Origin of the sequence: Pseudomonas viridiflava, from assembly GCF_001642795.1 — a bacterium.
Classification (GTDB): domain Bacteria; phylum Pseudomonadota; class Gammaproteobacteria; order Pseudomonadales; family Pseudomonadaceae; genus Aquipseudomonas; species Aquipseudomonas viridiflava.
In genome coordinates this window covers 57075-172417 of sequence record NZ_LKEH01000023.1, presented here as the reverse complement: position 1 = coordinate 172417, position 115343 = coordinate 57075, and the positions used below count along the sequence as shown (strand labels likewise).

General features: G+C 57.5%; 98 protein-coding genes, 5 pseudogenes and 1 riboswitch (2 of these 104 cut by a window edge). Of the genes and pseudogenes, 62 read left to right on the top strand and 41 right to left on the bottom strand.

What is annotated here, in order from left to right:
• From AO065_RS09675 to AO065_RS27785, 22 genes and pseudogenes are all read left to right on the top strand, one after another.
• A protein-coding gene (locus tag AO065_RS09675) for a ParB/RepB/Spo0J family partition protein (protein ID WP_004882443.1) crosses the window boundary here: on the top strand, positions 1-620 show its 3' portion. It extends 253 nt beyond the left edge of the window; 620 of the gene's 873 nt are visible here — the last part of the coding sequence; its start codon lies beyond the left edge, outside the window; it ends in the stop codon at positions 618-620.
• A 146-nt stretch (positions 621-766) separates the two neighbouring features.
• Positions 767-1174 (top strand): F0F1 ATP synthase subunit I, encoded by a 408-nt coding sequence (locus AO065_RS09670; protein ID WP_004882442.1) that lies wholly within the window; start codon positions 767-769, stop codon positions 1172-1174.
• 16 nt (positions 1175-1190) lie between these two features.
• Positions 1191-2060: a F0F1 ATP synthase subunit A gene (gene atpB / locus AO065_RS09665; protein ID WP_004882441.1), complete on the top strand. Its 870-nt coding sequence runs from the start codon at positions 1191-1193 to the stop codon at positions 2058-2060.
• A 139-nt stretch (positions 2061-2199) separates the two neighbouring features.
• Positions 2200-2457, top strand: a complete 258-nt coding sequence (atpE, locus tag AO065_RS09660; protein ID WP_002555987.1) for a F0F1 ATP synthase subunit C — start codon at positions 2200-2202, stop codon at positions 2455-2457.
• A gap of 57 nt (positions 2458-2514) precedes the next feature.
• Positions 2515-2985 (top strand): F0F1 ATP synthase subunit B, encoded by a 471-nt coding sequence (locus tag AO065_RS09655; RefSeq protein ID WP_004882440.1) that lies wholly within the window; start codon positions 2515-2517, stop codon positions 2983-2985.
• A 12-nt stretch (positions 2986-2997) separates the two neighbouring features.
• Complete coding sequence (locus tag AO065_RS09650; protein WP_004882439.1) at positions 2998-3534, top strand: F0F1 ATP synthase subunit delta; 537 nt, start codon at positions 2998-3000, stop codon at positions 3532-3534.
• Positions 3535-3555: 21 nt separating this feature from the next.
• Positions 3556-5100: a F0F1 ATP synthase subunit alpha gene (gene atpA, locus AO065_RS09645; RefSeq protein WP_004882438.1), complete on the top strand. Its 1545-nt coding sequence runs from the start codon at positions 3556-3558 to the stop codon at positions 5098-5100.
• 50 nt (positions 5101-5150) lie between these two features.
• Positions 5151-6011, top strand: a complete 861-nt coding sequence (gene atpG, locus AO065_RS09640) for a F0F1 ATP synthase subunit gamma (RefSeq protein ID WP_004882437.1) — start codon at positions 5151-5153, stop codon at positions 6009-6011.
• Between the two features lie 27 nt (positions 6012-6038).
• Positions 6039-7418 carry a F0F1 ATP synthase subunit beta gene (gene atpD, locus AO065_RS09635; RefSeq protein WP_004882436.1) on the top strand — a complete coding sequence of 460 codons (1380 nt, stop codon included), beginning with the start codon at positions 6039-6041 and terminating at the stop codon, positions 7416-7418.
• Between the two features lie 44 nt (positions 7419-7462).
• Complete coding sequence (locus AO065_RS09630) at positions 7463-7888, top strand: F0F1 ATP synthase subunit epsilon (protein WP_004882435.1); 426 nt, start codon at positions 7463-7465, stop codon at positions 7886-7888.
• 119 nt (positions 7889-8007) lie between these two features.
• Positions 8008-9375, top strand: a complete 1368-nt coding sequence (gene glmU, locus AO065_RS09625) for a bifunctional UDP-N-acetylglucosamine diphosphorylase/glucosamine-1-phosphate N-acetyltransferase GlmU (protein ID WP_004882434.1) — start codon at positions 8008-8010, stop codon at positions 9373-9375.
• 228 nt (positions 9376-9603) lie between these two features.
• Positions 9604-10371 carry a DeoR/GlpR family DNA-binding transcription regulator gene (locus tag AO065_RS09620; protein ID WP_004882433.1) on the top strand — a complete coding sequence of 256 codons (768 nt, stop codon included), beginning with the start codon at positions 9604-9606 and terminating at the stop codon, positions 10369-10371.
• Positions 10372-10380: 9 nt separating this feature from the next.
• Positions 10381-12216: a glutamine--fructose-6-phosphate transaminase (isomerizing) gene (gene glmS, locus AO065_RS09615; RefSeq protein ID WP_004882432.1), complete on the top strand. Its 1836-nt coding sequence runs from the start codon at positions 10381-10383 to the stop codon at positions 12214-12216.
• Positions 12217-12496: 280 nt separating this feature from the next.
• Complete coding sequence (locus AO065_RS09610) at positions 12497-13351, top strand: TnsA endonuclease N-terminal domain-containing protein (protein WP_032651055.1); 855 nt, start codon at positions 12497-12499, stop codon at positions 13349-13351.
• Positions 13348-15516 (top strand): Mu transposase C-terminal domain-containing protein, encoded by a 2169-nt coding sequence (locus AO065_RS09605; RefSeq protein ID WP_004882430.1) that lies wholly within the window; start codon positions 13348-13350, stop codon positions 15514-15516. The genes AO065_RS09610 and AO065_RS09605 overlap by 4 nt, the downstream gene beginning before the upstream one ends.
• Positions 15513-16973: an ATP-binding protein gene (locus AO065_RS09600; RefSeq protein WP_004882429.1), complete on the top strand. Its 1461-nt coding sequence runs from the start codon at positions 15513-15515 to the stop codon at positions 16971-16973. The genes AO065_RS09605 and AO065_RS09600 overlap by 4 nt, the downstream gene beginning before the upstream one ends.
• 15 nt (positions 16974-16988) lie before the next feature.
• Positions 16989-18683 (top strand): TnsD family Tn7-like transposition protein, encoded by a 1695-nt coding sequence (locus AO065_RS26570; RefSeq protein ID WP_004882428.1) that lies wholly within the window; start codon positions 16989-16991, stop codon positions 18681-18683.
• 660 nt (positions 18684-19343) lie between these two features.
• Entirely contained in the window at positions 19344-20327 is a 984-nt protein-coding gene (locus AO065_RS09590; protein WP_003315970.1) for an AAA family ATPase, read from the top strand.
• A 23-nt stretch (positions 20328-20350) separates the two neighbouring features.
• Positions 20351-22765, top strand: a complete 2415-nt coding sequence (locus AO065_RS09585; protein WP_004882427.1) for a S8 family peptidase — start codon at positions 20351-20353, stop codon at positions 22763-22765.
• A gap of 334 nt (positions 22766-23099) precedes the next feature.
• Complete coding sequence (locus AO065_RS26565) at positions 23100-23291, top strand: DNA-binding protein (RefSeq protein WP_004882426.1); 192 nt, start codon at positions 23100-23102, stop codon at positions 23289-23291.
• Positions 23292-23378: 87 nt separating this feature from the next.
• Positions 23379-23439: riboswitch (Fluoride riboswitch) on the top strand.
• 141 nt (positions 23440-23580) lie between these two features.
• Entirely contained in the window at positions 23581-23964 is a 384-nt protein-coding gene (gene crcB / locus AO065_RS09575) for a fluoride efflux transporter CrcB (RefSeq protein WP_004882424.1), read from the top strand.
• 10 nt (positions 23965-23974) lie between these two features.
• Positions 23975-24178, top strand: a pseudogene (locus AO065_RS27785) (DUF190 domain-containing protein); the annotation flags it as partial.
• Between the two features lie 332 nt (positions 24179-24510).
• On the opposite strand, the gene AO065_RS09565 reads toward AO065_RS27785, so the two are convergent.
• Positions 24511-26139, bottom strand: a complete 1629-nt coding sequence (locus AO065_RS09565; protein WP_004882422.1) for a HAMP domain-containing methyl-accepting chemotaxis protein — start codon at positions 26137-26139, stop codon at positions 24511-24513.
• Positions 26140-26775: 636 nt separating this feature from the next.
• On the opposite strand from AO065_RS09565, the gene AO065_RS09560 reads away from it, so the two are divergent.
• From AO065_RS09560 to arsH, 7 genes and pseudogenes are all read left to right on the top strand, one after another.
• On the top strand, positions 26776-27126 hold the full coding sequence (locus tag AO065_RS09560) for a metalloregulator ArsR/SmtB family transcription factor (protein ID WP_004882421.1): 351 nt from the start codon (positions 26776-26778) through the stop codon (positions 27124-27126).
• A gap of 22 nt (positions 27127-27148) precedes the next feature.
• Positions 27149-27614: pseudogene (locus tag AO065_RS09555) on the top strand (ArsB/NhaD family transporter); the annotation flags it as partial.
• 638 nt (positions 27615-28252) lie between these two features.
• Entirely contained in the window at positions 28253-29095 is an 843-nt protein-coding gene (locus AO065_RS09550) for a hypothetical protein (protein ID WP_004882419.1), read from the top strand.
• A complete protein-coding gene (locus AO065_RS09545; RefSeq protein ID WP_004882418.1) occupies positions 29085-29879 on the top strand; it encodes a hypothetical protein in 795 nt (264 codons plus the stop codon). Before AO065_RS09550 ends, AO065_RS09545 begins: the two co-directional genes overlap by 11 nt.
• On the top strand, positions 29836-30432 hold the full coding sequence (locus AO065_RS09540; protein ID WP_032651035.1) for a hypothetical protein: 597 nt from the start codon (positions 29836-29838) through the stop codon (positions 30430-30432). The genes AO065_RS09545 and AO065_RS09540 overlap by 44 nt, the downstream gene beginning before the upstream one ends.
• A 198-nt stretch (positions 30433-30630) precedes the next feature.
• Complete coding sequence (locus tag AO065_RS09535) at positions 30631-31101, top strand: arsenate reductase ArsC (protein ID WP_004882416.1); 471 nt, start codon at positions 30631-30633, stop codon at positions 31099-31101.
• Entirely contained in the window at positions 31101-31835 is a 735-nt protein-coding gene (gene arsH / locus AO065_RS09530) for an arsenical resistance protein ArsH (protein WP_004882415.1), read from the top strand. The genes AO065_RS09535 and arsH overlap by 1 nt, the downstream gene beginning before the upstream one ends.
• 209 nt (positions 31836-32044) lie before the next feature.
• Here arsH and AO065_RS09525 read toward each other — a convergent pair whose 3' ends face one another.
• Positions 32045-32614 (bottom strand): HAD domain-containing protein, encoded by a 570-nt coding sequence (locus AO065_RS09525; protein WP_004882414.1) that lies wholly within the window; start codon positions 32612-32614, stop codon positions 32045-32047.
• Between the two features lie 357 nt (positions 32615-32971).
• Here AO065_RS09525 and AO065_RS26555 point away from each other — a divergent pair, with 357 nt between their 5' ends.
• A complete protein-coding gene (locus tag AO065_RS26555) occupies positions 32972-34663 on the top strand; it encodes a TniQ family protein (protein WP_080597929.1) in 1692 nt (563 codons plus the stop codon).
• A gap of 1006 nt (positions 34664-35669) precedes the next feature.
• Here AO065_RS26555 and AO065_RS09510 read toward each other — a convergent pair.
• Together AO065_RS09510 and AO065_RS09505 are read right to left on the bottom strand one after the other, a co-directional pair.
• A complete protein-coding gene (locus tag AO065_RS09510; protein WP_004882411.1) occupies positions 35670-35942 on the bottom strand; it encodes a hypothetical protein in 273 nt (90 codons plus the stop codon).
• Positions 35943-36014: 72 nt separating this feature from the next.
• Complete coding sequence (locus AO065_RS09505) at positions 36015-36350, bottom strand: YegP family protein (RefSeq protein ID WP_004882410.1); 336 nt, start codon at positions 36348-36350, stop codon at positions 36015-36017.
• Between the two features lie 282 nt (positions 36351-36632).
• Here AO065_RS09505 and AO065_RS09500 point away from each other — a divergent pair, with 282 nt between their 5' ends.
• From AO065_RS09500 to AO065_RS09495, 3 genes are read left to right on the top strand one after another with little or no spacing between them, the layout of a single operon-like run.
• Complete coding sequence (locus AO065_RS09500; protein ID WP_032651033.1) at positions 36633-37091, top strand: response regulator; 459 nt, start codon at positions 36633-36635, stop codon at positions 37089-37091.
• A complete protein-coding gene (locus AO065_RS27780; RefSeq protein WP_157788262.1) occupies positions 37088-37321 on the top strand; it encodes a winged helix-turn-helix domain-containing protein in 234 nt (77 codons plus the stop codon). Before AO065_RS09500 ends, AO065_RS27780 begins: the two co-directional genes overlap by 4 nt.
• Entirely contained in the window at positions 37297-39372 is a 2076-nt protein-coding gene (locus AO065_RS09495) for a sensor histidine kinase (protein WP_004882409.1), read from the top strand. The genes AO065_RS27780 and AO065_RS09495 overlap by 25 nt, the downstream gene beginning before the upstream one ends.
• A gap of 301 nt (positions 39373-39673) precedes the next feature.
• Here AO065_RS09495 and AO065_RS09490 read toward each other — a convergent pair whose 3' ends face one another.
• Genes AO065_RS09490 through AO065_RS09480 form a run of 3 tightly spaced genes read right to left on the bottom strand, consistent with a single transcriptional unit; the run spans position 39674 to position 44302 of the window.
• On the bottom strand, positions 39674-42739 hold the full coding sequence (locus tag AO065_RS09490) for a MexW/MexI family multidrug efflux RND transporter permease subunit (protein ID WP_004882408.1): 3066 nt from the start codon (positions 42737-42739) through the stop codon (positions 39674-39676).
• Positions 42736-43863: an efflux RND transporter periplasmic adaptor subunit gene (locus tag AO065_RS09485; RefSeq protein ID WP_004882407.1), complete on the bottom strand. Its 1128-nt coding sequence runs from the start codon at positions 43861-43863 to the stop codon at positions 42736-42738. The genes AO065_RS09490 and AO065_RS09485 overlap by 4 nt, the downstream gene beginning before the upstream one ends.
• A 25-nt stretch (positions 43864-43888) precedes the next feature.
• Positions 43889-44302, bottom strand: coding sequence for a VOC family protein (locus tag AO065_RS09480; RefSeq protein WP_004882406.1), 414 nt, complete (start codon positions 44300-44302; stop codon positions 43889-43891).
• Between the two features lie 54 nt (positions 44303-44356).
• Between AO065_RS09480 and AO065_RS09475 the strand changes: the two genes are divergently transcribed.
• Positions 44357-45280, top strand: coding sequence for a LysR substrate-binding domain-containing protein (locus AO065_RS09475; protein ID WP_004882405.1), 924 nt, complete (start codon positions 44357-44359; stop codon positions 45278-45280).
• On the opposite strand, the gene ribD is transcribed toward AO065_RS09475, so the two are convergent.
• From ribD to AO065_RS09415, 12 genes are all read right to left on the bottom strand, one after another.
• The gene (ribD, locus tag AO065_RS09470; RefSeq protein ID WP_004882404.1) at positions 45259-46365 is read right to left on the bottom strand and encodes a bifunctional diaminohydroxyphosphoribosylaminopyrimidine deaminase/5-amino-6-(5-phosphoribosylamino)uracil reductase RibD; all 1107 of its coding nucleotides are present in this window, start codon (positions 46363-46365) and stop codon (positions 45259-45261) included. The two genes, AO065_RS09475 and ribD, sit on opposite strands and share 22 nt — an antisense overlap.
• Complete coding sequence (locus AO065_RS09465) at positions 46362-48062, bottom strand: WD40 repeat domain-containing protein (RefSeq protein ID WP_004882403.1); 1701 nt, start codon at positions 48060-48062, stop codon at positions 46362-46364. Before AO065_RS09465 ends, ribD begins: the two co-directional genes overlap by 4 nt.
• Before the next feature lie 89 nt (positions 48063-48151).
• A complete protein-coding gene (locus tag AO065_RS09460; RefSeq protein ID WP_004882402.1) occupies positions 48152-48751 on the bottom strand; it encodes a GTP cyclohydrolase II in 600 nt (199 codons plus the stop codon).
• 63 nt (positions 48752-48814) lie between these two features.
• Positions 48815-49831 carry a formylglycine-generating enzyme family protein gene (locus tag AO065_RS09455; RefSeq protein WP_004882401.1) on the bottom strand — a complete coding sequence of 339 codons (1017 nt, stop codon included), beginning with the start codon at positions 49829-49831 and terminating at the stop codon, positions 48815-48817.
• Positions 49832-49902: 71 nt separating this feature from the next.
• Positions 49903-50649, bottom strand: a complete 747-nt coding sequence (locus tag AO065_RS09450; RefSeq protein WP_004882400.1) for a class I SAM-dependent methyltransferase — start codon at positions 50647-50649, stop codon at positions 49903-49905.
• A 39-nt stretch (positions 50650-50688) separates the two neighbouring features.
• Positions 50689-51135, bottom strand: coding sequence for a DMT family transporter (locus tag AO065_RS09445; RefSeq protein WP_004882399.1), 447 nt, complete (start codon positions 51133-51135; stop codon positions 50689-50691).
• A gap of 288 nt (positions 51136-51423) precedes the next feature.
• A complete protein-coding gene (locus tag AO065_RS09440) occupies positions 51424-52464 on the bottom strand; it encodes a FecCD family ABC transporter permease (RefSeq protein ID WP_004882398.1) in 1041 nt (346 codons plus the stop codon).
• Positions 52461-53420, bottom strand: coding sequence for an ABC transporter substrate-binding protein (locus tag AO065_RS09435; RefSeq protein WP_004882397.1), 960 nt, complete (start codon positions 53418-53420; stop codon positions 52461-52463). Before AO065_RS09435 ends, AO065_RS09440 begins: the two co-directional genes overlap by 4 nt.
• Position 53421: 1 nt before the next feature.
• Positions 53422-54201 (bottom strand): ABC transporter ATP-binding protein, encoded by a 780-nt coding sequence (locus AO065_RS09430; protein WP_004882396.1) that lies wholly within the window; start codon positions 54199-54201, stop codon positions 53422-53424.
• Between the two features lie 277 nt (positions 54202-54478).
• On the bottom strand, positions 54479-55423 hold the full coding sequence (locus AO065_RS09425; protein WP_004882395.1) for a methyltransferase: 945 nt from the start codon (positions 55421-55423) through the stop codon (positions 54479-54481).
• On the bottom strand, positions 55420-56871 hold the full coding sequence (locus AO065_RS09420; protein WP_004882394.1) for an iron-containing redox enzyme family protein: 1452 nt from the start codon (positions 56869-56871) through the stop codon (positions 55420-55422). Before AO065_RS09420 ends, AO065_RS09425 begins: the two co-directional genes overlap by 4 nt.
• 145 nt (positions 56872-57016) lie before the next feature.
• A complete protein-coding gene (locus AO065_RS09415) occupies positions 57017-57502 on the bottom strand; it encodes a CinA family protein (protein ID WP_004882393.1) in 486 nt (161 codons plus the stop codon).
• Positions 57503-57744: 242 nt separating this feature from the next.
• Here AO065_RS09415 and AO065_RS09410 point away from each other — a divergent pair, with 242 nt between their 5' ends.
• Complete coding sequence (locus tag AO065_RS09410) at positions 57745-58260, top strand: DUF4142 domain-containing protein (protein ID WP_004882392.1); 516 nt, start codon at positions 57745-57747, stop codon at positions 58258-58260.
• Positions 58261-58448: 188 nt separating this feature from the next.
• Here the strand turns inward: AO065_RS09410 and AO065_RS09405 are convergent, their stop codons facing one another.
• Together AO065_RS09405 and AO065_RS09400 are read right to left on the bottom strand one after the other, a co-directional pair.
• Positions 58449-58628 carry a hypothetical protein gene (locus AO065_RS09405; protein WP_004882391.1) on the bottom strand — a complete coding sequence of 60 codons (180 nt, stop codon included), beginning with the start codon at positions 58626-58628 and terminating at the stop codon, positions 58449-58451.
• Between the two features lie 36 nt (positions 58629-58664).
• The gene (locus AO065_RS09400; RefSeq protein ID WP_004882390.1) at positions 58665-59546 is read right to left on the bottom strand and encodes a manganese catalase family protein; all 882 of its coding nucleotides are present in this window, start codon (positions 59544-59546) and stop codon (positions 58665-58667) included.
• A 429-nt stretch (positions 59547-59975) separates the two neighbouring features.
• On the opposite strand from AO065_RS09400, the gene AO065_RS09395 reads away from it, so the two are divergent.
• The 6 genes and pseudogenes from AO065_RS09395 to AO065_RS27760 all read left to right on the top strand — a co-directional run bounded on the left by AO065_RS09395 (position 59976) and on the right by AO065_RS27760 (position 65045).
• Positions 59976-60200: a DUF6555 family protein gene (locus AO065_RS09395; protein ID WP_004882389.1), complete on the top strand. Its 225-nt coding sequence runs from the start codon at positions 59976-59978 to the stop codon at positions 60198-60200.
• Between the two features lie 58 nt (positions 60201-60258).
• Positions 60259-60522, top strand: coding sequence for a hypothetical protein (locus AO065_RS09390; RefSeq protein WP_004882388.1), 264 nt, complete (start codon positions 60259-60261; stop codon positions 60520-60522).
• A 199-nt stretch (positions 60523-60721) separates the two neighbouring features.
• Positions 60722-62002: pseudogene (locus AO065_RS27775) on the top strand (HAMP domain-containing protein); the annotation flags it as partial.
• A complete protein-coding gene (locus tag AO065_RS27770) occupies positions 62003-62872 on the top strand; it encodes a methyl-accepting chemotaxis protein (RefSeq protein WP_412778741.1) in 870 nt (289 codons plus the stop codon).
• A 259-nt stretch (positions 62873-63131) separates the two neighbouring features.
• Positions 63132-64142, top strand: a pseudogene (locus AO065_RS27765) (methyl-accepting chemotaxis protein); the annotation flags it as partial.
• 39 nt (positions 64143-64181) lie between these two features.
• Entirely contained in the window at positions 64182-65045 is an 864-nt protein-coding gene (locus AO065_RS27760) for a methyl-accepting chemotaxis protein (protein ID WP_406656106.1), read from the top strand.
• Between the two features lie 262 nt (positions 65046-65307).
• On the opposite strand, the gene AO065_RS09375 is transcribed toward AO065_RS27760, so the two are convergent.
• The gene (locus tag AO065_RS09375; RefSeq protein ID WP_004882385.1) at positions 65308-66093 is read right to left on the bottom strand and encodes a substrate-binding periplasmic protein; all 786 of its coding nucleotides are present in this window, start codon (positions 66091-66093) and stop codon (positions 65308-65310) included.
• 247 nt (positions 66094-66340) lie between these two features.
• Between AO065_RS09375 and AO065_RS09370 the strand changes: the two genes are divergently transcribed.
• Genes AO065_RS09370 through AO065_RS09355 form a run of 4 tightly spaced genes read left to right on the top strand, consistent with a single transcriptional unit; the run spans position 66341 to position 71172 of the window.
• Positions 66341-68095, top strand: coding sequence for an ABC transporter permease (locus tag AO065_RS09370; protein WP_004882384.1), 1755 nt, complete (start codon positions 66341-66343; stop codon positions 68093-68095).
• A 21-nt stretch (positions 68096-68116) separates the two neighbouring features.
• A complete protein-coding gene (locus AO065_RS09365) occupies positions 68117-69418 on the top strand; it encodes an ABC transporter ATP-binding protein (protein WP_004882383.1) in 1302 nt (433 codons plus the stop codon).
• Positions 69419-69469: 51 nt separating this feature from the next.
• A complete protein-coding gene (locus AO065_RS09360; protein ID WP_032651045.1) occupies positions 69470-70534 on the top strand; it encodes a sensor histidine kinase in 1065 nt (354 codons plus the stop codon).
• Positions 70534-71172, top strand: a complete 639-nt coding sequence (locus tag AO065_RS09355; protein ID WP_004882381.1) for a response regulator transcription factor — start codon at positions 70534-70536, stop codon at positions 71170-71172. The genes AO065_RS09360 and AO065_RS09355 overlap by 1 nt, the downstream gene beginning before the upstream one ends.
• 101 nt (positions 71173-71273) lie before the next feature.
• Here the strand turns inward: AO065_RS09355 and AO065_RS09350 are convergent, their stop codons facing one another.
• The 10 genes from AO065_RS09350 to AO065_RS09305 form a co-directional block, all read right to left on the bottom strand.
• Positions 71274-73157 carry an acyltransferase family protein gene (locus AO065_RS09350; protein ID WP_004882380.1) on the bottom strand — a complete coding sequence of 628 codons (1884 nt, stop codon included), beginning with the start codon at positions 73155-73157 and terminating at the stop codon, positions 71274-71276.
• 271 nt (positions 73158-73428) lie between these two features.
• A complete protein-coding gene (locus tag AO065_RS09345; protein WP_004882379.1) occupies positions 73429-74757 on the bottom strand; it encodes a glycoside hydrolase family protein in 1329 nt (442 codons plus the stop codon).
• A gap of 10 nt (positions 74758-74767) precedes the next feature.
• Positions 74768-76069 carry a hypothetical protein gene (locus AO065_RS09340; RefSeq protein ID WP_004882378.1) on the bottom strand — a complete coding sequence of 434 codons (1302 nt, stop codon included), beginning with the start codon at positions 76067-76069 and terminating at the stop codon, positions 74768-74770.
• 614 nt (positions 76070-76683) lie between these two features.
• On the bottom strand, positions 76684-78303 hold the full coding sequence (locus tag AO065_RS09335; protein ID WP_004881720.1) for a glucan biosynthesis protein D: 1620 nt from the start codon (positions 78301-78303) through the stop codon (positions 76684-76686).
• A 410-nt stretch (positions 78304-78713) separates the two neighbouring features.
• A complete protein-coding gene (locus AO065_RS09330; protein WP_004881719.1) occupies positions 78714-79643 on the bottom strand; it encodes a phosphatidate cytidylyltransferase in 930 nt (309 codons plus the stop codon).
• A complete protein-coding gene (locus AO065_RS09325; RefSeq protein ID WP_004881718.1) occupies positions 79643-80263 on the bottom strand; it encodes a lysophospholipid acyltransferase family protein in 621 nt (206 codons plus the stop codon). The genes AO065_RS09330 and AO065_RS09325 overlap by 1 nt, the downstream gene beginning before the upstream one ends.
• Positions 80264-80271: 8 nt before the next feature.
• The gene (locus tag AO065_RS09320; protein WP_004881715.1) at positions 80272-80727 is read right to left on the bottom strand and encodes a hypothetical protein; all 456 of its coding nucleotides are present in this window, start codon (positions 80725-80727) and stop codon (positions 80272-80274) included.
• Positions 80728-81001: 274 nt separating this feature from the next.
• Positions 81002-82357, bottom strand: a complete 1356-nt coding sequence (locus tag AO065_RS09315) for a phosphatase PAP2/dual specificity phosphatase family protein (protein ID WP_080597912.1) — start codon at positions 82355-82357, stop codon at positions 81002-81004.
• Positions 82354-84111 carry a bifunctional alpha/beta hydrolase/class I SAM-dependent methyltransferase gene (locus AO065_RS09310; protein WP_004881712.1) on the bottom strand — a complete coding sequence of 586 codons (1758 nt, stop codon included), beginning with the start codon at positions 84109-84111 and terminating at the stop codon, positions 82354-82356. The genes AO065_RS09315 and AO065_RS09310 overlap by 4 nt, the downstream gene beginning before the upstream one ends.
• A 33-nt stretch (positions 84112-84144) precedes the next feature.
• Positions 84145-84762: a CDP-alcohol phosphatidyltransferase family protein gene (locus AO065_RS09305; protein ID WP_004881711.1), complete on the bottom strand. Its 618-nt coding sequence runs from the start codon at positions 84760-84762 to the stop codon at positions 84145-84147.
• 292 nt (positions 84763-85054) lie between these two features.
• On the opposite strand from AO065_RS09305, the gene hflK (AO065_RS09300) reads away from it, so the two are divergent.
• From hflK (AO065_RS09300) to AO065_RS09275, 6 genes are all read left to right on the top strand, one after another.
• Complete coding sequence (gene hflK, locus AO065_RS09300; protein WP_004881708.1) at positions 85055-87010, top strand: protease modulator HflK; 1956 nt, start codon at positions 85055-85057, stop codon at positions 87008-87010.
• Positions 87011-87021: 11 nt separating this feature from the next.
• On the top strand, positions 87022-88050 hold the full coding sequence (gene hflC, locus AO065_RS09295; protein ID WP_004881706.1) for a protease modulator HflC: 1029 nt from the start codon (positions 87022-87024) through the stop codon (positions 88048-88050).
• Positions 88047-89117 carry a protease modulator HflK gene (hflK, locus tag AO065_RS09290; protein ID WP_004881704.1) on the top strand — a complete coding sequence of 357 codons (1071 nt, stop codon included), beginning with the start codon at positions 88047-88049 and terminating at the stop codon, positions 89115-89117. The genes hflC and hflK (AO065_RS09290) overlap by 4 nt, the downstream gene beginning before the upstream one ends.
• Positions 89114-91039, top strand: coding sequence for a cation-translocating P-type ATPase (locus tag AO065_RS09285; protein ID WP_004881703.1), 1926 nt, complete (start codon positions 89114-89116; stop codon positions 91037-91039). Before hflK (AO065_RS09290) ends, AO065_RS09285 begins: the two co-directional genes overlap by 4 nt.
• Before the next feature lie 292 nt (positions 91040-91331).
• Positions 91332-92519, top strand: coding sequence for a C17 cyclopropane fatty acid synthase CfaB (cfaB, locus tag AO065_RS09280; protein WP_004881701.1), 1188 nt, complete (start codon positions 91332-91334; stop codon positions 92517-92519).
• A gap of 125 nt (positions 92520-92644) precedes the next feature.
• Positions 92645-93211 (top strand): hypothetical protein, encoded by a 567-nt coding sequence (locus tag AO065_RS09275; protein WP_004881699.1) that lies wholly within the window; start codon positions 92645-92647, stop codon positions 93209-93211.
• Positions 93212-93497: 286 nt separating this feature from the next.
• Here the strand turns inward: AO065_RS09275 and cls are convergent, their stop codons facing one another.
• Positions 93498-94937, bottom strand: a complete 1440-nt coding sequence (gene cls / locus AO065_RS09270) for a cardiolipin synthase (protein ID WP_004881697.1) — start codon at positions 94935-94937, stop codon at positions 93498-93500.
• Positions 94938-95103: 166 nt separating this feature from the next.
• Here cls and AO065_RS09265 point away from each other — a divergent pair, with 166 nt between their 5' ends.
• Together AO065_RS09265 and AO065_RS09260 are read left to right on the top strand one after the other, a co-directional pair.
• On the top strand, positions 95104-95625 hold the full coding sequence (locus AO065_RS09265) for a DUF3617 domain-containing protein (protein ID WP_004881696.1): 522 nt from the start codon (positions 95104-95106) through the stop codon (positions 95623-95625).
• 198 nt (positions 95626-95823) lie between these two features.
• Complete coding sequence (locus AO065_RS09260) at positions 95824-97050, top strand: N-acetylmuramoyl-L-alanine amidase (protein ID WP_004881694.1); 1227 nt, start codon at positions 95824-95826, stop codon at positions 97048-97050.
• A gap of 6 nt (positions 97051-97056) precedes the next feature.
• Here the strand turns inward: AO065_RS09260 and AO065_RS09255 are convergent, their stop codons facing one another.
• The gene (locus AO065_RS09255; RefSeq protein WP_004881693.1) at positions 97057-97446 is read right to left on the bottom strand and encodes a hypothetical protein; all 390 of its coding nucleotides are present in this window, start codon (positions 97444-97446) and stop codon (positions 97057-97059) included.
• A 142-nt stretch (positions 97447-97588) separates the two neighbouring features.
• On the opposite strand from AO065_RS09255, the gene zigA reads away from it, so the two are divergent.
• Entirely contained in the window at positions 97589-98797 is a 1209-nt protein-coding gene (gene zigA, locus AO065_RS09250; protein WP_004881691.1) for a zinc metallochaperone GTPase ZigA, read from the top strand.
• A complete protein-coding gene (locus tag AO065_RS09245) occupies positions 98797-99447 on the top strand; it encodes a DUF1826 domain-containing protein (protein WP_004881689.1) in 651 nt (216 codons plus the stop codon). Before zigA ends, AO065_RS09245 begins: the two co-directional genes overlap by 1 nt.
• A gap of 6 nt (positions 99448-99453) precedes the next feature.
• On the opposite strand, the gene AO065_RS09240 is transcribed toward AO065_RS09245, so the two are convergent.
• Positions 99454-99816 carry a hypothetical protein gene (locus AO065_RS09240; RefSeq protein ID WP_004881688.1) on the bottom strand — a complete coding sequence of 121 codons (363 nt, stop codon included), beginning with the start codon at positions 99814-99816 and terminating at the stop codon, positions 99454-99456.
• 61 nt (positions 99817-99877) lie between these two features.
• On the opposite strand from AO065_RS09240, the gene AO065_RS09235 reads away from it, so the two are divergent.
• Positions 99878-100858 (top strand): CobW family GTP-binding protein, encoded by a 981-nt coding sequence (locus AO065_RS09235; RefSeq protein WP_004881686.1) that lies wholly within the window; start codon positions 99878-99880, stop codon positions 100856-100858.
• Between the two features lie 204 nt (positions 100859-101062).
• On the opposite strand, the gene AO065_RS09230 is transcribed toward AO065_RS09235, so the two are convergent.
• Positions 101063-101455: a DUF3301 domain-containing protein gene (locus tag AO065_RS09230; protein WP_004881684.1), complete on the bottom strand. Its 393-nt coding sequence runs from the start codon at positions 101453-101455 to the stop codon at positions 101063-101065.
• Positions 101456-101569: 114 nt separating this feature from the next.
• Here AO065_RS09230 and pdxY point away from each other — a divergent pair, with 114 nt between their 5' ends.
• Positions 101570-102436 carry a pyridoxal kinase PdxY gene (pdxY, locus tag AO065_RS09225; RefSeq protein ID WP_004881682.1) on the top strand — a complete coding sequence of 289 codons (867 nt, stop codon included), beginning with the start codon at positions 101570-101572 and terminating at the stop codon, positions 102434-102436.
• 47 nt (positions 102437-102483) lie between these two features.
• On the opposite strand, the gene AO065_RS09220 is transcribed toward pdxY, so the two are convergent.
• Positions 102484-102969: an acyl-CoA thioesterase gene (locus AO065_RS09220; protein WP_004881681.1), complete on the bottom strand. Its 486-nt coding sequence runs from the start codon at positions 102967-102969 to the stop codon at positions 102484-102486.
• 282 nt (positions 102970-103251) lie between these two features.
• Here AO065_RS09220 and AO065_RS09215 point away from each other — a divergent pair.
• A pseudogene (locus AO065_RS09215) lies at positions 103252-105017 on the top strand (cation:proton antiporter).
• Positions 105018-105057: 40 nt separating this feature from the next.
• Here the strand turns inward: AO065_RS09215 and AO065_RS09210 are convergent.
• The 3 genes from AO065_RS09210 to uvrD form a co-directional block, all read right to left on the bottom strand.
• Positions 105058-105465, bottom strand: coding sequence for an SMI1/KNR4 family protein (locus AO065_RS09210; RefSeq protein WP_004881680.1), 408 nt, complete (start codon positions 105463-105465; stop codon positions 105058-105060).
• Between the two features lie 130 nt (positions 105466-105595).
• Positions 105596-106438 (bottom strand): Tim44 domain-containing protein, encoded by an 843-nt coding sequence (locus tag AO065_RS09205; protein ID WP_004881678.1) that lies wholly within the window; start codon positions 106436-106438, stop codon positions 105596-105598.
• 373 nt (positions 106439-106811) lie between these two features.
• Complete coding sequence (uvrD, locus tag AO065_RS09200) at positions 106812-108995, bottom strand: DNA helicase II (RefSeq protein WP_004881677.1); 2184 nt, start codon at positions 108993-108995, stop codon at positions 106812-106814.
• Positions 108996-109283: 288 nt separating this feature from the next.
• On the opposite strand from uvrD, the gene AO065_RS09195 reads away from it, so the two are divergent.
• The 3 genes from AO065_RS09195 (at position 109284) to AO065_RS09185 (ending at position 113155) form a co-directional block, all read left to right on the top strand.
• Positions 109284-111776 carry a putative bifunctional diguanylate cyclase/phosphodiesterase gene (locus AO065_RS09195; RefSeq protein ID WP_032650817.1) on the top strand — a complete coding sequence of 831 codons (2493 nt, stop codon included), beginning with the start codon at positions 109284-109286 and terminating at the stop codon, positions 111774-111776.
• A 183-nt stretch (positions 111777-111959) separates the two neighbouring features.
• A complete protein-coding gene (gene hexR, locus AO065_RS09190; protein ID WP_004881672.1) occupies positions 111960-112826 on the top strand; it encodes a transcriptional regulator HexR in 867 nt (288 codons plus the stop codon).
• 107 nt (positions 112827-112933) lie between these two features.
• Entirely contained in the window at positions 112934-113155 is a 222-nt protein-coding gene (locus tag AO065_RS09185; RefSeq protein WP_043305374.1) for a PA3496 family putative envelope integrity protein, read from the top strand.
• Here the strand turns inward: AO065_RS09185 and AO065_RS09180 are convergent.
• Positions 113109-114059 (bottom strand): LysR family transcriptional regulator, encoded by a 951-nt coding sequence (locus AO065_RS09180; protein WP_004881669.1) that lies wholly within the window; start codon positions 114057-114059, stop codon positions 113109-113111. The genes AO065_RS09185 and AO065_RS09180 overlap by 47 nt on opposite strands.
• Positions 114060-114239: 180 nt before the next feature.
• Here AO065_RS09180 and AO065_RS09175 point away from each other — a divergent pair, with 180 nt between their 5' ends.
• On the top strand, positions 114240-115343 hold the 5' portion of the coding sequence (locus tag AO065_RS09175; protein ID WP_004881667.1) for an acetyl-CoA carboxylase biotin carboxylase subunit. The gene runs 312 nt beyond the window's last position; the window shows 1104 of its 1416 coding nt (coding positions 1-1104); its start codon is at positions 114240-114242; the stop codon falls past the right edge of the window.

Genomic DNA, 115343 nt, shown 5'->3' with positions numbered 1-115343 from the left:
GTTTTGAAATCATTGCCGGTGAACGTCGCTGGCGTGCCAGTCAGCAGGCAGGTGTCGAGACGATCCCGGCCATGGTTCGCGATGTGCCGGATGAAACCGCCATCGCCATGGCGCTGATCGAAAACATCCAGCGTGAAGATCTCAACCCCATCGAAGAAGCAATGGCGTTGCAGCGTCTGCAGCAGGAATTCCAGCTGACCCAGCAGCAGGTGGCCGATGCCGTCGGCAAGTCCCGTGTCAGCGTGGCCAACCTGCTGCGACTGATTGCGCTGCCGGAAGTGATCAAGACCATGCTGTCCCACGGCGACCTGGAGATGGGCCATGCACGTGCCCTGCTCGGTCTTCCGGAGGAAAGGCAGGTCGAAGGAGCGCGACACGTTGTCGCACGCGGGCTGACCGTACGCCAGACGGAAGCACTGGTCAGGCAGTGGCTCAGCGGCAAGGAAACCCCTGCGGAACCTGCCAAGGCCGACCCCGACATCAGCCGCCTCGAGCAGCGTCTGGCCGAGCGTTTGGGGTCTGCGGTCCAGATACGCCACGGACAGAAGGGAAAAGGGCAATTGGTGATCCGCTACAACTCGCTGGATGAGTTGCAAGGTGTGCTTGCTCACATCCGCTGAAACAATTGCTCTGTAGCGTATAGTCGGAAATCACTACCTGACTGTTGAATAGGGACTTAACCGCCCCTATACTCTGCGCGCATTTTGTCGGCACAAATTATGCCAAGTTACAGATGATGGCGACCGACAGCGAAGGAGCAAATGCGATGGAATCACGCATGCCAGACCGCTTGCCGTTTCATCGCCTGGCGGTTTTTCCGGTTTTGCTGGCTCAATTGATCGTCCTGCTGATAGCCGCGTTGGCGCTGTGGCAGTGGCGTGGAGTCGTAGCGGGATATTCGGGGCTCTGCGGAGGCCTGATAGCCTGGCTGCCCAATTTATACTTCGCTCACAAGGCTTTCCGGTTTTCCGGAGCCCGAGCCGCTCAAGCCATCGTCCGGTCGTTCTACGCCGGCGAGGCGGGCAAACTTATTTTGACGGCAGTGCTTTTTGCACTGACGTTTGCAGGCGTGAAACCGCTGGCACCGCTGGCGGTTTTCGGAGTGTTCATGTTGATCCAGGTGGTCAACTGGTTCGCTCCACTGCTTACGAGAACAAGACTTTCGAGACCTTAGGGCGTTTGAGGCAACCATGGCAGAGCAAACAGCTTCGGGCTATATCCAGCACCACTTGCAGAACCTGACATTCGGGCACCTGCCCAATGGCGAATGGGGCTTTGCCCACACCGCAGCAGAAGCCAAGGAAATGGGTTTCTGGGCTTTCCACGTCGATACCCTCGGCTGGTCGGTTGCGCTGGGTCTGATTTTCGTTCTGATTTTCCGCATGGCGGCCAAGAAGGCGACTTCCGGCCAGCCGGGCGCCCTGCAGAACTTCGTTGAAGTACTGGTCGAGTTCGTCGATGGCAGCGTGAAAGACAGCTTCCACGGCCGCAGCGCGGTCATCGCGCCACTGGCCCTGACCATTTTCGTCTGGGTATTCCTGATGAACGCCGTCGACCTGGTACCGGTCGACTGGATTCCTCAGCTGGCGATGCTGATCTCCGGTGACGAGCACATTCCATTCCGTGCCGTTCCGACGACTGACCCTAACGCGACACTGGGCATGGCCCTGTCGGTTTTCGCGCTGATCATTTTCTACAGCATCAAGGTCAAGGGCATCGGCGGCTTCATCGGCGAACTGACCCTGCACCCGTTCGGCAGCAAGAACATTTTCGTTCAGGCACTGTTGATCCCGGTCAACTTCCTGCTGGAATTCGTGACGCTGGTAGCCAAACCGATTTCTCTGGCACTGCGTCTGTTCGGCAACATGTATGCTGGTGAGCTGGTATTCATCCTGATCGCCGTCATGTTCGGCAGCGGTCTGCTCTGGTTGAGCGGGCTGGGTATCGTTCTGCAATGGGCATGGGCTGTGTTCCACATCCTGATCATCACCCTGCAAGCGTTCATCTTCATGATGCTGACCATCGTCTACCTGTCGATGGCTCACGAAGATAACCATTGAGATTCGCCTCCGGGCGTATCTGATGACCGTCCCGCAAACTGCGGGACGGTGCCCGCAAGGGCTGATGTAACAAACGATTTTGCTTTACCGCTTTAATTAAAAAAACCTAACCAATACGACGTAAAAGTCGGGAGGAAAGATGGAAACTGTAGTTGGTCTAACCGCTATCGCTGTTGCACTGTTGATCGGCCTGGGCGCACTGGGTACTGCAATCGGTTTCGGCCTGTTGGGCGGCAAGTTCCTGGAAGGCGCAGCGCGTCAGCCGGAAATGGTTCCAATGCTGCAAGTTAAAATGTTCATCGTAGCGGGCCTGCTCGACGCCGTGACCATGATCGGTGTTGGTATCGCTCTGTTCTTCACCTTTGCGAACCCCTTCGTTGGTCAACTCGCTGGCTGATCACTCGAATTTTCGAGTTGATTGGTGTGATGGACAACGAACGAGCGAGGTGTTGGCGTGAACATTAATGCAACCCTGATTGGCCAGTCCGTTGCGTTCTTCATTTTTGTGCTGTTCTGCATGAAGTTCGTGTGGCCTCCGGTCATCGCGGCTTTGCACGAACGTCAGAAGAAGATCGCGGATGGACTGGACGCTGCTTCCCGAGCAGCTCGCGACCTGGAGCTGGCCCAAGACAAAGTGGGTCAACAACTGCGCGAAGCTAAGGCTCAAGCAGCTGAAATCATTGAGCAAGCCAAGAAACGCGGTACTCAGATTGTCGACGAAGCCCGTGAACAGGCTCGCGTTGAAGCTGACCGTGTGAAGGCTCAGGCTCAGGCCGAGATCGAGCAGGAACTGAACGGTGTCAAAGACGCCTTGCGCGCCCAGTTGGGTAGCCTGGCAGTCAATGGCGCAGAGAAGATCCTGGGTGCCACAATCGATCAAAACGCGCACGCGGAGCTGGTTAACAAACTGGCTGCTGAAATTTAAGCGAGGGCGATCATGGCAGAACTGACCACGTTGGCCCGACCTTACGCTAAGGCGGCCTTCGAGCACGCGCAGGCCCACCAGCAACTGGCCAATTGGTCAGCCATGCTCGGCCTGGCTGCTGCGGTGTCGCAAGACGACACCATGCAGCGCATGCTCAAGGCCCCGCGACTGACGAGCGCACAAAAGGCCACCACTTTTATTGAAGTGTGTGGCGACAAGTTCGATGCCAAGGCACAGAATTTCATCCACGTCGTTGCTGAAAACGACCGTCTCCCGCTTCTGCCGGAGATCGCCGAACTGTTCGACCTGTACAAGGCAGAGCAGGAAAAATCGGTCGATGTGGATGTCACCAGTGCTTTTGCATTGAACCAAGAACAGCAAGACAAACTCGCCAAGGTTCTCAGTGCACGGCTCGGCCGGGAAGTGCGCCTGCATGCTGCGGAGGATGCCACCCTTATCGGTGGTGTCGTAATCCGCGCCGGCGACCTGGTTATCGATGGCTCAGTTCGCGGCAAAATCGCGCAACTAGCCGAAGCATTGAAATCTTGAGTTTGAAGGGGCAGCAGAGCAATGCAGCAACTCAATCCTTCCGAAATAAGTGAAATCATCAAGGGTCGCATCGAGAAGCTCGATGTAACCTCCCAAGCCCGTAACGAAGGCACAGTCGTCAGCGTGTCTGACGGTATCGTGCGGATTCACGGTCTGGCCGACGTAATGTACGGCGAGATGATCGAGTTTCCGGGCGGCGTCTACGGTATGGCGCTGAACCTTGAGCAAGACTCCGTGGGTGCCGTTGTACTGGGCGCTTACACGACTCTGGCTGAAGGCATGAGCGCCAAGTGCACTGGCCGCATCCTGGAGGTTCCGGTTGGTAAGGAACTGCTGGGTCGCGTAGTCGATGCACTGGGTAACCCAGTCGACGGCAAAGGTCCGCTGAACAACACCGAGACCGATGCGGTCGAGAAAGTTGCTCCAGGCGTGATCTGGCGTAAGTCGGTAGACCAGCCTGTACAGACTGGCTACAAGGCTGTCGATGCCATGATTCCAGTCGGCCGTGGCCAGCGTGAGCTGATCATCGGTGACCGTCAGATCGGTAAGACCGCTCTGGCCATCGACGCAATCATCAACCAGAAAGACAGCGGCATCTTCTGCGTCTACGTGGCAATCGGTCAGAAACAATCGACCATCGCCAACGTTGTTCGCAAGCTCGAAGAAAACGGCGCACTGGCTAACACCATCGTCGTGGCTGCAAGTGCTTCCGAATCCGCTGCGCTGCAATTCCTTGCACCGTACTCGGGTTGCACCATGGGTGAGTTCTTCCGCGACCGCGGTGAAGACGCGCTGATCGTTTATGACGATCTGTCCAAGCAAGCAGTGGCCTACCGCCAGATTTCCCTGCTGCTGCGCCGTCCACCAGGCCGTGAAGCCTACCCGGGTGACGTGTTCTATCTCCACTCCCGTCTGCTGGAGCGCGCATCGCGTGTTTCCGAAGAGTACGTAGAGAAGTTCACCAACGGCGCAGTGACCGGCAAAACCGGTTCCCTGACTGCACTGCCGATCATCGAAACCCAGGCTGGCGACGTTTCCGCGTTCGTTCCGACCAACGTGATTTCCATCACCGACGGTCAGATCTTCCTGGAATCGGCCATGTTCAACTCTGGCATCCGTCCAGCTGTGAACGCCGGTGTTTCGGTATCGCGTGTAGGTGGTGCCGCTCAGACCAAGATCATCAAGAAGCTCTCCGGTGGTATCCGTACCGCTCTGGCTCAGTACCGTGAACTGGCGGCATTCGCCCAGTTCGCTTCTGACCTGGACGAAGCGACCCGTAAGCAACTTGAGCATGGTCAGCGCGTTACCGAGCTGATGAAGCAGAAGCAATACGCACCAATGTCGATCGCTGACATGGCGCTGTCGCTGTATGCCGCTGAGCGTGGGTTCCTGACCGACATCGAAATCGCCAAGATTGGCAGCTTTGAACAAGCGCTGATTGCTTACTTCAACCGCGATCACGCCGATTTGATGGCGAAGATCAACGTGAAGGGTGACTTCAATGACGAAATCGATTCTGGCATGAAAGCCGGCATCGAGAAGTTCAAGGCCACCCAAACCTGGTAAGCCGCAGCGGGGGCCGGAAGGCTCCCGCTTGCTAACCTGATAGGTGTTACATGGCAGGCGCAAAAGAGATTCGCAGCAAGATTGCGAGCATCAAAAGCACGCAAAAGATCACCAGCGCCATGGAAAAAGTGGCGGTCAGCAAAATGCGCAAGGCTCAAATGCGCATGGCTGCTAGCCGTCCTTACGCGGATCGTATCCGCCAGGTGATTGGTCATCTTGCCAACGCTAACCCGGAATATCGCCACCCTTTCATGATCGAGCGCGAAGTAAAGCGTGTCGGTTATGTCGTGGTGAGCAGTGACCGTGGTCTGTGCGGCGGCTTGAATACCAACCTGTTCAAGGCTTTGGTCAAGGACATGGCCGTAAACCGTGAAAACGGCGTAGAGATCGATCTGTGCGTGGTTGGCAGCAAAGGTGCGGCATTCTTCCGCAACTTCGGCGGTAACGTCGTCGCTGCAATCAGCCACCTGGGCGAAGAGCCGTCGATCAATGACTTGATCGGCAGCGTCAAGGTGATGCTGGATGCCTACCTGGATGGCCGTATTGATCGCCTGTCCGTGGTATCCAACAAGTTCATCAACACCATGACGCAACAGCCAACGGTGGAGCAGTTGATTCCGCTGGTGGCAACCCCGGATCAGGAACTCAAGCACCACTGGGACTATCTCTACGAACCCGATGCCAAAGAGCTGCTCGATGGCTTGATGGTTCGCTACGTTGAGTCGCAGGTGTACCAGGCGGTGGTCGAGAACAACGCAGCTGAACAAGCGGCGCGGATGATTGCAATGAAGAACGCCACCGACAACGCCGGTGATCTGATCAGCGATTTGCAGCTGATCTACAACAAGGCGCGTCAGGCAGCGATCACCCAAGAGATCTCGGAAATCGTCGGCGGCGCTGCCGCGGTTTAACGGTTCAAATATTAGAGGAACCAGCTAATGAGTAGCGGACGTATCGTTCAAATCATCGGCGCCGTGATCGACGTGGAATTTCCACGCGATAGCGTACCGAGTATCTACAACGCGCTGAAAGTACAGAGCGCGGCAGAAACCACCCTGGAAGTTCAGCAGCAGCTGGGCGACGGCGTGGTTCGTACCATTGCGATGGGCTCCACCGAGGGCTTGAAGCGTGGTCTGGAAGTAACAGACTCTGGCACAGCCATCTCCGTACCGGTCGGTAAAGCGACGCTGGGCCGGATCATGGACGTACTGGGCAACCCGATTGACGAAGCCGGTCCGATCGACACCGAAGAGCGCTGGGGCATTCACCGTCCTGCGCCAACCTTCGCTGAGCAAGCGGGCGGCAACGATCTGCTGGAAACAGGCATCAAGGTTATCGACCTGGTCTGCCCGTTCGCCAAAGGCGGTAAAGTCGGTCTGTTCGGTGGTGCCGGTGTTGGCAAGACCGTAAACATGATGGAACTGATCCGTAACATCGCCATCGAGCACAGCGGTTATTCCGTGTTCGCCGGTGTGGGTGAGCGTACTCGTGAGGGTAACGACTTCTACCACGAGATGAAGGATTCCAACGTTCTGGACAAGGTTGCTCTGGTCTACGGCCAGATGAACGAGCCGCCGGGTAACCGTCTGCGCGTAGCCCTGACCGGCCTGACCATGGCCGAGAAGTTCCGTGACGAAGGTAACGACGTTCTGCTGTTCGTCGACAACATCTACCGTTACACACTGGCCGGTACTGAAGTATCCGCACTGCTGGGCCGTATGCCTTCCGCAGTAGGTTACCAGCCGACCCTGGCCGAAGAGATGGGTACTCTGCAAGAGCGCATCACTTCGACCAAGAACGGTTCGATCACCTCGATCCAGGCGGTATACGTACCAGCGGACGACTTGACCGACCCGTCGCCAGCGACCACGTTTGCCCACTTGGACGCAACCGTCGTACTGTCCCGTGACATCGCCTCCCTGGGTATCTACCCGGCGGTCGATCCACTCGACTCGACTTCGCGCCAGCTGGACCCGAACGTTATCGGCCAGGAACACTACGACACCGCTCGCGGCGTTCAGTACGTGTTGCAGCGTTACAAAGAGCTGAAAGACATCATCGCGATCCTGGGTATGGACGAGCTGTCGGAGACCGACAAGCAGTTGGTTAACCGTGCTCGTAAGATCCAGCGCTTCCTGTCCCAGCCTTTCTTCGTGGCAGAAGTCTTCACCGGTGCTTCGGGTAAATACGTTTCCCTGAAAGACACCATTGCTGGCTTCAAAGGCATCCTCAACGGTGACTACGACCACCTGCCAGAACAAGCGTTCTACATGGTCGGCGGCATCGAAGAAGCGATCGAGAAAGCCAAGAAACTGTAATCCCGGCGCCCGGAAACGGGCGCTAATCAGGTTGAGGCAAGCAAATGGCTATGACAGTCCATTGCGACATCGTCAGCGCGGAAGGGGAAATCTTCTCCGGTCTGGTCGAGATGGTGATTGCGCACGGTAACCTGGGTGATATCGGTATCGCTCCAGGCCACGCGCCGCTGATCACTGATCTGAAGCCGGGCCCGATCCGCTTGATCAAGCAGGGTGGGGAAGCCGAGGTGTTCTACATCTCCGGTGGTTTCCTTGAGGTTCAGCCGAACATGGTCAAGGTGCTTGCCGATACTGTGCAACGTGCTGCCGACCTGGACGAAGCCTCCGCTCAAGCAGCTGTAAAGGCTGCAGAGAAGGCCTTGAACGAGAAAGGCGCAGACTTCGACTACGGATCTGCAACTGCTCGTCTGGCCGAGGCCGCAGCTCAGCTGCGTACCGTTCAGCAAATTCGCAAGAAGTTCGGCGGCTAACCCCGCTGCTTCATGCGCGATTGAGAAAAAGGGTAGCCTCGGCTACCCTTTTTCTTTTTCCGAATAAGCCCGTCCCCGGCCGCTGCTATGATTGCCGCGCCGCTCAGTTGGTAGTCCTCATGTCTCTCGATATCGTCATTCTTGCTGCTGGCCAAGGTACCCGGATGCGTTCGGCCTTGCCGAAGGTGCTTCACCCCGTTGCGGGCAATTCCATGCTGGGTCATGTTATCCACAGTGCCCGCCAGTTATCCCCAAGCGGCATCCATGTGGTGATCGGCCACGGCGCGGATGTGGTGCGCGAGCGTCTGGCGGCTGACAATCTGAATTTCGTGATGCAGGACAACCAACTCGGTACAGGCCATGCGGTAGCTCAGGCCGTGCCTGCACTGACGGCGGAAACGGTCCTGATCCTGTACGGCGACGTGCCCCTGATTGAAGTCGACACGCTGCAGCGTCTGCTCAAACTCGTTACCCCCGAGCAGTTGGGTCTGTTGACCGTCACCCTGAAGGATCCGACCGGCTATGGCCGTATTGTGCGCGACGAGCAAGGCCGGGTGGCTGCTATCGTCGAGCATAAGGATGCAACCGACGCCCAAAAGGCGATTACCGAAGGCAACACGGGCATTCTGGCGGTACCCGGCAAGCGTCTGGCCGAGTGGCTGGGGCGTCTCTCCAACAACAATGCGCAGGGCGAGTACTACCTGACCGATGTGATCGCCATGGCCGTGAACGATGGCCTGGTGGTTGCGACCGAACAGCCGTACGACGCCATGGAAGTGCAGGGCGCCAACGACCGCAAGCAGCTGTCCGAGCTTGAGCGTCATTACCAGTTGCGCGAAGCCCGCCGTCTGATGGCCGCTGGCGTCACCCTGCGCGACCCTGCACGCTTTGACGTGCGCGGTGAAGTCAGCGTCGGCCGTGATGTGCTGATCGACATCAACGTGGTACTGGAAGGCAAGGTCGTGATCGAGGATGACGTGATCATCGGTCCGAACTGCGTCATCAAGGACAGCACGTTGCGTAAAGGTGTTGTCGTTAAAGCCAACAGCCACATCGAAGGCGCGATTCTGGGAGAGGGCAGCGATGCCGGACCTTTCGCGCGTCTGCGTCCGGGTAGCGTGCTGGGCGCCAAGGCGCATGTGGGTAACTTTGTTGAGCTGAAGAATGCGGTGCTGGGTGAAGGCGTGAAAGCCGGGCACCTGACCTATCTGGGTGACACGGTCATCGGAGCTCGCACAAACATCGGCGCGGGCACCATCACCGTCAATTACGACGGTGCGAACAAACACCAGACCACTATTGGCGAGGACGTCTTTATTGGCTCAAACAACTCTCTGATTGCGCCTGTGGATATCGGAAGCGGCTCAAATACGGCGGCTGGATCAACAATCACTCAAAATGTGGATAAGTCTCAGTTGGCCGTTGGCCGAGCCCGCCAGCGCAACATTGACGGCTGGAAGCGGCCGGTCAAGATCAGGAAAGACTAGTTATCCACAGGCCGTGGGAGGCGGCTTGCCGGCGATATCATCAGTTCAGTCACTGACAAGGTCGCCTGAAAGAATGCATCGCCGGCAAGCCGCCTCCCACGATCCTCTGTTTATCGGTAATTGCTCCACATGCCGAATGCCACAGTAAACCACTACGACCCTTGACCAATCCCTTCAAATAGGTTTTGATTGCCTTCGTTATCTTTCGAATCGAAACTTAAGGTTCTCATGTCGAAGCGCAATACTCCTCAACGTCGCCATAACATTCTTGCCCTGCTGAGCCAGCAGGGTGAGGTCAGTGTGGACGATCTGGCCAAGCGTTTTGAAACCTCAGAAGTTACGATCCGAAAGGATCTGGCCGCGCTCGAAACCAACGGTCTGCTGTTGCGTCGCTACGGTGGTGCAGTCACCTTGCCGCACGAACTGATCAGCGAAGGCGCTCAACCTGTCTCCAAATACAAACAGGCCATTGCTCGCGCTGCCGTTACCCGCATCCGCGAGCACGCGCGCATCATTGTCGACAGCGGCAGCACCACCGCAGCGATGATCCCTGAACTGGGCGCGCAGCCTGGCCTTGTGGTCATGACCAACTCGCTGCACGTCGCACGCGCACTGACCGAACTGGAACAGGAACCCGTCCTGCTGATGACTGGCGGGACGTGGGATCCGCATTCCGAATCCTTTCAAGGGCAGGTCGCCGAACAGGTGCTGCGCTCCTACGATTTTGATCAATTGTTCATCGGTGCCGACGGTATCGATCTGATCCGTGGCACCACGACCTTCAACGAATTGCTGGGCCTGAGCCGCGTCATGGCTGAAGTTGCCCGGGAAGTTGTCGTGATGGTCGAAGCCGACAAAGTTGGCCGCAAGATCCCCAACCTGGAGCTGCCCTGGAGCAGTATCCACACCCTTATTACCGATGATCGTCTGCCCACCGAGGCGCGCGACCAGATACAGGCCCGCGGCATCAATCTGATTTGTGCCGCTGTCAGCTAGGAGAGAACCATGTGTGGAATCGTTGGCGCAGTCGCCGAACGTAATATCACGGCCATTTTGCTCGAAGGCCTGAAGCGTCTTGAATACCGCGGCTATGACAGCGCAGGCGTGGCCGTTTTCACTAACGAAGGCACGCTCGAGCGTCGCCGCCGTTCCGGCAAGGTCAGCGAACTCGAGCAGGCACTGGCCGGCGAACCTCTGGTCGGCCGTCTGGGCATCGCCCACACCCGCTGGGCCACCCACGGCGCGCCCTGCGAGCGTAACGCTCATCCACATTTTTCGGCCAACGAGCTGGCAGTTGTCCACAACGGCATCATCGAAAACCATGAAGCCCTGCGTGAACAGCTCAAGGCTCTGGGCTACGTGTTCTCGTCCGATACCGACACCGAAGTCATCGTTCACCTGCTGCACCACAAGCTCAAGGACACGCCCGATCTGGCGGCGGCCCTGAAAGCTGCGGTCAAGGAACTGCACGGTGCCTACGGTCTGGCAGTGATCAGCGCTGCACAACCGGACCGGCTGTTGGCGGCACGTAGCGGCAGTCCGCTGGTGATCGGCATGGGCCTGGGCGAGAACTTCCTCGCGTCCGACCAGCTCGCATTGCGTCAGGTCACTGACCGTTTCATGTACCTGGAAGAGGGCGATATCGCCGAGATCCGTCGCGACAGCGTGCAGATCTGGAGCGTCGACGGTCTGCCGGTCGAGCGTGAAATCGTGCAATACCACGAAGGCGCAGAAGCGGCTGACAAGGGCGAGTATCGCCACTTCATGCTCAAGGAAATTCACGAGCAGCCCAAGGTCGTGCAGCGCACTCTTGAGGGTCGCCTCGGCCAGCAGCAGGTGCTGGTCCATGCCTTTGGTCCACAGGCTGCCGAGCTGTTCGCCAAGGTGCGCAACGTGCAGATCGTGGCGTGCGGCACCAGCTACCACGCCGGTATGGTTGCGCGTTACTGGCTGGAAGGTCTGGCCGGGATTCCGTGTCAGGTCGAAGTCGCCAGCGAATTCCGCTACCGCAAGGTCGTGGTCCAGCCGGACACCCTGTTCGTCTCGATCTCCCAGTCCGGCGAAACCGCCGACACCCTGGCTGCCCTGCGTAACGCCAAGGAGCTGGGCTTTCTGGCCAGCCTCGCGATCTGCAACGTGGGCATCAGCTCGCTAGTGCGCGAATCCGACCTGACCCTGCTCACCCAGGCCGGACCGGAAATCGGCGTTGCCTCCACCAAGGCATTCACCACCCAACTGGTCGCCTTGCTGCTGCTGACGCTGTCGCTGGGCCAGGTCAAAGGCTCGCTGGAAGAGGGCGTCGAAGCGCAACTGGTCGATGAACTGCGCCGCCTGCCAACTCGCCTGGGCGAAGCACTGGCGATGGACACCACCGTCGAGAAAGTCGCCGAGCTGTTCGCCGAGAAGCACCACACCCTGTTCCTCGGTCGCGGCGCGCAATTTCCGGTCGCCATGGAAGGTGCGCTCAAACTCAAGGAGATCTCCTACATTCACGCCGAAGCCTACCCGGCCGGCGAACTCAAACACGGCCCGCTGGCGCTGGTCGACGCCGACATGCCCGTGGTCACCGTCGCGCCGAACAACGAACTGCTGGAAAAACTCAAATCCAACCTGCAGGAAGTCCGTGCACGCGGTGGAGAGCTGGTGGTATTCGCTGACGAACAGGCCGGCATGAAAAACGGCGAAGGCACCCACGTTGTCGCCATGCCACATATCATCGACGCCCTGGCACCGATTCTGTACACCATTCCGCTGCAACTGCTTTCGTACTACGTGGCAGTGTTGAAGGGGACGGATGTGGATCAGCCGAGGAATCTGGCGAAGTCGGTGACGGTGGAGTAGTTATCCACAGGTAAGGGCAGTCTTGGCTGTTCAGAATAAAGATTGACACAAAATAATAAAGTTTGACACAACCTATTAAAGTTTGACAAAGCGCGAAAACCCCCGAAAATACGGGGGTTTTCTGTTTCTGGACCAAGCCGTTGGTCCGGATTAGCGGCTTCGCTTTTCAGTAAGGGTAGGCTAGGGAGTACTTCCAAGAGGTCGTTTCGCGAACCGTTTTTTCCTAGACATGTTTATTGACTATGAGTCGAAGCGACTAGGTTGGGCTGAGGAGGTGGTTTTGCGCGGCCGTAGGTTTTCTTCGAAGCAGGATATTGAACGGCACATCGCCAATGGATTTGGTGCCGGTGCCGGAGCCAGCTATGTGCCTTGGTTGCGTGTGCAGGATGTCCCCTCAATGGGCCGCTCCCACAAAATCCAAGGCGTTAAAGTCGAGCGCATACATCACCTTTTGTCCGATCTTGAACGTGCCTATCTTCTGGTATGCGAGTTTTCTGAAGAAGTGGTGGACATCCGTGAGCAGTATCCGCTGCTGCCTGTGGAAGGCACCCAAGCAATCGCACGGGCGATAGGTGTGCGTTACCCTAGGTACAAATCCACTACCATTCCGCTGGTCATGACGACAGACTTCCTTCTGACCGTTAGGCAGCCAAACGGAGACTTCAAGTCCGTAGCTAGGACCATCAAGTATCAGCAGGATCTCGAAGGGAAAGGCTCTGTTCGGACATTGGAAAAATTGGAAGTCGAAAGACTATTTTGGATGAGCCAAGGGGTGGATTGGAGCATCGTTACGGAGGAGCTGTTTACACCCGACCTGATAAAAAATCTGGGGCTGCTTAGACGGTTTGCTCAATTACCTCGCGCTTTAATGGGTTTGTCGCTGCACTCTGAATTTCTCGAAATCCTCGAATCAAGCAGGGCTTACCCTTGGTCAACGTCTGAATGCCTCCGCAAAATAGCCACGCGCTTGTCGATACCGTATGTCGAGGCGCGAGATATTTTCTTTAATTTGATCTGGCGAAAGCTGATACAGATTGATTTGAGTAGTGCTCCACTTCACCTCAAATCGCCGCTACCTGATCTCAAGGTGGATTACTCCATCGAGGTGAGCGCGCTTAGCGAGAAAACGTCGTGAATATCTCAGTGAATGACGTGTTCGAACCCGTGACAGAATTTTCCGTGCTTTCGACCATGGCGAGAGTCCTTCACCTTGATGAAGCGCACGACGCCGTGATTGTGATGGACCTGATCGAGCCGCCACGAAAGCCCTATGCTGTGGGACTTGAGGAACTCAGTCTTTCGTTGGAGTCAGGTGATACCAAGTCCGTGGTAACGGCCGTTCCTGAATTTCTGTTGGTTTTGGAAGATGACCTCAATGAGATCATCAAGCGAGATAGGGATGAAAAATGGGCGGTTATCGAGCCACTCCTAGATCCAGCTTACCCAGGACAGATATTTGTTAGGGGTGAAATGGGGCGGCTGGTTGGAAATCGGGCCGCTGAGCTAGGCATACAGAAAAAGACTATTTATAGGTTTCTTTACAGATATTGGTTTTATGGACAGGTAAGAAATGCGCTCCTGAAGAACTATTCGGCAGTAGGCGTTGCTAATCGCAACTACACCCCCGATATAAGACCAGGCCGAAAACCTAGGTATCAAGGGGTACTTGTTTCACCCTCAAAGTTGCTCAGTGTTGTCGATAAAAGATGCATCCGGGTGAGCTATGCGCTTTACGCAAAAAATAAGACATCCACGATCCGCAGTGCTTACGACAAAATGCTAAGGAGGTTCTACTCGGTAAAAGAACTCTCCAAAAATGCTGAGAACCGCGTCCGCTTGCTACCTGAGTCGGAAATACCGACATTCAATCAGTTCGATTATTGGGGCAAGCTCTTTTTCGATGAAATCGAAACCGATCGTGGGCGTAAGGGCAAGACGAGGTGGCTCAAGGATTGTCGTCCGCTAAACGGCACTGTTCGCGATTGGCTTCGAGGTCCATGCCATCAATTCGAGATTGACGCGACGATTGCCGACATCTATCTGGTCAACAGTTACTCCCGGCGTATGCTGATTGGCAGGCCCGTGGTGTATATCGTGGTGGATAGCTACTCGGGGATGATTGTGGGTCTATATGTCGGCTTGGAGGGCCCGAGCTGGAACGGTGCTCGGCAGGCTCTTTTCAACGCGTTCACTTCCAAAGTAGGCTTCTGCGCGCAGAACGGCGTTGAAATCAACTCTGAAGATTGGGCCTGCAGTCATCTGCCACATCACATTTATGCCGACAGAGGCGAGATGCTGTCTTTGGCAGCAGAAGGACTGGCGAGTGGCTTGGGTATCGAGATGGGTACGGCTCCTCCGTACCGACCAGATTGGAAACCCATGGTCGAGAGTCGGTTCGGTATCCTCAATGATCTAACTGGTATCAGGTGGCTTCCAGGCGGTGTGGCTGCGCGCGAGAAGGAAAGGGGTGAGCGTGATTATCGACTTGACGCCACGCTGAACCTGAAGGAATTCACCCAGATCGTCATTGAGTGTGTCCTTCACTACAACCGCTATCACCGGCAGCCGGACCGCCTCACTCAAGTCATGATGAACGACGATGTCGAACCTACTCCTATTGGCATTTGGACTTGGGCTTCGGAGAATGACCTGATTCAGGCCAACAACCGACCGGATGACCTGATCTATCTCCACCTGCTGCCCCGTGAACGAGCCACCGTGCAAAAGGGGGGCGTGATATTCCGTGGGATGCACTACGTCTGCGAGCTGGCGATCCAAGAAAACTGGTTCGCCAAAGCGCGGCGCAATGGTGTTTGGTCGATCGACTGCCGGTTCGACCCGAACTCTGCAGCCCATATCTGGATCCAGGGTGAGAACAAGCAGTTCCTACGCTGCGACCTTCGTCGCTCGGATGCCAAATACGCAGGTTATCGCTCCGACGAGATCTACGATGTGCTGGAAGCGCACCGGCAGTCGCCCCCAGCCCATAAGCGCGCGGAGTTGGAGAGCCGCGTAGGCTTGGTCGACACAGTGGAGCAGATCATCAATACGGCACTGGCCGAGCGGCAGCTTGAACCTCCTGCCCCTACTAAGGCAGAGGCGGTGGCCAATATCCGTGACAATCGTGCAGAGGAGCGGCGGCTAGAGCGAGAAAACGCCACGGTCCCTGATGGTGTTCGTGCGGAACCTGTCCTACCTGACGTTGAAGTCACATCCATTGCGCATGACTCGTATGCGGGGCCCCGCAGCGCGCAGGTTATCGACTTGCTAAAAAGGCTTCGGCCGGGGCATTCCAAATGAAAGGAGCGCAAATTTTTGCGAGCTATACCAAGCAGGCCATCACTGAGTATGCGGGAAATCCGTTGATTGAAGCCTTGCCGCCAATTCTTCCGGAAACGGTAGCCATCGAGTTGATATCGAATTTCCCCCAGCCAGTAACACCTGAAGAGCTTGATCTTGAAGGAACAACGCGGATTCACTGCATTGATCGTCTGAGGACAGTCGTACAGCCGTTCCTGCTGCATTTGGAGCTTGAGTCCATGTTCTCTCTGCTGATCCGCCGCGGATACGTTGGACGCAATCCAACCTCACCCGACACGGTCAGGCATCTGCACTCCTTATCGGGTGCTCAGCGCTATCATGACTCCTTCAAGTCGACTGCTGATTCTTTCAGCGTCGTAGGGCTGAGTGGTATTGGGAAGTCCACTGCTCTCCATGCCATTTTAAGCCTTTACCCGCAGACGATTAGGCATGAGCGTTATGAGAGCACCCAGTTTGTTCAAACCCAGATCACCTGGCTCAAACTTGATTGTCCCCGAGATGGTTCGCTGGCTGGATTTTGTCAGCAGTTTTTTCACGCCGTCGGCCATGCACTGGGCGACAGGGATTATCACAAGCGGCACCGGCCCCGGAATATTAACGATGCGCTTCAGCAGATGGAGCAAGTAGCCAGTACATTTTTCATCGGTGCCTTGCTCATCGATGAGCTGCAAAATCTTCACTTAGCGAAAACTGGGGGCAAGGAGAGCATGCTGAACTTCTTCCTCCATCTGGTGAACAACATCGGTATTCCGGTTGTATTCATAGGCACCAATTCGATGATCAGTCTGTTTTCGGATGTCATGCGTGTCGCCCGGCGCAGTTGCGGTGGCGGAATGGTCGAGTTTAAACGGTTTGAGAAAAATGATGACGAGTGGCAGCTTCTAGTTGAAAACCTCTGGAGTTATCAATGGTGCAAGCAGACGGCTGAACTGACTCCCGAAATTTTCGACGTGCTCTACGAGTGCACTCAGGGTGTAACAGACTTTCTGGTCAAGCTTTTAGTACTGAGTCAGCGCTATGCAATTCAAAGTGGCTCCGAATGTCTGACTGCCGAGACGATCATCAAGGTGAGCAATGCCAAGATGCAGATCCTCAAGCCAGCACTTTCGGCTCTGCGCAGCCGAGATCCTGCCCGCATGCGGCAGTTCGACGACCTGCTTCCCATCGAGGAGCAGTTGATAGCCATGATGTCGTTTGATGGACTTCCTCGATCAGAGCGTCTTGCCCTGCTTCGTGGTGTAACGCCGCAGGGGTTGCCAAAGGCTCCAACCCCAACAGTCGTTGTAACTAAACCTATAGCGCCTGTAGCTGTTGCGGTTGAGACATCGCAAGCAAAGGCACTGAGCGAACAGCCTGACACTCGAGCAGCGCTGAAGTCAGCTGGTTGGATAGCCACGGATCTATTTGAATTTTCACCGACCTACCGCAAATCATGATGTGATGGTGGTGTAATGGAGCTAAAATTCCATTTCTTCCCGGCGGCTTTCCCTGATGAGACACTACATAGTGTCCTCTCACGCTATGCCCGGCTTTGTGGCGGGAGTAGCCTTAAAGCAGCTTTCGCCCATCTACATGCCCCCTCGTTCACCCAGAACGTCGCGTTTCCAAGCCGGTTGAGTTATCTGGTCGAGTCTCTTCCCCACGGCACAGACCTATCGGTTGCTCAAATTATCCAGTGTCATACCGTATTGCCCTATTTCGCTCCTTTCCTCACCACTGACCAGCTCCAACATGCGCATGCTTCTATGGCAGGCGACGGCAAAGGGTTGATGCTGAAGCTAGGAATCAATGCCAGTCGGATCGAGAGTGCTTCGAGAGTGCGGTTCTGTTCCGTGTGTCTCAATGAGGACGTCGCTCAGGTCGGAGCAGCTTACTGGCACCGGGTTCACCAGCTTTCCGGGGTATTGGTATGCCCCCACCACGGGCAATTGCTAAAGGTGGTAGATCCCGGCTGGCACAGCCGCAATTCCCGAGAGCTTAATTTGCCAGACGATGATGGCGTGCAGGCCCATTCTGTTCAGCTGAATGCTTCTATAGATGCCCTTCCAGGGTTGCATAAGATTGCATTGAGTTCACAGCAGCTTCTTGGCTCGGGACTCGGTCCTCTCCCAGCCAGCGCAGTGCGTTCTTGCCTTCTGCAAAATGCTGCAGCCCTAGGTTTGACCCATGATGCAACATACCGGTTGGATTTGCGGCGTTTGGCTGCGTATATGGCCAGCTTCTTCAAAGTGCTCCCAGCCGCCTGGGAGTACTCGGTTCTTGGTGAATCTCCCGCAGGATTACCTGCGACCTGGGTCACCAAGCTGCTTCGAAGGCCCAGAGGTACTCACCATCCACTCAAATACATCGTGCTAGCAAGCGCTTTGGACGTGGACCTGGCTCACATAATGCGCAACGACAAGCCATCGGTGTCAGAGTATGAGCGATCATCGCCAATTGCTGTCCGTTCATCAAAAGCGGATCTGACTGAGACCGTGCCAGAGGGGTTGGGAGGTCTGCCAGCTGAAGTTTGGAAGCTGGCACTTGCCGGGCACGACGCACGGCAGATTGCCGACAAACTGGGTGTATCTCAGGTTTATGTATATCGGACAATCCGCGCTGTCAAAGTTGGCCCGAACGTATGGCGAGAAGCGAGATTTCAAAGCGAGCGCCTGCTGCGTCGAGCAAATTTTGAGATGGATTATCACTCTCTGCAAGCTCACCAATGTAGGGGTTACGCGTGGCTATATCGATCTGACCGTGTCTGGCTTCGTGACCATATCGATAAGTATGGCGATGTCCACGCAAGTCGGGCAGATACCGCCGGCGCGTTCGCTATCCTCGATGCGGAACTTGCCGAGCAGATTAGTGAATGTGCACAGCGTCTTCGTTCTGGGTCGGGAAAACCTGTAAGGATATCGCGGACAAGAATTGGCCGTGAGCTCCACGTTTTGCCTCGATTCGAGAAACAGCTCGATAGACTTCCCATCTGTGCGAGCGCACTGGAACAGGCTTGCGAGTCTGTCGAGCAGTTTCGCCTCCGGCGTCTGCATTGGGCCGAGGCGAAGCTGCTGGACGGGCACAAAAGCGTCACTCATTCAGCGTTGTATCGTACCGCCTGCATCAGACCGGAATGTGATTTGAGAGGGACTACCAAAAAGCGGTGAGCCAATTAATTCTCGTCGCATTTTTATGCACGGCGAAAAATCTTAGTAACCAATCCCGTTCGCCTTGATGAAAATCATATTCGATGGAGCGCTCGAGCCTAATTAACTTCCTATTATCGCTTGAGCGGGGCAGACGGCGGAGCCTGGGCCTCAAAAAGTTTCAGACCTTCATGGTTAATGTGTTGTCCGCGTCGTTTTATGAGTGTAAGAGTTTATTTTTGTGTTCAGCTCGTAAAGTGTAGTTGCTGATGCGATATGTGGATGCCGTGAATCAATTAATTTCTTTGGACGAAGAGCGGAGGTATTGCAGCCTGAGTTATCGTATCGCAGAACACATAGACCGCGGAGAAGAGAGCAATCGACCATGTCGGCAAATAAAAAGTTTGAATAGGGGTGATAGCTTTAACTTTACTTCCACTCGTCGGTGACTATCCGACTGAGATGAATTTTCCTTAAGAATACTGGACAAAAGGACCTTCTCCGCATACTCTTGCAATACAGGCTTGTGTGGGAGACTTAATCCCTACGCAAATTAAAAAGCGGAAAGGAGTCCTATCATGTTGGCTTGTACTAATTCGATCTGTTAGTTGCGCTTTTTAAGTTGAAAATTAGTTTCACGAATTGGCAGCTCCGGATAGCGCACTATGGCAGGACATATACATGGCTAATGGGAAAATACTTAGGCAACTTTTGAAAGCTGGCACTCTGGGTGACCACGATGCATTTCGTCGAGCGTCCGAGGCCATCATTGAAGAAGAGCGTCAAAAGCAGCATCACTTGCTGGCTAATGACTTGGAACAGATCCTCTACGGCGGGGATATGCACGTTCAGTCTGCGCGAAAGCCAACGTTCGTCGCTGACATTCCTGTCGACAAAGAGCGAGGACTGCCTCTGCTCGACATCAGGCCGCCTAAACGATCACTGGAAGAGATCATCCTTCCAGAGAGCAGTGCAGCGATGATAGATGAAATGCTTGAAGAGCATCGTCGGTCGGAAGTGCTGCGAAGCTATGGTATGAAGCCTTCCGGCAAGGTCATCTTCTTCGGCCCACCTGGCTGTGGAAAAACACTTGCGGCAGAGGTCATCGCCTTCGAACTGGATCGCCCGCTGGCAATCGTGCGGCTCGACGCGCTGGTGTCTTCATTTTTGGGTGAGACCGCCGCCAACCTGCGTAAGGTTTTTGAGTTTATCGCCAAGCATCAATTGGTTGCACTCTTCGATGAGTTCGATGCCATTGGTAAAGAGCGCTCTGATAGTGGAGAGCATGGTGAACTTCGAAGGGTGGTCAACGCAGTGTTGCAGATGATGGATGCGTACGATGGTCAAAGTTTGATTTTGGCAGCCACCAACCATGAGAACATCCTTGACACGGCAATTTGGCGCCGTTTTGATGACGCTATAGAGTTTCCTTTACCTGATCAAAAACAACTGACCTCCCTGCTGCAGCTTAAATTGCGCGGTATTCGCCGGCAGTTCGAGTTGGACGACAAGGAGCTATTGGCTGAATTTGAGGGTAAAAGCGGTGCTGACGTTGAACGTGTTGTACGCCGGGCTGTAAAGCGTATGATACTGCGGAACCAGGAGTTTCTAACGGTTAAGGAGTTGCGGAGCGCTCTTGTGAGAGAGGGGCTGCGCAAACACTAATTTATAGCAATCAAGGATGATACGTGCCTACTTATAAGCACCTGAGTTTCGAGCGCGAAAATCTCGACAATCGCCGACGCGCTAAAAATCCGCCCCCGTTTACAAAACGAGGTGATCTGCAGGGGCATGGGCAAAAGTTAAACGGCTTTTTTGCAACTGCTGCAGGTGCAGCGCGCAAACAGCTCAAATCTGCTGAAAACTCTCCCTTCGTACTGAAGATCAGGTACGAAGGTGCGATGACTTTCGAGAACCTGCAAAAGCATGGGCTAGAATTCATTAGCCAAGAGGGAAAACAGGTCTGCGTGGTTTTCGCGACCGAGGCGGGGCTGGCGATGTTTCAGGATCACCTGAACAAGCTGGGTGTGCTTGGCCAGAATGTCACTTACAAGCAGATCCTTGAAGCCATTGAAGGTATAGATAGCTGGTCAGCCGATGATCGCATGAGTTGGGCATTACGGCATATTGGATTGCCTGGTGCCGAAACGTTCAAGCTGGATGTTGAGCTTTGGCCCCACCATGTGGCCAATCACCCTACTCGGATTCGTCTTTGCGCAGCGTTCGAAAAATGGCTGCGTGAGGCTGGAATCACGATGGTCCATAAGCTCAACTTCGACAGCTTGGTCATGTACCGCGTCGAAGTCAGTCAGAAGCATGCCGAGCAATTGCTGAACCACGCCGATGTGCGTTTGGTGGACCTGATTCCTCAGACAGGTATTTCTTATCCTCAGTTGAACCGCGACATAGCTCAATTGCCTTTGGAAATTCCAAGTCCTGCGCAGGATGCTGCCCGTGTTTGCATCCTTGACAGCGGCGTCAACACAAACCATCCGTTGCTTAGATCGGCCATTGCCGAAAGCGCGTCATTCGTAGAAGGCCAGGATGCTTTCGATGAAGCTGGGCATGGTACGGCTGTGGCTGGGATTGCGCTTTACGGAGATGTTGAAGCCTGTGATCGAGGTAATTTTTGGCGGCCGGAGTTCTGGTTGTACAACGGTAAGGTAATGCGCAAGTGTCCCGTCACCAGCAATGCCATCTACGACGAGGATTCGGTCGAGGCGACGCTGACGGAGGCTGTCGAACACTTCGTTGAACTGGGCTGTAGGATCTTCAACCTTTCTTTGGGAAACGCTAACGCGCCATACGATGGTATGCATGTGCGCGGTTTGGCTTACATCCTTGATGTGTTGGCCCGTAAACATAACCTGCTGTTCATCGTATCGACAGGTAATTTCGTTGGTTCTAATGATCCGGCTGTGCCGGTGAACAGCTGGCGGGAGGAATATCCAGAGTATCTACTGGATGAGCGCAGCGTGATTATCGATCCAGCCCCCGCGCTGAACGTGCTCACTGTTGGAAGCGTTGCGCGGCATGACGCGACTTACGACAGCCAGCGCTACCCTGAGATCCATCAGCTTGCGCCTGCGTTTGAAAACCAGCCATCGCCTTTCACACGACATGGTCCTTCAGTTAAAGGTGCACTGAAGCCAGAGCTTGTGGCCGCCGGAGGTAATCTTGCCTGCCCCATGCATCAAGCGAATGCTCAGTGGCGTGCCGAAATGAGAGGGCTTGGGGTTCTGAGCATGAACCACCAGTTTCAGGGCAATACCCTGTTCAAAGAAATAAGCGGTACCAGCTTTTCCGCGCCCTACATCACCCATCTTGCGGGCCGTCTCCTTAACGAGCACCCAGAGGCATCGGCGAACCTCTTGCGCGCTATGCTGGTGAATCATGCGTCATTGTCTAGCGAGGTCGAGACGACTTTCTCCGACGACATGAGGAAGGGCTACAAAGCTAATAAGGCGACCCACAACCGTGAAATATCGCGCGATGTGAGTGGTTACGGCCAAGTGAATGAGGCAGACCTGTTTCGGTCTTCCGACCATTGCGTTGTGCTGATGTGTGAAGAGTCCATTGAGAAGGACTCGTGCCAGTTCTACGAACTGCCTTTGCCCACTTCGTTTCTTCGCAGGGCTAGAGGGGCAAGGCACCTGAGCGTCACGCTGGCTTATTCTCCTGCCGTCAGGACAACTCGGTTGGACTATCTGGCAACTCAGATCAGTTATCGCCTAGTGAAAGGTTCGTCGCTTGAGGAAGTCCAGGCCTCGTTTAACTACGACAAGCAGGACGAAACGAAGACCCGTGGAGATGACGCTGAGCAGAATCGAGACATCACTGCTCAGTTGAGAAGCCGCGGGACCGTCCAGTCCTCGCGGTGGACGTTCAAGAAGCGAAATCCAGAAGAAAAATGGTTTGTAGTCGTGATCCGCCAAGACCGGGAATGGAATCATCCCGACGTACTGGATCGAGAGTCTTATGCCCTAGTGGTAACAGTTGCTGATCGTGACAACGAACACGCGCAGTTGTATGCCGAAATTCAAGCCAAGCTGACGCTTCAAAATCAAGTGCGTGAAGAGGCAAGGCAGCGGGCTGTTCTGTAAAGGCGCAATGCATTGCCAGTGATGATACTGGTTCAACGAGCCTTGTCGCTTACTGGACATCGGATGCTGAGACGATTCAGTAATGAATGATCTTCCGCGAGTGCTATCTACCTACGACCTGGCGATACGATCTCGCATCAAAGTTTGTTGAGGCTGTCCGTTAATAGGGGGCAAACAGTGAGTAGATTCTTTTGGATAGATCTTGACTTAGCTATGCACTCAATACGATAGCGTTTAAACCACTGGTCTTGAAAGTTTAAAACCAGAGGATATTCTTGGGAAAAGGGTCACCTAAATTTCAATCTCAACATCCTATCAACGCGGTCTACTGAATATGCTTAAATCTCCACAAGAAGCGAAGCTCTGGTTACGAGCCCAAGGAATCAGCGTAACTGAATTCGCCCGCGATCATGGCCTCGACTTAGGGACTACTTACCAGGTACTTGCTGGTCGAAAGAAAGGGCTCCGAGGCAAGGCACACAAGGCGGCTATTGCATTGGGTATAAAAGCAGGTGTCGAGCAGTAGTATCGACCATGCTTGGTCTGCTTCGAAAGGTCTGGCTATAGAGTCACGCACCAATAGGCTTGTATCTGTTGCCGAGGGTGTTATAGGATAAAAGTAGGAGATGGCATTCCTCCTTCAACCGCCTCGTGCTGATGATGCCTACGTGAACCCTGGACAGGGTGCGTAGTCGTGTCTCCCTGTCCTCCACTTTAGGACAGGATATGATCACTTTTTCGCAGTCCCCTTTTTCCTTGCTCCTCGCCATCGCTCTGCCTGTCAGTCAAATCAGGTCTGACAGGGAGCGCACACCATGCTGAAGTCTTTGTTCGTCATCGCCATCGGCGCCTCACTTGGCGCCTGGTTACGTTGGCTATTGGGCGTCAAGTTGAATGCTCTGTTTCCGACGATTCCTCCAGGTACCGTGGTAGCGAACATGGTCGGTGGTTACATCATCGGCTTTGCAATCGCTTTCTTGGCCGCATCCCCTAGCCTGAGTCCCGAATGGCGTCTTCTGATTATCACAGGGTTCTGTGGTGGTCTTACCACCTTCTCAACCTTTTCAGCCGAAACAGTTGTTCTGATTCAAGAAGGCAGGCTGCTCTGGGCACTTGGCTCAATTTCGTTGCATGTCCTAGGTTCGTTAGCGATGACCGCTGCCGGACTGCTGTCTTACCAAATGATCGGCGCTCGCTGAGGAGATAGTGATGAAAGGTTTTATGGTCGTTTTCTTCACCCAACAAAATCGCCGTCATCATGGAAAGATGCTGGGCGAATGGATCGTGGACTTAGCCAAAGAAATGGGGTTGCGCGGTGCTACCCTCTGCTCTGGAATAAAAGGGTTCGGACATCCTGGACAGCTACATTCGTCGCACTTTTTCGAGTTGGCGGACCAGCCTACGGAAATCCGTGGTGAACTATAGATTGCTGCGTTGAAATGGTTCAGATTTTTAGCCTGACCGAAGTCGAAGCTTTAGGATTTCGCAATGACTGCGACGTTTGTGAAATTATTACGACGAGGTTACGACGGTATTGGCAGTGTTCGCCCATTTGATCCACAAAAACCGCTATCTGCGGTGGCATACGCTAGCGAGCTTCAATCGCCTTTTTAAGGTCCACGGCCGGATGAAGAGAAAATAGATGTCGACCTATACGCACAGAATGTTCGTTCACAGGCCTCGCGAGACGGGACCGACATCCTGTGCTTTTGGACACCTTCTTCAGGTAGCGAGCACTGTCTTCTCTACATGTGGAACTGTTTCACTAGCCTATTGAGTTCGACTGCAAGCTTGGTGAGTTCCGAAGTGGCAATAGCTGTCTGATTCGATCCTTCGGAGGACTGGTTCGAGAGGTCGCGGATACTCACGAGACTGCGATCCACTTCCCTGGCAACTTGAGCCTGTTCTTCCGACGCCGTCGCGATGAGAACGTTGCGTTCAGTGATATTGTCAATGGACTCCGTAATTTCAACCAACGCAGCGCCTGCACCTTGAGCCGTATCCAGGGTTTTCTGTGCTTGGGTGTTGGTGTGAGTCATTGCAGACACAGCAGCTCCAGTGCCTTTTTGTATCGAGCTGATCATCTGTTCAATTTCGCTGGTTGACTGTTGCGTCCGATGAGCCAGGGCTCTGACTTCATCTGCTACAACTGCGAAGCCGCGACCTGCCTCACCGGCACGAGCAGCCTCGATAGCGGCATTCAGCGCGAGAAGATTGGTTTGCTCAGCAATGGCTCGTATGACATCCAGAACTTTGCTGATGTCGGTGGCCATCACCGCAAGCCCCTGCACTTCTTGGGACGCGTCTTCAACACTTGCTACCATCAAGCTGATGGCTTGAACGGTTTCATCTACGCGTGCACGACCTGCCAATGCCGACGAGTTGGAGCTATTGGCGGCCTCGGAGGCTGCTGACGCATTTCTGGCCACTTCCTCGACTGCTGCACTCATCTCGGTTACTGCTGTCGCGGCCATCTCGACCTCGTGATTTTGACGCAGCATCCCCTTATTCGCGTCTTCTGTGACCGCATGCATTTCCTCGGAAGTCGATGCCAGCTGATTCGACGAGTCGGATATCAAGGAAAGCGTATTTCGAAGACCTTGTTGCATGGCTTGCAAGGCTCGCATCAGTCTTGCCACTTCATCGTTGCCTTGAGCGACAATTACTTCAGTGAGGTCGTTCTTTGCGATGCGCTCCGCAATCGCAAGCGATTGGCTGATCGGTCTGGTTAAGCTAAGGGTGTACATGAATGCCAGTGCGATGGCTGCAAACGTACTGAAGAGTATAAAACCACCGACAATAAGCTTGGACTGCTCATAAATTTTAGTTGCGTCCTCGCCAGCTTTTTTGGCTTTGTTATTGTTAAGCTCAATCATTTCTTTAATGTCGCGCTCAACAGTGTCAGCTGATTGCTTCATCGATTCGCTGGCTAGTTTTACTGCATCGTCCAAATTGCCGGACTTAAGGAGGGCAAGATACTGGTCTTGCACTTGTTGATAACTGGCAAGATTCTGGGCTAGTTCGCCGATTTTCTGCTTGCCCTTCGGTGTTACGATAAGCGGTTGAAGTTTAGAAAAGGCATCTTGAATATTGGCCCTTGCTTTGTTCACTTCTTCAACAGCTTGAGCCTTACGGTTTTCAGGCTCGACAGGGTTGCGCAGGCGCGCATTGCTTCCCCTGATGCTTACGAATTCCCTGTCGATAATGCCGAGTACCGATATGCTAGGCACAACATTGTTCTCTACAAAGCTTTCGGCCTCTTTCAAACTTGACGTCTGTTTGAGGGCGATAACCCCAAGTGCAATGATCATAAGGCAAAAGAAACCGAAGCAAAGAGCTGAGCGCGATGCAAGGTTGAGTTTACGCAATATCATATTTATTTCCTCGTTAGGATTAAAGCTGTGTCGCCATCCACCACCGCGCCTTCTGCATCGCTCGTCGCTTAAAGCCTGTATCCTCTGAAAACGACGTTTGCTTTAACCGTAATGTGTGTCTGAATGTAAGAGCGGTTTCTGTGAATGGCCCAGGCCTAGATAGCTTTGGGAAGATTAGTAGATTCAGGACGGTTTCAGTCTGATACTGCTCGACAGAGGTACGAGGATGATTAAGTAAGACTAATTAAAAAGGTTATGAGGCTTAAGTGTTCCGTTAGCTCACCCGCTGCGCCTGCTTATCCTTATATCGAGTAATTTTGGTTTCGACCAAAGCTAGCGCGACGTTGAGCTGATAGCCATTTACGAGTGGTCCTCTCTGCTTCGAGAGCTTAGCCAGCAACTACGCTTAGCGTGCTGGCTCCTCATCGCGCCTAGCGTCGTTTCAGACATCAAACCTCCTTTCGCATGCTGTCGGCTAATGCCATTTCAGCGGTGTCGCCGTTTGGTTGTCGACGTCCGTCCGCTGGTACCTCGCCCTGTCATCCCCAGCAGAGCCAATCACTAAACGTTTGTGAATGCTCGACAAATATTCTTATATCTGAATATTCGAATTTCCACATATTAAGATGAACGCTAATGAGCCTTGCTCCGCACACATTTTTCAAATGCCTAGGGGACGAAACACGCGCCCGGATCATGCTAATGCTTTCCGCTGTAGGTGAGCTGTGCGTGTGTGAGTTGATCTGGGCACTGGAAGATAACCAGTCGAAGGTTTCGAGGCACCTTGCCCAGTTGCGGGCCTGCGGGTTACTCGCAGATCGAAGGCAGGGTCAGTGGGTTTATTACCGCCTGCATCCCGAGCTTGAACAGTGGGCGCTGGATGTTCTGAAGGTCACTACGCACGCTCATCAGGCCTGGGTTAACGACCATCAAGGACGACTGGCTTCCATGGAAGACAGACCGGTGCGCCAAGCCTCCTGCTGCTGACTTCCTGATTCGGAACATACCGATGCTCATCGCTACCTCTATTTTTGTAGTTACGCTCGTGCTCGTTATCTGGCAATCGAGGGGTTTAGGCGTCGGCTGGAGCGCAGCAGGGGGGGGCACTGCTGACGGGCGTAGTCAGCCCTGGGGATGTGCTGGTTGTATGGCATATAGTCTGGAACGCGACAGCGACCTTCATTGCAGTGATCATCATCAGTTTGCTGCTTGATGAAGCGGGATTCTTCAAATGGGCAGCGCTTCACGTGGCGAGATGGGGTCAGGGCAAAGGCGGACGGCTGTTTGCGCTGATGATCCTGCTCGGTGCAGCCGTCTAGGCACTGTTCGCAAACGATGGTGCAGCACTGATCCTGACTCCAATCGTCATCGCGATGCTTACGGCGCTGCGCTTTAGTCCTGCATCGGCCCTGGCGTTTGTGATGGCCGCAGGCTTCATCGCCGATACCGCCAGCCTGCCCATGGTGGTATCCAATTGTAGGTTTTCGAATTAAATGCGAAATTTTTGAAATTAATGCGACTGAATTGGTCATCTTCGGCTCAAGGAGCGCCTGGCCACAGAGACAGGATTCTGAAGGCTGCTTCCCCTTTTTGGACAAAAGTCAAGATTCCCAGCTTCACTCTGACTGCCAATCTGATCGTTTTGCTCTCCTAAGAATTCCCAAGTGAATACACGCAGCCTATTAGGCTGCTGACCTTATTCTTAACACCGTAAGCACCTGGATCAGCTGGATACGTATATTCCTGCCTCTTCGGGGAGTGACTGCAGATAGCTTCTCGAAATCAAATTTCATCAAAAGTAGCGTTTACACGCTGATAGCAAAACGCTAGCTTACACACGATTGTGATTCCTTCTGCACATCACACGTCTATCGGTGAGCCCAAATAGGCGTTTAGCTAAACTGTTATGATGTTCTCGCCGCTAGGGATTGCATTGCGGCAGATTTGTCCTAACCTGCTCGCTGTGTAGCCTAGATAGACGAACCAACAGGGCAAAGGTAACGTCATACGGGTTGGCGATCATCGCCAGATGGTGAAATGTCACCACCCAAATGGTCCACCGCGACGGTTGCGCGGTTGAACGGAATCAGGACACAAGGTATTTAGAGGCTAAATGTCAAAATCGGAATCAAGGCTTGCCAAGCGGATTCGCCCTTCGGGCGGCCAGAACGCTTTCGATCGCCTGCTCCTAGGATTTGAATGGGATACAGAGCTAGATCAAGGCTTCATGATTACGCTCTCTGAAGCTGTGCGCGACATCGCCGACCTCCCTCGATGCATTGAAATCAGGGCCTCTGAAAAAGAGATCGATGATCCCCAGTCTGCATTTGCCGAGCTCAAGAATACTTCCGATATCGTTCACATCATTGGTGACGATGGCGAAGGGGCAGAAGTTGTTGATTCGCTAAAATCCATTGAATTAAATATTCATAAAAAAGGATTTATGTTTCAACTCAACGATGTAGCTCATTCGGATTGGGTGAAAAGTAAGAGTTTCGCTTTAAAAACCTCGGAAGTGGTCATTGACAAACTTCTGGACTTGGTCACTCCAAGCTCGGTTGGACTTAAGGTCATTACCAGTTTCGAATTCGAGCGCGAGTTAAGCTTTTCCGAAATCCTTAATACAGAAAGCAAGTGGATCCCTCAGTCTGTATTTGAGGGAAACTCATATTGGCGCTTCGAACACTCATTCTATGAGCCGCTGGCGAAAGGAAAGGCTATAAAAACCACTTTCCATTTGATGCATTCACCTGCGGCGCAGAATCAAGACAAGTTAGTCATAAGCTGCTTACACCGTCTCATATACGGCGATCCCGACTCCGTTTCACTTGACACTTTAAGCAGTGAATACGACACGCTGTACAAAAAAAATGAGACATTGATTTCCTCGCTTCTAAGCGAAGGTGTAGTGGAGCTTTTCGGCTTAAGGCCTGAAGGAAACAACTATGCTTCATAATGTTAATATTCAAGAAGTATTGGCGGCGGATGCATTGCTCGCGCGGCTAGCACGCGAAGATAGCTCAGGCAGCGACTGCCTCTATGCCCAGCAGCCAACGCATTTACCTATACTTGAGCAGAATGAATTTCTGGTTTGTCATAGTCCAGCCTCCGAGCCTGATCCCCTCTCATTTATCCATGTTGGCGAGCTGAGTCACAGCATCGTTCAAGACAGGAGAGGATATTTTTACCAACCGTTCATACAACGGGCTCGCGTGAATTTACCTGCCTTGAGGATCTATGATCATCATATCCAGCGTCGATGGATAGAAGGATCTTCCGATCAAACGATCAGGACCTCTGCTGTCATTATTATTGGCGCTCAGATTCATGGCATGAGTAATTTGCCAAATTATGAGATGGCTTATGCGCGACTCCGCGACTTTGAGAACGAAGAGTATGACTGGGACGACCTCGGTGGTTATCCTGCTCATAGCTCCACAGCTACAGCAGTCTCCGAATCGCTGACTTTGGCTCGTGAACTTGGCATCTCAAGGCCGAGCCTGACGCTGAGCAACAGTGGTGCCGTTTCCGTTATTTGGAATAATGATTCAGCCTTCGTTACATTAAAATTCAAAGGTGACAATCAGTACTCCGTCGTCATACTGGTGGAGCGAAAGCCGCAGTTAACCATAAACTGCCCAGTAGGCCAGTTGCCGGAAGAACTAGAACAATTTCTGATCGAGAATTTCAGGGAAGATGTCACAGCTAATTTGCCCGAACTGCAAAAAAATCTTCGATGACAGCCTAGGTAAACCTAATGCAGCCTCCAAGCTATCGCAGGTTTTGGAATGCAAGGTATGTGATGCCGAAACTCATTCGACAACCGAGTACTCGCCGGGCATAGTGAGCAACGACGAGGACGTGGCTTGCTGTGCTTGCCACCCTAATCAGGTACTTGATGACGGTACACTGGCGCCTGACTCCCTTGATCATGCCTATCGAATCGGGCTTTCTGTCACGAGGGTTGGCAAAGTTGAGACTGGGGAAGACCACGTCTTCAATTTCTGCACGTCAGTTTTCACTGGCGAAGGGAAAGGTGCGCGCGGTAAGAAAAAGGCGATGGGGATTGCAGTTGTCCAAGCGAAACACGCGAGGGAAGTGTACTACGCAGATGGAGTGAGAGCTTTCAGGGTCTATGACACTGCCTCGAAGCAAATGGATTTTCACGCTGACATCTTCGCCACAAATTACTTCGGCCCTCTTGAAGACCTAAGCCCTGAAGACCAAGGTGTTCGGCTGTCTGCCGAGCTTGAGCTGATCTCTAAGATGGAATACAAGCCCAATCCTCTCTGACCGAAACAGCCTGCCTCGGTTCTGCGGCCCTGAGCAATCACTCGGCTGCCCAGGTCCACGTAGACCTCTCCTGATACTAGCCTCAACTCTGTAAAGTTGAGGCTAACGGTTGAGACCATCCTAAACAACACTGCAGGTACAGGTCTAACGCTGGTGGCACTGGCGGTGCGGCTGAGCATCCCTGTATAGGAGAAGCTTATGAAAGTACTATTTATGTGTACGGCAAACAGCTGCCGGAGCGTTCTCTCGGAGGGATTGTTCAACTCTCTCGCCCCAAGTGGCTTTACTGCCGTCAGTTCGGGCAGCTTCCCAAGCGGGCAGTTGAACCCACGCGCCGTGAGCACGCTACAAGCGCTGGGCATCGATACTACAGATCTCTACAGCAAGGGCTCGGAGGTCTTTTCCGACTCACCCCCGGATGTGGTAATCACCGTGTGCGACAAGGCCGAAGGTGAAGCGTGCCCGGTCTATTTTGGTCCTGCTGTCAAAAGCCACTGGGGCCTTGCCGACCCTTCCGATGTAGAGGGAACAGACAGCGAAATCCAGTCCACCTTTGACACGACCGTCATCCAGATCAGAAAGCGTTTCGAGGCATTCTTCAGGCTGGATCATTCGGCGCTTACACCGCAGGAACTGAAGCGCGAGCTAGATCGAATAGGTGACCTGTAATGGACGAATTTTCCTCGGAAAGTAGTGTGGACTTACCTAATCTGGATCAGTCGCTAATTGACGTCGCCATACTGGATCGCCTGCAGGGCAACGAGCAACCGACTCACAAGCCGCGTATCTTGTTATTGTATGGCTCTACTCGTGAGCGCTCTTTCAGCAGGCTACTGACCCAGGAGGCCGCGCGCATCCTTATCCTAATGGGGGCCGAGGCCGTCATCTTTGATCCTTCGGGTCTGCCTCTCCCCGATGACGCCCCGGAAGACCATCCAAAGGTCAATGAGCTGCGGGAGTTGGTTCTATGGTCGGAGGGGCAGGTGTGGTGTTCGCCAGAACGTCACGGCGCGGTATCTGCTGTATTCAAAGCCCAAATAGACTGGATTCCTCTGACGATGGGCGCTGTCCGGCCAAGTCAGGGAAAGACGCTGGCCGTCATGCAGGTCTGCGGTGGATCACAGTCGTTCAACACGGTAAACCAGCTGCGGATCCTCGGGCGGTGGATGCGGATGATCACCATCCCAAACCAGTCGTCAGTACCCAAGGCCTTCCTGGAGTTCGACGATGTAGGTCGTATGAAACCATCTGCTTACTACGACCGTGTGGTGGACGTAATGGAGGAACTGATGAAGTTCACGCTAATGGTTCGGGGTCGGGAAGCGTATCTCGTAGATAGGTACTCGGAGCGCAAGGAGAGCGCTGAGGCACTCTCGAAACGAGTCAATCAAAGATCGATTTGAGCCAGTCGAGAGAGAAATATGAGCTTGCTAACGGTGATAACGAGCACTCGCAGCTGTGTGAGACCCAGGCAAAACTTACGCTTCAGAACCAAGTGAGTGCAGAGGGGCGGCAGTGAGCTGCTCTTAGCAGCACGTATAGGCAAGACATCGGAAATAAACGCAATGGACGCGACACAAGGCGTCGGGTTGGTTGCTCGTTAACGCTGACCTCAGCGTGAAGTCATTCGCTGCAATGCTTCAATCAAAATACGCTGTGTTTGTGGATCGCCGAGGCCCAAGGCGGGATTGCAGGCTACCAAGCGGTGTTGCGCGGTAGCTCCCCATCCTTCTGGGTCGTCATCGAGTGACACCCAATTCGCAAGCTGGGCTCTAGCCGCATACCGGCTGATCTGGTCGTAACGCGTCCGTCCGTCCCATTTGTTTTCATCTGCCCAATCCCTCGCCATGGAGCTGTGCCATGTTGCGCCGGTAACCCGATTACCCAAATCGACTGGCAAAAAACCCATTGCTCTTTTGAAGCTCAAATTTCGAACCCAGCTCGTACTGAGGACCAAGGAAACCTCTTGGAAATCTTCCAGGATCTTAACAAGAACGGGGGCCCACATGAAAAGCTCTCCTTCTGCACGCAGGACGGGTCCTTGGCGGGACAAATACACCGCATCTGGGTGCAGTACACCGTCGTAATCTAGGAAAAGGACTTGTTCTCTTCTGGCCGGCATGAAGATTTTCCGTGGTTGGCAGTAGGTAATGGCGATTGATGAGAGATACTTCTGACCCATACTCTGCCTGCTCGTCTTCGTGGTCAATCAAACGCGTCTAGCATTCAGCCGTGGATTCGTTCGACTGACCGTAAAAGCCAATTTATTGCAAATGAGAAACCGAAACCCGCATGTAGGACGAAGTTATTTTTTTAAACCGGAGAGTATGTCTAATTGCCATCATGCAGGAAGCGAAAGAGGGGAATTGAACGTAGTTGCGGGCAGTTCCAACAGCTCACCTAAGGTCCTTCAGTACGCAAATCTACTTCGTGTAAACTCCAAAGAATCCTGGCCTTTGATAACTGCTTGGTTTGATACAAGCATACCGGTCACTGAATGCACGTATTTTCCGAGCCCTACTTCGTAAGTCGGTAACCGATGTCTGACCTTCTATTCTTCCCTATATCTATGCCTGGCGAGACGCTACATTCCCGTATCACTCGCTACCACTTCCTTTCAGGCAATAAAACTGCGGGTGAGACCTTCCGCGACCTGTTCGGCTCGGCCACTTTCTCGGTAGGCATGTTGCCGAAGCAGATTGAGGTGCTTGCAACCAGGCTGCCCGGAGACACTGAGAGCAATCTCGACGAACTGATCTTTACGAACACCACGTTCCCTCTTTACAGACCTTTTCTGGGGATAAATCAAGGAGGAGACTGCGCTGTTGCAGGGCGTGGTCTCCATGGCGTTGCCCGTATTCCCCGCCGAGAGGGAACGGTCCATGGTAAGGCAAAGCTCTGCCGTACCTGCGTTCAGCAAGACCTCCTTGAACTGGGTTATGCATACTGGCATCGATCACACCACTTGCCTGGTGTGTCAGTCTGTTGGCGCCATGGCGACTCACTGATGCATGCGTGTCCCAAATGCTCTCACCCGTTCTTTCGAAAGCTGCGGTTACTTCCTGGCCTATCAGAGCCCTGCGTATGTGGTTGGAGCGCTCTCGCCCCTGCGAAAGCTAACCAAGGCATTCAGCTTGAAAAGAAGTTTGCGGAATTCGCGCATGAGCTTCTACAACGCAATTTACCCCTGATTAGCAGCGATGCGTTATGTTCTAGCTACCTACGGCAATGCAGAAAGAAAGGTTTTGTACACGGAAGGTTAGCTGGCACAGCAAAGTTGTTTAACAGCATTCGGGATAAGTATGGTGATGAAGCTTTGTCACAAATGGATAGCGCATACGCAACGGGCAAACATGAACAATGGATAAGATTTACTTCTTATAAGGGCCAGATGGATATGCCCCTTGCGCGGCATATGATCATTGCGCTGCATTTGTTTGGTTGCGTTGATAATTTTGAGGACGCCTTAAAGAAAGAATCCATTCTTCAGAGCGTTGAAGGTGCCAGGTTAGCATCGCTGCAGGAAAAGCCAAAGGTGGGGAGTAAGGCGCAGTTTCGACAGAAAATCGAAACCGTTCTTGCGGTCCGAGCTGAAGCCAGCCTGGAGTATCTTTGGACGAGCGCGTACAAAGCCACTCGGTGGCTTTATGAGAATGACAAAGCATGGCTGATGGCGAAGATAAACACGCCAAAACGTGAGGATGCTGAGGTCGAAGACGTTAGCGACTCCAGAGATAGCGCGTTTGCCGCGATCCTTCTCGAGGGGGGTAAGGATCTATATAGGATTTCCAGAAGGCAAAAACGGGTTAATTTAAGCAATTTGCAAAAACTACTCCCAGTCCGTTTACCTCCGGACCCGTCGACGCGGAAGAGCAAATTCCCCTTAGCCTCTCAGCAAGTTGAGATACTCTTGGAGTCGGTCTGGCATTTTCGGTTGAGGAGGTTAGTTTGTGCTCTATCCGACATGACACGGCTAAATCTCCCTATAAATATTGGAAGTCTTTACATAGTGTCTAGTGTGCCAGGTCCTGTGTTCCAAGCCATCGTCAGCTTTTTCGAATGGGACTTGGAGAGTTTTGCAAGAAATGGCGTAGACCCAGATGCTTTACTCAAGTCGACCGGCGTATCTCGGGATTGGCAGGGACCTCCAGGTTTCAATGTGGCTCTAGGGGGAAATGCGTACTATCACAATAAAAACGTGGGTGGGTTTGTCGTAAGAGTAGAAGGCTGAGCCCATGAAAATCGGCCGACTTACCCTTCAGCCGATCTTACTAGAAGAACCGGCATAGGCTCGATCAACGCTGATGGGGCTGTGAAGCTCTGGAACGGCAAGGCTATCGTTAAGCAAGCTTACCGGACGCAGTGTCAAACTTTATTCTAGAAGGTAGAGGGTGTTTTTCGTCAGCATATTTGTCTGTGTCAAACTATATTTTGGCTGCCGTGGTCATCAATGATGCTGAATCCCGCGGATCTAGGGGGCCAATGTGTCAAACTATATTACGGGCAGCCAGGTCTCGTGAAGCTAAGAAATAAGTTTTTCGGGAATAAATATGTTTGTCGCTAAAAACTTTTAACCTTCTGAGTGAGTAGCTGGCGACGCTTTTCTCGGGTCTCCGTGCTCGGGACGCACCTAAGGTTTGCTGACTAAAATTATCTTAGCTATTCGGGCTCAAGAGAAGATGAAAAAAATGGATGACCGCGCACCATATGCTTGAGCTGAGACCACTCAAACCGCCCTTACAAGCTGCTGAATTCATGATATGACAATGCTGTAAATACGCCTATGTAGCCACCGTCTGGTGGCTCATTTGAGTAAATGATCGGTCTGCGAAAGCTTGCGGAAGCAGTTTTGGATTTGGGCCTATTATGATTCCGGCACAGTCGAGTTCGCCGGTAAGGGCAGCGATTGAGCGCTGCGGTTAGCTGTATGAATATCTGATACAGATAATTAAAATCGCTATGATTTTAATTATAACTATCTTTTTAAAAACTTCGTGATGAAGCTATCCGTCGCCGCGGATGCTCAGCTAGAGAGCAATCGGAACAGCTTTAATTTCCGTGAAATGCTTGCGTAGAGACGCATTGATTGCTCACATGGCTGTCGTGTGGGTGAGCCAATCATTTGCTCTATACCAGTAGAATATGAACTGTCGCGAAGTCGGCGGGCTTACGCACTAAGAGTCTAAAGCCCCGATCCTTCGAGGCTAATTGCTGCCACAACTACAGTCCGCAAGTAACTAGCGGGCAAGCGGATTCTGCGCGATCCAAGCATTTTTGCCACTGTTAGCTTGGGTGTAATGATGGTTGCGCGTCAGCTCGGATACCCAGAGCTTATCGTCGTCGTCCATGAATTTCCTGAGGTAGTCATGCAGGCCTTTCGCGGTATTGTTGCAGGCTACCAGCCAAAAGGAATCTTGCGAGCGATGCGCTCCGAGACGCTCGAGTTCATCGATCAACAGCTTGTAATTCTTGATACTTATGAAATCGTACGACACGGTAAAGCTAATCATCATTGGTTCCGGGCATACACGTAATTGGTGGAGTTGAAAGGCTGCTCGCAACGCTGCGGCTAGTTCAGAGCATTAGGTAAGGTCAATGGTGGTGGCGGTTGAGCCATATGCTTTTACTGCGACAATACCTTGGTCGCGGGCGTAGGCCGAGCTGTAGGTCTGGCTGGTGCCTATGATTTGATTGTTCGCGGCGCGCAATACGAAATACGGGCGCTGGTTCTGTGCAACGCGCTTGTCGTAGTACTGTTCGTACGGCGAATGCGCTTTGCATGAGGCTATTCCGTTTTCGCAGCCGGGCTTCTGGATATACCCCTCGCTGGCCAGGATGATTTCGCCATTCGGCGCTTTCAGGTGGAAGTAGTACTGGTTGTTCTGGGTGGAGCGAAAAATTTCGTAATGTGCGGCCATGTGAACCTCGAATCAGTTGCGATTTAATTGAACAAGCGCAGCAATGGCGCATGTCATGGGCCGTAATTGGCCTGAACTGAAGGCTACGCAAGGAGTCGTTAGTGAGGTAGGTGTCAATAATTGGATCCATTATCGGGTGCTTGTTTCTCCATTGCATTGAGATGTTTTTGCAATCCAAGGCAAGTTTTTAGCTTCAAACGTGAGTAAACACTCACGTTGATACGGAGATTTTAGGATTGTAGAGCTGGTACCCTAGCCCCATATGCGCGCGAGGTAGAAAATATGAGAAAGATTGCAATAATTGAAGATTCTCGTGACACGAACAATGCCCTTGCTGGGTTCTGCAAGAGTATTGGCAAGGACATTGAGGTTCACCAGTATTTTGATAGAGAAAGCGCCGAAAAGGCCATCGTAGAGATAGTTTTCAGTTTGATAGTCTTGGATGTCGAGTTGCCACCGGAGAAAAATGCGGGCGTTGGAATACTGCGGACCAACATAAGTAACCACAAGTCGCCAGTCGTGGTGGTCTCAGGACTAGATGCCTCGTTTTACCGTGGTGTCATGCGCCAACTTGATGCTTGGGATTATATGGAAAAACCCATTCCCCCGGACGGGCAAGAGTTTGTCGAACTGGTACTTCGGGTGCTTAGGGCTCAGGCTGCACCAAGTGTAGAAGATAAGGAGGCGCAGATTACATACGACCATTCTACGACAAGAAGCGCTTCAAGAATAAAGCTTTGAATATCCCTCAGACGGCCAAGAACATTCTCTGGCGCCTTTACGAGCGCCGAGGCGCTTATGTCCCATATGCCGATTTTTTCGAATTGGTGAAATCAGGCCGTAACTCGGAAGCTATTCGTCAGCACGTCAAGAATATACGTGACGCCTTAGAAGAGGTGGGCGAGTCGCCGGATCATGTTGTTGTAATCAGGATGAAAGGTGTGCAATGGCAAGACTGCGTCAGTCCTTAGGTAAGTTAAAAGGCAATCTTTATCGAGCCAAGGCTCGTGTGCTGATTGTCGGCATTATGACTGGCATGGTTTTGCTAGTGTTCTTTGGTACAATCGGAGTGCTGCGGTTCAGCTATATTTCAGTGGCACAGCAATATCAGGCAGCCATTCAGAGAACGTTACAGCGTGTCACGGCTGAGTTCGAAAGTTTGGAGGGTAAAATTGCCTTTTCTAACTTTGGAGAGCAGTCTTCAGATGGGCGCGGTGTACCCGTAGCTAAACTGCCGTTAGAGTTTATCAATGTTATTCCTAGCCATGTCGAAGACCTCAAACCTCTTTTAGGCTGCAGCTTCAAAAGCTTGCAGGATCCACGCGATCAACTGTGCGCTGGAGTGTTAGAAAATCGCGATTATGGTGCGCTGGTCTATCTTCGCGGGACTTTTCATGTAGACAGTGAGCTCACTTCACCTACCTATGCCAAATCTCCGTTCACTGCCCACCACTTCAGTGTGGAAGTGACCGCGCGAGGGCGCACTAGCAACTTTGTCGCCACCTTCGACCCGGTGCGCCGGACGGATGCTTCGACCGCCAAGCTGTTCTCCCCAGCATGGAGCATTGCTGGTTTCAAAACCACCAAGCAAGGCGCCGATGATTTTACCCGTGAGCGCGATATAAAGGGACGCATTCTGGCTCACTTGGCCCCGTCAGGAGCGGTCAGCAGCTACGAGTTCATTCTTCAACTACCTTTGTATGCCTACATCGAAGCGCCCGGGACGCAGAGCATCTGGCCTCCTGAAGACATTTCGCAGGCAAGAGTCGCGTTGAAATTGCTCGGACCTACCGGTGACGGGCAAAGCCAGATGTATATGAATGGCCTAGAAATCAACGAGCGGCCTATTTTTTCATTTGAATCCATGTCGCAGTACTTGTCACCAGGAGAAAGCCTTCGCTTCATTGCATCTCCCGGAAGTGAACCTATCGAGGTGTTCGCTGGCAATCATGGTGGTCGCAATGAAAGTCGTTCAGCGCTGGCACGTTTGGCCAACGGAGTCGTTGAGCTGGTGACGCCCTCGATTGATAACCAGAGATCCGCAATGCTCTCTAACGGCAGCAGGATCGAGCTGAGCGGAAATCCTGCCTTGGTACTGGGCGGGTGGAGCGCTGCGGCGAAAGCGATTTTGGCGTTCGCAGCGATCCTCGGCACCCTCCTAATGATAAGTGGTTTCGCCATTTACCACTATGTTCTGGCACCTCTGAACAATGTCAGACGTAACACTATTTATATGCGGGGGCGTTACTCGGATGCGGATGATTTTAAGTTGCCGTATGTGATCTCTAACCAGCATGACGAAGTTGGCGTGCTATGGGCCAGTATTGAAGATCTGCACAAATCTATTACCACGTACGGGCGAGAGGCTCTGGAGAACGCTAAAAACGAAAGCGATATCCTTCGCGCCATTGGCCATGAAATCAAGTCACCCTTGCAGGAACTGCTGATACGTCACAACAGGCTTGACGATCCTAGCGCCAAGAGCCTTAAGCGAATTTCTTACGCCTTAAAAATGCTCTCTGGTAACTCTGCGGGGTCGAGTTTGGGAAAGTCGCTTGGCCCCAAGGAAGCGATTAACGCATCTCGTGGTCATCTCACCAAAGAAAACATAGTTGAGTATCTGGAAAACGCCGCCGAATCAAGTGAGGGGGCTATTATCTTTGCTCATTCTCCTGGCTCATTGTATGTCAGTGCCGACGGCGACATGTTAGAAGCGTCACTGACGGCAATCTTGAACAACGCCAAAGAGTTTCGAAATAAGGGTACAGAAATTACCCTCAAAGTGTTCGCCGACGCAAGTTGGGTGCTGATCGAGGTGGGTAATCAGGGGCCACATATCCCGTTTTATCAGATTGATGAGATCTTCGAGTACGGCGTCAGCAGTCGTGACTCTGATAGCGAGCATCAGGGGTTGGGGCTGTTCGTGGCCAAGCAATATGTAAAAAAGATGGGCGGCGACGTTCACGTCAAGAACGTCGAGGGTGGGGTGCGGTTTTCGATTAAGCTCGCTAAGGCACATTGAGGCGCCACAGGTCGTGGGCAGCATCTGTGGTATCCCTATGTCTTTTGAGTACGCCCTGCGAGATAAGCAGAAACTCTGCGTTGAGTGGTTTAGGCCAATCGATGGCGAAGAAGCCAAATCCTCACTTCTGACTGGTTTAAAGTCTAGAAATGAGAAAGCCCGCCATGGGGGCGGATTGTCAAGCGTCTCCGAGGGGAAGTTCGGCCGCCAGCTTGCGTTGCCGGACGATAAATTGCGCGCTTTCCTGGCGTCGCAACAGCAGCAGACAACGGAAGGTGCCAACTTCCCCCCGCTCCAAAAATCACACCTTACTCAATTCACCCGCAGCTCCCTCACCCACCGATCTGCCTTCCCGTGACAACACCGTATAAATCGCAGGCAGTACAAACAGCGTGAACAAGGTCCCTGTCATCATGCCGATGACGATTACCAGACCCAGGCCGAAGCGGCTGTTGGCGCCAGCGCCTGAGGCGAACAGCAATGGGATAAGGCCTACGACCATTGCGGCTGTGGTCATCAGGATGGGACGCAGGCGGATGCGTGAGGCCCGTACGATGGCTTGGGCGGATGTGCCGCCGCTGAGGGCGCGCAGTTCGTTGGCGAATTCCACCATGAGGATGCCGTGTTTGCTGATCAGTCCGATCAGTGTCACCAGCCCGATCTGGGTGTAGATGTTCAGACTGGCCAGCCCCATCGCCAAGGGGATCAAGGCCCCACAGATCGACAGCGGCACGGTGATGAGGATGATCAACGGGTCGATCAGGCTTTCGTATTGGGCTGCCAGCACCATGTAGATGACGATCAGAGCGAATAGAAATGCATAGAGAAGGGCGTTGCCTTCATGGATGAACTGCCGGGCTTCGGCTTGCCAGTCATGGGTGAATCCGCTGGGCAGTGTTGCGCTCTGTTCCTGAAGAAACGCCACTGCCGCACCGATGCTCACGCCGGGCGCGGGCACGGCCTGCAGGATGGCGGCGTTCTGCTGATTGAACTGCTTCAACGCGTTGGGTTGTATATCGCGTTCCAGCGTCACCACGGTGGACAGTGGGACCTGTCGACCCTGATCGGTGCTCACGTACAGGTTGTTGAGCGCTTGAGGTGTCAGCCGATTGTTGGCGGAAGTCTGGGTGATGACGTCATACGAGCGACCTTGAAGGCCAAAGCGATTGGTGTATTTCTCGCCGACCAGCACCGCGAGTGTGGTGCCGATGTCTTGCATGCGAATGCCAATGCTGTTCGCCTTGCTGCGGTCGATGCGCACCTGGACGACAGGGTTGTCGAACGCCAGATCACTGTCGACGACGGCGAACAGCCCGCTCTCACGCGCACGCTGTTTGAGGTCCTCCATGGCCTCATACAACCCTCGATAGTCCTGGGTGCTGCGTAACACCAGTTGAATGGGCAGACCTCCGGTCGAAGCAGGCAGGGCTGGTAGCTGGAACACGAAAATGGATTGCCCTTCGGCAGCATCGACAGCGTTCTGCAGTTGGGCCTGTATCGTCAGAGCGCTGCGGCTGCGCTCCTCCCACGGGCTGAAGTTGACCCCTGCGAAGCTGGCGGCCACGCCGTCCGTGCCGTTGATGATCCAGGTACTGGATGCTTCCGGCACGCTGGCCATGATGCGGCTCACCTGGTCTGCATAGCGTTCGACGTAATCCAGATTGGCATGTTGCGGGGATTTGATGGCCAGCAACAGGTTGCCCTGATCTTCATTCGGCGCCAGCTCTCTGGCCGCCTGACCGTAAAGCCAGGGCAGGCTGATCAGCACCAGTACGGCGAAGACCAGAACGGCTCCGCGCCTACGCAGCGAGGCGACCAGCAGGCGCTGATAGTGCCGCGCGAGCCAGTGAAAAAAAGCTTCGGCGCGTTGGCTCATCCGGCCTTCGTTCTGACCGGCAGGCAACAGTCTGGCGCACAGTACCGGTGTCAGGGTGAGGGCGATTACTCCGGACACCAGTACCGCGCCCGCCAGCGTCAGCGCGAACTCTTTGAACAGCGCTCCGGTCAGCCCCGTCATCAGCCCGATGGGCATGTAGACAGCAGCCAGAGTAAGGGTCATGGCGATGACCGGAGAGGCAATTTCGCGAGCGCCGGTCAGCGCAGCCTGCGAAGGGCTCAGGCCCTCGAGAATGTGCCGGTAAATGTTTTCCATCACCACGATTGCATCGTCCACCACCAGGCCTGTGGCCAGAACCATCGCGAGCAGGGTCAGCAGGTTGATGCTGAAACCGAACAGGGTCATGAGCGCCAGCGCACCCAGCATCGACAGCGGGATGCTGAGGATGGGGATCAGCACACTGCGCGCCGATCCCAGGCACAGGTAAATGATCAGCACGACGATCAGCACGGCTTCGATCAGAGTCTCGATGACTTCGATGATGGACGCATGAATGAACATCGCCGTCTCGAACGCCAGCGCTGCGTGCACGCCTGGCGGCAGGGTCTTTTCGATAGCGGGAAGCTGTTCGCGGATGGCGGCCACAATGGTCAGCGGGTTGCCGTCAGGCGTGGCATAAAGGCCCAGATGCACCGCGGGTTTACCATCCATGAGCGCACTGGTTTCGTAGGTCGCGGAACCCAGTTCCACGGTGCCGACATCACGCAGGCGCAGCAGGCGGTCGCCGCGATTGCTGATGACCATGTCGCGGAATTCTTCCAGATTGCTCAGGTCGGTGTTGACCTGGATCGAACTCACCACGTACTGACCTTTTATCTGGCCTGGTGCTGCCTGAAAGTTGTTGGCCAGAATCGCCTGTTCAACGTCTTCAGCGCTGACCCCATGACCGGCAAGGCTGCGTGGATCGAGCCATAACCTCATTGCCAGACGCTGGCCACCGAAGGTTTGTACCTTCGCCACGCCGTCAATACTGGACAACATGGGCTGAACCACACGGTCGAGATAATCGCTCAGTGCCGCAGCCGAAAGCTGATCGCTGGAAAAGCCCACATAAGCCACGGCCGTCGAATCGCCGGCAGAGCGATCAATGACCGGATCATAGGCCTGCTCGGGCAGGCGATACTTGACCTGATTGACCTTGGCAATGACCTCGCTCAGGGCCTTCGCCGAGTCCTGATTGAGGCCCATGCGCAAGGTAATCAGGCTACGTCCCTGTACCGATGAAGAGCTGACGTAATCCACCCCTTCGACCGATGCGAGGGACTGATTGATGGGCTGGGTGACAAACCCCTGCATCAACTCGGCCGGCGCACCGGGATAATCGGTGGTGACGGTAATGGTCGAGCTTTCCAGAAGCGGGTACTGACGCACCGGTAGATCCTGAAACGCCTTGAGACCGGCCAGAATAATCAGAAGACTGACCACCAGCGCGAGCACGGGTCGCTGGACGAAGACGTCTGTAAATTTCATTGGCTCGACCCCGTCTGTGCAGTGGTTTTTCGTGGGTCGAGAACGCTGGTTTCGACGGTTTCAATGGCTGCGCCGTCGCTGAGTTTTATCTGCCCGGCAACCACGATCCGATCGCCGGGGCTGATGCCTTCTTCGACAATCACCTGGCCGTCGCGGCGCTCTCCGGTCCTGACCGCAATGCGGCGCGCCGTCGGTGGTTGCCGGTCTTTGCCGGGTTGAACGATGTACATCTGCTCGCCGTAAGCGCTGTAGGTGACTGCGGTTTCCGGCACGGTCAGTACCTCCTGATTGCTTGCTCTGGGCACGCGTACGCGGGCGAACATACGCGGAAGCGCCGCTTCAGGGGCCTGTTGCAGGCGAGCCTGCACGTTGATCATTCGTGAGCGATCCAGCATCGGGTCCAGCGTGGTGATGACGGCAGTCGTTGACTGGTCGGGCAGGGAGTCCAGCGCCACCTCCACAGCGCCATCCTTTGCCAGGTAGGCAAGCGCCTGCTCCGGTACGCTGAAGTTGACGTAAAAGCCTTGGCTGCCCACCAGATTGATCAGCGTTTGGCCCTGACTGACGTATTGGCCCAGATGCACTTGTCGAATGCCCAGCGTACCGGCGAAAGGTGCCCTGATCGTGAGTTGATCGATCTCTGCTTCCAGTGCCTGCAATGCGCCTTTTGCCGTCAGGTACTGGCTCTGCGCATCGCCTGCTTCCTGTTTCGACATGGCGCTGACGCTTGCCAACTGACGAGCACGGTCAAGACGCACCTTCGCGTTTTCAAGCTCGCCCTGCAGACGCACACGCTCGCCCCGCTGACGGGCATCGTTGAGACGTACCAGCACCTGGCCTCGCTCGACCCGCTGTCCCGAGGTGACAGGCAACTCGACAATCCGGCCGCCGACTTCGGCCGGCACACCGACTTCCTGAAGCGCTTCCAGCTCGCCGATCGTGTCCAGGTAGTAGGTGAAAGGCGTGCTGTTAACGGTGGCGACCGCGACCTTGATGGGCGCTGGCGCCGCGTTTTCGGCCGGGGCCTTATTGCCGAGCACTCCCCAGACCGCGCCACAGACCAGCAGCCCTGACAGGACGATCAGCACATAGGGATGGCGCTTCACTGCACCGACGTAAATCATCAACGTTCATCCTTGACTCAATGGTTCAGTAGATTGGCCAGCAGCCAGGGGTCAGAAGCTCGATCAGGTTGTCATCCGGATCGCGGAAGTAGATGCTCGATCCGCCCTTTGGCCATTCCGTGCGGCCCTCTATGGGAACGTCAGCCTGCTCGAGACGTTCCACCCAGGCGTCCATCTCCCGGGCGTCTATAGCAAAGCATACGTGTATGCGTCCGCTCGCATCGTGTGGCGGAATTTCCCCGCCGCTCAAGTGTTTAGTCTCAAGCGATGCACCGCGTTTAAACAGCAGCAGCGTGTTCAAACCTCCGACGTTCAGGGCGACCAGTACACTGCTTTCCACCATGACTTCAAGGTCGAGCGTGTTGTAGTAAAAATTCTTGGCTTCTGTAAGATCTTTCACATAGAGCGCTGTCTCAATGATCCTGTTGAGTCGTGGCATGTGTCGCTCTCCTTTTTTGAGACAAAGAAACCCCTCGGGTTTGGAAGGCCATGGATGGTGAATGTCTTGTTGCGTAACATCGATTTGAATCTGTTGGTGGTGCTTGATGCCTTGCTGACAGAAAAGCACGTCACCCGCACGGGCGAGCGTCTGCACCTGAGTCAGCCTGCAATCAGCCACTCCCTGAGCAAACTGCGCAGCCTGCTCGACGACCCGATCCTGATCAGGAAGGGCAACGAGGTGTACCTGAGCGCGCTGGCGCTCAACATCCAGATGCCCGTCAAGGAAGTGCTGAGCCAGATCGAGACCCTGTTCGGCAACTCCATTGCCTTCGAACCTGCCAGCTCGCAACGTACCTTCAATCTGGCAATGTCCGACTACGGTGCAGCCATCGTGTTGCCCAGGCTGCTGGTGCGCATTCGCAAACAGGCTCCCAACACCACCGTCGTCGTGACGCAGGGCAGCCGCCCCGGCATGCTTGAGCAGGTCACTCAGGGCAAGATCGATCTGGCGCTTGGCGTGTTTCCCGGTCTGCCCGCCGACATCGCCCAGTCCACGCTGTTCGAAGAGACATTCTCGTGCCTGCTTGATCGCAAGACGCTGCCATCCAATGGCGTGCTCGACCTGGACAGTTACCTGATGCGTCCACACATTTCCGTGTCCATGGATGGAAGCATCGGCGAGATCGATAACCTGTTGCGTGCTCAGGGTCTGCATCGCCGCATCGCTGTCAGCGTGCCGCACTGGCGTACGGCCCCCCGGATGATCAGCCAGACCGATTTGATCCTCACCGTCGCCACCCGAACGCTGGATGAGGCGGAGGTGGACGACACGCTGATCAAGCTCAGCCCGCCGCTGGCCATACCGCCGTTTCCGTTCGTGCAGATCTGGCACCACCGCTTCAACGAAGACCCTGCCCATAAGTGGCTACGCGAACAGGTCGAACAGGTGGCGTCTCATCGAGACCCCGCCGGCTGAGTCGGGCGCAGGCGCAGGCGCAGGTCCGGTCCCATTTTTGTGACGTCGTAAACATCGAAATCCAGACTGTCTTCAAGGTTGGTCAGCTCTGCCATATGCACCAGTGGTCGGGCGAGATCCCCCAGCAGACGAGGCGCCATGTAGAGCAGCAATTCATCTACCAGATGAGCGCTGAGCAGGGTACCGGCCAGCGTCGGCCCGGCTTCCACCATGACGTCATGCAGGCCGCGTTTGCTCAGTGCATGCATGAGCGCCTTGAGGTCCAGCCCTTGAGTGTCCGTGTCCAGGCGCAGCAGATCAGGACGGTGATCCTGCTGCGGTTCGGCGTCGCGCCCGATGACATGCAGGCTGGGCGCCAATGAGTTGAATACCCGTGCGCTACCCGGAACACGCGCCTGACTGTCCAGCACAACCCTCACCGGCTGCAAGGCTTCCGGCGATGACAACTGGCGCACCGTCAATAAAGGGTCATCCGCGAGCACCGTACCGCTGCCGGTCAGGATGGCCGCGCTACGTGCCCTCCAGAACTGCACATCGGCACGGGCCTGCGGACTGGAAATCCACTGAGAACGACCATTCTTCAACGCTGTTCGACCGTCCAGACTCATGCCCAGCTTGAGCTGCACCCACGGGCGCTGCCGCTCGACGCTGGACAGAAATCCGCGATTGAGTTCTCTTGCGGCCGTTCGAAGCAGGCCGACCTTGACCTCGATACCGGCCTCTCGCAGCAGGGCGATGCCTCGGCCGTTGACCTGTTCGAAAGGATCCTCGTGGGCGACGACAACCGATGCGATGCCGCTTTCGATCAGTGCCTGATAACAGGCACCGGTTCGTCCCACGTGGCTGCAGGGTTCAAGCGTGACATAGGCTGTCGCCCCCCTGGCCGATGCGCCTGCCTGACGCAGCGCGAACACTTCGGCATGGGGACCGCCAGCGCTTCGATGCCAGCCTTCGCCCACGACATGCATGCCGTGGGCGATCACGCAGCCCACCCGAGGGTTGGGCCACGTGGAGTGGCTGCCACGCTCTGCCAGCGTCAAGGCATGTTGCATGTGCTGGAAGTCGCACTCAGTGAAATGGTTCATGGGCGTGCTTGCGTCCCCGTCCTGACCTGGATCGGGTAGATCCTGCCGTCATAGGCGCTGGCCAGAAAACCGGTGCCGTCGGCGTTCTGTGACAGGCACGAGATTCCGCTGGCCGTCGGCTTCTGCACCATCACCCAATGCCGTTTGGCGACGTCGAAGATGGCAACCGTACCGCCGTAGCTGCCTGTCGCGATGTGCTGGCGATCCTGCGAAATGGCGATGCACTTGATCGAGTGGTCGTGAGGCGTGTCGAAGACTTCGTCCTGACCGTCACGCCACAGACGCAACTTGAGGTCTCTGCCGATGCTGGCAAACCCATCCTCGATGCGGGTGCAGCCATTCGAGATTCGTGCGTGCGCCTTGTCGAGGTAGCGTTCCAGACCAAAGTCGCTGATCCGGTGAAAGGCAGCCGCAGCAGTTGCACACACACTGAACAAAAAGCCTTCATCTGCGGCGATGCCTTTGATCGCGTTTTCATGCAAAGACACAGCGGTCACAAAGCGGGGTTTGCCAGCCTCCAGGCAAAAAATCAGCGCCTCACCGGTGTAGGTCCCGATGGCCGCATGAAGCTGGCCGTTTCGCTCGAAGGTGGTCCCGCAGTTCAGGGGAGAGCGGTGTTGATAGAGGGCTTCGCCGGTACGCGCGTCGAACACCGTCCCCATCTGTCCGCCGGTCAGCACACTGTCTCCAAAGGGCAGCAGAAAGTTGCACAGACTGCCTGCGTGGGTACTTGGCTGCCCATTGATCTGCAGGATGCCCGCATCGCCGATGCTGTAGATATCGTTCTCGACGACAGCCACTGCGTTGAGACTGACGGCAGGCTCGATGCCGTTCAGGTCCCATTCCTGCGTGACGAAGTTCCAGGTTGCGTAGCTGGAGCCGAAGGTCACGAAGGCGATGCGTTCAGTGCCCAGCAGCGTGCAACTGCGTGGCCAGATGATGCTGGGCAGTGACGTTTGAGCGGTTGTCGTCAGTTTGTTCTGTTCATCCAGGTGCCAGAGCATGACGCAGCGGTCATAACTCAGGCTCACCAGCAGACGTTGCGCGTCATCCCAGACGATGCGTTTGATGCCGGCCGCATGGGCAGGGTAGAGCTGTGTGCCTTGAGCCGTGATCACGGAAATCTTGCCCTCGTCGTCACCGGCGAAAATGATCCCGTCCCTCGACAACGCGACGGTGTCGGTTTCCACACCGCCCAGATCAATGATATCGATACACTCGCCGGTCCCGGCATTCCAGCGCCGGATGGAACCGTCGTCACTGCTTGATACCAGTGTTCTGCCGTCGGCCGACCAACAGACGGAGATCACATCGGCGCCATGCCCTCGCAGGATGTGTTTCGTGTGCCCTTGAGTATCGAACAGGCGGATCGTATGGTCGCGGGAACTGGTAGCAATGGTCTGGCCGTCAGGTGAAAAAGCGGCCATTTCAATATCGTCCTCATGCCCGATGAGCACGGCTTTGAGGCGCAGTGACGGAACTTCCCATACGCGGGCGGTGTAATCGCTGCTGGCGCTGACCAGCAGTGTTCCGTCGGCATTGAACGCGCACTGATTGGCCAGATGGTCATGAAGGACGCGTTGAATAGGTGTTTTGGTCTTGGCATTCCACAAGATGACCTGGTTGTCATAACCGGCCGTGGCTACATAAATATCGTTGAAGGCGGTAATACCGCTGATAGGTCCGAAATGGCGCATGCTCTATATCCTTTAGATAAATAAACCGGTCGATTTCAGGCAAGCCGGTGCCCGCCCGCTGATAGGCAGCTCTTCGCTACGAGGACCGTTTAGTTGTTGATATTGATAACGTGCTGTTTCTTGTCGATCTTGGCCTGCAAGTAACCGCGGTTATGCCGAGTGATGAAAACGCCGGTGGGAATAGTGGCATCGACCCGCACGCCGTTGGATTCCAATGCCGATACCTTGTCGGGATTATTGGTGATCAGACGGCAGGCCTTCACACCCACAGCCTTCAGCATCCGTGCGGCCAGCGAGAAGTCGCGCCCATCTTCCGGGAAGCTCAGGTGTACGTTGGCTTCGAAGGTATCCATGCCCGTGTCCTGCAGCCGATAGGCGTCGAGCTTGGCATACAGGCCGATGCCTCGACCTTCCTGACGCAGATAGATCAGGTAGCCGCCTTCTTCATGCATCCGGGCAATGGACTCGCTCAGTTGCGGTCCGCAATCACAGCGTTCGGATTTGAATACGTCTCCTGTCAGGCACTCGGAGTGAATACGTACCAGTGGGCTTTCCTGTCGGTCGGGACCCAATTTGATCAATATGTGTTCGAAAGAAGGATCCAGCCCGGTAAAGGTAATGAACGTACCTGGGCAGTTGCCATCATTGAGCGGAATATCAACCTTATTGCGTATCTGTACGTTAGACATAGGTAAACCTGCTTGATGGTGGTAAACGGTTTTTATTGTGTTTTTACCCTGAGCCGGGCACGTCTATACGGCAGGTGTTTCGGCCAGGCGAAAACCCATCACATAGATGTCGCGAGGGTACTTTCCATGGCGGCGACAATTGCGCGCCAGGTCTCTGAAGCGGGTGAAGCTCCCGCCACGAGCAACCCGATGATTGCCGACGACGGTCATCAGATCGTCTTCGACCGGTCTGCCGCCCGGATAAGGGGCGTAATCGTCAGCAACGTATTCTTCGACATTACCTGCCATGTCCATGCAGCCGAACGGCGAGGCACCTTTGGCAAATGCCCCGATGGGCGATGAGCCGAACAGTCCCTGCTCTGCGGTATTGCAATGGTCGGGCAGAAAACGCTCTCCCCACGGGAAGGCAAGGTTCTGCGGCCCCGCGGCGGCGTATTCCCACTCCGCCTCGGTCGGCAGACGGAAATGGCGCTGTGTGCGCGCATTCAGCCAGTCGATGTACGCCTGCACATCGTCGACAGTGACGCCGAATACCGGATGGTTGGCGCGCTCTGCCGGAAACTGGCCGAACGACCAGTTCTCCGGGATGCGAGGTTCCTGAGCATCTTCCAGAAAGGCCTTGTATTCCAGATTGGTGACCGGGAATTCAGCGATCCGATAGGGCTTGAGCGTGACCGCGTGGCGCGGTATTTCCTTTTCGATCCAGGAACGGTCAATTCCCAGCCCCTGCAGCTCGTCCATCACGGCGTCGAGCCGTTCTGCGGGCAGCCCGATCGAGACGTCACCGCCTGCTATATCGATCATGGATGGATTCAGCACGTCGATACGCGGGTCGATGGTAACTGCCAGCAGCCGTCCGGCCGCCAATCGCACAGCCAGGGGAGATTCCGGGTCCTGAACGCGTTCCACGAGTCGTTCGGCAGGCTCCTGGGCCAATAATTTCCAGGTCGCGAGCGGCAGTGACAGGTTCTGTGTCTGATGAAAGTGTTCGGGTAATCCCATCAGGTGCCTGTCGGTCATCTGAGTGGTGATAGCGCCCTCGAACACCGGCCAGTGAGTGAACGGATTATGAGTTGCCATGTGTACGCAGCCTTTTGAATCGCTGGTGGATTAATCGCCAGCCTGGAATGTGAGGCTGGCGAATCGCGCCATTAGCGTATGCAGATCAAACCGGTCTGCAGGCAATTGCGCTCGAAGTTGTCCCAGTAGCCGTCGGGGAACTTGTCTCGGTTTTTTTGAGAGATGATTGGCTTCTGCCACTCGAACCGCGTGAAGCCCGCTTTGGAAATCGCGTTTTCGTAAACCTCGCGGCTCCAGCGGTAGAACGTGAAGGCGCTGGGCGGATCGGTGACGAATTCGGCATCGCAGCGATAACCGCCGTTGTGGGGTTGTTCGTTGAGCAGGCGTACGCCGTAGGTGGTGAAATTGCCTTGCGCCAACTGGTAATCAGGCTCGACGGTATAGGCAATCAGTTTGCCGCCCGGCTTGAGGTTTTTCGCGACGATGGCAAACATCGTTTCCACATCCTCGGGCGACTGGGCGTAGTTGAACAGCCACGCAGCGGTGACCCTGTCAAAAGGGCCTTGCGGCAGGATGCCCAGGTCCAGGACATTGGCGACCTTGTATTCAATGGCTTCCTTGTTGCGAGCCGACTCCTGTCGCGCCAGCTCGATCATGGAGGCAGAAATATCCACACCCATCACCTTGCTGGCACCCTGTCGAAGCAGCTCCCGTCCGAAAAAGCCAAAGCCGCAGGCCAGATCCAGTACAGACTTGCCTTTGATATCGCCGACCATGTGAAAAAAGGTTTCAGTTTCAACCGAGCGTTGTGAAGCGCTGTCGGTAAAAGCTTCGAAACGTTCACCAATGGAATCATAAGTTGCGGATTGAGCAGGCATTACTAACTTCCTCTGTCATGTTGAATCCAGACCGTCTAACTAACTTCTAATGGTGATCAGGAAACCTGCAATAACCACCAGCGCACCGATCACTCTCTGTCCACTGACAGGCTGTCGTGGCAGGCCCACCAGTCCGAAGTAATCAATCACCAACGAGATAATCAATTGCCCGACAATGACCGCCATCATGAAGTTGAGCGTGCCCATTCTTGGCGCCATCAACAGGGCAGTTGTTATGTAGAAAACGCCGGCTATTCCGCCCAGCCAGGCCCACCAGGGCGTACCTTGCAGCGCCATCAGGCACGGACGCTGAACCTTGAAAATCAACATCACGCCAACCACGGCGATCAGACTGACGATCAATGAAACAGTGGTCGCCAACAAAGGATGTCCCAAGGCGACGCCCAATCTTGCATTGGTCCCGGCCTGTAACGGAACTGCAAAACCGGCGGCCAGACTTAGAGCAAAAGCAGTCACTACATTCATCAGACAGGTTCCTCTTTTTTTCAGTGTTACCCAGCCGGGCGCGCACTGACCAATTCTCAGTTCTGATGGGCGGTATTAGTGAGGCTTATTAAGTAGTGGCCTTTGGCTAGGAACTAGCCGAGGACCTGATGAGCCCTGAACGGGCTCTGGCGTGAGCGTCATTGAGTCGTGGTGTTGCCGGATAGTCATACTTTTCTGTTATTGGTTCATCGACTCATCTTTAAACAATGGAGCACGCTTGCGGTAATGAGGTGAAATCGTCGCAGGCCCTCTTGATGAGCCGCTGCCTCAACCCCGCCTCATCATAAAAATAAAAAACAGCCCGCCCAGCAACGCCGTCGAAATCCCGATGGGCAGATCTTCAGGCGCAATCAACGTGCGCGATACCACGTCCACCCAGACCATCAGCAGCGCGCCCAGCAGCGTTGCAACCGGCAGCAGCCGTCTGTGTTCCGAGCCCACGAGGCGTCTGGCGATGTGCGGCACCATCAGGCCGACGAAGCCGATGGAGCCGCACAGGGCGACGAGTACGCCGGTCATCAGCGAGGCGATCAGAAACACCAGCAGGCGGACGTTTCGAACTTGCAGGCCCAGGCTTGCGGCGGTCTGATCGCCTGCCATCAGGGCGTTCAGCGCTCGGCCGAGTCCCTGCAGCAATATCCAGCCTGCCAGCACGGTCACCAGTGGCACTGGCAGCAGTTCCCAGCGAGCCAGGCCAAGGCCGCCCAGCATCCAGAACAGCACGGAAGAGCTGGCGCGGTGATCGCCCAGAAACAGCAGCAGGTTGGCGATGGCCATCATGACGAATGACACGGCGACGCCGCTCAACAGCAGCCGCTGGCTGTCGAGGCGGCCGTTGCGGCTGGACAGCGACAGCACAATGATCAGGCTGGCGAGCGAGCCTGCGAACGCGGCGAGGGGCAAGGTCAGCATGCCGAGGATTTCGCCGATATGCATGACCACAATCACGGCGCCGAGTGTGGCGCCCGAAGTGGCTCCCAACAGATGCGGATCGGCCAGCGGGTTGCGGGTCACGGCTTGCAGCACGCAACCTATGAGCGCCAGACCCGCGCCTGCCAGAGCGCCCAGTAACACACGCGGCATGCGGATCAGCCAGACGATGGTCTCTTGTCCTGCCGTCCAGAGGTGTGGCTCATGACCGGCGCCTGACAGTTTGAGCGTCAGGATGCCGATGACCTGCTCCAACGGCACAGGCGCTGCGCCGAAGGTGACAGACACCAGGCACGAGATCAGCAGCACAACTGTGAGAGCGATCAGCAAACCGGTGTAGCGGCTTCGCCGTTCCGTGAGCCACTGCGACAGGGTCATCGCGCCACGTCGTGAAAGGCCGCCGCCAGGGTTTCGATGGCCGCAACGTTATCGATGCCCGGCGTGACGGCGACGTAGGGCAATACGACGTAGCGTTTGTTGCGAACCGCATCGACGGATTGCAGGGCCGGGTTGTTCTCCAGAAATTGCTGCTTTTGTGCGGCGCTGACTTCGCCATAGTCGACGATCACGATGATTTCGGGATTGCTCTGCACCACCGACTCCCAGTTCACATGGGTCCAGCTGGCCGCGACATCGCCCATGACATTGCTTCCGCCCGCTGCGCGGATCAGCGCTTGCGGAATGGCCAGACGCCCGGCAGTCATGGGCCGGTCTTCGCCGCTGTCGTACAGAAAGACTCGTGGAGGCGCCTTTCTCGCCAGTTGCTCATGGACCCGACTCACCCGGCTCTGCATGTCGGCTACCAGCGCCTGTGCCCGGTCCTGCACATTGAATATGCGACCCAGATTGAGCAGGTCGTTGTACACGTCATCCAGCGTCGCTTCGGCGCGAGGCATGATCTGCGCGCAGGATTCGGTCAGCTCGTAGGTCTGGATGCCCAGCGTGGCCAGGCTCTGCGGCGTGACGTCGCCGCCGACCCGCATGCCGTAATTCCACCCGGCGAAATAGAAATCGGCGTTGGCGTTGAGCAGGTTTTCCACGGACGGATATTTGCTGGATAACTCGGGCAGCGTGCCCAGATCGTGCAGCAGCGCGGGATCGGGTTTGTTCCATCCGGTAATGCCGCTATAGCCGACCATGTTAGATTGCAGGCCCAGCGCGACCATCATTTTGGTGAGGTTGACGTCGTTGCTGACGGCACGCTGCGGCGCAGCGTTGAACGTCACCGAGCGGTCGCAGCTTTGCACGTTGACCGGATAGTTCGTGGCTTGGGCGTGCACCATCGGGCTGATCGTTAGTGCGGACAGGGTCAGCCAGGTCAACAAAGGCTTCATTTCAGGGAATCCAGGTGATGCGTGGGTAATCACGCAGGGGATGACAATCGACCAGCGCCTTGGCGCCGAATACGCTGAGCAGCAGGTCCGGGGTCAGTACGTCCCAGGGCGTGCCCTGGGCAACCAGCCGGCCGTGGTGCACGACGTACAACCGGTCGCAGAACGCCGCCGCCAGGTTCAGGTCATGAATGCTGGTCAGCGTCGCCACGCCGAGCTGTCTGACCAGCCCCAGCAGTTCGAGCTGATGACGCGGATCGAGGTGGTTGGTCGGCTCGTCCAGCACCATCAACTGCGGTTGCTGGACCAATGCACGGGCCAGCAGACAGCGCTGCTTTTCGCCGCCGGACAGCGTGTCGAAACGATGCTGTTCATAGCCTTCCAGCCCGACGGCTTTAAGCGCTTGCTGAACGATGGCGCGGTCTTCGGCACTGTCCGCTGCGAAAAACCCCTGATGAGGTGCGCGCCCCATCGTGGTGACATCCAGCAGCGTCAGGCCGAAGGCGTTGGGAAACTCTTGGGCAACCACCGCGACACGCTGTGCGCACCAGCGCGGGCTGCGGCGCCAGATGTCATGGTCGGTCAGCGTGACGCTGCCGCTGTGCGGGCGGTTGTAGCGGAACGCGCAGCGCAACAGACTGGTCTTGCCGCTTCCATTGGGACCGATCAGCCCCACGAACTCGCCTGCGGCAATCTGCAGGTCGATGTCCTTGAGGGCAAAATGTTCGTGGTCGCAGACAGACGCCTGTTCCGGTGCCCAGGCCAGATTCTCCAGCGCGAGCATCAGAAGCTCCGGTCCGCAGTGACGTAAAACGCGCGAAATGCGTTCCAGCGCAGGCTGGCGGCTGCGGTTCTGGATCGAAAAAAGAAACGGATCATGGCTGGCGGATGGCTCAGGGAAACAGCGTTCAAAGAGGGATTAAGTGTTATAACATAACACTTGATGCCCGTCCGTCCACGCTTTTCAGTGCCCTGAGAGCACGATGCCCGAACAGGGGTTCGGGCATCGTGCGGGTGAAACGAGGTTCCAGAGAATGCTTCAGGCTGTGGATAAGTCCGATTCAGCCCCGACGTGTCACGATCAATTCAACCGCCGCAATCCGCTCGGCCTCTTCGTAACCCTCTTCAAGCAACTCTTCGCCAAACACATCCGGGTCCAGCTCGCGGTACGTCCAAGTCAGTTCGGCGTGATCGATAGCGTCTCTGACCGCTTCGAAAAAAGGATCCCGCTCGCCGGTCATGGCGACACCGGTATACAGCAGCAGCGAACCCCCAGGGGCGAGGCGGTCGATGGACTCGTGCACGATGCGCACTGAAAGGTCCGCACCCAGCGAATCTCCACCATGGCGATAGGCACGTTTCTGGGTGTCTTTCATGTAGGGCGGGTTGGCCACAATCAGGTCGAAGCTGTCAGTCAGACCCGTGAGGATATCGCTTTGGTTGCACGTCAGATTTCCAATGCCCGCGATGGCGGCGTTGACCTGCGCAAAATGCAAGGCTCTGGGGTTGATGTCCACCGCGTGAACCTGCGCATCAGGACGCGCCTGTGCAATGAGCAGCGCGCCTGCACCCGTGCCACAACCGATGTCCACCGCGCGTTTTATAGAGTGCGATGTGCGTTGCAGATGGGCTTTGATTGACTGTGCAAAACGGTACGTGTCTGGCCCGAAAAATACCGAATCTTCATCGTGAGTCGGGTACGCGGAATGCACCAAAAGCAGATCATCCAGGCTCGAGAACCTGACCCGACTTTTCAGGCCGTCCTCGCTGCGCTGCAGAATCCCGGCTTCCAGAAGACCCTGGGCTTCAGAGGCTGGCAGCATGGACTCGGGAATGATCCGGCTCCAGCCGAAGACATCACGCAGCGAAAGGGCCGTGCGATTTTCTGGACGTTCGTTGACACGCTGGTGAGTGAGTGGCGTCGGGGTGATGAAGCTATAACCGCCCGCCGCCAGTTTTTGGGCGAGGGTGGTGAGTGCCGTGCGGTCCGGCAAGGTCAGGCTCATGCTTGAACTCCGGTCATGCGCTCGGCCATGTGCGAGACGAACAGGCGCGTGGCGTACAGACCTGCGGCGCTCGAATGGCGGGCGGGCGACAGGCTTTCGATCAGCACGGGCATTTTCTCGGTTGCCGCCACGGACTCCAGTTTCATGTGCAGCTCGCGCACGTCCGGATCGGCGTCTGCTGCGGCATCACTTGCCTGTGCGGGAACAGGCTGGCCGCCGCCCGGCAGGTTGCGGAACCTTGAACGAAACGCTTCGGGCAGACGCTTGCCTGTGCTGGGCTGGGCGCTGCCGTCCGGCAGCCAGTCACCGGCGATCCAATCGTGCACCAGTTGTTTTTCGTAGCCGTTGAACACGCCGAACATCGGTGCACCGACACCTTCAAACAGTTGCCAGAAACGGCTATGGATCGGGTCTTCGTGGCGCTTGATCCAGCCACGGTTTTCCAGAACGCTGAGGAACTCTGGAATCTGATCAGGGCTGGCGAGCCATTCGTTGACGGTCTTGCCATCCAGGCGGCAGTAGTCGGAATGCATGTGCTGGCCGAAAGTGCGTTTGCGCTCGAGCATGGCGATCACTTCCTGCTCCAGATCGAACGACTGGATGACGGCCGATGAACCGATGCCCAGCTCGTTGAGCTTGTAACCGCTGGCGACCCGACGGTAGAACGCGTCACGCTCCTGGCCCATCGGCAACAGCGCCATGACGCTCTGCGCAGCTTTACGGGCATGGCCGGTGCTGGCGTTGTCGATCGTCACGTGCAGGGTAAAGTAGTAAGGATCGATGCCCAACTCGTTCAATTCGAACGAGGTAATGAGCAAGTGCAACGGCAGTTGTTCATAACCCAGGTTGTAGCCAATCACCTCTGGAAGAAACTCATCGCCCGACTGCCCCAACGCCAGCTGGATGGCGCCTTGCAGGTAGGCTTCGTCTTGCAGCGGTACGTTGGTGTCGCAGTCCAGATCGGCCAGCAGCTTGCGGTACAGCGACACATGATTCTGCGCCTGCTCGCCATCGCCCAGCTCTTCGAGGTAGGTGCGAATCAGCCCGTGAAAACGGTAGTCCGCCCAGTGCGGCAGCAGACCATACAGCCAAGCGCCATCGACCAGCTTGGTGGGCGCGACCTGCTGGATGAAATACATCGCATGGGCTTTGTTCTTGAAGAAACGGCGCGGCTGACCTGAGCGGCGCTGCTCCAGATAAGTCGCGTATTGCTCGGCGACCTCGCCGACGTTCTGCTCGATCCAGTGTTCGAGCGCTTCCGGTTGCGGTGGCAACTCGCAATTTTCCCGGTCTGCCATCGCAAGGCAGTGTTCAAGAAAAGCGACTGCCTCGTGCCGCGACTCGTCAGTGCTCTCACTCAACAAGGACTGATAGACAGCCTTTGATTCTTCTTCCACTACAGTCGGTTTGACGACAGTGTTACCTGTCATCAGCTGAAGAGACGTCATAAAAATCGTACCTCGGCAGTTGAGAGTCACGAGAGAAGCGGTCGCACGAGACTTTCTGTTGTTCTATTGAAAAAAGAGTGCCGGGCCGTTTGGAAAATTCAGCGTTTTTTGCGTGTGGCCGATGGGTGGCGTTTTGCTGGTCGAATCAATTGCATTGCCGATGAAACGTCGGAATGTGCTCAAGCGCATATAACGCGGCCTGATGCTGGACCGATTCCCTGTCTCCCTGAAAGCGATGCTGACGACTGACGATGTGTTGCTGTCCATCCTTCACAAAACCCCAGGCGAAGCAGACGGTTCCGGCGGGTATGCCGTCCACATCGTCAGGACCGCAGATGCCCGTGGTCGCGACAGCCACATTTGCAGGGCTTTCATGCAGCGCACCCTTCACCATCTCCCGAGCGACCTCGCAACTGGTCAGGTTGAACTGCTCGATGGTCTCGGGTTTGACGCCGAGTACTCGCTGTTTGGCTTCAGGGGAATACACCACGTATCCGCATTCGATCAGCGAGCCGCTGCCGGGAACCTGCGCCAGCAGCGTGACGATCTCGCCTGCCGTACAGGATTCGGCAGTGACGAGTAACAACTTTTCATTGTGCAGATACGACACCACGTCGTTGACGATCTTCATGCTTGAACCTGCCGTCTTTATTGTTCATTCGGGACACGCTGCTTGCTGCCCGGTTATTTGCCGATGGACAGAGCGCGTGCTTCCCCGTTCCAAAAAAACGGCATGCCACCCGACCAGTTGCAGCCTGGTTGAAGGCGCGCAGGCCGACCGTCAAAAAGGCTGAACGCAGATTTTCGAGAGGGGTCGTAAAAGTCGTGTCGTCATCGACGACGTATCTGGCCCATAAAAAAGGATGACCGAAAATGACCAACTATTTTCGTATGAGCGCTCTTGCTGTGATGCTGTCGCTGGGTTCGCAGGTGGCCTTGGCCGCTGATGACTCCGCAGACTTTGTAGATAACGCTGCTGCCAAAGGCATTGCAGAGGTTGAAGCGGGCAAAATGGCCCAACAGAAAAGCGCCTCAGCGGATGTGAAAACATTCGCCGAGCACATGATAAAAGAACACACAGAAGCCAATGAGCAGCTGAAGAAAATCGCTCAAACCAAAAAGCTTGAAGTGGCGGACGACGCCATGCTGATGGACAAGGCGAAGGCGATGATTCTCGATTTGCGCGACGAGTCGTTTGATAGGTCCTACGCAAACAATCAGGTCATGGCGCACGAGCAAACCATCAAACTGTTCAAGGAACAGGCGGCTGAAGGGACCGACCCTGATGTGAAAGCGTTTGCAGAAAAGACACTGCCGACGTTGGAAAAGCATCTGACAGAAGCCAAAAAACTGGCCGCCGCTCACGGCGGTGACGCTGCCAAACAGTAACGTTTGCAGTGATGCCGCATGACCGGGACCTCTGTTGAGGAACTGCGTCATGCGGTTATTTGATACGGTTCCTGATCAGCCATTAATAACTTTTCTTTTGATCCATAAAAAACCGGCGCAAGGCCGGTTATTTTATTGACTTGAACATGCCTCGCCGTTAAACGAGGCCGTTCATGGTGATGGCAGCGTTATCGACTCGGTAAGTTATTATCCAGCAGCGACGCAACACCGAATACTTTGGTGGCCATCACTACTTGAAAACCTCGACGGGCCAAACGTGCCTCTGCATCAAAAGATTGAAGTCCTTTATCAAAGACGGCGTTGCCGATCTCTATCTTCGTCGTGACACGTGTACGGTTTGTTTTCATGATGCTCATCCTTAATAACGGTTTAAGTCGCTGTTATCAACTTTCCTTGCCTTGTACAAACCCCGATCCCAGGTCCGCGCCGGTAATGGGGTTGGCCTCAGGGTCGGACATGGTCCGGACTTTCATGGCTTCCAGAACCTGAGCATCGTCCGCGCTCAAGGTCACTGACGCCGAACCGTCGCCTCCATCCACTGCCGGTTGTGGCGACTCGACGTATTCCCACTCGCCGCCCTGGTTCCACGCACCGCGCACATTGGGTTCGCCCGACATGTTGAAGTACTTGTTAGTGAACTCGGGCATGCCAGGCAACTTGCCCTGCGGGAAGTTGGGCTGAATGGCGTGCAGGGCTTTTTCGAAGGACAGTTGGTGAGCGATCTCGCGCGTCATCAGAAAGCCCAGTGCGTCTTTTACGCCCGGATCATCCGTGACGTTCATCAGACGCTCGTACACGATCTTGGCCCGTGCCTCGGCAGCGATGTTGGAGCGGAAATCTGCGGTCGGCTCGCCAATCGTGTCGATGTAGGCGGCAGTCCATGGCACACCTGCGGAATTGACCAGCGGCGCTCCGGCGCCATAGAGCAGACTGGTGATATGGGAGTCATTGCCAGCGCCGTTCAGGGACCGGTACAACTCGCCTTCTTCCTCGATACCTTCCGCCAACTGGCCCTTGGCGCCCTTGTTGAGCATCACGATAATGGAGCCGACGATCTCCAGATGGCTCAGTTCCTCTGTCGCGATGTCCATCAACAGATCCTTGCGACCTGGATCGTCTTCACTCAGGCCCTGGGTGAAGTAGCGGCCTGCTGCGGCAAGCTCGCCTTGCGCGCCGCCGAATTGTTCCAATAGAAGGTTGGCAAGCCCCGGGTTCGGACGGGCTACACGTACGGTGTACTGAAGGCGCTTGTTATGTATGAACATATCATTTCCTCAGGCTGACTCTTTCGGTAAGCATGTGTCCACGGGTTGAACACGATGCGGTGCAGTCATGGGTTATGAAAGAGCGAGGCGAAGAACGTTGCTCAAAACTATGCAGTGACGGGATGAATGGTTGAAAAAACCGAGTTCAATAGAATTTCGTTATTTCCCACCTGTCGGTGAGAAAGTTTGAAGAAACGGCGGATAGCCCCGGATGACGGGGAGTGCATCCTGTTGACCGGAACCCTCTCGGGACACCGACTTTTTTGCACTTATTAACAATAACTATGAATTAAGTTGATTCGTTTTAATCCAGATGAGCGCACTCGAGTCATGGCTATATGATATCGCTTAAAACAGGTTCTAAAATACTGGGAATTTTTTGAAATGAGCACGATCTGTTTTGCGAGTGGACAAAGCAGGAGTAACAAAATGGCTGATGAAAAACACTACCGGATCGATTATTTATTGCACGGTAGCTATAAGACCTTCTACATCAGGGCCGTCGACATGGACAATCAGGAAGCCTGGCATTGGGCGACGGTTGATGCAGGGTTTGGCGCGATTCCCAAGTACCGTTCCGACAGGGTGCCAAAGCTGAGCAAACCTCAGGCCGAGAAACTGGGGCTTTCGAATGTGGAGTGGAAACGAGCGTAAGGTTAGATGGCTGAGTAGGTGATAGACGTTCACCAGCGTGCAGGTTCGATGTCGCACGATGGTGGATGGAGGTGATGTGATCGATCTGATTCAGTGGCCCGCAATGGCCGTGACGTTATTGGCAGCCTGGTTCATCGGGTCGCAACGACCTGCCAGGCGCATGCTCGCCTTCTGGTGCTTCATCTTCAGCAACTTCCTCTGGATCATTTGGGGCCTTCACGCCCATGCCTATGCGCTGATCGTGCTCCAGGCAGGTCTCTGCGTCATCAATCTCCGGGGTTTCAAAAAGAATCGGGACGGCGCCAGAGACGATTCCGAATAATCCCTCACGACTGCTTTCCCGCCGGTAACTACTGGAAACAGTGAGTTACACAAGGTGGTGGTTCGGTACGTTGACAAATGCTCGGTTTTTGTCGGTTTCCCCTCCTCACGTTTATCGCCAGCACGCCGATAGGCCGGTATCAGATTGCATGACCCCCATTGAACTAACCAATCGGGGCAAGCTCTGAAGTGATGTCACAATGCCTTCACTTGGTCGGTACACCCTCCCATTTGTAAACGTGACTTACTGCCATCTGTCGCGACGTAAAGAAGGGAGTTCTTTCAGCCGGATCAGGCCCCCTTACTATAAAGAGAACGATATGAATATCCTGTCGCCCGGTATCTACCTGACCAACCGCCTGCGTTTTCCTGCCAAGTTCACTGTCCTTGCCATTATCATCGTCATTCCGCTGCTTGTGCTTGGAATGCGTGTGTTCAACAGCCTGAACGCAAGTATCGACACCGTCGCGCAAGAGCGTGTGGGTCGTGAATACTTGCACGTTGTGACACCGGTATTGCGCCTTTCCATGCTGCAGCGCGCAATGACCAACCGCGTGTTGACGGGCGATACTTCGGCCACTCAAGACTTTGTTGCCAATCGCGCTCAACTGGAAACGGCGTTCGCCAATCTGGCCGACATGGACGCTCGCCAGGGCCGCACGCTGGAGACTGAAAACCGCGTGCAACGCCTGCGTGACAGCGCTCGTACCATCATGGATGGCGTAAAGCCTGGTGCATCGCCGGATGAAGCGTTCGCTCAGTGGAATGAGCAACTGACCCAGACGCTCAACTTCATTTATTACCTGTCGGCCACGTCCGGGCTGGTGCTGGATGAAGACTATGCGTCGCTGTTTCTGATCGACCTGAGCACCATCCGCATGCCGCGCCAGATCAATATGGCCGGGCAGATCCGCGGAATATCTGCCGCCCTGAGCACCGGCCAGAATCTGAGCCCCGGCATGCGAAGTTCGCTCGACAGCCTGTTCAAACAGGAAGCGCAAACCCGGCTTGAACTGGAACAGAGCATCCGCTTGCTCAAGCGTCGTGCGCCTGAGCTGACTGAACGCGTCAACGCGCCGGTCGTAGCCGCCATTGCCGCGATGGACAGCTATCGCGATGACCTCAAGGCTTATGTATCGGGCACCTCCCTGTCGGCTCAACAAGGGCTATCGTTCAGTGCTCGTGGCAACGCAGTGGTTGCTGGGTTCTACAAGGCACAGGACGAAATCCAGACATCGCTGCAAGGCGAACTGGACACACGTTACGACGCACTGCTGCTGCAGCGCGAAATCGTCATCGGCATGTGCGTGATCATGGGCCTTTTGCTGCTCTATGCGTTCTGCAGCATCTACAAGGCCTTGCGTCTGGCCATCGACGGTTTGCTTGACGTCACACGCCGTCTGGCTGACGGTGACCTGAGCGCACGTGTCAATGTGACCAGCCAGGACGAGGTGGCCGATATCGGCACAGGGTTGAATCTCATGGCCGAAGCCTTCTCCGGCTCCATCTCGCACATGGATCGCACCTCTTACGAGCTGTCCGAAGTGGCTGCGCGTCTGGGCAACTCCATCAGTCTGGCCAAGGAGTCGATGAACGCCCAGCAGGCCGAAACCGAACAGGTGGCGACCGCCATCAACGAAATGACCGCCAGTGTCGCCGACGTTGCGCAAAACACCGAAGGTGCCGCGCAGGCCGCCGACGAAGCGAACACGGCATCACGCACCGGGCTGCGCGTCATGCATCAGGCGCATTCGACCATCCAGGCTCTGGCAGAAGAAGTGGAACTCAGCGCTCAGAAAGTCCAGGCGCTGGCGCTGCACAGCCAGTCGATTGGTGGCGTGATCCAGGTGATCAGCACCATCGCCGACCAGACCAACCTGTTGGCGCTGAACGCGGCCATCGAAGCGGCGCGTGCCGGTGAGCAGGGCCGTGGCTTTGCGGTGGTGGCCGATGAGGTGCGCACGCTGGCGTCGCGTACCCAGTCGTCGACCGAAGAAATCCGCAACATCATCCAGCAGTTGCAGGGTGCGACCGAGGCTGCCGTGCAGCAGATGCAGGCCGGTCAGCAAAAAGCACAGGCGTGCATCAGTGCCGCTGGCGAAGCCTCGGGCAGTCTGTCGAGCATCAGTCAGGGCGTGGAGCGGATCGTGGAAATGAACACCCAGATCGCCAGCGCCGCCGTGCAACAGCATGCCGTGTCCGAAGACATCAACCGCAACGTGATGGGCATCCGCACCAGTTCGGGCACGCTGATGCAGGGCATCGAGAACAACGCCACCACGGCCAGCGAACTGGGCCGCGTCGCCAGCGAAATGCGCTCGGTGGTGTCGCGCTTCAAGCTGGGGGCGTGATTCGGGCTGAATAAACGTTCTCTGCTGAACGAACACGCTTTTGTGGGAGGCGGCTTCTCGCGCTTCCCCTTTTGCCACGTCAAATCGCTGTGTCGACGCACAGCGAATCTCCCTGAATCAGCGCTCTTGCCGCTGATTCTGTCTTTTTGGTCAAGTTATGCCTGATGTCGGCCGATAGCTCTGGCGCGCAGGTTTGCTGTTCATAAAAACAAATCTTCAGCTCTTTCGTTGCGCATAAAAAGCATATTCAGGAGATTGCATGAACAGCAGCTTTGCGAACATCAGCGTCAACATGAAGTTGGCCCTGGGCTTTGGGGCAGTCCTTTTCTTCACTGCCATACTCGCGCTCGTCGGCTGGACCAGCCTCGACAAACTCATCTACCGCACCGACAGAATCGGTGACATCACCCAACTCGGTAACAAACTGACCGACCTGCGCATTGCCCGTCTGCAGTACATGCTGACCGATGGCGACGAAACTGCAGCGCAGAACATGCAGGGCAAGCTGGATACCTTCAAGAAGCACCAGCAATCGCTGCTCAGCACGTTCACCAACCCGGTCAACGTCAAGCCTCTCAGTCAGCTCACCGACGTCATTCGCGCTTATGAAGCATCGTTGAACCAGATGCGGGCGGTCTACCAGACCAGCGCCAGAGTGCGTGCCGAGATGACGGCCAATGCCACGACGGCCACACAGTCGATCGATGCGCTCAACAGTGCCGTTTTGCAGATGGACCCATCGGACCCGGCCCGCTTCGATCAGGTCCAGTGGGTGAACACCGCTCGGCAGGACCTGACGCTGGTGCTTTATGAAGTGCGCGGTTACACCGGCAAGCCTGACGACAAATCAGAAAAGGCCGCCTTCCAGCAACTGGACACCGCCATCCAGCACCTGGACGGCCTCAAATCCACGTTTGGCGCGGCCAGAGTCGCGCAGCTGGAAAACGGACTGCGCAGCTATCGCAGTTCGGTCGAAGCCTTCAAGGCCACGACCGTCGAAGCTGCAACCGTGCGCAAGGACCTGACCACGCAGGGCGCAACCATCGTCAAGCTGGGCGATGAGCTGTACGACCTGCAAATGAAGCTTGGCGATGACGATACCGCTCAGGCGCGTAGCCTGCAGATCGGTTGCATCCTGCTGGTGCTGGTCCTCGGCATTCTGGCTGCGGTGATCATCACGCGTCAGATTACGCGTCCGTTGCAGGAAACCCTGGCGATTGTCGACCGCATTGCCTCTGGCGACCTGACGCACAACGAAGTCGTTACTCGTCGCGATGAACTGGGCGTGTTGCAACAAGGCATTCAGCGCATGGGTGCAACCCTGCGGGATCTGATCTCCGGGATTCGCGATGGCGTAACGCAGATTGCCAGCGCGGCTGAAGAACTCTCGGCGGTCACTGAACAGACCAGCGCTGGCGTGAACAGCCAGAAGGTCGAGACCGATCAGGTTGCCACCGCCATGCATGAAATGTCGGCCACGGTGCACGAGGTTGCACGCAACGCCGAGCAGGCGTCCGTTGCTGCCGCCGATGCCGACAAGGAAGCTCGCGCCGGTGACAAGGTGGTGGGTGAGGCCATCGGCCAGATCGAACGTCTGGCTGCCGAGGTCGTGCGCTCATCCGACGCGATGACCGTACTCGAGCAGGAAAGCGACAAGATCGGCAAGGTCATGGACGTGATCAAGGCCGTGGCCGAACAGACCAACCTGCTGGCGCTCAACGCCGCCATCGAGGCAGCACGCGCTGGCGAGGCAGGTCGTGGATTTGCTGTCGTGGCTGACGAAGTGCGAGGCCTTGCGCAGCGCACTCAGCAATCGACCGAGGAAATCGAAAGCCTGGTCGCCGGTCTGCAGAACGGCACCCGTCAGGTGTCGGAAATCATGCTCGGCAGCCGCACGCTGACCGATAGCAGCGTCGAGCTGACCCGCAAGGCCGGTGTGTCGCTGGAAAGCATCACCCGGACCGTGTCCAACATTCAGGCCATGAACCAGCAGATCGCTGCTGCCGCCGAGCAGCAAAGTTCAGTGGCCGACGAGATCAGCCGCAGCATCGTCAATGTGCGTGACGTGTCCGAGCAGACCGCAGAAGCCAGCGAAGAAACCGCCGCCTCCAGCGTCGAACTGGCGCGCCTGGGTGGGCAGTTGCAAATGCTGGTCAGCCACTTCCGGGTGTGATGGCTGAATGTAAGGGGAACCTGTGAGGCGCGCTGCCTCGCAGGAAACACCCTTGCTGTGGGAGGCGCCACCACGTCGACGTAACGCTGTCACGCAGCAAACACCGGATGGTGGGAGGCGGCTTGCCGGCGATGCAGTCGACGCGGTATGTCAGGAAAATCGCATCATCGTTCATCGCCGGCAAGCCGCCTCCCACGGTCCCGTCTTTGCTGCAAGACAGCGCTGTGCCAGATACACAGGGGCATCTCCCACAAAATCGCGTTCAGCAGGACTTGCCGCCGCTGACGCATGCCTTCGTCGATGCGTTGGGCAGGTAAGCGTCGCGGATGCGCTGCAGTTCGCCGCGGCGCTGCATGTCGAGGATCGCGGCATTGATCTTCGGCAGTAGCGAGGCGTGCCTGTTCAACAGCATGATCGACAGACTCGACTCATTCAGCAGAGCGCCTCGCCGGAATCGGTCGGGATCTATCTGATGGGTAGTGGCGAGGTAGTCGTACAGGTCATCGACCATGGCGACGGCATTCACGCGTTTGTTGGCGAGCAACTCCAGCAGCGCCGAGTCCTCCGAAGTTTCAAGCCTGGTGATGCGCTTTTCCTCAAAGGCTGTGTCCAGCGCGCGGTAGGTATACCCCCGGATCATGCCGATCGTTACATTGCGCAGTTTACTCACGGGCTCATTTGAAAGCGGATCATCTGCGGCAAAGTACAAGTGTTCGCGTACCGCCAGATAAGGCACCGAGAATACATACTTGCTCGCGTCGTTTTCGCTGGTCCAGCTGGGTGACTCGGCATAACTGATATCGATCTGTTCTTTGTCCAGCATCACTTGCATGCGGTTGGCCGGATAGGACACAAACTGCACATCAATGGCCGCCTGTTTGAAGACCTGACGAGCGATATCGGTCGAGACGCCTCGCAGCGTGTTGTATTCGTCGGTATAAATGAAGGGGCGCCACTCTGTGCTGGCCGCCACGTACGGCTGAGCCAGTGCGGTGGGTTGAAAACAGGCCCAGGCGCACGTCAGGACGAGAAAACGAACTACCTTCATTCACTATCCTTTCGTGGTTTATTCATACGCCGTTGGCCGCTAAGCCTTTATATACCTTCGTATATGACACTCATACTTTCGGGTCTGCAGCGTCTACGTTTGCAGGTTTTAAACACCGGTCAAAAGTCTATAAGCTTTTATACAACGAGTGGTTAAACACTCACTGCCCTTTTTTATGTATCCGCTGACAGTCCGTTTTCTGAAACGCTGCCGGCGCGTACCCGTGCAGCCGCGTCGAGGTGAGTCCATGCAGTCTATTTTCGAGTCCGGCAAGCGTCTGCGAGTCTCCCGATATGGCGACGCCAGAACACGCGCACCTTATGGGGTCGATATCGTCTGCCTGGGCCTGCTGGCAATGGTCGTTGCGTTGCTGCTGCACGGTGTCGGACAGATGTTCCAGCCGCTGTCGCTGCTGACCTCAAGCCCGATGACCCTGGACCCGGCGAACCTGCCGGAATACGCACTGCGCACCACGCTGCGCATGTTCATCGCCCTCGCGGCATCGCTGGTCTTCACCCTGGTCGTGGCCACACTGGCCGCCAAAAGCCGCAAGGCCGAACAGGTGATCATTCCGGCGCTGGATATTCTGCAATCGGTCCCGGTGCTCGGCTTTCTGACCTTTACCGTGACCTTCTTCATCGGCCTGTTTCCGGGGCGGCAGCTGGGCGTCGAATGCGCGGCGATCTTTGCCATTTTTACCAGCCAGGCCTGGAACATGGCGTTCAGCTTTTATCAGTCGCTGCGCACGGTGCCCAATGACCTGAGTGAAGTCAGTCGTCAGTTCGGCCTGTCGCCGGTACTCAGGTTCACCCGTCTGGAACTGCCGTTCGCCATTCCGGGGCTGGTCTGGAACATGATGATGTCAATGTCCGGCGGCTGGTTCTTCGTGGTGGCCTGCGAGGCGATTTCGGTCGGCGACACCACCGTCAATCTGCCCGGCATCGGCTCGTGGCTGGCGCTGGCGATCGAGCAGAAAGACCTGACGGCGATTGCCTGGGCCGTCGCGGCCATGGCGCTGGTGATTCTGGCCTACGACCAGTTGCTGTTCCGGCCGGTCGTGGCCTGGGCGGACAAGTTTCGCTTCGAGCAGACCGCATCGCAAAAGCGCCCACGCTCGTGGATGTACAGCCTGCTGGGCCGCTCCCGACTCGCGCCGCTGCTGGGCACTGTGCTGGCCGCGCCCTGGAAGGGCCTGATGCTGATCAATGGACGCGGTTTGACGCGCTTCTGGAACGTCAAGCCTGCGCCGGGTGTCAGCCGGTTCCTCGATACTGCCTGGCTTGGGCTGGTGATTGCTGGCTGTCTGGCCGCCAGCATCTGCCTGTTCCGGTTCATCGAAGCATCGCTCGGGTTCGGCGATCTGGCCACCGCGCTCGGACTGGGACTGACCACCATGCTGCGGGTGATCGTGCTGATCATCGTAGCCAGTGTGATCTGGGTGCCGATTGGCGTGTGGATCGGTCTGCGCCCGGTGTGGGCCGAGCGGCTGCAACCCGTCGCGCAGTTTCTGGCGGCCTTTCCTGCGAACGTGCTGTTTCCGTTTGCCGTGATCGCCATTGTCGGCCTGCACCTGAACCCCGATATCTGGCTGTCGCCGCTGATGGTGCTCGGCACCCAGTGGTACATCCTGTTCAACGTCATCGCAGGGGCCAGCGCCTTGCCGACCGACCTGCGCGAAGCGGCCACCCTGTTCAACATGCGTGGTTGGCAGTGGTGGCGTCGGGTGGCGTTGCCGGGTGTGTTTCCGTATTACGTCACCGGCGCGCTGACAGCGTCTGGCGGTTCGTGGAACGCCAGCATCGTCGCCGAGGCCGTGTCCTGGGGCGACAAGCATCTGGAGGCTGCCGGCCTGGGTTCGTACATCGCCAACGCCACTCAGGCGGGTGATTACGCACGGGTCGCGCTGGGCATTGCCGTCATGTCGATCTTCGTGATCGCGTTCAACCGGTTGCTGTGGCGCCCGCTGTACGGGTTCGCCGAGCGACGTCTGAGTCTTGTGTGATTGTGTGTGGAGGATGCCACGATGATGGCTGTCGAAAAGCGTTGCCTGGTGGATGTGCAGAAGGTTCGTCATGTGTACGGCAAGGCCAGCAAAGAGCGGCTGGTGCTGGACGATGTGACGCTGCAACTCAACGAAAACGAAATCATCGGCCTGCTGGGCCGCTCCGGCTCGGGCAAATCCACGCTGCTGCGCTCCATTGCAGGGCTGGTGGTGCCGACCGATGGGCAAGTGACTTTTCCTAACCGCACGCCGGGCAAGGCCATGTCGGTGGGCATGGTGTTCCAGAGCTTTGCATTGTTTCCGTGGCTGACGGTGCTGGAAAACGTCGAGGTCGGGCTTGAGGCTCAGGGCGTTCCGGCTCAACAGCGCCGCAAGCGGGCGCTGGCGGCCATTGACCTGATCGGTCTGGACGGTTTCGAGAGCGCCTATCCCAAGGAGCTGTCGGGCGGCATGCGCCAGCGGGTCGGCATGGCGCGTGCGCTGGTGATCGACCCGGATGTGCTGCTGATGGACGAACCGTTCTCGGCGCTCGACGTGCTGACCGCCGAAACCCTGCGCACCGATCTGCTGGACATGTGGAGCGAAGGCCGCATGCCCATCAAGTCGATCCTGATGGTGACGCACAACATCGCCGAAGCGGTGCTGATGTGTGATCGCATCCTGCTGTTCTCGTCCAATCCGGGGCGGGTGATCAGTGAGATCAAGGTGGATCTGCCACAGCCGCGCAACCGTCAGGACCCGGTCTTTCAGGCGCTGGTCGAAGACATCTACGTGCTGATGACCCAGGACAGTGACGCAGGCGAAACCCGTCAGGGCGTGTTCCCGGGAACCGGGCTGGGCATGGTGCTGCCGCACGTGTCCACCAACGCGCTGGCCGGTCTGATCGAGGCGATTCATGCGCCGCCCTACGGCATGAAGGCCGACCTGCCGGAGCTGGCCGGTGCGCTGCATTACAACGCGGACGAGCTGTTCCCGATTGCCGAAGTCCTGCAACTGCTGCGTTTCGCCGAACTCAAGGGCGGCGACATTCGTTTGCTGCCTGCGGCCAACCGTTATGCACTGGCGGACGTGGATGAGCGCAAGCATCTGTTCGCCCAGCACTTGCTGAGCTTCGTGCCGCTGGTGGCGCATATTCGCCGGGTGCTGGATGATCGTTCGACGCACACGGCTCCTGCACGCCGCTTTCGGGATCAACTGGAAGACTTCATGTCCGAAAGCGATGCCCGCCAGACGCTCGACTCGGTAACGCAGTGGGGACGTTACGCCGAGCTGTTCGCCTACGATGAACTGGCGGATCAGTTCAGTCTGGATAACCCATCCTGAGGCGTGTCGGCGCATACTGCGCTGGCCCTTTGAACGAGCGAGAGGTTGCAGATGCGCGAGCCTGAATCCTTTGGCAAAGCTGCGATGGCGATTCGGCTGGCCGCCTTGCTTGGGCTGGCCGTGGTGATCGCGATTGCCGACACCCTGACCGATCTGGAAATTGCCGTCGGTGTGTTCCAGATCGCCGTGGTGCTCATGGCGGTCCGGTTTCTGCCGGTTGCCGGTGTGATCGCCATCGCGCTGACCTGTATGGCGCTGACGGTGCTCAGCTACGAGTTGACGATTTCCCGAGGCAGCGAGGCGGCGCTGATCAACTGCATTATCAGTCTGGCGGCGATTGCGATGGTGACCTATCTGGCGCTGCGCATGGCGGTGGCAATCCGCTCCGTTCACGAGGCGCGCTCACAACTGGCGCAGATCGCCCGGGTCAACATGCTGGGTGAGCTGACTGCGTCCATCGCCCATGAAATCAATCAGCCGCTGTCGGCCATCGTCACCAGTGGCAATGCGTGCACACGCTGGCTGGCTGCCGAGCCGGTCAATCTGGACCGGGCGCGGCAGGCGCTGGCGCGCATGATCGGCGATGCCAACCGGGCGGGCGATATCATCGTGCGGGTGCGGGCGCTCGCCAAGCGCTCGGCGGCGCACAAGGAATGGATCAACGTGGCCGATACCGTGGCCGAAATCGTATCGCTGGCCCACAGTGAAATCGACGAGCAGCAGGTCGCGCTTACGGTCGAGGTGTCGGAAGGGTTGCCACCGCTGCTGGCAGACAGGGTTCAGATCCAGCAAGTGCTGCTGAACCTGATGCTCAACGCGGTGGACGCGATGCGCAGGGTCGAGCCCGGTCAGGCGCGGCTGGCGGTGAAGGTGGATGTGAACGCAGGCGGAGAGGTGAAGTTTTCGGTGCGTGACAATGGCATGGGCGTGGCGCCGGAAAACATTGATCGCATCTTCGATGCGTTCTACACGACCAAGGAGGAGGGTATGGGGATTGGTCTGGCGATCAGCCGGTCGATTATCGAAGCACATGGCGGGCGCATCTGGGTGATGCCCGAGCCGTCAGTCGGTGCTACGTTTCACTTCACTCTGCCCACCGGAAAGATGGACACCTGATGAACACGACCGACCCCGCTGCGCAGGCTGAAGAGCCGATCATCTACGTGATCGACGACGACCTGTCGGTGCGCACTTCGCTGGAAGACTTGCTGGCCTCGGTCGGGCTGCGCAGCCTGCTGTTCGGCTCCACCCAGCAGTTCATGGACACGCCCCGGCCCGATGCGCCGGGTTGCCTGATTCTGGACATCCGCATGCCGGGCATGAGCGGTCTGGATTTTCAGGAGCAGATGGCGCGTTCGGGGATTTTTCTGCCGGTCATTTTCATCACCGGGCACGGCGACATTCCGATGTCGGTGCGCGCCATGAAAGCCGGTGCGGTGGAGTTTCTCACCAAACCGTTTCGCGAGCAGGACCTGCTGGACGCCATTCAGCAGGGCCTGGCGCTGGACCGCGTGCGGCGTCAGAACGCGGCGGTGCAAGCCGAGCTGCAGCGCAGGCATGCGAGCCTCAATGCGGGCGAGCAGCAGGTCATGGCGCTGGTGGTCGCCGGTTTGCTGAACAAACAGATAGCCGCCCGCCTTAACGTCAGCGAAATCACCGTCAAAGTCCGCCGCGGCTCGGTCATGCGCAAGATGGAAGCCGATTCACTGGCCGAGCTGGTGAGGTTTGCCGAGCGTTTGCAGGCAGGTGATTGAGTGCATGGAGCGGACGCAGAGCGTCCTGAGCTGCATTCCCACGCTGGAGCGTAGGAACGATCAGGGATCTCGGGCACGCTGAGCGGACGCAGCACACGGCGCTAATTCACCAACTCCGGCAGCACATAGTTCTTCACCACAAACAGCGAGCCTTCGGTGCTCAGATGGCCCGAATCGATCTGCAGCAGCGAGTCGGTATCCTCGAGTCGCACCAGACAGGCATCGGCTACGCAGAGTTTGTCGATCAGGGAGACGAACTGGATATCCGCCGATGCCGCCAGTTGCCGGGTCGCCTGATCCACCGCCATGACGCTCTGGTCGAGGGCCGGGTCGCTGATGTGTGATTCATTCAGCCCCCAATGGCGGCTGGCGATGACGCTGGGCAGCGACGGACTCCACTGGGGCAGAGGACCGATCAGCACCACGTGTTTCACGCCGTAACCCTTGAGCCGGATCGCGATGCCGTTCCAGTCGGTCTTGTCGTGTCCGTCCTTTTGCGCGATGACCACGATATCGGGGTGCAGCGTTTCGATGCTGTGCAGGGCCAGTCTGTTGGAATAGTCGCAGGCCCGGCTGGTCGGCGATGTGCGGCCTTGATGGACGCTCAGGCTGGGACGGCAACTGGCGGACGCGACCTGATAGAACGGCGTGTCTCTGGTCAGCAGGGTGCGCAGACCGAGCGACAACGCCTGTGCATGTGAGTCGCCCCACAGGAATACGCCGCCTTCGCCTTGTTTGCGCGTACACGACTCATCGATGCCCGACTGCCCGCGCTGAGTGAACGCAGAAAACGCGTCGCACTTGAGCCAGTAAGGCTCGTACAGATTCTGCTGTCGATTGACGTAGTCCTGAATGAACGACGCTTTTTCGGACAGGCTGATCTCGCGCATCGGCGAGACCACGCCCTGTGTCGCGCTCACTGCCGCGCCGCCGACGAACACCATGCCGACCAGCGTACCGAGAGTGGCGAACCTCCAGCGGGCACCTTCGCGCCAACGACCTGTGGACCTTTCGATCAGGCCGTACGAAGCCACACTCAGCAGGAAGGCCGCGCTCATGCCCAGCAGCACATTATCGGTATCGCCCAGCCAGCCGGCGTAGTTCATCAGCACCACCACCGGCCAGTGCCAGAGGTACAGCGAGTACGACAGCTTGCCGGTCCATTGCGACAGCGCATTGGTGGTCAGAAACGAGTCCTGCCGGGCAGCGATGATCACTGCGAATGTTCCCAGCACAGGTAACAGGACCAGATAGCCCGGCCACAGGTCCTGCACCGACACCAGAAAGAAACTCGCCATCATCAGCGCCAGCCCGACGCCTTCCAGCATGCGCTTCTGAGCGCTGCGCAGCTTGAAGGGAAACAGGCAGGCCACGCCGCCCAACAGCAACTCCCAGGCCCGGGTCGGCAGCAAATAGAACGACGCCTCGGGCCAGCGTGCTGAAGCAAACACGCACAGCGCGAAGCCGATCACGCTGCCGCCCAGAATCCACCAGCGCAGATTCCTCAGCGCCACGAAGCGACTGAGCACCAGCAAGGTGATCGGGTACAGCAGATAGAACTGCCATTCCACCGACAGCGACCAGGTATGCAGCAGCCATTTCTCATGGGCATTGGCAGTGAAATAACCCGCTTCGCGCCAGTAGATGAAGTTGGAGACGAAGCCCAGGCTGCTCGCGACATGCGTGCCCAGAGCGCTGTAATCCAGCGGCAGCAGGTAGAACCAGCCCAGCGCCAGCAAGGCGATGCACACCACCGCCAATGCCGGAATGATGCGCCGCGCCCGTGATCGATAGAATGCAGTCAGGCTGAAGGTGCCATTCTGGAAGCCGCACAGAATGATGCCCGTGATCAGGTAGCCCGAAATCACGAAAAACACATCCACCCCGGCAAAGCCGCCCGGCAGCCAGGCGGGATGGAAGTGGAACAGCAGCACAGCGAGAACCGCGATGGCACGCAGGCCATTGATGTCTTTTCTGAAGTCCATGGGAGAGTGCCGGCCAGTGGATGATCGGGGTGATTGAGCGGCGGATTCCGCCAGGTCTTACGGCAAACTCCGGACCGTGGGAGGCGGCTTGCCGGCGATGCAGTCGACGCGGTATGTCAGGAAAATCACGCCATCGTTCATCGCCGGCAAGCCGCCTCCCACAGTCCGGGTTTGCTGTGCGAAAGCGCTTCGTCGAAGACGTGGTGGGGCTTCCCGCAAAGTGGTGTTTTTTCAGTCGGCCAGGTGCTGCCTGGTCGTCAGTCCTCGCGAACTATTCCTTCCGAACCATCTGCCCGCCATGACTCAACGGGTTCAGCCGGATGATCTTGGGAAAGTTGATCAGGTTGATCGACGCCGAGCACTGACCACCTTCGCAGCTCCAGGACTGACGACTGTCCACTTCTCCGCGTTCGGCATAGGCGGTGTCGATCATGCGTACCGGGCCGTTCATGCTGGCCTGACTGACCACCTGCACATCACGCGGCTTGCCGATGGCCCAGGCCACCAGCACCCGCTCGTTGCCCTTGGTGAAGTGCAGCTGATAGAGGTTCGGCTCCAGCGAACTGGCCTGAGCGTCGTAAGTGAAGTCGCGAACCACCGGCGCGATGGCTTTCATCATGATGTAGGCGGGTTTGGGCGAAAGGTCTTCGTTGAGCAGGCCGAAGTTGTGTTCCTGGTCATAGCGATCCGGGCCGTCGTTGTAGAGGTCGAACCACCACATGCCTTTGACGTTGGGAATGGTGCGGGCCAGAAAGTAGATCCGCGCCATGTACAACGCCTGGGTTGTCTCACTCTTGCCGCATGGCCCCTGATGGCTGGGCCAGCCCATTTCGGTCAGGTAGATCGGCACGTCTCGACCAGCCTTGGTGCGGATGTACTGCTCGTAGTCGGCCATCCAGCCCACCCAGGCTTCAGGTGTATTGCCATCGGTTGCCGAGCAGTGGACGTAGGGATGCACGGACAGACCGTCGACCAGGTCCAGCGCGCCGCTTTCGATCAATGGGTCGGCGAAACCGAGCCTCATGCCGTCGGGCGTCACCGAGCCTGCCAGAATCTTCGCTGGCGGGCCGGTGACGTTGCGTGTGTTCTTGCGAATCACGGGCACGGTTTTCTGCACCAGCGTCACGTAGTCCAGCGCCAATTGAGGGTCGTCGGAGGCCTCCAGGTCCCACTCGTTCCAGATCTCGTAGTAACTGATGCGGTTGCCCAACTGGCGGGTGACGTAATCGACGTAATTCAGAAACGCGCTCATCACCACCGGGTCCCGGGGCTTCTTGTTGTCGTGAAAGTAGGTGCTGTAACCCAGTATCGCCAGCCGGCTCATCTCCAGCTCGCGGGCGATGGTCAGGTAGTTGCGCCAGTTGTCGGTGATGCGCAACTCGTGAGGGTAAGGGGCTGCGGTTGACCAGAAAGCGTCGTCCTTGACCGAGTTGAAGCCGGCCTGGGCGGTCAGGTCCAGTGGTTGTTTGAGCTTGCGGTCGAAGTTCATCAAGTGCGTCGCGATGCCGACGATAAAGGGCGATTCGGCGTGAGCCACAGGCATGCCGCTCAGGCAGCCCAGCAGCAGGAGATACGCGGTGTGGCGTAAAGCGTGCTTCATGGCGGCCTCTTCAGCGCAGGTTCGGCAGGGCGGTCAGGTGCAGGTCGGCCGGTCTGGACGTCATGGCCTCCTGCTTTGCGGTGATGACATAACCGATGGCCAGGCCTGCAAACAGATTGGCCACGGCGACTTCGAACATGTCCGTGGTCCAGCTGATCAGGCACCAGCAGACACTGATCGACAGCAGCATGCGACCGACTCGGCTTTCATCCTCGATCAGCTTGAACAGCAGTGGAATCTGCAGGGTGTACAGCAACCCGCCGACCACGCCGAGCATCGCCCACAGGTACAGGGCCGAGTTGTCCATACCGAGAAAGATTTCAGAGCCTTCCACCGGGAAAATGCCCATGGTGCTGCCGACCATGCCGAAGCCTGCGCCGGTCAGCACCCAGCCTTCGCGGATCAGGGCATTGATCACGTTGGGCCAGGTGTTGATCAGCCGGTCATAGAGCGATGCCAGCGAGCTGCCGCTGCTGCTGACCGTGAGTGCGTCGAAGCTCATGACCATGCCAAGCGTTGGCAGCAACAGCCCGATGAATACCACCAGCACGCATAGAATCCGGCAGGTCCAGCTCATGCGCTGAATCATCAACAGGCCCATGGTCAGGGCGAACGCCCCGGCCGGCGCTTTACTGGTAGTCAGCACGATGGCGTAGAGTGCCACCGCACTGAGCAGCATCATTACCAGTCGCGAGCGCAGGAACATGAACAGGTACAGTGTGTAAAAAGCGATCAGGATCGACAGCACATTGGACACCCGAGCGAAGCCTGCGACGCGGTCCACGTCGTCCGCGCTCCACGTGGTGTTGGCACTCAGCTCGGTTTCGCCGACGTTGTAGCTGTAGCCCTTCCACGGCACGGCGGTGAGTTTGTCCAGCGCCACCCCGGCCAGCGAGGCGAGCAGGCAGAAGCCGATGGCCCAGCACAGTATCTTTCTGCGATGGATCAGGTGCTCGCTGCACACCAGGCCGAACACCAGAGGGCTCAGGGCGAACAGGCTGAAGGCCAGATTGTGCGGACTGGCGCGGTGCAGCATGGCGATCAGCCCGGAAACCGCCCACACGATGACGAAGGTCCAGAACAGGCGTCCGGCCTTGAAGGTCCGCAGCTCCAGCGCGAACAACAGGATGCAGGCGACTTTGGGCAGATAGAGCAGCGGGCTGATACCGGCCTTGTCGAAATAGAAGCGCAAGGCCCCGGAAAAGGTCTCGACCAGAATCAGGCTGATCGCGACCAGCACGACCACGGTGGATTTATCGAAGGAAATGATCGACGACGAATCGCCGGCTCTGTTCGCAGGATTCAGCTCCATGATGTCTGCCTTCTGAATGGCGTCAGGAAATTCGAACGGACAAAGCTACCGCCCGACGACCGCGACAGGCGGGTCGATAGAAGGGGAAGCCTTTGGGGATGATGAGAAGTCTGGAGCGAATGCTCGCAACGGCGTGACAAGACGTATATCAGTCGCAGTTCGGGAAACTGTCAATTAATTCGTCAGGATTGGCGGATTATCCGATGAGTGCCGCACCCCTGGGGGTGACACAGAGCATGGGCACGATCAGCGCACCTGAGATATCTGATCGTCCCCACGCTCTGCGCTCATCGTTATACACAAGTCCGCAAGACGCGCAAAACGTGGGCCTAAACGAAAGTGACTGACTGAATGCATACCCCGTGGGAGGCGGCTTGCCGGCGATGGCGTCAGTTCAGTCACTGACAGGTCGCCTCAGAAAAAGCATCGCCGGCAAGCCGCCTCCCACAGTCCGTGGTCGCAGTAAGACTCGGGTATAACGCTGAGCACAAGCATAGGCATGATCAGCGTGCTTGAGATCACGCTGATCGTTCCTACGCTCTGCGTGGGAATGCCGCCCAGGACGCTCCGCGTCCGGTTTGTACTGTGACGCGGAGCATGGGCGTGATCACCGGTCAGGGGTATTTGCGACGATCAGGCGCTGGCGGGAAGTACTGGTACAGCCACGTCTCGCTCAGTGTGCGGTCGCCGGTGCGGATGAACATGCGCATTTCCACCGGGTCCACTGAGTCGCTGTCAGGTACCCAGTCGAAGGTGATCCGGTAACCCTTGATGTCGGGCAGCACGAGGATGTTGAAGTCCTGCACCTTGCCGTGGGTCACGGTCACGATCGGCTCGATCCCGGTGCCTTCCGGCAGACGGTCCAGACCGCCGCCGTGGAAGTCCACCGCGAAACGGCGGGCCCAGGTTTTCGGGTAATGCTCGCCCGGTGCCCAGCCTTCCAGGAAGCCACCCATGCCCGAACGCGTGGCGTGAACCTGCGCCAGCGGCGTGCTCACCGGCGGCAGCGGGCTCCAGAACAGCTTGTAGCCGTAGTTCATCGAGTCGCCAGCCTTGACCGCTGTCTTCGGTGTCCAGAAGACCACGATGTTGTCCATCGTCTCGCCGGTGGTCGGCAGTTCCAGCAGGCTGACCTCGCCTTCGCCCCACGGGGTGATCGGCTCGACCCACAGGCTTGGACGGCGGCTGTACCAGACCACAGTGTCCTGATAGCTGGAGAACTCGTGATCACTCTGCACCAGACCGAAACCTTTCGGGTCGTTGTCAGAGAACGCGCTGAACTGCGGTTTGACCGGATTGTTCAGCGGGCGGCAAATCCATTCGCCATTGCCACGCCACATCGACAGACGATCCGAGTCATGAATCTGCGGGTGAATGGTGTCGCACATGCGGCGTTCGTGGGTGCCGCAGCTGAACATGCTGGTCATCGGCGAAATGCCGAGCTGCTGGATGTCCACACGGGCGTTGATGTGCGCGTCGATCTCCATCACCACCTGCCCGGATTGACAGTCGATGTCGAAGCGATAGGCACCGGTCGCGCTCGGCGAGTCGAGCAGGGCGTAGACCACGAAGCGGGTGGCGTTCTTGTCCGGCGTTTCGAACCAGAACTTGGTGAAGTCGGGGAATTCTTCCTGACGCTTGGCATAGCTGTCGATGGCCAGGCCGCGTGCAGACAGACCGTACTGCTTGTTGCTGTCCACCGCTCGGAAGTAGCTGGCGCCCAGAAACGAGACCACGTCATTGATGGCGATTTCAGGCGCCTTGAACAGCTTGAAGCCGGCAAAGCCCAGATCGCCTTTCACCAGATTCTTGTCGATGCCGCTGCTTTCGTAGTTGAACAGGTCGTGGCGGAAATGCACTTCGCGCGCCTGCTTGTTCTGCGGATCGACGCTGTACATGCGCACGGGCGTCTTGAAGCCCGCGCCGACGTGGAAGAAATGCACGTCCAACTGGCCGTGAACGTCTTTCCACAAGGAATGTTCCGGGTCGTAGCGAATGGCATTGAATTGCTGTGGCGTGAGGTTCGCCAACACCGGTGGCAACACCTGCTTGGTGCTCACATAACCTTTGCCAGCCAGCTTCTTCGCGTGAGCTTGCAACTCTGCAAAATCGAAGTGCTCGATTTCACCATCAGCGGCTGCCGCCAGTGCGCGTGCAGCAAAAAGCCCTGAAGCCGACACGCTGCTATAAGCGGCCAACGCCATGGAAGCTTTCAGGAGATTCCTGCGATTCATAAGGGTGAAGCCTCTAGGTAATTCTGTGCGTCCTGCACAAAAAATGGCGCGCCAACGACTCCTTGCCGAACGCAAACTACCCACAACAGATAACAAAGACGAGATCCGGTTCGGAAATAGGCCGAAAAAAAACGCCGCTCATGCTGAATGAAAACGGCGTTACAAGCATAAATCGGGCGATTTTCAGGTCTGTGTCGGTTGATCGATCACGCTCATCGCCGCTTGGCGCAAGGCCTGCAAGCGATTTGGGTGCAAATAGCCATCCGGCCGGATTTTTTTTCAGAGCGCCGAGAGCGTAGTGGCTATGCAATATCCAGCAATCATTTTGCTGTCAGACTGACCCGCCAGACACGCGCCAAAAGCCAGATTGCGCGCTGATTGATCAGCCTGTTGGGGCCTCCCAAGTGTCCTCATGTCCACCAGTAGCGCACCAGGTGGAAGAAGATCGGCGCGGCGAAACACACCGAATCCAACCGGTCGAGCATGCCGCCGTGGCCTTCGATCATGTGGCCCCAATCCTTCACGCCCCGGTCGCGTTTGATGGCCGACATCACGATGCCGCCCGCAAAACCCAGCAGGTTGATGAGCAGTGCGATCAATGCCGATTGCCACGGGTTGAACGGCGTGATCCAGAACAGCGCGCCTCCGATCAGCGACGCGAGGGCGATGCCGCCGACGAAGCCCTCGACCGTCTTGGAGGGCGACAGGTTGGGCGCGATCTTGCGCTTGCCGAACAGCTTGCCGCACACGTACTGCAGCACGTCCGAGATCTGCACCACGATCACCAGATAGGCGATCAGCAGCAGGTTACGACCTTCGTAACCGGCAATCTCAAGGGTCAGCAACGCAGGCACGTAGGACACGCAGAACACCGCGATCATCAGGCCCCACTGCACCTTCGACGCGCGTTCCAGGAAGTGTTTGCTGTCGCCGCCCAGTGACGCAAGGATCGGCAGCAGCAGGAACACGTAGACCGGAATGAAGATCGAGAACAACCCGTACCAGTTCATGGCGATCAGCACGTATTGCAACGGCAGCGCCAGATAGAACGCGGCCACCAGCGCGGGGTAATCGCTGCGTCGGGTCGGTGTCAGGGTCAGGAATTCGCGCAGGGCGTAGAACGACACCGCATAGAACAACAGGATGACGGCACCCTGGCCCAGCCAGAAGGCGATGCCGATCACCAGCACCATGACCCACCACGCATTGATGCGCGCGTTCAGGTTGTCGATGACCGAGCTCGGGCCGCCCGCCCGGCGCTTGAGTACGTAGCCGATCAGCGAGGCCAGCAGCAGGACGGCGCCGATGCCCATGAACAGCAGTTGAGTCTGGTTATCCATTACAGCGGCTCCGGTGCCAGGGCCAGCAGTGCATCACGACTGCGGGCGAGGAATTGCTCTTTGCTCTCTTCACTGTCCAGCCGCAGCGGCGCGCCGAAGCTGGTTGTGCATAACAACGGCAGCGGCAGCATTCGGCCTTTGGGCATGACCCGGTTCAAGTTGGATATCCACACGGGGACCAGATCCACCTGGGGATAACTTTTCGCCAGGTGATACAGCCCGCTCTTGAACGGCAACAGTTCTTCCTCCGGGTTGCGTGTGCCTTCCGGAAACAGGATCAGTGAGTCCCCGTGTTCCAGCGCCTCGAGCATGGGTTGCAGCGGATTGCTGTCGGGCGTACTACGGGTGCGGTCCACCAGTACGCCGTTGAACACACGGTTGATGATGTAGCGGCGCAACGGACTGGACTGCCAGTAATCGGCACCGGCAACAGGCCGGGCGGTTTTGCGCAAGGCGGGCGGCAGTGACGCCCAGAGCAGTACAAAGTCGCCGTGGCTGCTGTGGTTGGCAAAGTAGATCCGCTGCCGGGGTTCAGGCGTACAGCCCAGCCACAGGCTGCGTGCGCCGGTAATGCTGCGCGCACCCGCAGTGATGATCGTGGCGACCAGAGGTTCGAACATGACAATTCCTATTGAGCGAAGGACAGCCAGGGAAAGATAAAGATGATGCCCAGCAGCCAGAGCAGCTGCAGCACGATGTAACGGACCTGCAGACGCAACTGCCGAAGCGCGCCCTGAGTGCGCAGCGCCCAGTTGCGGCCGCCTTTGTCTGCAGGCTGCAGTTTGAGGTCGGCCAGGACCTGATCGAGCTCCTGAGTGCGATCACTCAACTGGCTGGGGCGGTCAGCCATGTGCTGGAACAGATCGGCATCGAACGCGACCCGGAACGCCTGGGATTTAGCCAGCGCCCCGCTCAGTACCATGCAGGCGACAAACATCATCATCAGAACGCTCGCAGAACCTATCCACAGCTGTGCCAGGCCAAACAACAAACTCAGCAGCAAAAGCCCTGTGGATAAATAGTCCAGCGACTTGCCGCGCCGAAGCAGCGCGGCCACCACGTGCAACTGCATTTCCAATGACATGAATGAGCACTCCTGTGATTGAGCGGGTTCTTACAGCCTGCGCAAAGCTATTGTGGGAAGCGCCACCACATCTTTCGACGTAGCGCTGTCGTGCAGTAAACACCGGACTGTGGGAGGCGGCTTGCCGGCGATGAACGATGACGCTATTTTCCTGAAGTACCGCGTCAACTGCATCGCCGGCAAGCCGCCTCCCACAAAAGGTGTTCATTCAGCAGATTACGTGTTGTTTGATCAGAGGCGGTTTGTCGGCGTTGAGCCTCCCACACATCCTGTGTCATCTCATGGCCCGCGGTGTCTCGGCTACAGGCGCTTTGACTGAATAGCCTGCGAAGGCATTCAAGATATCCACATGCCCGCTACGCAGGACGACACTTGGCCTCGTCTGGCGAATCAACTCGACTGCGTTATCCACAGAACGCGCTCTTGCGGTGAGCAACAACCACGCGGCCACCGCCATTGCGCTGCGCGAATAGCCCAGTGCGCAGCACACCAGCAACGGGCCGTTTGAGCGCAAACGCTCGATGGCTTCAGCTGCAAGCTGGCACTGCTCGACCGTCAGAGGCACCAGATCCAACGCGGCGACCTGTTGATAACTTAGCGTACTCACTTTCAGCGGTAACTCAGCACACATATCCACAACCGCTTTGAACGGTTGCAACTGTTTTTGACTCGGTATGCGGCCCAGCCAGACGTTGTCCACAACCTGATCGGGATCAGGCCTTTGCCTTGTCCACACCCTTGAATTTATCCACGCGCCGATCAGATAGGGTGCAAACAGCCAACACGCAGCTGGGGATAACTTCCCGTTGGCACGTTTTTGAAAACCAGCGGCCCCGAACACAAGGTAATTCAGCGCGACCATCAGCAGGGACAGTGCAGGCCACGCCAGCCAGATCCAGCCGCCGCCCAAGGTAAACACAGGTATCGCCAGCAGCAGTGCGCCGATGCCGTAATACAGCGCCAGCTTGAGACGCTGCGGCTGACGTGTCAGACGTGCGGCCAGCAGCGGGCTGCGACCTTCATCCGGCCAGAGCCATATGCAGAGCCAACCGGCCAGTGCGCCTGTGGGTAAGTCTATGAAGTGATGCTGATACGTGGTCAGCACCGACACGCCAATCAGCGCGAACCAGCTGTGCAGCAACCAGCGCCACGCCACGTGAAAGTGCCGCGCATAGCGGTCGTAGCAGACCCACAGCACCACCAGCAGCGCGATATGCAGCGAGGGCGCCTGATTGAACGGCTTGTCGAACCCGGCCAGCACTGCGAACAGCCAGCCGAACAGGCCATCCAGTTCCGGGCGTTCAAAGGTGAAGCGCAGCGGCCAGAGCAGAAAGCAGGTGACTGCGATCAGTTGCGCGCTGAACAGGCGCAGCGCGTGGGTATCCAGCTCACGGCGCGTCAGGCAGGCCAGCAGCGAGAAGCCGTAAAGCAGGTCGATGGACCAGTAGGGCACGATGGTCCAGGCCCAGAACGGCATATGGCTTTCCCAGCCGAACGCCATGCTGCCGACGTCACTGCGCTGAGCCGTATACCACGTGGCAAAGCCGTAGCTGGCGAAGAAGAACGGCGCCAGCACCAGCAGCCAGACCACCGCTCTTTTCCACACGCCCGGCTCGCGAAACGCGTTCACTGGATGCGCTGCGCGAGGGACACCGTGAAAATCCCCCATTCATCCACACGCTGGGTGATTTTGCGAAAGCCTGCGGCTTCGACCAGTTGATCCATCTCTGACTGGCTGCGACGGCGCATGACCCAGGCCTGCCCCTGACGATGGCTGGTCAGGGCGCGGGCAATCAATTCCAGCTGCGGGTGCCATGGCTGACCGGTGTACACCAGATAACCGCCAGGCTCGACAGCGGCTGCCAGCCCGGCCAGCGAATCGCCGACCATCTGATTGCTGGCGAACAGCTCATACAGACCCGAGACCACGGCCAGCGTGGGTTTGGGGTCCAGCGCTGCCAGGTCGGCGCGGTCGAAGGCATCGCCCTTGACGAAGCGTGCGACGTCTTCGAGGTCTTTCTGCTCGATCAGCAGGCTGCCGTCGCGCACGTTGATGTCGCTGTAATCACGCAACAGGATCGACTCCGGTAGCGGTTCCACGCCTTGCAGCGATTCCAGGATGTAACGGCCATGCCCGGCGGCGATATCGACGATACGCACTGGCTTGCCCTGATTGCGCAGGTGCGCCATGGCCAGACGCAGCAGTTCTTCGGCGTGCAGCTTGCGCTGACGGATACCGCGCCAGCCAATGGACTCGAGATAATTCTTGTCGATCATCCGGCCCAGCGCGCCGGTGCCGGTGGGTTTGTTGCGGTAGACGTAATCCAGCGTGCTGCCGGAATCGAAGCCGGTGTCAAAACCCAGCTTCAAACCTGTGGATAACTTGCTGCCCAGGCGCATGCTGGCGCGCGTCATGCGCCAGTAGAGGTCGCGCAAGGAATTGTGCGGCAACGGCGCGGCCAGTTCTTCGGACTCGGCGCAGGTGACACCCAGCGTGTCGGCATCGAGCAGGGAAGGGCGCGCCACCGGGGTCTCGAAGGTCTGCAGCACGAAGCGTCGTACACGGCTGATCGCCAGATGACGGTCCCGCTCGCCCAGCGTGTCGTGGAAGAACCCTGGCAGGATGTGTTTCTCCTTGCGCATGCTGCCCAGTCCGTCGAAAAACTGTTCCTGCGGGCCGCGGTGCACCACGAAGTCGGAACCCGAGATCAACAGCTGAGTCGGGATCTGAATGGCCTGCGCGTCGGCCACCACCCGGTCGGCGGCTTCGTACAGCCCCAGCAGCACATTCACCGAGATCGCCTTGGTGATCAACGGGTCGCTGTCATAGGACGCGATGCGCTGGGGGTCGTGGCTCAGGAAGCGCGCCTTGACGTAGCTGTTGACGAAGAAGTTGCCCTTGAACTTTCGCAGCAGCGCCAGCCCCGAACGGGCAAAGGGCACGTACAGCTTGACCTTGAAGGCCGGCGAGGCGAGGACCAGCGAGCGGATCTTCGGTGCGTAGTCGTGCGCCCAGGTCGCTGCGATCACCGCGCCGACGCTCTGAGCGATCACTGCCATATTCTCTTCCGGTATCTCGAACGTTGCGCTCAGGTGATCGACGAAGGTCTGCACGTCGCGCACGCTGGTCGCAAAGCTTGGGCTGTCGCCGCGAGCGCCGGGCGACTGACCATGGCCACGTGCGTCCCAGGCGAAGAAATCGAAACCCGGCAGGTCCAGTTCATCGACCAGATGCGCAATGCGTCCCGAGTGCTCATGGCCCCGGTGAAACAACACGATGGCCTGTCGAGGCGCATCGGAAACCTGCGTGAGGGCAGGCCAATGGCGGTAGAACAGCTCTACGCCGTCATGAGTCGTGAAGCGCCGATCATTCATCTCACGCATTGCAACTTCCTTACGCCGTAGGCTTTTGGCTGCTTATTCTTGGGGCGAGGTCTGTTCTTCCAGGCCGCGCCGGACGCGGTTGTACAGCGTGTACACCAACAGTGCGCAGACGAGGGCGAGCACTATGTTTATCCACAGGGCCGCGAGCCAGCCAACGGCCACGCCAGCACCCAGCACGCCGAACACCAGCGCACGGTCGCTTTTGCCCATCGGGCCGTCGTAGCGCCGGGAGGCGCCGACCATCGGGCCGAGCACACCTGCGTATTCAGTGAAAATTGCCAGCAGAGTCACCGCCAGTACCAGCCCGAGGCTGACATCGGGAATCAATGCGAAGGGCAGGAACAGGGCGCTGTCGGCGATGACGTCGGTCAGCTCGTTGAGATAAGCCCCGAGCCGGGACTTTTGGCCGAATTCGCGGGCGAGCATGCCGTCAATGGCGTTGAGCGCCATGCGCAGGATCATCCACAACGGGATCAGCGCGAACAGTGCGTAATGCGGCACCGACAGCGCGACGATGGCGCCGACCAGCAAGGACACGGCACAGGCGGCGAGGGTGACCTGATTGGCCGTCACGCCCTTGTCGTAAAGGCGCTGCACGGCGGGCCGCAGCAGGTTCTGAAAGCGCGGTTTGAGCTGGTAGATAGAAATCAACGAAGAGCATCCGTGTCTGTGGATAACTACACGACCGTGCGGCAACAAACGAAGCGGCACAGGCCAGGCCGCTAGTGAAACATAATGTGACCCGCACTACGCAGTACTGTTTGTGCGATATGTCTCAAGGATGAGAATTTCGCCCTGTCTGATACCGACCTGAACAGGCATTGAACCTGACGAAAATTTCACGGCGAGTGTTACATCGTAACGCTATGATGCGGCAGCATTCAGACCGCCGATGCAGGCCTCCAGCGGGCCAGGGGCGACAGTGAGCAGGTTCGGGGTAGTGATGCGGGTTGATCTGGATGTAGAACATGCGGACCTTGAAGGTCTGCCGCGTTTTCAAATGGCGGTGCGTCAGGCGCGACGTCTCGCACGTCTTATGTATGTCGCCGCCGGGCTCGGTATCACCGGGCTGGTGCTGGCGTTTTTCATCGATCTGTTTTCGCCGGGCTCGCTGTGGATGGCCGTGCTGGTCAACAGTGGCGCGGCGCTTCTGCTGCTCGCTGCCGGTTTGCAGTCGGCCCGCAGCGTCGCGAGCTGGCGTGCCCGCGCGCTGGAGGTCCCGGCGCGGGTAGAGCATGATCCGTCTGCGCTTGATGGGGATGCTGACGTCGATGACAGCGGCTGGTATGAGCGTCTGCTCACTCGCCTGAGCGAATCCAGTGAATCGTTGCTGCGCCAGATAGGTCTCTCGACCCTGTGGCTGGCCGGGTGGTCGCTGTTGGTTCTGATCAGTGTCCAGGCGATCTGGAACCTGACACTGCTCGGCAACGATATCTCACCAGTCGCCAATCTTACGGGGAGCGCGCTGCTGTTGATGGCGTTCGGTTTGCTGGTGCTGGAGCGGCAACTGAGCGGCGAGGCACAGTGGCCTGAAGCCGAGCCGTTGTCGCGTCTGGTGCGCATGACGATCGTCGTGTTTCTGGCCGCAGCCCTGTGCCTGTTTTTCTCTCGGATCGATCGGGTCTGGCCTGCACGTCTGGCTGTGCTGATCGGTTTGCTGCCGATGGCGGTCGCCATCGAGTTTCTGGTGCGCGCCGCGCTGTCGTTGTTCAGCCCGCGCAACGAGCGGATCGAGCCGCGTCTGCTGGCCAGCAGCTTCATTGCCGACCTGTTGCGCTGGCCGCCACGTCCGCTGATGGCCCTGCAGCACGAACTGCATAACCGCTTCGGCATCGACTTGCGCCAGATCTGGGCGTTCACCTACATGCGCCGGGCCTTTCTGCCCGTGCTGGCGGTCGTGGCCCTGCTGGGCTGGGCGCTGACCGGTGTGCATGAAATCCCGCTACAGGCGCGGGGCATCTACGAGCGCTTCGGCAAGCCGGTCGAGGTCTTCGGTCCTGGCTTGCATGCGGGTCTGCCATGGCCGTTCGGTCGTGTGCTGGCGGTCGAGAACGGTGTGGTTCATGAGCTGGCCGCCAGCGTGTCGCCCGCCAGTGCCGCCGAGCAGATGGCCGATCCGGCCGAAGGTCCGCCACCGGCCAGCGCCAACCGCCTGTGGGACGCCAGCCACATCAATGAGAAATCCCAGGTCATCGCCAGCAGCGCGGGCGCCAAACAGAGCTTCCAGATCGTCAACATGGACGTGCGCTTCGTCTACCGTATTGGTCTGACTGATGCTGCAGCCCTGGCGGCGACCTACAACAGCGCTGATATTCCGGCCCTGATCCGCAGCACTGCCAGCCGCGTGCTGGTGCACGACTTCGCTTCACGCACGCTCGATGAACTGCTTGGCGAACAGCGCACCGGTCTGTCGGAAGACATCGGCAAGGCGGTGCAGGCCGACCTGCAACGTCTGGACAGCGGCGTGGAAATTCTCGCCACTGTGGTCGAGGCGATTCATCCGCCTGCCGGTGCCGCCAATGCCTATCACGCCGTACAAGCCGCGCAGATCGGCGCGCAAGCCCTGATTGCCCGCGAGCGCGGCGCGGCCAGCGACAAGGCCAACCAGGCTCAACTCAACGCCAGCACTACCCATGATCAGGCCAGCGCTACCGCTCGCGAAGTGCTGGCAACGGCTCGAAGTGCCGACCTGCGTTTCGACGCCGAGCGTCAGGCCTACACTGGCGCAGGGCAGGCATTCCTGCTGGAGCACTACCTGACTCGCCTCAACGAAGGTTTGGGCAATGCGAAATTGCTGATACTTGATCACCGTCTGGGCGGCGATAACGCGCCGACCATCGACCTGCGTTCCTTCACCCCACCGGCAGACCCAACGGCGCCGCGTAAAGCCGCTCAGTAAGGAGTCGTCCCTTGAGTCTGTTCCATCATCATCACGATCACAGCGACCACGATGCCCACGATCACGGCGGTCACGGCCATCACCACCATCATCATGAAGCGGCGGGTCCGGCGGCGTTTCCCTGGCGGCGGGCGAGTCTGGCCGCTGTCCTGATCGCGTTCGCCATCGCCGCAGCCAGTCTGGTGCAGGTGCGCTCGGGCGAGGCGACGGTGGTCACCCGTTTCGGCAACCCGTCCCGCGTGCTGCTCGAGCCGGGCCTGAACTGGCGCTGGCCTGCGCCGTTCGAAGCGACCATTCCGGTGGACCTGCGCCTGCGCACGACCTCCAGCGGTCTGCAGGATGTCGGCACCCGTGATGGCCTGCGGATCATCGTTCAGGCTTATGTGGCGTGGCAGGTTCAGGGCGACGCCGATAACGTGCAGCGTTTCATGCGTGCGGTGCAGAACCAGCCGGATGAAGCGGCGCGGCAGATCCGGACCTTCGTTGGCTCGGCGCTGGAAACCACGGCCAGCAGCTTCGACCTGTCGAGCCTGATCAACACCGACGCCAACAAAGTGAACATCACGGCGTTCGAGAACCAGTTGCGTCAGCAGATCGATCAACAGTTGCTCGCCACTTACGGCGTGCGGGTGATGCAGGTCGGCGTCGAGCGCCTGACCCTGCCGTCGGTGACGCTCAACGCCACGGTTGACCGGATGCGCGCCGAGCGCGAAACCATTGCCACCGAACGCACCGCCGTCGGCAAGCGCGAAGCGGCGCAGATTCGTTCCGCGGCCGAGCGCGATGCGCGCATTGTGGAAGCCGACGCCACCGTCAAGGCTGCGGACATCGAGGCGCAATCACGCGTCGAAGCGGCGCAGATCTACGGCCGCGCCTATGCCGGCTCGCCACAGCTCTACAACCTGCTGCGCTCGCTGGACACGCTGGGCACTGTGGTAACGCCGAGCACCCGGCTGATTCTGCGCACCGATGCGGCGCCATTCCGCGTGCTGGTCGACGGCCCGCCAACGCTGGATGGCAAGAGCGGATCGCAACCATGAGTGATCCGGCTGACGACACCCAGGCTCAGCGCCCTGCAGTCAATGGACCCTGGCTGCAGGCCAGCCGTCTGGCCTTTCTGGGTTTGTACGGTGTGACGCTGCTGGCGGCATTGGGCTGGATCACCTCCAACGTGCGCCAGATCGATCCGCAGAACCGTGCGGTGGTCATGCGTTTCGGTGCGCTGGAACGCATCCAGAACGCAGGCTTGCTGACCGCCTGGCCACAGCCGTTCGAGCAGGTGGTGTTGCTGCCCTCGGCTGACCGGGTCATCGAGCGTCGCGTTGAAACGTTGCTGCGCTCATCAGCGGCCCAGAAAGCGGATGAAATCGCGACCCTGTCGGCACCGATCAGCGATGCGTTGGCAGGCTCGGGTTTTCTGCTCACCGGCGATGCCGGTGTGGTCCAGCTGGACGTGACGGTGTTCTACAAGGTCACGGATCCTTATGCCTTCGTGTTGCAGGGTGATCATGTAGAGCCTGCACTGGACCGCCTGGTCAATCGCAGTGCGGTGGCGCTGGCCGCAGCGCGAGACCTGGATACGATTCTGGTCGCACGTCCTGAGCTGATGGGCGCCGACAGCCAGGCCGCCGAGCGCCGCGAACGTCTGCGAGGTGATCTGGTAAGCGGCATCAATCAGCGCCTGACCGCGCTGAAAGACGCCGGGATGAGCATCGGCATCGAGGTCGCCCGCGTCGACGTGCAGTCGAGTTTGCCGCCCTCGGCCGTCAACGCCTTCAATGCGGTGCTGACTGCCAGCCAACAGGCCGATCAGGCCGTGGCCAACGCGCGCACTGACGCCGAGAAGCTGACTCAGACCGCCAACCAGCAGGCCGACCGTACCCTGCAGGTCGCGCATGCCCAGGCTTCCGAACGACTGGCCAAGGCGCAGACCGACACCGCTGCCGTGGTCAGCCTGGCGCAGTCCGTCAAGAACCGTGACGACCCCGATCTGTTGCAGCGCATCTACCGCGAGCGGGTGCCCGCCATTCTTCGTCAGGCCGGTTCCGTGACCACCGTCGATCCCAAAGACGATTCCCGCCTGATCATTCAGGGAGCACAACAATGAGTGGCGAAGCCGTCCACACCCACGAGCCTGTCGAAGCGCAAGCGGTCGGCAGCATGCTGAGCGGTGCCGAACAGCGAAGTGCAGCCCGCCAGTTGACGCTGGCAATGCTGGCGCTGGGCTTGCTGGGGCTGGGTCTGATCTGGCGCTTTATCGCGCCCGAGCAGACCGGTGTCAGCCAGTTGCTGCTGGGTGCTGCGTCGCTGCTGGTGGCGATTCCGGTGGTCAGCGCCGGCTGGCACAGCCTGCGACACCCGAGCCTGCATGGCATCACTGATCAGTTGATCGCGCTGGCAATGCTGGGCGCGTGGGCTACCGGCGACCTGATGACCGCTGCGTTGCTGCCGATCATCATGATCTTCGGCCACGTGCTGGAAGAGCGCAGCGTGATCGGCTCGCAGGAAGCCATCGAGGCGCTGGGCCGTCTGACTCGCAGCCATGCCCGGTTGCTGGCTGAGGACGGCAGCATTCGCGAAGTGGACAACACCACCCTGAAGGCGGGTGATCAGGTCGAAGTGCGGGCCGGGGACCGCGTGCCTGCGGATGGCCGTGTGCTGTCCGGTCAGGCCAGCCTCGACACCTCGTCGATTACCGGCGAGTCAGTACCGTTGGAAGCCACCGTGGGCGTGGAAGTGTTCGGGGGCGCTATCAACCTCGACGGTCTGCTGCGTATCGAAGTAACGCGCATTGGTGATGAGTCCACGCTGGGCAAGGTCATCGCGCTGATGCAGAGTGCCGAGCGCTCCAAACCGCCGATCACCCGGCTGCTGGAGCGCTATGCAGGCAGTTACATGGTGCTGGTGTTGTTGATTGCCGCACTGACCTGGTTCATCACCCACGACGCGCAGGCGATGCTGGCAGTGCTGGTCGCTGCCTGTCCGTGCGCTCTGGTGCTTTCGGCTCCTGCAACCGCCATCGCCGGTATCGCCGTCGCGGCGCGTCACGGGATTCTGATTCGCAGCTCGGCCTTCCTGGAAGAACTGGCGGACCTGACCTCGCTGGTGGTGGATAAGACCGGCACCCTGACGTTCGGGCGTCTGCGCTTGCAGTCCATACAGGCGCGAGGCGCGCAGCATGCACAATTGCTGGAGCTGGCGGCCAGCCTTGGATCGGCCAGCAGCCATCCGGTCAGCCGTGCGCTGGCCGGGCTTGTGGATAAAAGCGCGCTGTTGCCGTTGACCGATATTCGCGAGCGTCAGGGACTGGGCGTTGTGGCGGCGACCGGGCAGGGCGAAGCGGCCTTGGGCCGCCCTGAATTGTTCGAGCAACTGGGCATTGTCACACCCGGCGTCCCCGAGCATGACGGCCCGCTGGCGGGTCTGTCGTTGAATGGCGAATTTCTCGCCTGGTTGTTGCTGGCCGACACCCTCAAACCGGAAGCGCAGGCTGCGCTGCAGGAATTGCGTGAACTGGGCATGGGCAGGCAGTTGCTGTTGACCGGTGACCGTCAGGGCGTGGCTCATCAACTGGCGCGAGAAGTCGGAATTACTGACGTCCATGCCCAAGCGCTGCCGGAGGACAAACTCAACCGGGTGATGAGCGAGATCGGCAGCGGCTTCAGGCCGATGGTGGTCGGTGACGGAGTCAACGACTCGCTGGCGCTCAAGGCAGGCGTGGTCGGCGTGGCGATGGGAGCGGGCGGTGCGGACATTGCACTCGCTTCGGCTGACATCGTATTGATCGGCAGCGATCTGCGTCGTCTGGGCACCTGCGTACGCCTGAGCCGCCGCTGCCGCCACACCCTTCAGGTCAACGTGATCATAGGCCTGGGCTGGACGCTGGCCATTGTTGCACTGGCAGCCTTCGGCCTGCTGGGTGCGGCCGGGGCGATGATCGCAGCGATCCTGCATAACCTGAGCACATTGCTGGTTCTGGGCAATGCCGGGCGTCTGCTGCGCTTTCAGGAGCCCTTGATCAAATTGTGAGCAGCCTGCAGATCGCGAGCACTGCCGTTTCGCCTGAAAAGCCTGAGCCATTACATCTTTTTTAAGTATAAGAAATGGCTTGAGCTTTGAAGAACTCTGTTACAGATTAAGAGTCATTCAACAGAGTGCGGTCCAAATTCAGGCTGTCGTCTGGCTCGAGTCAGTGGGCACAAGGCTGTTCCCCCGAAGTTGATTCAAAGCAGTTTTGCCATCGCCAATAGCCTATCGGCCCTTTTTGGAGGGTTTGTCTTGGATGCTCTATTCGAGTTTCTGGATAAGGGGGTGATTCATCATGCTTACGCAACTTCCGTCGGTCTTGCAAAACCTTCATCTGCCGCTGCGTCTCAAACTCTGGGACGGTCATCAGATGGATCTGGGGCCTGATCCCAGCGTCACGATTGTCGTGAAGGACCCGCGACTCGTCTCCGATTTCACCCACCCCAGCCTCGACCTGCTTGGCAGCGCGTTCGTGGAAGGGCGGCTGGAACTCGAGGGCTCCATCACTGAAGTGGTCAGGGTCTGCGACGAGCTGACCCACGCGCTGGTGGAGGAGGAAGACGAGTCCGACACGCCAGTGCGCACCCGCCACGACAAAGATACCGACGCTGCCTCGATTTCCTACCACTACGACCTGTCCAACGAGTTCTACCAGTTGTGGCTCGACAAGGAGATGGTCTACTCCTGTGCCTACTTCAAAACCGGTAACGAATCGCTGGAACAGGCTCAGCAGGATAAGTTTCACCACCTGTGCCGCAAGCTGCGCCTAAAGCCCGGCGATTACCTGCTGGACGTCGGCTGCGGCTGGGGCGGTCTGGCGCGCTTCGCTGCCCGTGAATATGGCGCGAAAGTCTTTGGCATCACCCTCAGCCGCGAGCAACTGGCGCTCGCCCGCGAACGGGTGGCGGCCGAGGGGCTGGACGATCAGGTCGAGCTTCAACTGCTCGATTATCGTGACCTGCCGCAGGACGGCCGCTTCGACAAAGTGGTCAGTGTCGGCATGTTCGAACACGTTGGCCACGCCAACCTGCCGCTCTATACCCAGCGCCTGTTTGGCGCGGTGAAGGAGGGCGGTCTGGTGATGAACCACGGCATCACTGCCAGGCACACCGATGGACGACCCGTCGGGCGTGGGGCGGGCGAGTTCATAGACCGCTACGTATTCCCCAACGGCGAACTGCCGCACATGGCGATGATCAGCGCCCACATCAGCGAGGCCGGACTGGAAGTCGTCGATGTCGAAAGCCTGCGGCCGCACTATGCCAAAACGCTGGAGCACTGGAGCGCCCGCCTTGAAACACACTTGAGCGAAGCGGCCGCGATGGTGCCCGAACACACCTTGCGTATCTGGCGGCTTTACCTTGCAGGCTGCTCTTATGCGTTTGCGCGAGGCTGGATCAATCTGCATCAAATTCTGGCGGTGAAGCCTTTTGCTGACGGGGGGACGGGGTTGCCGTTGACGCGGGAGGATGTTTATCGGTGAGTGGGCTTCCGGCGTTGCGGCTCATGCCCGGTCAGATTATTCGCTACATTTGGTTTCGCTGTTCATCTTGGGCGAGCCTTTGTTTCGGGTAAAATCCTGATTTACCCCTTGCTCAAGGAACGGGCTTGCCAGCATTTCACGTTGACTCTATCCAGCAGTGGGAGTCGTTTGAGCACGACGGAGTTTTTTATGACCTTCGTCACCTCGACTGCCATGAAGTTGTTTTCCAGAAGCAAGGTGAGCCGATCCGTTTTGTAGTGACGTATGGCCTGCATTGCTTCACTAAAAATGGAACCGGGCACAATATTTCGCTTATGTATGCAGATGGCCGTGAGAGCCAGTTTATTTGCCTTGAGCGCTACGAAGCATCCAGGCAGTTGCGCAACATAATGGAGGGGCTAGGTGCGGGCGCTTTGATTTACCTGACGCAAGGCGAGAGCTTCTTTACGCTTGACGTGATGAATAACGCCAGTGGTGCTGTTGAGCCTTTCAAGATATGCATGGCTATCTTTCGCGAATACCGGGTACTGCGGATTCATGTGACCAGCGCTTTTTTTGCACGCACTGGCGAAGGATCACCAGGAATACCTGTTAAAAAGAAGGGGTTCAGCATATTCAAGGTTGCGCTGGATACTCTAAGGAAACCTAAAGGACAGTGTCCAAAGGAAGTCCGGAACCGGAGAGCGAAGTGAGCGCAGGCGCTAGAAACGGCGAACCCCTCTCTAGGAGGGGTTCTCAGCCGTCGATTGCATGCAAACGACGGGGCAGGACGCTGTTTCCTCGCACTCGGCGAACTGGGTTAACCAGCAACGGGGTGCGATCTGACGATCCCTGAAACCACCCTTTACGGACCAGGCCGCACGGCTATATTCCACTAATAGTGGAAGAGCATCAAGGGCTGTCGATTATTCATATCTGTAACCTTTAAAGAATTCCAAGGCTGGCGCTGCGCATTAACCGTTGCCTTGCCATTGGCCATCACAAAATCGGCGATATCAACCGAGCCACGCGCATGCCTAGCTGGTGCAATCTCCGCGTCTCGCGGCTTTCCTGGATGGAGATTTCCCGCGCCTGGGCGAAATCGGCATTCAGCATGGCCTCGACCTGATTCGAAAAGTCAGGGTCGACGGTCAGCAGCATCAGTTCGAAGTTGAGCCTGAATGAACGGTTGTCGAGGTTGGCGCTGCCGATCGCGGTGATTTCATTGTCCACCAGCACGACTTTCTGGTGCAGGAAGCCCGGGCCGTAGCGGAACACCCGCACGCCTGCGCGGACCGCATCGAACGCATAAAGGCTGGAAGCGGCGTAGACCACGTAATGGTCTGGGCGCGAGGGCAGCAGCAGGCGGACATCCACACCGCGTAGCACTGCCAGACGCAGGGCCGCGGACACAGCTTCATCCGGGATGAAATACGGGCTGGTGATCCAGACGCGCTCTTCAGCGGCATGGATGGCTTCGACGAAGAACAGCGAGCAGGTTTCCTGCGCATCCGCCGGGCCGCTGGCGAGCAGTTGGCACAACACACCGTCTTCAGGAAAGGTTTCCGGCAAGCTCAAGGGCGGCAGCTCGCGGGTGGCCCAGAACCAGTCTTCGGCAAATGATTCCTGCAGGCAGGCAACCACCGGCCCGATGACTTCCACGTGGGTGTCTCGCCAGGGCGCGAGCGGCGGTTTGAGCCCCATGTATTCATCGCCGACGTTGTGTCCGCCCATATAGCCTTTCAGCCCGTCCACGACCACGATCTTGCGGTGGTTGCGGAAGTTGATCTGGAAACGGTTGAGCCAGCCACCGTGGGTGGCGAACGCTTTGATCTGCACACCGCCAGCGCGCAGTTTGTCGATGTAGGCTGCGGGCAGGGCGTGGCTGCCGATCCGGTCATAGAGCACAAAGATCGATACACCTTCTGCGGCCTTCTCCAGCAATAAGGTTTGCAGCTGTCGGCCAAGCGCATCGTCATGGATGATGAAGAACTGGACCAGTATGGTTTGCCGGGCCGCACGAATAGCCTCGAAGATCGCGCCGAATGTTTCTTCACCGTTGATCAACAGCCGGACCTTGTTATTGGCCAGCGCCGGCATGTTTCCGAGTTTGGGCATGGCCCGTAGCGACGTGTAGGCTTTCGAACGACGCGCCGCAACGGCTTCCTCGATCCAGGGCCGCCAGTTCAGGCTGCCGATGGCGACACGCATCTCCTGGTTGGCGTCACGCCGCGCCTTGATATAGGCATCGAACGAACTGCGGCCGAAGACCAGATACGGAATCAGGGTGAAATAGGGGATGAACAGCAGTGGCATCGCCCAGGCGATGGCGCCTTGCGAGGTGCGTACGGTCAGCAGCGCGTGGATGGCGGCACCGGTGCCCAACAAATGAATGAAACCCAGGACGTAACCGAAAAAATACGGGTCGTGATAATCCATGTGGAACAATGCTCCTCGGCTTTGCTGCCTAACAGACCACAGCTGAACCGGAATGTCGCTATTTTATTCCCGGTGCAACTGGGCAGCGGTTATGTCGTCTAAGGCTCATCTTCCGGCCGGTTATCCCGGCCTTGTGTATCTGTCACTGCCGCTCAGGAATACTCAAATGAATAAACGTATGTTGGCGTGGTTTTTCTGTCTGGCGACGCCGCTGGCTCAGGCCCAGATGCTGCAACCTGGCTTGTGGGAACTGACTTCCAGCAACATGAAAGTGGACGGTCAGCAATTGCCCGACCTGCAACTGATGCTGGGCCAGCTGAAAAACCTGCCGCCCGAGCAGCAGGCCATGATGGAGCAGATGATGCAAAAGCAGGGCGTAACGCTGGGCGGCAAAGGTGTACGTGTTTGCCTGACGCCTGCGCAGGTGAAATCAGACGACATCCCGTTGACCGACCCCAAGTCGGGTTGCACGCAGAAAATCACTGCGCGCAACGGCAAGACCTGGAATTTCCAGTTCAGCTGCCCCAAAGCTCAGGGCACAGGACAGGCGCAATTCCTCAGTGATCGCGAGTTCACGACCAACGTCGTAGGCACGTTTAACGCCACGGGTCAGCAACAGAACGGCAGCATGGACACCCGTGCCGTCTGGCTGGGCGCGCAATGCGGAACCGTTGCACCACGTACCTGAGTCAATTCATAGAGTTACGTTCCACGTGGAACACTCTTGAAAAATGGACGATTTATTGTCGTTCAGCGAGAGTGTTCCATGACTAAATCTTCATGAAGTGCTTCATATGTCATTCGTAACTGCATGTTATATTGTTACTAATGTCATGGATGAAACCTTCGTGAGCCGGGATGCTCGTTTTTGCGCTTGAGACATCCCATGCACAGACGCCAAATGCTGCTCAATATGCTCCTGGCCGGTGCGGCCCTGACCTTGCCGTTGGGTGCTTATGCCACGCAAATCCGTAACGCACGCCTGTGGCGGACCAACGACAAGCTGCGTTTGGTTCTGGATCTCAGCGGACCTGTGCAATACAAGACCTTTACGCTCACTGCCCCGGATCGTCTGATTATCGACGTCAGCGGCTCGCGCCTGACCGGTGACTTCAGCCAGCTGGCGCTGGACAGGACCGTCATCACGTCCATTCGCTCCGGCCATTACGGCTCGGGCGATGACACGCGCATCGTGCTCGACCTGACGGCTCCGGTGCAGTTGAAAAGCTTTCTGCTCGGCCCGCAGGGTGATCAGGGCCATCGTCTTGTGCTGGACATGAGTTCCACAGTACGTGCGCCTGTGCAAATGGCCGAGCTGCCGCCACCGGTGCCGGTGAAGGAGCCCGCCAAGGCACGTACCGGTGGGCGCGACATCATGGTCGTGGTCGATGCGGGTCATGGCGGCAAGGATCCGGGCGCGGTGGGTTCTCGCGGTGAACGTGAGAAAGACGTCGTGCTGTCCATCGCCCAGTTGCTGGCCAAGCGTCTCAAACGCGAGAAAGGCTTCGACGTGCGCCTGGTACGTAACGATGACTTCTTCGTACCGCTGCGCAAGCGTGTCGAGTTCGCGCACAAGTCCAACGCCGACATGTTCATCTCGGTGCATGCCGATGCCGCGCCGCGCCTGACAGCGTCCGGTGCGTCGGTGTTTGCGTTGTCCGAAGGCGGCGCTACCTCTGCTACAGCGCGTTTCATGGCTCAGCGCGAGAATGGCGCGGACCTGCTGGGCGCAAGCTCGCTGCTCAACCTGAAAGACAAGGACCCGATGCTGGCCGGGGTGATTCTCGACATGTCGATGAACGCGACCATCGCCGCCAGCATGCAATTGGGTCATACCATTCTGGGCAGTCTGGAAGGCATCACCACACTGCATCAGAAGCGCGTGGAACAGGCCGGTTTTGCAGTACTCAAGTCGCCGGACGTGCCTTCGATTCTGGTCGAGACGGGCTTCATCTCCAATACGCGTGACAGCCAGCGTCTGGTCACGGCGCGTCATCAGCAAGCGGTCGCCGACGGGTTGTTCGAAGGTCTGCAACGCTACTTCCAGCGCAACCCACCCATGGATTCGCATATGGCCTGGGTGCAGGCGCAGAAGAAGGAACAGCAGGCCTGATCAGCGTTATCTGCAGCCGTTCAGGCGGCTGCAGGTGATCTTGCTGCGCGTACCGTCCGAGCTTGAAACCCGAGTGATCGTCGTCCAGCCCACGCGCTGGATAGTGCCGATCCAGGCCTCGCCATCTGAAGCCAATCCCGTAAAGAACGTCAGCTGGTCGTAGCGACTATTGGTCTGCACCCAGCGGCGTTTATCCAGCACTTCATAGCCTCTCAACCAGGTTGTCTGCCCGGCTGTGGTGACGCTGTAGTGATTGCCTTGCGCATCACTGCACGCCAGCACGGTAGCGCTGCGCGTGCACAGCGCAAGATCGGCGGCAGGCCGTGCACCGGCAGCCATTGCCTGTGTGCAGGCCAGAGCCAGTAATGCGATCAATCCTGCCGAGAGCTGTTTCATGACGAACCCTTGAATGAGCGGTGTAGCTATTTTGTATTGTTATACTATAACATTCGAAGATGATTAGAGCTGGCTGCCAGATGGATCAGTTGCAGCCAGTACGAACAAGGCTGAAGCCTTGCAGACTGGTTGGAGAGTCCTGATGTCGAACCGCTTACCCGTTACTGTGCTGTCCGGATTCCTCGGCGCTGGCAAGAGCACCTTACTTAATTACGTGCTGCGCAATCGTGAAAACCTGCGTGTGGCGGTCATCGTCAATGACATGAGCGAGATCAACATCGACGGCGGCGAAGTCCAGCGCGACGTCAGTCTGAACCGCGCCGAAGAAAAGCTCATCGAGATGAGCAACGGCTGCATCTGCTGCACCTTGCGCGAAGACCTGCTCGAAGAGGTCAGCCGCCTCGCTCAGGACGGGCGCTTCGATTATCTGCTGATCGAGTCCACCGGTATTTCCGAGCCGCTGCCCATCGCAGAAACCTTCACTTTTCGTGATGAAGCAGGCAAGAGCCTGACCGATCTGGCGCGTCTCGACACCATGGTAACGGTGGTCGACGGGGTTAATTTCCTGCTCGATTACGAAGCTGCCGACGGTCTGGACACGCGTGGTGAAACCCTGGGTGAAGACGATGACCGTTCGATTACCGACCTGCTGATCGAGCAGATCGAATTCGCCGATGTGATCCTGCTCAGCAAGATCGACCTGATCAGCTCCAGCGAGCGCGAAGAGCTGATGGCCATCCTGAAAAGCCTCAACGCCGACGCCGAGATCATTCCGATGGTGATGGGCGAGGTACCGCTGGCGAAGATTCTCGACACTGGCCGTTTTGATTTCGAGCGTGCCTCTCAGGCACCGGGCTGGCTCAAGGAACTGCGTGGCGAACACCTTCCGGAAACCGAGGAATACGGCATCGCGTCCACGGCCTACCGGGCACGCCGCCCGTTTCACCCGGAGCGATTCTTCGACTTCATCAACCGACCCTGGACCAACGGCAAGCTGCTGCGCTCCAAGGGTTTTTTCTGGCTGGCCAGCAAGTACAAGGACGCTGGCAGCTGGTCTCAGGCAGGTGGATTGATGAGACACGGGTTTGCGGGCCGCTGGTGGCGTTTCGTCGCGCGTGAGAGCTGGCCTGAAGATCAGGAGAATGTTGCGTCCATTATGGACAACTGGTCATCGGAGACAGGCGATTGCCGCCAGGAACTGGTGTTCATTGGCCAGAACATCGATTTTGACCAACTGACCGCTGAACTGGACGGCTGCCTCCTGACCGATGAAGAGATGGCAGCAGGTTCCGAGCGCTGGCGCACCCTGCGTGATCCTTTCGGTCCCTGGCACGAAGAGGTGGCTGCCTGATGCACGCTCATTTTCTGAAGTATCAACCGACGATTCGGCAGGCGTGCGGGATTACGCCTGACGTATTGGGTGAAGTATTGGAAGACGGCGTCAACCTCGCCGTCTGGCAGCGTCGGTTACCGGCGCACATCGAAGACTTCGGCGCATTGCTCTTGTCGATGGGACAGCCGCTGTCCGAGTCATTGACCCTGGACGTGAAGGGCGGTGATCTGGAGCCGGATCTGCGCACACTGGCGTCAGGCTACGCCGACCTGCAGGGGTATGACGGTTTCATCGCCGACGTCTCTTGGCTGGTCAGTGCCTACGCCTGCCTGCTGGGTGCCGACTGCGTGGGGCTGCGGTTGCGGGTGCTCGACAAGGCAATGTGCCCGCGCTTTCATGTCGACCACGTGCCTGTGCGTCTGATCACCACGTATGCCGGATGTGGCAGTCAGTGGCTCAAGGAAGGTGATATTGATCGCAAGCAACTGGGTCGGGCGGAAGCCGAGCCGCTGGATGTCAGTGTCATCCAGCAGATCAATACTGCAGACGTGGCGCTGCTCAAGGGCGAGCGCTGGCGTGGAAACGAGGGTGCAGGTCTGGTGCATCGCTCGCCGGCACTTGAAGGCAACGAACGCAGGCTGATCCTCACGCTGGACTGGCTGGCCTAGCGTTGTTTACGGCGTGATCCACTGACCCTTGCTCTGGCCTTCGCAGAAAGGCTTGAGGTACAAGGCGTCACTGGCCACACCGTAATAATGGATATGCTCGCGATAAGGCATGTTGGCGACCTGCGCATGACGGCACACGCCGAACGCGCCGGTCGGGCATTCCTGCGAGTAGGCGACCTCGGTTTTCTGACCCGCCAGTTGCGGCTGGCAGAAGCTGTCGTGGAACAGGTTTGCCGGGATGTTGATATTCTCCTGACATACCTTTACATCAAGCCGCTCGGCCTGACTGTGTACCAGACACGCCTGCGCCCAGGTTTCACCTGAAGACAGTGCCAGCAGCATCAGTGCCAGCCCGGCAGACCGCTTCATGGCTTGCAGGGTTACCTTTCCTTGCTCTTCAATCACGAACGCACTCGTAGAAATCATTGTCATGCTGCAGAACATTCCGACTCACGTCATCGGTGGCCCGCTAGGTGCCGGCAAGACCAGCCTGATCAGACAGTTGCTGGCCCAGAAGCCCTCCAGCGAGCGTTGGGCGGTGTTGATCAACGAATTCGGGCAGATTGGACTGGACGCCGCACTGTTGACCACGGCCGAGGATGGTATCGCACTTGGCGAAGTGGCTGGCGGCTGCCTGTGCTGTGTCAACGGCGTGCCTTTCCAGATCGGGCTGGGTCGCCTGTTGCGCAAGGCCAGGCCTGATCGCCTGCTGATCGAGCCGTCCGGACTGGGGCATCCTGCGCAACTCATGGCGCAGTTACGCGAGGCACCTTGGCTCGGCGTGCTTGATGTGCAGCCCAGTGTGATGGTGCTGGATGCGGCGGCGATGCGCGACGGGCAGCCATTGGCAGCGACCCAGCAGGAAGCGTTGGCCATGGCGGGTTTGCTGGTGATGAACAAATCCGAACAGTTGGAAGAGGCCTCCTGTCAGGCGCTGGCTGATCAGCTTGTGGGGCATTCTTTGTTGTGGACGCGCTTTGGCGAACTGCCCCTTGATCGGTTGCCCGGTTATCGACCATCCACGCCTGTGGATAAAAGTGCTGTGGATAACCTGAACGTACCTCGCAGTATCGGCCAGTTACCCGCCGTCTGGCCCGATCCCCGCGTGCCACTCTGCCTGAGCCATGAAGGCGGCGGCGGATGGAGTATCGGCTGGCGCTGGCACCCGTCGCAGCAATTCGATCTTCAGCGCGTGCTGCTCTGGCTTGAAAGCCTGAACTGGCAGCGCGCGAAAATGGTTATCCACAGCGTTGGCGGCTGGTATTCAGGCAATGTTGCGCAAGGTGGACGGCTGGCCTGGCAACTCAGCGAATGGCGACAGGACTCGCGTCTGGAGCTGATCTTCTCGACACCTCAGGATGCTGAAATGTTGCAGACGCAGATGATGGGGTGCCTATTGGCAGCCACATGACGGGGAAGTGTCTGTGGCATGGCGCGGTCTTACAGCTGGCAGGAAACTGTGGGAGGCGGCTTGCCGACTCAGATGCAGTCAACGCGGTATGTCAGGAAAGCCGCGTCATCGTTCATCGCCGGCAAGCCGCCTCCCACGGTCCGGTGTTTGCTGCGCGATAGCGCCAAGTCGACAACGTGGTGGTGCCTCCCACAAAAACAGCGCCTACTGCTTCCACTTTTGATGCGACTGACGCCACTCACTCATCTGGATGATTTCGGCGCTGGGCGGTGGCGTCTTGATTTCGAACGGGTAGGGCGCCAGTTCGATCTGGGCAGTGTGTGCACCGAACATGGTGATGGTGCCAGGGTGGCGCTGTTCACCGGTGACGGTGAATTCGAAGCCATAGACCCTGGCGAGCCGCTTGTGGCCTTGGGCATCGCGTGCAAAGGTGAGGCGGCGCAGAGCCACGTTGCCGTCCAGCAACTCGAGCTCGAGGCGGGCGCAGTGCTGTTTGACGCGTTCCAGCGCTTTCTCGCGCAGACCATGGGCGTGCCACCACCAGGCCGCAGCGCTTGCGAACAGCATCAGCACGAAAATGTTTCCCAGGGTCAGCATGACGGAGTGCTCCAGCAAAGGAGCCACCAGCTTAACTGTCCTGAGTGATTTACAGCCATACTGTGCGACTTATATTTCTCATTACTGCATTTGCATCGTGTTCAGGATATTCCCATGAAACGTACACCCCACTTGCTCGCTATCCAGTCCCATGTGGTCTTCGGCCACGCAGGCAATAGTGCGGCGGTGTTTCCGATGCAACGTATCGGTGTCAATGTCTGGCCGCTCAACACGGTTCAGTTCTCCAACCACACGCAGTACAAGCAGTGGACCGGCGAAGTGCTGGCCCCGCAGCAGATTCCGGCCCTGATCGACGGCATTGCCGCCATCGGCGAACTGGGCAACTGCGATGCCGTGCTTTCCGGCTATCTGGGCAGCGCCGCGCAAGGAAGGGCAATCCTGACGGGCGTTGCACGTATCAAGGCGGCCAATCCCAAGGCACTGTATCTGTGTGATCCGGTGATGGGTCATCCCGAGAAGGGGTGCATCGTCCCGGCGGAAGTCAGTGACTTTCTGCTGGAAGAAGCCGCCGCCATGGCCGACTTCCTGTGCCCCAACCAGTTGGAGCTGGACAGTTTCTCGGGGCGCAAGCCCGAGTCGCTGCTCGATTGCCTGGGGATGGCCAAGGCGCTGCTGGCACGTGGCCCGAAAGCTGTGGTGGTCAAGCACCTGGATTACCCCGGCAAGGCGGCCGACGGCTTTGAAATGCTGCTGGTGACCGCTGATGCCAGTTGGCATCTGCGTCGGCCGTTACTGGCGTTTCCGCGCCAGCCGGTGGGTGTCGGCGACCTGACCTCGGGCCTGTTTCTGTCGCGCATCCTGTTGGGCGATGATCTGGTGGCAGCGTTCGAATTCACTGCATCCGCCGTGCACGAAGTACTGCTGGAAACCCAGGCGTGCGGCAGTTACGAACTTGAGTTGGTCCGTGCCCAGGACCGTATCGCTCATCCGCGGGTACGTTTCGAAGCGGTCAGGCTGTAACAGCCGGAAAGGACTGCAGCTCGGGCATCCTTGCCTGAGCCTGTTCGTTACAGCGCTTCTTCCTTGATTTCCTGGTAACGCTTTTCCAGTTCCTGACGGAGCTGGCGGCGTTGCTGCGCCTGGATATAACGGCGCTTGGCGTCAGGGCTTTCCGGTTCCAATGGCGGTACGCTGGCCGGTTTGCGGTTATCGTCCACGGCCACCATGGTGAAGAAGCAGCTGTTGGAGTGGCGTACCGAGCGCTCGCGGATATTTTCCGTCACCACTTTGATGCCGACCTCCATCGAGGTATTGCCGGTGTAGTTCACCGACGCCAGGAAGGTCACCAGTTCGCCGACATGCACCGGCTCACGGAAGATCACCTGGTCCACGGACAGCGTGACCACATAGCGACCGGCATAGCGGCTTGCGCACGCGTAAGCCACTTCATCCAGATACTTGAGTAACGTACCGCCGTGCACGTTGCCAGAGAAGTTGGCCATGTCCGGGGTCATCAATACAGTCATCGACAGCTGGGCGTTTCCGGGTTCCATAGCGTACTCACACGGTCAAGGTGGTCAAAGACGCCTATGCTGGCGCTCAAGGTGTAGTTATCGGGACGCTGGCCATTCACTGCCCGTCACGCGTCATTCCATCTGTTTCCATATATTGCACCGGCTTTTTGTCGAGGAGTGCAGTGTTAACCTTCAAAAACCCGTGGATCGGGTTTTTTCCTACGTTTGCGTCAGATTTGGATGACGAAATTTCGGCAGGTGGCGCGGCAAGCGCGTCCAGTACCGGTCAAGGAACTCATCACCCAAAGGAGCCACACCCCAATGCATGCCATCAATTTCATTCAGGACCTGGCAGTGATCATGCTGGTGGCAGGCGTGGTGACCATTCTATTCCACCGTCTGCGACAGCCCGTGGTGCTGGGCTATATCGTTGCGGGCTTCATCATCGGGCCGCACACACCGCCTTCAGCCTGATCCACGATGAAGACACCATCAAGACCCTCGCCGAGCTGGGGGTGATCTTCCTGATGTTCTGCCTGGGCCTTGAGTTCAGTTTGCGCAAGCTGTTCAAGGTCGGTGCCACGGCGTTCATTGCAGCCTTCCTCGAAATCGCCCTGATGATCTGGATCGGGTACGAGATCGGCCAGTTCTTCGGCTGGAAAACCATGGACTCGCTGTTCCTGGGCGCGATTCTGGCGATCTCCTCGACCACCATCATCGTCAAGGCGCTCAACGACCTGAAGATGAAGAACGAGCGCTTCGCTCAGTTGATTTTCGGGGTGCTGATCGTCGAAGACATCCTCGGCATTGGCATCATTGCGTTGTTGTCCGGCATTGCGGTCAGCGGATCGGTCAGCTCCGGCGAGGTGTTCTCGACCGTCGGCAAGCTGTCATTGTTCATGATCGTCGCGCTGGTGATCGGCATTCTGCTGGTGCCGCGCGTGCTGGCCTACGTGGCCAGATTCGAAAGCAACGAAATGCTGCTGGTGACAGTGCTGGGTCTGTGTTTCGGTTTCTGCCTGCTGGTCGTCAAGCTTGAATACAGCATGGTGCTGGGCGCTTTCCTGATCGGCGCGATCATGGCTGAATCCAGGGAGCTGATAAAAATCGAGCGCCTGATCGAGCCCATCCGGGACATGTTCAGTGCGATTTTCTTCGTGGCGATCGGCCTGATGATCGACCCGAAAATTCTGCTCGATTACGCCTGGCCCATCGCCGTGATTACCGTTGCGGTGGTGCTGGGCAAGATGCTGTCCTGTGGGCTGGGCGCGTTTCTCGCCGGTAACGATGGCCGGACCTCGCTGCGGGTAGGCATGGGGCTGTCACAGATTGGCGAATTCTCCTTCATCATCGCTGCACTGGGGATGACGCTGCAGGTGACCAGCGACTTCCTCTATCCAGTAGCGGTCGCCGTGTCGGCGATCACGACCCTGCTGACGCCATACCTGATTCGGGGTGCCGATCCACTGTCGAACAAGCTCGCCAGTATGGTGCCCGGGCGCGTTGCGCGAGTGTTCAACATGTACGGTGAGTGGCTGCGCAGTATTCAGCCACAGGGAGAAGGCGCGGTGCTGGCGCAGATAATCCGTCGCATCCTGCTGCAGGTCGGCGTGAATCTGGCGCTGGTGATGGCGATCTTCTTCAGCGGTGGGTATTTCGCCGAGCGCATTGGCGGCTACATGAGCGAATGGGTCGGGGATGTCAGCTATCAGAAGGCGTTGATCTGCGGTGCTGCGCTACTGCTGTCGTTGCCGTTCCTGATTGCGGCATATCGCAAGCTTAAGGCGCTGTCGATGCTGCTCGCAGAGATGGGCGTCAAACCGGAGATGGCGGGGCGTCACACCGTGCGGGTGCGCAAGGTCCTGTCCGAAGTCATTCCACTGCTTTCGCTGGGGTTGATTTTCGTCATGCTGGCTGCACTGTCAGCCAGTATTCTGCCGGCCAACGAGCTGTTGCTGGTCATCACGCTGGTGGCGGCACTCGTCGCTGCGCTGCTGTGGCGCTGGTTCATCCGCGTGCATACGCGCATGCAACTGGCGCTGATAGAGACATTGGGTAACAACAATCCTGAGTCATCCGGGCATTGAGCCCGGTGACACACGTTTGGCAGGCAGGGCTCGACGGATATCAGCTTTCCAGCCAGACGTCCCGCGCCCAGTGCCAGACCGATTCCCAGCTTTCTTCGGTGACCAGTTCTTCTTCGGCGGACCACAACAGCACAGTGCCGTCTTCTTCGACGCAGTAGTAGTCGTCGCCGTCCTGGCAGATCGGAATCAGCTCGCGCGGTACACCATCATCCCAGGCTGTTGCGGCCACATCCGGCAGGTAGGTGTGCGACTGCGGGTCAGTGACCGTGACGGGCTCGAGGCTGCCGTACACCACGTCGCTGACCGTCAGGAGAAACTCCTTGAAGACGAACGGGATGTTGATGAACAGCTGTTCCTCGATTTCGACCAACAGGTCTTCATCGGGCAGTTCGAGCGGAACCGGAACCGGTTCGTTTGCTTCACGCAGTTGTTCGATGACTTCTTCCACGACACGGATCCTCTTACTTGATGGCGCGGGTTATACAGTAGCGTAAAGCCTTTCTCAAAATAACTATCCGAACGGATAAACAAAAACCCCGGACATGTCCGGGGTTCTGAACGCAATAACGGAATCTGGTTCAACCGTTCTGGCGAATTCCCGCGACCAGCCATGGCTGGTTGTCGCCTTGCGCACGTTCCATGTTCCAGCTTTCGCTGAACACTTCGCCCTGATCAAAGCGCGATGTTTTGGAAACGCCCGAGAAGGTCAGGGTCGCAATCGTCTTGTCGGCACGATCATCCACACCGTCCAGCTGGACGTTGAGATTATCGATGTAAGTCGACTGGAAACCATCGCCCAGGTCCGCACGTTCCTTTTTCAGGAACTGGAGCATTTGCGGGGTAACGAACTCGGCGATCTTGTCCATCTCGTTTGCGTCCCAGTGCTGCTGCAGCGACTGGAAGTGGCTGCGAGCGGCTTCAAGGAAGCGTTCCTCGTTGAACCAGGCAGGCGCGTTGATCACCGGCGCTGCGGAAGCGGCCGGGCTGCTGCCGAAGATCGGATTCTGCGCAGGCTGGCTGGCTTCACGCTGATAAGGCGCACCGGCACTGGCCATTTTCGGCTGTTGCTGCTGACGTCTGCGCGCAATGAAGCGGAAGATCAGGAAGGCGAGGAGGCCCACGATCAGAATGTCGAACAGTTGCAGGCCCTGGAAGCCGTCGCCCATGAACATGGCTGCGAGCAGGCCACCGGCGGCGATACCGGCCAATGGACCGAGCCAGCGGGATGCGCCGCTGGCAGCAGGGGTCGGGCGACCGGCAGCGTTAGGGGCTGCGGCAGGCGTGGAAGGCGCAGTCTGGCGCGCCTGATGGGTCGGTGCCGAGCCCATGCTCTTGCCACCACCGAAACGCGCGGCGTTCACATCCAGGCTCAGAGTGAGCCCGATGCACAGTGCCATCGCGAAGCTAAGAAAACGTTGCATATGGGTATTCCCGTTTTGTGATTGCACGCGCGTCATGTTGCACAGCACATGGCTGCATGACCAGCACGTTAATGTTTCGGACTTTTACACAAACAGCGTAAGACATTTCTTGACGGCTTGTGGGATTGGTCGTCTGCGCGTTCAGTTATACGCGCGTAGAGCTGAATGAAAGCACAACCCGGATTGACGATGACTACGCCCATGATTCAAGTGGGCGTGTCGTCGCGAAGTCTCGTATCGCGTTCCAGAGCGGACGCGGAGCGCCGATCTCCAGCACACCGATCGTGCCCATGCTCCGCGTGGGCATGCAGCCCGTGACGCTCTGCGTCATCTTCAAGGGCGAACGCAGAGCTCCGGGGACAATCAGATCCGATTACAACGCCACCAGCTTCGCGTAGCCCATCATCAGCCACTTGCTGCCTTCGGCGAAGTTGACCTGCACGCGGGCCTGGGCGCCAGCGCCTTCGAAGTTGAGAATCACGCCTTCGCCGAATACGGCATGCTGCACGCGTTGGCCCAGGGTGAACTCGGTTTCCGGGATGCCGGTACCGGTAAACAGGCTGCTGTTGTTGACCTTTTGCGTGCCGCCGAACGGTCGGCTGACGCTGTTGGAAAGGCGCACTTCCTGAATCAGCGCGGGCGGGATTTCGCGTACGAAACGCGAGACCTTGTTGTAGGTCTCGCTGCCGTACAGGCGACGCGTCTCGGCGTAGGTCATGACCAGCTGCTGCATGGCGCGGGTAATGCCGACGTAAGCCAGACGGCGTTCCTCTTCAAGACGGCCGGGCTCTTCCAGGCTCATCTTGTGCGGAAACAAGCCTTCTTCCATGCCCACCAGGAACACGTGCGGAAACTCCAGACCCTTGGCGCTGTGCAGCGTCATCAGCTGGATGCTTTCTTCGTGCTCCTGGGCCTGGGTGTCACCTGCTTCCAGCGACGCATGCCCGAGGAAGGCCGCCAGCGGGGTCAGGTCTTCTTCACTTTCGGTGTTCTCGAAAGCGCGTGCGGCGCTGACCAGTTCCTCAAGGTTTTCTACCCGGGCCTGGCCTTTCTCGCCTTTTTCCTGCTCGTGGTAGGTGATCAGCCCGGACTGCTCGATGACGGTCTGGGTCATCAGGTGCAGCGGCATGTCCATGACCTTGGCCGACAGGTTCTCGATCAGCTCGATGAACCCGCCCAGCGCAGTCGCCGCACGGCCGGTCAGGCCTTTGTTGGCGACCAGCAGGCGCATCGCCTCCCACATCGACACGTCGGCATGACGGGCATGTTCACGAATCGCTTCAACGGTCTTTTCACCGATGCCACGCGCTGGAACGTTGATGACCCGTTCAAGCGCCGCGTCGTTGCCACGGCCTTCCAGCAGCCGCAGGTACGCCATGGCGTTCTTGATCTCGGCGCGTTCGAAGAATCGCTGGCCGCCGTAGATGCGATATGGAATGCGTTCGCGCAGCAGGGCTTCTTCCAGCACCCGCGACTGGGCGTTGGAGCGGTACAGAATGGCGATGTCGTTACGCGAGATACCGGTCTTGAGCACGCTCTCGATGGTCTCGACCACATAACGCGCTTCATCGTGTTCGTTGAAGGCGGCATACAGGCTGATCAGCTCGCCGTCGCCGACATCGGTCCACAGCTCTTTGCCCAGGCGACCGCTGTTGTTGACGATCAAGCCGTTGGCCGCTTTGAGGATGCTCGCCGTGGAGCGGTAGTTTTGCTCCAGACGAATGACCTCAGTGTCCGGGAAGTCGGAGGAATACTGGTGAATGTTCTCGATCTTCGCGCCGCGCCAGCCGTAGATGGACTGATCGTCGTCGCCGACCACCATCAGGCTGTCGCCACCCTGAGCCAACAGACGCAACCAGGCGTACTGCACGGCGTTGGTGTCCTGGAATTCGTCCACCAGCACGTGGCGGAAGCGGCGCTGATAGTGCGCCAGCAGACCGGGGTTGTCGCGCCACAGGTCGAGCGCGCGCAGCAGCAGTTCGGAGAAGTCGATCACGCCGGCACGTTGGCAGGCCGCCTCATAGGCTTCATAGATGCTGCGCATGGTGGTCAGGAACAGGTCGCCGCTGGCCTGAATGTGCTGCGGACGCAGCCCTTCGTCTTTCTGGCCATTGATGAACCACTGCGCCTGACGGACAGGCCAGCGTTGCTCGTCCAGACCCAGCTCGCGGATCACGCGTTTGACCAGACGTTGCTGGTCGTCGCTGTCCAGAATCTGGAAGGTCTGCACCAGCCCGGCTTCCTGCCAGTGCGCCCGCAACAGGCGGTGCGCCAGGCCGTGGAACGTGCCGACCCACATGCCTGCCGGGCTGATGCCCATCAGTTGCTCGATGCGATGGCGCATCTCGGCGGCTGCCTTGTTGGTGAACGTCACCGACAGCACCGAGTGCGGGGAGGCTTGCTCGACCTGCATCAGCCAGGCGATGCGATGCACCAGCACACGGGTTTTGCCGGAGCCAGCACCGGCCAGGACCAACTGACGACCCAGGGAGGCGGCTACGGCCTGACGCTGGGCATCGTTGAGGGAATTAAGAAGAAGAGAGAGATCATCGCGCATCGGCGCATTCTAGGGTGCTGCGTCATGGTGGGCAAACCATGCTTTGCGTGGGGCAATAAAAAATCGCTGGCGCTGACGACCGGTCGGTCAGTGCAGCGAGCGTTGCGCGCCGTGCCTTGAGCGAGGGCAGATCACTCAGCGCAGTGGCATATTGATATTTTTGTTTGGTCCGGCAGTTTGGTCTGCTCAAGGCCTTGTGTATGCTCCGCACACGCTCAGGGCCAAGACCCCTTTTGAACGCTCCTGATCGGGCGCATGCGGGGTCTGATCAACGACAAGAACGACGCCATGACATACCGCTTCAGCGCGGGCGAGGTCCTCGAAAACACTCGCCGCGACCTCTACCGGCAGTTCGCCGCGCCTCTGGCGCTCGAACGCACGCGTCTTCTTTATCAAGGCTCACTGCTGCCGACGCTGTTCATGTTTCTGAACGGTCTTGTCTGTGCCTGGCTGCTCTGGGGCGCCGAACGCTATCTGCTGGTGTGGATCTGGCTGGGCTGGCTGTCTGCACTCGTCTGCCTGCGGGTCATCCAGGTCGCCGCGTTCGAGGCGGCGCCCAGAGAGCGTCAGGCACAACCGGTCTGGCGCAGGATGTTTCTCATGGGTGCCTGTGTCAGTGGCCTGACCCTGGCCGCTGCGGCAGTGGTGCTGGTCCCTGTGGAAAATTTTCAGCAGCAGGCCTGGGTGTTCGGCCTGATCGGCGCTGCGACCTTGTCCGCCAGCGTTGCCTACGCCGTCAGCATTTCCGCGTTTCTGGTGTTCAGCCTGTCATGCCTGTTACCTCCGATTCTGTATCTGTTCTGGGGCGGGGATGTGCCCTTTCGTGGCTGGGGCTGGCTCGGACTCATCCTGCTGTTTGCCCTGAGCGTTGTGGCGTGGCAGGTCAATCGTCTGCTGGAGCGCAGTCTGCTCAGACGCTTCCAGAATCAGGCCCTGATCGAGCACCTGCAGCAGGCGCAGGCGACCAGTGATGCGCTCAATACCGAACTGGCTCACGAAATCGATCAGCGCCGCGAAGCCGAGCGCGGTCTGAGGGAGGCGCAGATCGGGCTGGAGGATCGCGTGGCCCAGCGCACGTTTGAACTGGAGGAAGCCAATCAGGCGTTGAGCAAGAGCCCGCCGCGTCTGGCGGCCACCGTGTTCGACGCCGCCAGTGAAGGCATCGTGATCTTCGATCCGGACTACTGCATCCTCACGGTGAATCAGGCTTTCAGTCGGGTCAGTGGCTATCTGCCGGAAGACGTGATCGGACGCCGAGTGACCGACATTGCCAGCAGCCGCGATGCGCGCCGTCACTTTCAGGCCATTCATCAGTCTCTGGAACAGACCGGGCAATGGCAGGGCGAGCTGGTTGAAGCACGCAAGAACGGCGAGCTGTATCCGCAATGGCTGCAGTTGAACGTTGTGCTCGATAAGGCAGGGAAACTAAGCCACATTGTCGGCTTCTTCTCCGATCTTTCATCGCGCCGTGCGGCAGAGGAGCGCATGCGCTATCTGGCGCATTTCGATGAGCTGACCGGGCTGGCCAACCGTTCGCTGTTCAACGAACGGCTGCGTGAGGCCCGCGAGCGTGTCCGGTCGGGAGGCAGAAGTCTGGCGTTGCTGCATATCAATCTCGACCGCTTCAAGCTGCTCAACGAAAGCCTGGGTCATGAAATCGCTGACCAATTGCTCAGGCACATTGCTCGTCGCTTGAGCAACGCCATGCCGGAAGCCGACACCATCGCAAGGCTCTCCGGCGACGAATTCGCCGTACTGTTTGACGGTTACTCGAACCTTTCCAGTCTGGCCCGTGTAACCAGTCGCCTGCTGGGCAAGTTGCGTGTACCGCTGTCGGTGGCAGGTCACGAACTGGTGATCAGCGCTTCGGTGGGCATCAGCCTGTTGTCGGATTCGGCCCGCGAGGTCCCTGCACTGGTGAGTCAGGCGAACATGGCGATGCAGCATGCCAAGCACCTGGGCGGCAATAACTTCCAGTTTTTCACCCAGAGCCTGCAGGCCAGCACGCTCGAGCACCTGCAGCTTGAAATTCAACTGCGCAGGGCCATCGAAGAGCAGCAACTCCAAGTCTTCTATCAGCCCAAGCTGTGCCTCAGGACGGGGCGTCTGGATTCTGCCGAAGCGTTGGTGCGCTGGCACCACCCTCAGCGCGGCATGGTTGCACCGGGTGAGTTCATCGGGCTTGCCGAGGAAACGGGGCTGATCAGCGCCATTGGTGAGTTCGTGCTGCGCAAGGCCTGTTGGCAGGCGTGTGAGTGGCAGCGGCAGGGCATGGCGCCGATCAGGGTGTCGGTCAACCTGTCAGTGCACCAGTTGCGTCAGGGCAAACTGGTGAGTCTGGTTCGTCAGGTGCTCGAAGAAACCGGGCTGGCACCGCAGTGGCTGGAACTGGAGCTGACCGAAAGCCAGCTGCTCGACAGCGTCGAACACATCATTACGACCTTTCAGCAGTTGCGTGACCTGGGCGTGAAACTGGCCATCGACGATTTCGGCACCGGCTACTCTTCATTGAGCTACCTGCGACGGTTTCCGGTGGACTACGTGAAGATCGATCGTGCATTCATCAGCGGGTTGGGCGATGGCACCGAAGACGCCGCCATCATTCAGGCGATTATCTCCATGGCTCACAGTCTGGGATTGAAGGTGGTTGCCGAAGGCGTGGAAAACCAGAGCCAGCTGGAATTTCTCAGGAGCCATGGCTGTGACGAAGTGCAGGGCTATCTGATCAGTCGCCCGATCGAAGCGACCGCGATGGCCGGAATTCTGCTTCAATCATTTTGAGCCGACAGTCATATGCAGGTAAGTTTTGCGGATGTAGGATTATTCCCACATATTTTTATGATTTGCCCTTCTAAATGCTGCGTCAGACGTTTCACGTTCGTTTAACTGGGCGTCTCGCAGGTCATGTAGTATAACTACAAGAAAGCTACAACCCGCCCACCGCTTCATTATCGAGTCTGCCTTTTGAATCTGCTGCAACACATCGCCCAGTCACGTCATCTGCTGCGCAAATCGGAGCTCAAGGTAGCCGACCACGTGCTGCTCGACCCTGCGGCTGTGATGCACAGTTCCATGGCTGATCTTGCCCATAGCGTGGGCATCAGCGAGCCCACCATCGTGCGCTTCTGTCGTGCCATCGGTTGCACCGGGTTTCAGGACCTCAAGCTCAAACTGGCCCAGAGCCTCGCCGCAGGTGCCAGCTTCGGGCAGTTCGCGATTCACGAAGACGATTCGGTCGCTGACTACAGCCTGAAAATTTTCGACACCACCCTGCATACCCTGATGGAAGTGCGCGAGAATCTCGACCCCCATGCGCTGCAACTGGCAGTCACTGCCATGGCGGGTGCCAATCGTGTCGAGTTCTATGGCTTTGGTGCATCCGGCGCCGTAGCCGCCGATGCGCAGCACAAGTTCTTCCGTCTGCTGTTGACGGCGGCGGCGTATTCCGACCCGCACATGCAGGCCATGTCGGCGGCGACGCTCAAGCCGACAGACGTTGCAGTGTGCATCTCTCAGTCGGGCCGCTCCAAGGACCTGCTGATCACGGCGAACATGGTGCGTGAAAGCGGTGCGACCCTGATTACCCTGTGCCCGAGTCAGACACCGCTGGCCGAGCTGTCGTCGGTCAACCTGGCGATCGATGTTCACGAAGACACCGAGATCTATACGCCGCTGACCTCGCGCATCGCGCATCTGGTGGTGATCGATGTGTTGGCGATGGGCGTTGCCATGGCGCGTGGTCCGAGCCTTGTCAATCACCTCAAGAGCGTGAAGCGCAGCTTGCGCAGCCTGCGTCTGTCGCCCAAGTCGATCAAGCCACACGAAGACTGAAGCCGTTGAGGCGGTGAGAATTCATCGTTCTGTCATCTTCGCGCCGCCTGACTGTCACCCGTACGCTACATTCTGGTGCTCCCTCGAAACGTATTGGGAGACAGGACATGGCTCGGCACTACGACGATTTACCCAACAGCACCGTGAAAACCCGCCGTCAGCAGGAAGATCAGCGTCGCATGGAATTTCGTCGCGCTATCGAGAGCTACTGTGAGGCGCGCCAGCTCAATCAGGACCTGTCCGATTATCTGGATGGCGTGACCGGTCCCGTCTGGCAGACCCTCACGCCGTCCGAGGACGGCCGTCGAAACGTTCGACAAGCTGGCTGATCTGCGCACGTTCACTGCGAATGAATGCCAGAAAGGCGTGGGCTACCGGAGACAGGCGTTTGTCTCTGCCCTGAACCACGCACCAGCTTCGATACAGCGGCAACTCCGCCACGGGCAGCTCCACGAGCGCGCCGGTGGCGAGTTCCTGACACACGGCATGGCGTGTCAGCATGGCCAGTCCCAGTCCGGCCACCACGCATTCGCGCTGGGCCTCGCTTGAAGACACTTCCGACGTTTGCGTGAAATGCACACGCTTCTCCTTGAAATACTCCTCGCAGGCCCGACGTGTGCCCGATCCAGACTCGCGGGTCAGCAGCGGCCAGGGTTCCAGGTCCCGCAGGCTCAGTGACGCGTGGCTGCACAGTGGATGATCCGGCGGCGCCACGGCAACGATGGGGTTATTGAGGAACGGCAGAAACTCCAGGCCCATGTCCTGCGGCACCATTGACATGATCACCAGATCATCACGGTTGTCCGAGAGTCTTCTGATCACCAGCGCCCGGTTCACCACGGTCAGGTTGAGACTGACTTCCGGGTACTGGCGTTTGAAGGCGGCAAACAGGTGCGGGACGAAATACTTGCAGCTGGACTCGATGGCCAGCTTCAGCTGACCTTGCAGCGAACCCTGCATGTCCGAGAGCTGCATATCCAGGTTTTCCAGGCGCCCGAAAATATCCTTGCTGGCGGCCTGCAGTGCTTCAGCTGCTTCGGTGAGGTAAAGCTTCTTGCCGACGTACTCGAACAGCGGCTGGCCGACCAGTTCTTCAAGCTGACGAATCTGCAGGCTGACTGCAGGCTGAGTCAGCGCCATTTCCTCGGCTGCGCGGCTGTAGGAGCGCAGGTCGCACACCTCATTGAAAATACGCAGCTGACGCAATGTCATACGCATCAATGACTTACGCATTCTTATAGATTCCTGTGACCGGTCAAGATGATGACTATAAGCTTTTGCTTATGGCTGACCCAATTTTTACTCATTTTTATTAATTCTCGATCAGGCATAGGGTGTCCCTGCGGCATTCAGTCACATGCTTCGTTACAAAAAGCAGCCAGGACGTTGGTCCTTAAGGTCGAGGAAACGCCAGTGATAACAAAAATACTGATTGCCAACCGGGGAGAGATTGCCGTCCGTATCGTGCGCGCCTGTGCCGAGATGGGCATTCGCTCCGTGGCGATCTTTTCCGACGCCGATCGCCATGCCCTGCATGTCAAACGCGCCGACGAAGCCTATAGCATTGGCGCCGAACCGCTTGCGGGTTATCTCAATCCGCGCAAGCTGGTCAATCTCGCTGTGGAAACCGGTTGTGATGCATTGCATCCCGGTTATGGTTTTCTCTCGGAAAACGCCGAACTGGCAGACATCTGCGTCGAACGCGGGATCAAATTCATCGGTCCTTCCGCTGAGGTCATCCGCCGTATGGGTGACAAGACCGAAGCGCGCCGCAGCATGATCAAGGCCGGTGTGCCGGTGACGCCGGGCACCGAAGGCAACGTGGCCGACATCCATGAGGCGCTGATCGAAGGGGATCGCATCGGTTACCCGGTGATGCTCAAGGCGACTTCCGGTGGCGGTGGGCGGGGTATCCGGCGCTGCAACAGCCGTGAAGAACTGGAGCAGGCCTTTCCCCGAGTCATCTCGGAGGCGACCAAGGCCTTCGGTTCGGCCGAGGTATTCCTGGAAAAATGCATCGTCAATCCCAAGCACATCGAAGCGCAGATTCTGGGTGACAGCTTTGGCAACGTCGTGCATCTGTTCGAGCGCGACTGCTCGATTCAGCGCCGCAACCAGAAACTGATCGAAATCGCGCCGAGCCCGCAACTGACGCCGGAACAGCGCGCTTACATTGGCGATCTGTCGGTGCGCGCGGCCAAGGCGGTGGGCTACGAGAACGCCGGCACCGTGGAGTTTCTGCTCGCCGATGGCGAGGTGTACTTCATGGAGATGAACACCCGCGTTCAGGTGGAACACACCATCACCGAGGAAATCACCGGGATCGATATTGTTCGCGAGCAGATTCGCATCGCGTCCGGCCAGCCGTTGTCGGTGAAGCAGGAAGACATCATCCATCGCGGCTTCGCGTTGCAGTTCCGCATCAATGCCGAAGACCCGAAAAACAACTTCCTGCCCAGCTTCGGCAAGATCACCCGCTACTACGCGCCCGGCGGTCCTGGTGTGCGCACCGACACG

Excerpts from the sequence above, each read along its gene's own strand:
- AO065_RS09460 (WP_004882402.1), bottom strand. The coding sequence starts at position 48,751 with ATGTCTAACGTACAGATACGCAATAAGGTTGATATTCCGCTCAATGAT.
- AO065_RS09285 (WP_004881703.1), top strand. The coding sequence starts at position 89,114 with ATGAGTGGCGAAGCCGTCCACACCCACGAGCCTGTCGAAGCGCAAGCG.
- AO065_RS09400 (WP_004882390.1), bottom strand. The coding sequence starts at position 59,546 with ATGTTCATACATAACAAGCGCCTTCAGTACACCGTACGTGTAGCCCGT.
- atpD (WP_004882436.1), top strand. The coding sequence starts at position 6,039 with ATGAGTAGCGGACGTATCGTTCAAATCATCGGCGCCGTGATCGACGTG.
- AO065_RS09420 (WP_004882394.1), bottom strand. The coding sequence starts at position 56,871 with ATGACGTCTCTTCAGCTGATGACAGGTAACACTGTCGTCAAACCGACT.
- AO065_RS09545 (WP_004882418.1), top strand. The coding sequence starts at position 29,085 with ATGCTTCATAATGTTAATATTCAAGAAGTATTGGCGGCGGATGCATTG.
- AO065_RS09340 (WP_004882378.1), bottom strand. The coding sequence starts at position 76,069 with ATGGAGCTGAATCCTGCGAACAGAGCCGGCGATTCGTCGTCGATCATT.
- AO065_RS09650 (WP_004882439.1), top strand. The coding sequence starts at position 2,998 with ATGGCAGAACTGACCACGTTGGCCCGACCTTACGCTAAGGCGGCCTTC.
- AO065_RS26565 (WP_004882426.1), top strand. The coding sequence starts at position 23,100 with ATGCTTAAATCTCCACAAGAAGCGAAGCTCTGGTTACGAGCCCAAGGA.
- AO065_RS09185 (WP_043305374.1), top strand. The coding sequence starts at position 112,934 with ATGGCTCGGCACTACGACGATTTACCCAACAGCACCGTGAAAACCCGC.
- crcB (WP_004882424.1), top strand. The coding sequence starts at position 23,581 with ATGCTGAAGTCTTTGTTCGTCATCGCCATCGGCGCCTCACTTGGCGCC.
- AO065_RS09255 (WP_004881693.1), bottom strand. The coding sequence starts at position 97,446 with ATGAAACAGCTCTCGGCAGGATTGATCGCATTACTGGCTCTGGCCTGC.
- AO065_RS09510 (WP_004882411.1), bottom strand. The coding sequence starts at position 35,942 with ATGATTAGCTTTACCGTGTCGTACGATTTCATAAGTATCAAGAATTAC.
- AO065_RS09365 (WP_004882383.1), top strand. The coding sequence starts at position 68,117 with ATGATGGCTGTCGAAAAGCGTTGCCTGGTGGATGTGCAGAAGGTTCGT.
- AO065_RS09235 (WP_004881686.1), top strand. The coding sequence starts at position 99,878 with ATGCTGCAGAACATTCCGACTCACGTCATCGGTGGCCCGCTAGGTGCC.
- AO065_RS09485 (WP_004882407.1), bottom strand. The coding sequence starts at position 43,863 with ATGATTTACGTCGGTGCAGTGAAGCGCCATCCCTATGTGCTGATCGTC.
- AO065_RS09430 (WP_004882396.1), bottom strand. The coding sequence starts at position 54,201 with ATGCTCGCGCTGGAGAATCTGGCCTGGGCACCGGAACAGGCGTCTGTC.
- AO065_RS09435 (WP_004882397.1), bottom strand. The coding sequence starts at position 53,420 with ATGAAGCCTTTGTTGACCTGGCTGACCCTGTCCGCACTAACGATCAGC.
- AO065_RS09445 (WP_004882399.1), bottom strand. The coding sequence starts at position 51,135 with ATGAATGTAGTGACTGCTTTTGCTCTAAGTCTGGCCGCCGGTTTTGCA.
- AO065_RS09495 (WP_004882409.1), top strand. The coding sequence starts at position 37,297 with ATGGCAAGACTGCGTCAGTCCTTAGGTAAGTTAAAAGGCAATCTTTAT.
- AO065_RS09205 (WP_004881678.1), bottom strand. The coding sequence starts at position 106,438 with ATGCAACGTTTTCTTAGCTTCGCGATGGCACTGTGCATCGGGCTCACT.
- AO065_RS09390 (WP_004882388.1), top strand. The coding sequence starts at position 60,259 with ATGGTGGATGGAGGTGATGTGATCGATCTGATTCAGTGGCCCGCAATG.
- AO065_RS09480 (WP_004882406.1), bottom strand. The coding sequence starts at position 44,302 with ATGCCACGACTCAACAGGATCATTGAGACAGCGCTCTATGTGAAAGAT.
- AO065_RS26570 (WP_004882428.1), top strand. The coding sequence starts at position 16,989 with ATGGAGCTAAAATTCCATTTCTTCCCGGCGGCTTTCCCTGATGAGACA.
- AO065_RS09440 (WP_004882398.1), bottom strand. The coding sequence starts at position 52,464 with ATGACCCTGTCGCAGTGGCTCACGGAACGGCGAAGCCGCTACACCGGT.
- atpE (WP_002555987.1), top strand. The coding sequence starts at position 2,200 with ATGGAAACTGTAGTTGGTCTAACCGCTATCGCTGTTGCACTGTTGATC.
- AO065_RS09415 (WP_004882393.1), bottom strand. The coding sequence starts at position 57,502 with ATGAAGATCGTCAACGACGTGGTGTCGTATCTGCACAATGAAAAGTTG.
- AO065_RS09240 (WP_004881688.1), bottom strand. The coding sequence starts at position 99,816 with ATGAAGCGGTCTGCCGGGCTGGCACTGATGCTGCTGGCACTGTCTTCA.
- AO065_RS09465 (WP_004882403.1), bottom strand. The coding sequence starts at position 48,062 with ATGCGCCATTTCGGACCTATCAGCGGTATTACCGCCTTCAACGATATT.
- AO065_RS09630 (WP_004882435.1), top strand. The coding sequence starts at position 7,463 with ATGGCTATGACAGTCCATTGCGACATCGTCAGCGCGGAAGGGGAAATC.
- AO065_RS27770 (WP_412778741.1), top strand. The coding sequence starts at position 62,003 with ATGGCCGAAGCCTTCTCCGGCTCCATCTCGCACATGGATCGCACCTCT.
- atpB (WP_004882441.1), top strand. The coding sequence starts at position 1,191 with ATGGCAGAGCAAACAGCTTCGGGCTATATCCAGCACCACTTGCAGAAC.
- AO065_RS09180 (WP_004881669.1), bottom strand. The coding sequence starts at position 114,059 with ATGCGTAAGTCATTGATGCGTATGACATTGCGTCAGCTGCGTATTTTC.
- ribD (WP_004882404.1), bottom strand. The coding sequence starts at position 46,365 with ATGAACCATTTCACTGAGTGCGACTTCCAGCACATGCAACATGCCTTG.
- AO065_RS09540 (WP_032651035.1), top strand. The coding sequence starts at position 29,836 with ATGTCACAGCTAATTTGCCCGAACTGCAAAAAAATCTTCGATGACAGC.
- AO065_RS09505 (WP_004882410.1), bottom strand. The coding sequence starts at position 36,350 with ATGGCCGCACATTACGAAATTTTTCGCTCCACCCAGAACAACCAGTAC.
- glmS (WP_004882432.1), top strand. The coding sequence starts at position 10,381 with ATGTGTGGAATCGTTGGCGCAGTCGCCGAACGTAATATCACGGCCATT.
- AO065_RS09450 (WP_004882400.1), bottom strand. The coding sequence starts at position 50,649 with ATGCCTGCTCAATCCGCAACTTATGATTCCATTGGTGAACGTTTCGAA.
- AO065_RS09230 (WP_004881684.1), bottom strand. The coding sequence starts at position 101,455 with ATGCTGACCCTGGGAAACATTTTCGTGCTGATGCTGTTCGCAAGCGCT.
- AO065_RS09375 (WP_004882385.1), bottom strand. The coding sequence starts at position 66,093 with ATGAAGGTAGTTCGTTTTCTCGTCCTGACGTGCGCCTGGGCCTGTTTT.
- atpG (WP_004882437.1), top strand. The coding sequence starts at position 5,151 with ATGGCAGGCGCAAAAGAGATTCGCAGCAAGATTGCGAGCATCAAAAGC.
- AO065_RS09345 (WP_004882379.1), bottom strand. The coding sequence starts at position 74,757 with ATGAAGCACGCTTTACGCCACACCGCGTATCTCCTGCTGCTGGGCTGC.
- atpA (WP_004882438.1), top strand. The coding sequence starts at position 3,556 with ATGCAGCAACTCAATCCTTCCGAAATAAGTGAAATCATCAAGGGTCGC.
- zigA (WP_004881691.1), top strand. The coding sequence starts at position 97,589 with ATGTCGAACCGCTTACCCGTTACTGTGCTGTCCGGATTCCTCGGCGCT.
- AO065_RS09330 (WP_004881719.1), bottom strand. The coding sequence starts at position 79,643 with ATGGATAACCAGACTCAACTGCTGTTCATGGGCATCGGCGCCGTCCTG.
- AO065_RS09670 (WP_004882442.1), top strand. The coding sequence starts at position 767 with ATGGAATCACGCATGCCAGACCGCTTGCCGTTTCATCGCCTGGCGGTT.
- AO065_RS09620 (WP_004882433.1), top strand. The coding sequence starts at position 9,604 with ATGTCGAAGCGCAATACTCCTCAACGTCGCCATAACATTCTTGCCCTG.
- AO065_RS09410 (WP_004882392.1), top strand. The coding sequence starts at position 57,745 with ATGACCAACTATTTTCGTATGAGCGCTCTTGCTGTGATGCTGTCGCTG.
- AO065_RS09260 (WP_004881694.1), top strand. The coding sequence starts at position 95,824 with ATGCACAGACGCCAAATGCTGCTCAATATGCTCCTGGCCGGTGCGGCC.
- AO065_RS09370 (WP_004882384.1), top strand. The coding sequence starts at position 66,341 with ATGCAGTCTATTTTCGAGTCCGGCAAGCGTCTGCGAGTCTCCCGATAT.
- AO065_RS09320 (WP_004881715.1), bottom strand. The coding sequence starts at position 80,727 with ATGTCATTGGAAATGCAGTTGCACGTGGTGGCCGCGCTGCTTCGGCGC.
- AO065_RS09220 (WP_004881681.1), bottom strand. The coding sequence starts at position 102,969 with ATGGAACCCGGAAACGCCCAGCTGTCGATGACTGTATTGATGACCCCG.
- AO065_RS09265 (WP_004881696.1), top strand. The coding sequence starts at position 95,104 with ATGAATAAACGTATGTTGGCGTGGTTTTTCTGTCTGGCGACGCCGCTG.
- cls (WP_004881697.1), bottom strand. The coding sequence starts at position 94,937 with ATGGATTATCACGACCCGTATTTTTTCGGTTACGTCCTGGGTTTCATT.
- AO065_RS09560 (WP_004882421.1), top strand. The coding sequence starts at position 26,776 with ATGAGCCTTGCTCCGCACACATTTTTCAAATGCCTAGGGGACGAAACA.
- cfaB (WP_004881701.1), top strand. The coding sequence starts at position 91,332 with ATGCTTACGCAACTTCCGTCGGTCTTGCAAAACCTTCATCTGCCGCTG.
- AO065_RS09590 (WP_003315970.1), top strand. The coding sequence starts at position 19,344 with ATGGCTAATGGGAAAATACTTAGGCAACTTTTGAAAGCTGGCACTCTG.
- AO065_RS09360 (WP_032651045.1), top strand. The coding sequence starts at position 69,470 with ATGCGCGAGCCTGAATCCTTTGGCAAAGCTGCGATGGCGATTCGGCTG.
- arsH (WP_004882415.1), top strand. The coding sequence starts at position 31,101 with ATGGACGAATTTTCCTCGGAAAGTAGTGTGGACTTACCTAATCTGGAT.
- AO065_RS09535 (WP_004882416.1), top strand. The coding sequence starts at position 30,631 with ATGAAAGTACTATTTATGTGTACGGCAAACAGCTGCCGGAGCGTTCTC.
- AO065_RS09550 (WP_004882419.1), top strand. The coding sequence starts at position 28,253 with ATGTCAAAATCGGAATCAAGGCTTGCCAAGCGGATTCGCCCTTCGGGC.
- uvrD (WP_004881677.1), bottom strand. The coding sequence starts at position 108,995 with ATGCGCGATGATCTCTCTCTTCTTCTTAATTCCCTCAACGATGCCCAG.
- AO065_RS09195 (WP_032650817.1), top strand. The coding sequence starts at position 109,284 with ATGACATACCGCTTCAGCGCGGGCGAGGTCCTCGAAAACACTCGCCGC.
- AO065_RS09565 (WP_004882422.1), bottom strand. The coding sequence starts at position 26,139 with ATGATATTGCGTAAACTCAACCTTGCATCGCGCTCAGCTCTTTGCTTC.
- hflK (WP_004881708.1), top strand. The coding sequence starts at position 85,055 with ATGCGGGTTGATCTGGATGTAGAACATGCGGACCTTGAAGGTCTGCCG.
- AO065_RS09500 (WP_032651033.1), top strand. The coding sequence starts at position 36,633 with ATGAGAAAGATTGCAATAATTGAAGATTCTCGTGACACGAACAATGCC.
- AO065_RS09525 (WP_004882414.1), bottom strand. The coding sequence starts at position 32,614 with ATGGGTCAGAAGTATCTCTCATCAATCGCCATTACCTACTGCCAACCA.
- AO065_RS09490 (WP_004882408.1), bottom strand. The coding sequence starts at position 42,739 with ATGAAATTTACAGACGTCTTCGTCCAGCGACCCGTGCTCGCGCTGGTG.
- AO065_RS09395 (WP_004882389.1), top strand. The coding sequence starts at position 59,976 with ATGGCTGATGAAAAACACTACCGGATCGATTATTTATTGCACGGTAGC.
- AO065_RS09350 (WP_004882380.1), bottom strand. The coding sequence starts at position 73,157 with ATGGACTTCAGAAAAGACATCAATGGCCTGCGTGCCATCGCGGTTCTC.
- pdxY (WP_004881682.1), top strand. The coding sequence starts at position 101,570 with ATGAAACGTACACCCCACTTGCTCGCTATCCAGTCCCATGTGGTCTTC.
- AO065_RS09310 (WP_004881712.1), bottom strand. The coding sequence starts at position 84,111 with ATGCGTGAGATGAATGATCGGCGCTTCACGACTCATGACGGCGTAGAG.
- AO065_RS09425 (WP_004882395.1), bottom strand. The coding sequence starts at position 55,423 with ATGAGCCTGACCTTGCCGGACCGCACGGCACTCACCACCCTCGCCCAA.
- AO065_RS09335 (WP_004881720.1), bottom strand. The coding sequence starts at position 78,303 with ATGAATCGCAGGAATCTCCTGAAAGCTTCCATGGCGTTGGCCGCTTAT.
- glmU (WP_004882434.1), top strand. The coding sequence starts at position 8,008 with ATGTCTCTCGATATCGTCATTCTTGCTGCTGGCCAAGGTACCCGGATG.
- AO065_RS09325 (WP_004881718.1), bottom strand. The coding sequence starts at position 80,263 with ATGTTCGAACCTCTGGTCGCCACGATCATCACTGCGGGTGCGCGCAGC.
- AO065_RS27760 (WP_406656106.1), top strand. The coding sequence starts at position 64,182 with ATGGGTGCAACCCTGCGGGATCTGATCTCCGGGATTCGCGATGGCGTA.
- AO065_RS09355 (WP_004882381.1), top strand. The coding sequence starts at position 70,534 with ATGAACACGACCGACCCCGCTGCGCAGGCTGAAGAGCCGATCATCTAC.
- AO065_RS09245 (WP_004881689.1), top strand. The coding sequence starts at position 98,797 with ATGCACGCTCATTTTCTGAAGTATCAACCGACGATTCGGCAGGCGTGC.
- hflK (WP_004881704.1), top strand. The coding sequence starts at position 88,047 with ATGAGTGATCCGGCTGACGACACCCAGGCTCAGCGCCCTGCAGTCAAT.
- AO065_RS26555 (WP_080597929.1), top strand. The coding sequence starts at position 32,972 with ATGTCTGACCTTCTATTCTTCCCTATATCTATGCCTGGCGAGACGCTA.
- AO065_RS09455 (WP_004882401.1), bottom strand. The coding sequence starts at position 49,831 with ATGGCAACTCATAATCCGTTCACTCACTGGCCGGTGTTCGAGGGCGCT.
- AO065_RS09475 (WP_004882405.1), top strand. The coding sequence starts at position 44,357 with ATGGTGAATGTCTTGTTGCGTAACATCGATTTGAATCTGTTGGTGGTG.
- AO065_RS09600 (WP_004882429.1), top strand. The coding sequence starts at position 15,513 with ATGAAAGGAGCGCAAATTTTTGCGAGCTATACCAAGCAGGCCATCACT.
- AO065_RS09405 (WP_004882391.1), bottom strand. The coding sequence starts at position 58,628 with ATGAAAACAAACCGTACACGTGTCACGACGAAGATAGAGATCGGCAAC.